Origin of the sequence: Halobacillus sp. Cin3 (assembly GCF_947311855.1) — a bacterium.
GTDB classification, from domain to species: Bacteria; Bacillota; Bacilli; order Bacillales; family Halobacillaceae; genus Halobacillus; species Halobacillus kuroshimensis.
Genome location: NZ_CAMZMV010000002.1, coordinates 284031 through 399373, shown reverse-complemented (window position 1 = coordinate 399373; position 115343 = coordinate 284031). Strand labels below are relative to the sequence as shown.

Sequence of the window (115343 nt, the reverse complement as noted above, 5' to 3'; positions counted from 1 at the left end):
CTTTATTTACGGACCGAAACGTTCAGAGGAGCTTGTCGGACAGGTGATGAGTGAATATAAACGTGATGATATCATTCTTGCGACGAAAGGTGCTCATGAGTTTAAAGGAGAAGATGTTGTGTTCAACAACTCTCCTGCCTTCTTAAAGCAGTCCGTGGAGGACAGTCTACAGCGTCTAGGGACGGATTATATCGACCTGTATTACATTCACTTCCCGGATGAGGATACGCCGAAAGATGAAGCGGTGGGTGCTCTGAAGGAATTGAAGGATGAAGGGAAAGTACGCTCAATAGGCGTTTCCAATTTCTCTGTTGACGAGTTGAAAGAAGCCAACAAGGACGGATATGTGGATGTGATTCAAAGTGAATATAATCTGTTCAAGCGTGGAGCGGAAGAGGATATGCTTCCTTACACAGCGGACAACCAAATCAGCTTTGTTCCATACTTCCCGTTTGCTTCCGGACTGTTAGCTGGTAAGTATGATAAAAATACGACGTTCAACGATCTGCGTGCAGAAAATCCGTTGTTCCAAGGAGAAGAGTTCAAAAAGAATCTGGATAAAGTTGAGAAGCTTCGTCCAATCGCTGAGGAAAAAGGCGTGGATATTCCGCATATTGTCCTGTCGTGGTATTTGAATCAGCCATCCATTGATGCGGTTATCCCTGGTGCAAAACGCACCCAGCAGGTCGTCGATAATCTGAAAACGCTGGATGTGAAGTTGAACGACAATGAAATCTCTAAAATCGATCAGATCTTTTCCTAAAAGCCTGCCTTTGTGCAGGCTTTTTTCTCTGTGGATAGAATAAGAAAGGTGGAAGGGGTCATCCTGGAAATAGAAAAGGGAAGAGGTGGAAGATGAAGATTCTTGGATACAGGTATGTTGATGTTTCTGAACATAGTGAGGCGATGGTGGACTTTTTTCAAAACAAACTGGGCGTCGGGAATGCGTGGGAGGATACGGAGGAATATCGCGGCGGTATCTTTAAGGCAGGAGACAGCTGGCTCGAGTTCTGGCACAAAAATGAGTGTATGATGCCTGTGAAAATGCTGCAGCTGGTCGTGGATGATGCGGATGCTTTTGCGGAGCACGCCAAACAGCAGGGGGTTGAGGTTCACGGCCCCATTGAAGAACATGGGGAAAAGATGTATTCGACAACCGCCCCTGACGGGATGCCTGTGACCATCTTATCCTCTTTATAGAAAATAAAAGCCCGGCATATCAGCCGGGCTTTTATTGTGGCCGGAAGTCTATTCTCTCCATTGTAAACGCATACATTTTATTTGTCTAATATTAATACTATTTACACAAATCAAACAATGAATGCTTTATAATGGGGGATGTTGGTGTATCGTGTCAATAATTATCGGGGAGGACCACAAATGAAAAAGAAAGGCCTCGTCAAAGGGGTTAGTTCAGTTGTTGTAAGCTCAATGGTGTTAGGCATGCTTGCCGGACCCGCTTATAATGTGAAAGCGGAAGCACCCACAGCGGATACGCTGTTGTTTTCGGAGTATGTGGAAGGCGGTTCCTTTAATAAAGCGCTGGAACTGTTCAATGGGACGGAAAATGATTTAGACCTTAGTCAGTTTACGCTTGATCATCATAATGGGGGTGCCGGGGAACCTACGTATTCCTTAGAGCTTAAAGGCACACTGGCCGCTGGGGAAACATATGTGATTGCTAATGAAAAAGCCTCGCAGGATATTCTGGATGTGGCTGATCAAGTGACCAATGATCAGACGATGGGCTTCAATGGAAATGATACGCTTGTCCTTAAAAAGGATGGAGTGATTATTGATTCCATCGGACAAGTCGGTTTGAGTGATGACTTTGCTAAGGATGTTACGCTCACGAGGAAAACGGATCAGCTTGTTGGAGATGCCGATCCATCAGATAGCTTTGATATAAACACTTCGTACAATACCCACGCCAAAGATACCATTTCTTATCTAGGAAAATACCCGGACGTAACAGAAAACGTTGATGTAAGCAAGATCAAGGATGCCCGAAGTGTTGATGATGGGACGACTGTCAAAGTACAGGGAATTGTGACGGCATCGTTTGCAGAGGGCGGACAAACCAACTTATACATACAGGATGATACGGCAGGCATTATCGTCCGCGCCGCTGGTCTGGATGCTTCTATTGGAGATGAAGTGACAGCACAGGGTCCTTTCGGAGCGTATAACGGCCTGCAGCAGATTGCGACTAGTGCAGATCAGGTAATCGTAACGACTGAAAACAAAGGAACGCCGGATGTCCAGCTCGTGACTAGCGCTGATTTTTCTTCTGAGCAGGGGGAAAGTGTCGAAAGTGAATACGTGAAAGTTCAGGATATTACGATCACGGATGTCAATCAGTATGGGGATTATACAGCTGAAGATGAGGATGGTACGTTCCTGATTTCCCCGAAAACGGATTTGGAGATGGAAGTCGGTAAAACATATGAACTTGTCGAAGGTGTGGTTACATACGCATATGGTGAATACCGCCTTGTTCCCAGAGAAGAAGCGGATGTCGTTGAGACCATTTTCTCAGTAGCTGCCAGCCCGTCATCAGGTAGTGTAGTGAAAGGATCAGAAATCAAACTTCGTACCGCCCAGCCGGATGCGTCGATCTACTACACAATGGATGGAAGTGACCCGACAAAAGAAAGTACTGCCTACACAAGTCCTATCACACTGAATGAAGATACAACGATTAAAGCTGTTGTTATCAAAGACAGTGGAGAAGTCAGTGAAACGGCGAGTTTCTCATATGAAGTCCTGACGCCGCTTGATAACGTAGATATCCATGATATTCAGGGTGCTGCTCATGAATCCCCTTATAAGGATATGAACGTGGAAAATGTAGACGGGGTGGTAACCGCTCTGGATGGAAGCAATGGATTCTATATGCAGGACCAGGATCCTGACAGCGATGCGGCCACTTCTGAAGGGATTTACGTCTATTCCAGGAATTCAGGAGTAAGTGTTGGAGATGCCGTCAACGTCAATGGTCAGGTGAACGAATGGAGAGAAGACGGCTATGATGATGCGGACGATCTCTTGACAACGCAGATTAGTGCTGCTGCTGTGGAAGTGACTTCTTCTGACGAGACGCTGCCGGATACGACGGTCATTGGTGAGGACCGCATCCAGCCGACCGAAAACGTCGAGGATGACGGATTGACCAGCTTTGATGCAGAGGAGGACGCCATTGACTTTTACGAAAGTCTGGAAGGCATGGTGGTGGAACTGAAAGATGCGACCGTTACAGGACCTCCAAAGTACGATGAAGTGGCCGTTTATGTAGACAAAAGCGAAGATCAGCGAATGACAGAAGCCGGCGGCCTGCTCATTTCCCCTGATGATTACAACCCGGAGCGGGTCCTTGTTGATATTGATGGATACGACGTCGATGTCACCGTAGGAGACAGGATGAATGGATCAATCACAGGTGTCGTCGGTTACGATTACAGCAATTTCAAAATCCGGACAACCGGAGATTTCCCAACGGTTGAAGATGGCGGGACGGAACGTGAAACCTCTGACCTCCAGGTGGAAGAAGATAAACTGAATGTGGCCACGTACAACATGGAAAACTTCTCTGCGGATACCTCTCAGGAAAAAGTGGATCGAATTGCCGAGTCCATGGTCAACAATCTCAACCAGCCTGACATTATCGGGCTTGTCGAAGTCCAGGACAATAACGGCCCGACCGATGACGGGACTGTCGAGGCTGATGAGTCCTACAAGAAGCTTATCCAAGCGATTGAGAATGCCGGCGGACCGTCGTATCAGTTCACAGATGTCGCTCCGTTGGATAAGACGGATGGCGGCCAGCCGGGAGGGAACATCCGTGTTGGATTTATTTACAACCCGGAGCGGGTTTCTCTTCCTGACAAAGAAAAAGGTGACGCTGTGACAGCGGTGGATGTAGATGAAAACGGCCTTACGCTGAATCCCGGCCGGATTGATCCTGAAAATGAAGCTTTTGATGATTCCCGTAAGCCTTTGGCTGCTGAATTCGAGTTTAACGGAGAGAAAATTATTGTGGTCACAAGTCATTTTAACTCCAAAGGCGGAGATGATGCCCTGTTTGGAGCCAGCCATCCGATTGAACTGGGCAGCGAAGTCCAGCGCATGAAACAGGCGGAAGTCGTCAACGGCTTCGTCCAGAAAGTCGTGGATCATGTAAGTGATGCAAACGTCGTCGTGATGGGCGACTTGAATGATTTTGAATTCTCCAACCCGATCAATGCCCTTGAAGGCGATGTGATGACAAATATGGTGGAGAAGCTTCCGGTAGAAGAGCGTTATTCCTATAACTATCAAGGGAACTCCCAGGTGCTGGATCACATTTTAGTGACCAACAATCTTTCCGCACGTACGTCGATCGACAGTGTCAATATTAATGCTGACTTCTCAGAAGAAGCCGGACGCGCCAGTGACCATGACCCAATGCTTGCGCAGATTGATTTTGCGGATACCGCCGAAAGGATCTCCGGCATAGACCGCTATCAAACAGCCATTGAAGTATCTAAAAAAGGCTGGGAGCAGTCGGGAACGGTGGTTATTGCACGCGGAGATTCATTCCCGGATGCCCTGGCAGGAGCACCGCTTGCGTATAAGCTGGATGCCCCGATTCTTTTGACGAAATCTAATAAACTATCATCCGAAGTCAAAGCAGAGTTGGATCGTCTTGGTGCTGAAAAAGCTGTCATCCTGGGCGGAGACGGGGCGGTATCCGATTATGTCCGCTACCAGCTTGAGGGTCAGGGTCTTTCTGTTGAACGTATTGACGGAAAAGACCGCTATGAGACGGCAGCCAATATTGCCGCTCGTCTCGACGGCAGCCCGGATAAAGCGATCGTAGCGGACGGAAGAAATTACCCGGATGCTTTGTCTGCAGCTTCCTTTGCCGCACAAAACGGATACCCGATTCTATTGACCAAAACGAACGAACTACCGGCTGAAACCAAACGCGCCTTAAAGAATATGGAGAGCACGATTGTTACGGGTGGGACGAAAGCTGTGAGTGATGATGTTTTGAATCAGCTTCCCGATGCCATGCGAGTCAGTGGAGCAGACCGCTACGCGACAGCAGCGAAGATTGCCGGCGAACTCTCCGGAAATTCTAAAGCCGCTTTCGTTTCTACAGGACGTGACTTTGCTGATGCTCTCACCGGGTCTGTCCTGGCTGCAAAATACGGTGCGCCTATGCTTTTAGTGAAGCCGGACGATATCCCGGACAGCATTGATGATGTCATTGAAAGTATGGATTACCGTAACTTTCATGTACTTGGTGGAACAAAAGCCGTAAGCGATGATGTGCTGAACGAATTGCAGGACTAAAACTTTTAATCTATTCCTCCAGCATCGGATCTGCCCTGCCTTGCAACAACTGAAGCGGGACAGAGCTGATGCCGGAGATTTATAAAAGGGGAGAATGTAGAAAATGAAAAATCTGAACTTGAAAGTATTGGCAACAGCCGCTGTGACAAGTGCCATTGCGTTGGGAACTCTAGCCATCCCTGGGGGAGAAGTGAAAGCCGCTGAAGGTGACTTTGACTTAACGATAATGCATACGAACGATACGCATGCACACTTGGAGAACGTGCCGCGCCGCGTGACTATCATTGAGCAGATCCGTGCTGACCGTGAGCATTCTATCCTTCTTGATGCGGGGGATGTGTTCTCGGGTACGCTTTTCTATAATCAGTACAAAGGGCTTGCAGATGTCCAGTTCATGAACATGCTTGATTATGATGCGATGGTTCCAGGAAACCATGAATTTGATGATGGTCCTTCTGTGTTTGCTGATTTTATTGATCAAGCAGAATTCCCGATTGTCAGTGCCAACATTGACTACAGCAAGGACGAGCGCTTGAACGGATTGTTCAACGATGAAATCGGCATGCCTGGGGACAATGGAAATATTTATCCTGCTTCAGTAATCGATGTGGATGGTGAAAAAGTCGGGGTATTCGGTTTGACGACTGAAGAAACGAAGTTTCTTGCCAATCCTGGGGACACCATTGATTTTGAAAACTATCTCCAAAAGGCTGAAGATACAGTGAAGATGCTAGAAGGAGAAGGGGTCGATAAAATTGTCGCTTTGACCCACCTTGGCGTTAATTATGACAAAACGCTTGCTCAGGAAGTGGAAGGGGTAGACGTTGTTGTCGGATCTCACAGTCATACCAAACTGGAGGAACCTCTTGTCTTTAACGAAGATGCTGAACCGACACTTGTCGTACAGGCAGAGGAATATGGAAATTACATCGGTGATTTGGAAGTTTCCTTTGATGATGAAGGTGTCCTTACGGAGTGGGACGGAAAACTCATTGATGTTGATGAAGAAGATGAAAACGAAGAATATGTGATTGAATCCGATAAAGAGGCGGCCGAACTGCTTGCTGAACTGGAGAAGCCACTTGATGAATTGAAGAAAGAAGTCGTTGGAGAAACGACGGTGGCCTTGAACGGAGAACGAAGTGATGTAAGAAGTGGGGAAACCAACCTCGGGAACTTAATCACAGATAGTATGCTTGCCAAAGCTAAAGAAAAAGTTCCCTCCACGACGATGGCTATTCAAAATGGCGGAGGCATTCGGGCTTCCATTGATCAAGGACCAATCACTATGGGAGAAGTCCTTACAACGATGCCATTTGGTAATACCCTTGTCACTCTGGACTTAACAGGGCAGCAGGTGTGGGATGCTCTTGAAAATGCAGTGAGTGACATCGAGAATACCGGCGGCCGTTTTGCCCATGTATCTGGAATGAAATATACGTTCGATCGCTCGAATAAAGCAGGAGACCGTATCGTTAATGTCAAAGTGAAAACTGACGATGGATATGAAGCGCTTGATCTGGACAAACAATACACGGTGGCTACGAACGCCTTTATCGCCGCAGGTGGCGATGGATATGAAACATTCAAGGAAGCCAAGGATGCCGGTAAGATGACAGAATTATTCTTTGTAGACTATGAAGTATTCAATGAATACCTGGAAGAACAAGGCACGGTTTCTCCTGATGAAGAATCCCGTATTGTTGAAAAAACGACAGAACGTGTGAGTGGAGAGGATCGTTACCAAACAGCCGTTGAGATTTCTAAAAAAGGCTGGGATTCTGCTGACACAGTCATCATTGCCCGGGGAGATGAGTTTGCGGACGCTCTTGCGGGTGCTCCTCTAGCCTACAAGGAAGACGCGCCGATCCTTTTGACAAAGTCCGGAAATCTGAACAGTGAAGTTGCTGCGGAAATTAAGCGCCTGGGAGCTGAAAAAGCTATCATTCTTGGTGGGACCGGTGCCGTTTCTGAATACGTGAAATACAAATTGACTGGAATGGGTGTCGATGTAGATCGCATCTCTGGGAAGACACGCTTTGACACAGCGGCCAATATTGCCGCCCGTCTTGACGGTAATCCTGAGAATGTCATTGTAGCGGATGGTTTCAACTATCCAGACGCTCTGGCTGTGGCTCCTTATGCTGCCAAGGAAGGTTATCCGATTCTTCTTTCCAAAACAGATGAGCTTCCATCGATTACCAAAACAGCGCTTAGTGACTTCGATCAGAGTATCGTTGTAGGTGGAACGAATGCGATTTCTAAAGAGGTCGAAGCGATGCTTCCTGACGCTTTCCGTTACAGTGGTCAAACGCGTTATGAAACAGCTTCTTCCATTGCCGAACAGCTGGGTGTGAAGGAAGGGAAGACATTCGTAGCGAATGGTCAGAACTTCGCTGACGCTTTATCGGGCTCTGTTCTGGCTGCGAAGGAAGAAGCCTCCATGCTCCTCGTTAAGCCGGATCAGCTTCCGAAATCTACGAAAGACACGATTGGAAAGCTTGAAATCAACAACTTCCAAGTACTCGGCGGTACAAATGCGGTCAGTGATGAAGTTGCAGAGGAATTGGAACAGAAATAAATACATGAGTGAAAAGCCTCTGGTTCCTAACCAGGGGCTTTCATCGTTTTGGCATCTTTTTGAACATTGAACAGCTGGCCGCTGACGTCACCATCAAACACTGCATGGAAATCTCCGTTGGGGCGAGTTACGAACAGAATGATTTTCTGTTTAACGAAGATCATTCACTCTAGAAGAGTACGACCCGGCAAAGAAAACGTGGAACGGGTCCGTCAGTCGTGTTGATTTTCACAAGTAGTTTTAAAGTTGTGCACGAGAATGGTACAAGGGTCATCGGTGAGTGCTTCCGAACGATTCCTCCCATATCAATGAGCTTCATGAAAAATGGGAATCATCGTAGGAAAACAAAATTTCTCAATCACCTTACACAGCCATTCAGGTGAATGGCCATTATTCTCCCTTATTTACATTAAGTTTACATAAACTTTACATTTGGGTAGAATAATAGAGAGGTGTTTATATGAAAGATTCGATAAAACGTTTACTAACCAGTTATTTCTTTTACTTTCTTATTATGATTTCCTTGAAGTTTATAATTTTACGTTATCTGCTTCTTCAGGATACGAGTATTTGGGCAGGAATTTGGTATGATGCTTCGTTCATCCTCATTTTCATGGCTCTCATTGAGCTTGTCTTTAAGCGGGGAAAAGCGGGTGCCTATCTTGTTCTCGATTTGTTTTTGTCTCTTTTGTTTATTGGGATGTTGATTTACGAGCGTTACTTCGGAACCGTCCCTACATACTATGACTTATCCCAGCTCAATCAGGTTGGCAGTGTAAATGAGAGTATGTGGCTGCTCGTCAATGGCACAGACTTTCTGTTTCTCGCAGATCTGCTTCTGCTCGTTGTCATTTGGGTTGTGGGCAGGACATGGACATATCCAACGAAACAGACTTCCAATTTCGCTATGTCTGTCTTCCTTATTGCGGGTCTCGTGATTGCCATTTTCAATTTTCAAATGAACAAAGGGGAGCCCATACTCGACAGCGCCCTTTTTGCTAAAGAAAACGGGTTATTCAATACGCAGTTTGTTCAGTATTACCAGGACCAGACGAACAGTGAAAAAGCCTTCGCTTTTTCCGGTGAGGATCAGAATGTCACGCAGCAGAAAATAGAAGAGCTGAAAGGCAATTCCTATACACCGATGAGCGAGCATGACTACTTCGGGGTGGCGGAAGATCGGAACTTGATCGTCGTCCAGATTGAATCCCTGCAGGACTTCGTAATTGGTGAATCGATCGATGGCCAGGAAATTACACCGAACATTAATGAATGGCTGAACGATAGTATGTATTTCACCGATGTCTATCAGCAGATCGGTTCAGGCAATACATCAGACGCTGAGTTCCTCATGAATACGTCACTTTATCCATTAGGAAAAAAAGCGACCACCGATCAAGTCGGCGGCATGGAACTTCCTTCTCTGCCTAGAATGCTTGATGAAAAGTCGTATCATAACGTGACCATGCATGCGGATGAGGTGGAGTACTGGAACAGGGACGAGCTTTATCCGGCTCTTGGTTTCGATGATTATTATGATGATAAGTTTTACGGGGAGAAAGACACGGTGGGCTTCGGACCATCGGATGGCTGGTTTTACCACCGCTCGATGGGGGCGATTGATGAAATCGACGAGGAGTATGATAAGTTCTATGCCCATGTGCTGTCGCTGACGAGCCATACACCGTTTGAAATGCCCGCAGATAAAGAAGGTCTGGATCTTCCTTCTGAGTATGAAGGAACTTTAACAGGGAACTATCTCCAGTCCGTTCACTATGCGGATCAGGCGCTTGGGGAGTTCTTCCAGGACTTGAAAGACCGCGGCCTCTGGGAGGAGTCAGTCATTGCCCTCTACGGCGACCACTCCGGCCTTCATGGCAAACTGCTTAAAGACGAGGATCAGGATCTTCTTGCTGACTTTTTAGGGGAGAGGTATTCCCTGTTGAACCGTTTTAATATCCCGTTTATTGTAGGTGTCCCCGGTGAAGAGGAGCTGACAGGGACGGTCGATCACACCGGAGGACAGATTGATATGATGCCGACGCTCCTGAATCTGCTGGGCGTGGAACCGGAGTCCCTGTACTTTGGACATAACCTGCTTCATTATGAGAACAACCTGCTCGGTATGCGTTACTATGTTCCAACCAGCTCGTTCTTGAACAATGGAACATTCTATATTGCACAGAACAGCCGCTTCGATGCACGTATATTGAATATGCAAACAAACGAGCGGATTGAAGATACGTATAAAGACCCGAATCATGCCTTTAAAGAGGAAAGAGAAGACATCCTCCAATTGCTCCAATGGTCGGATGCCTACTTTGAAAGCCTGCGTTAAAATAAGAAGTATAAGGAACCTTGTCCTATATTGGGTAAGGTTCTTTTTTTCTGTCAGGAATTGATAGAATAATGAATCTTTAATGGAATGGTGTCCTTCTGTTTACAAAATGGAAGGTTTTTGGTAGTTTATGAGTTGTGTCTTCTATGATTAGGTACATAGGACTATTGTGAACGAAAGTTGTAAATCTACTATTATATTTTCTGCTGTCCATTATAAAAGTATTGTCGAACGATGAGGCTTATTCTATAATTATCTAGTCTATTGAAGAAATATGTTTAAGAGGAAGTGAGCTCATATGCTACTGATCCCTATTGTGCTGATCATCGTTCTTGCTGCTGGTATTTATGAATGGCAGCGCCATAAAAAGAACATCGATGCTCTGCCGATACGCGTCAACATCAACGGGGTACGTGGGAAATCCACGGTTACACGTCTTGTTACGGGGATTGTAAAAGAAGCGGGTTACAAAACGATTGGAAAGACAACAGGAACCTCTGCCCGGATGATTTTCTGGGATACACCGGAAGAACAGCCGATCAAACGGCGTCCGGAAGGTCCGAACATCAGGGAGCAGAGAATGGTTGTGAAGGAAGCCGTAGATCGTGGTGCAGAGGCCCTCGTCAGTGAGTGCATGGCAGTCAATCCCGACTACCAGATCACGTTCCAGGAAAAGATGCTTCAGGCCAATATCGGAGTTATCGTAAACGTCCTGGAAGACCATATGGATGTTCTGGGGCCGACATTGGAAGAGGTGGCTGAATCCTTTACCGCAACGATTCCATACAACGGTCACTTAATTGTGTCAGAAAGTCCTTATGTTGAAAAGTTTAAAGAGATTGCAGCGAAACGGAACACCGAGGTGATTGTGGCTGATAACAGCCGAATTTCCGATTCGTTTTTACTGCAATTTGAATATATGGTATTTCCTGAAAACGCTTCGTTAGCTTTAGGCGTCGCTCAGGCCCTTGGTATCGATGAAGAAACAGCATACAGAGGAATGCTGAACGCTCAGCCGGACCCGGGAGCCATGAGGATCCTCCCGATGGGAGACCAAGAAAAACCGTCATACTTCGTGAACGGTTTTGCGGCGAATGACGCCGTTTCCACGATTAATATATGGAAACGTGTGGAGTTCCTCGGATATCCGACAGAGAATCCGATTGTCGTTATGAACTGCCGGGAAGACCGTGTGGATCGTACGGAACAGTTTGCCCGTGACGTTCTTCCTTACATTCCAACTGATACGCTTGTGTTAATCGGGGAAACGACCGAACCGATCGTCACAGCGGTTAACGAAGGAAAGATCAAAGTGGAAACGCTGCTGGATTTAGAAGGGAAGTCCACGGATCAGATTATGGATGTCCTTTCAGAGATGTTCACGGACCGCGTCATTTATGGAGTTGGAAACATTCACGGAGCTGCAGAACCGATGATTGAACGAATGCAGGATTATAAGATTCAAACAAGCGTCAGCTGACGAGGGGGAAACGAAGGAAATGTTTGGTTCGGATTTATATATATCCCTTGTATTAGGGATCATTTTAAGCTTGATTTTTGCTGAGAAAACGGGTGTCCTGCCCGCAGGTCTCGTTGTACCCGGATATCTGGCTTTGGTCTTTGACCAGCCGATTTTTATTGCAGTAGTCTTTTTTATCAGTTTGCTCACGTATGTGATTGTCACGTTTGGAGTTTCGAAGTTCACGATTTTGTACGGACGCAGAAAGTTTGCGGCGATGCTGAGTGTGGGAATTGTGCTCAAGCTGCTGTTTGATTTCCTGTATCCGGTTGTTCCATTTGAGATTATGGAATTCCGCGGCATCGGAGTTATTGTACCAGGGTTGATCGCTAATACGATGCAGAAGCAGGGCTTGGTTGTCACAACAGCAAGTACATTGCTGCTCAGCGGTCTGACTTTCTTGATCATGACCATTTATTACCTGATTTAAGGTGGATATCACATGTCTAAACAATTAGATTTCAAAGAGAAACTGCTGAAGAGAATTAAGCGTGATAAAAAAGCGACCTCAAAACATGTATTCATCGCTTTGGCTGTTACGTTCCTGTTTATTGCGGGATTTGAAATGTTTTATACCCAGCCTGTCCCGGAAGCTGAATCCAGAGAAGATTCTGAGTTCAGTGCCACATTCGTAGGCGATATGATGTTTGGGCGGCACGTGCTGGAGGTTACAGAGAATAAAGGGACCGACTTTCTTTTTGAAAATGTGGCCCCGTACTTCCAGAGTTCTGATTATGTGACGGGGAACTTTGAGAATGCTGTCACTCTTCAGGATGAAGAGAATTACCAGATGCTTGAAAAATCGATTCATTTAAGTTCAGATGCTTCACCTGTTCAATCGCTGGCGAGGATGAACTTCACGAACATCAATCTTGCCAACAACCACACCATGGACTTCGGAGAGCAGGGGATGATGGAAACCATAGCATCCCTTAACGAAGCAGGACTTCCTTATGTGGGTGCAGGGGAAAACATCGAAGAAGCTCAGGAGATTGATTATCAGGAGATCAACGGTTTGAACGTTGCGACCCTTGGGTTTTCGGATGTTCCTGTAGCCGGTTCCGAGGCTCTCCAGTTCCGTGCAGGTGTGGCAGATGCTGATCCGGAACAATTCCTGCCTTTAGTACAGGAAGCGAGTGAAAACTCGGATATGGTCTTTGTCCATATCCACTGGGGAGCCGAGTACGATAACGAACCGCACCCGAGACAGCGGAAACTGGCGGAGGCGATTGTGGATGCAGGAGCAGATGTCATCATCGGCCACCACCCTCACGTCTTATCACCGGTGGAAGTGTATAAGGATTCTGTAATCTTTTACAGTCTCGGAAACTTTATTTTTGACCAGGGATGGTCCAGAACGCGCGATAGTGCTCTGGTCAATTATCATTTGATGGATGATGGGACAGGCCGCTTCGAAATCCTGCCTATGAGGATCAGGGAAGCGAGACCTTCCTTGACGACCAACCCTTATAATCAGAAGAAAATCTTTCTGCAGTTGACTCGTGGAGAGCCACAGGAAAACTTCACAGAGGAGAACGGCAGATTAACGATAGAAGTCGATCATTCTTCCATTTTAGAGCAGAAAAATAACAGCCAGTAATTGTATACCGGCGTTCTACATTAAAAAAGGAGTGCGTATGAAGATGAAAGTAGTTAAATCGGTGTTTCCATTTGTTTTGTTGTTCGGAGCTATGTTTTTTATGACGCAGTATAAGCAGCTGGAAACATTGTCTGCTACAGAGGCGTACCAAATTGATGTATTCCAGCAGGAAGCGGAGGCAGCGGCTGAGGAGCAGACAGAACCGTTGACGGCATCAGCAGAAACGAGTGCCGGCATGGAGAGTGTCCAGTCCGAGCAGCCTCAGACGGAAGCCGCTGTAGAAAATGATTATGCTGTCACAAGTGATGGGAGTATTGTCCGTGTTTATAACAACTCCGGTGAACAGGTCTATCAAACGACATTGACCGACTGGGAGCAGAACCGCGAACAGTACTATGAAAAGTATAAGCTTGGATCATGATGTTGGAGCACATTCTTAGGAATGTGCTCTTTTTCTAAAGCATAGAGCATTTGTTGTTTGAAAGTTTTTATCATATAATAGAAATCGTTCTGAAAATACTAAAATTACATGGGGAATGTTATAGAGACATAAAGGACCAAAGATTTACGAAAGCTATAAATCTTAAATCAATCATTTAAAAAGATGAAAGGTGCGTCGGGATGGATGGAGAATAAAGGGTTGTTTATTACCCTCTTTATCATTGTGGTTGTAGGCGTTGGTATTGTGTACTACAGTCAAGGGAAGTTTCAGAGTGATGAAGTGGATTACGAAGTGGAGACGACGGATCCGATTGAAACGACGAATGGCTTCGGGGTCAGTTCGACACACCCGCTTGCCGTTCAAGTGGGTATGGAAGTTTTGGAAAATGGAGGAAATGCTGTTGATGCAGCTGTTGCGGTTACATATACCCTTGGTGTTGTAGAACCGTATGGCTCAGGAATCGGGGGCGGAGGCGAAATGCTGGTTCTTCCAAGTGACGCAGACACCCCTAAAAGTTATAACTATAAAGAGATCGCACCGCTTTCCGGTGGCGATCCACAGTACAATTTCGCTATTCCAGGCATTGTCAAAGGTATGGAAGCCATCCATGAAGACTATGGTACGACAAATATAGCCGAGTTGATCGACCCTGCTGTTACCTATGCAGAGGAAGGCTTTACAACGGACAAGCACTTGACAGATCGTCTGCAGGGAGCGGCTTACCGAATGAATATGAGTCAGCTTCAGAACTTTTATCCACAAGGGCAGCCGGTTGAGCCGAACCAGACACTGAAACAACCGGAACTGGCCGAAACGCTCCGTAAAATCCAGGAGCAGGGGTCTTCCGTTCTTTACTCTGGTGAAATTGCGGAGCAGATTGCCGCAGAAGTCAACGGAGTGGAAGTCAGCGACTTCGGCGCTTATGAAGTTGTCGAGAGCGAACCGGTCCAAGGGGAATTTGCCGGATTCGATGTGTATGCGTCTCCGCCGCCTCTTGCAGGGGCAACGACCATTCAATCCCTGCAGATGGCTGAAATGCTTGATATTAAAAGTTCACAGGGAACCTCTTCGGATTTCATCCACTTGATCGGTGAAATTTCTAAACGGACCTATGATGATCGCCTGAGTGAAATCGCTGACCCTGATTTCCATAAGATCGAAACGGATAAGATCATGACGAAGGAATACTCCGAGGAAATGGCTTCTACGATTTCCATGGATAAATTATCGGAGAACTACGAAGTCGATGATTCGATTGCTGATATCGAAGATGATGATAACACGACCCACTTCGTCATTGTTGATAAAGACGGCATGATGGTGACAGCGACGCACTCCTTGAGTAACTTCTTTGGATCTGGGAAAAACGTTGCTGGTATCTTCCTGAATGATACGATGAGAAACTTCAGTTTGACCGGGTTGAAACCGAATGATAAGGAGCCGGGTAAACGTCCGCGCAGTTTTACTTCACCGACGATTCTAACGAGTGACGAGAAAAAAATCGGCATTGGTACACCTGGAGGGAAACGGATTCCGCAGGTGCTGACACAGGTGCTGACCCGTAATCTCCTGTTCGATGTACCGATTGAAGAAGCGATTGCGGCTCCGCGTTTTTACATCGAGGATGACAATCTATTCGTAGAAGAAGATTTTGATCCTGCAGTAAGGCAGGAACTGGAAGAACGAGGATATACCGTATACCTGGAAGACTCTGCTTTCTATTACGGCGGAGTGCAGGCGCTCGTTGTTGATAAAGTCAACAACACGATGTACGGCGGGAAAGATGACCGCCGTGATGGAGCCTGGCAGGTGAAAGACAGCGAATAATGTAAACAAATGAAGACTGCCGTCCGATATTAGGACTGCAGTCTTATTTTTTTGAGCTTATTTATAAAGCAGAGGAGAAGTGATGGTGAAACGATTTTATTACGGATTGTTGACGTTGATGGTTTGTACGGTTTTATTGTTGGAGGAAAAGCCTGTGGATGCCGCTCTGACGTCCGTTGTGGAGGAAGCTGAGAAGCATGTAGGTGCTCCTTATCAATACGGTGGTGAATCTCCTGCCGAAGGATTCGACAGCTCAGGGTTCAGCCAGTATGTATACCAGGAAGGGGCCGGCATAGATCTGCCGAGGACCGTTCGCGATCAGGCGGCGTTCGGAGCTTCTGTACAGAACAATGAGCTTCAATCAGGGGATCTGCTCTTCTTTAGTAAAGATGAGTCGAGCGGTGTGACCCATGTCGGTATCTATGCGGGAAATCAAACGATGATCCACGCTTCAGCATCCAAAGGTATTGAAGTCATCAATTATGAGAACAGCAGCTATTGGTCTTCCCGTTATACGAAGGCCGTGCGGGTGAATGAAGAACCGGCCGGGTCTTCTGTTTCAGCTTCCCATCCGGTTGCCGTGGAGGCCTTAACACATGTAGGCGCGCCTTATGTCTACGGTGGAGAGCAGCCAGATGGTTTTGACAGTTCGGGGTTTGTGCAGTATGTGATCCAGAGTGTGCTGAATTTTGAAATGCCTCGGACGTTGTCCCAACAGATTGGGATGGGAGAGCAAGTGTCCCGGGAATCGATCCAGGAAGGTGATGTCCTTTTCTTCAGCAAGGATGGAAGTGCTCCATCCCATGCCGCGATTTATGTAGGCCGTGATCAAATCGTCCACCCTACCTTATCCAGTGGTGTAGAAGTGACCGCATTTGAAGGAAGCAGCTATTGGAGCGGCAATTTTATGGAAGCCCGCAGAATTACAGAAGGTCCTCAAATCGCTGAAGATCATGATCTCGTAGCAGAGGCCTTGAAATACTTAGGTGTCCCTTATGTCTTTGGTGGTGAATCACCGGAAACAGGCTTTGACTGTTCCGCCTTCACGCGGCATGTTTTTGAAAAGGCCAGGCAGATCTTCCTGCCTCGTTCCACGGATCAGCAGTGGCAGGTAGGCGAAGACGTGGACCTTGCTGATATCCAGCCGGGGGACGTCGTCTTTTTCAGTGACACGTACAGAGAAGGTATTTCTCACAACGGGATTTATGTCGGAGACGGGCAGTTTATTCACGCCTCCCGCTCAGAACAGGTGACCATTTCCTACTTGAGCGAATCGTACTGGCAGGAAAAGTTCACCGGTGTAAAACGGTTTGACGGTCTGCAGATTCCGAAAGAACATCCGGTCGTTTCCGAAGCGACCCAATTCATCGGAGAAGTTTCTTATCAGTCCGGAGGGACCACGCTGGACGGGTTTGATACGGCAGGATTCGTTCAATACGCGTTCCAGCAGGGAGCGGGGATTTCTCTGCCGCGTTATGCGGACGACCAATGGAATACTGGGACAGAAGTAGCGAAGGAAGATTTACAGCCAGGGGACATCGTCTTCTTTCAGGCCAGCTACTTGAACCCTGCAATATATATCGGGAACGGCCAGGTGGTCCATGTGACGTTATCGGATGGTGTGAGAGTCACGAACATGCATTCCAACAGCTACTGGGCCCCTAAATATTACGGCGCTAAAAGGATCAACTGAATGCTAGGAGGACCGCGCTTCCCTGCGCGGTCTTTTTTTATGGAACGTGGACTTCCGCAACTTCCAGTGGACCACGGCCATCATGAAAAGGACACCGGTCCAGTCTTTAGCGATGTCGATCACGGAAAACGACCGGCCGGGGGTGAACCATTGGTGACACTCGTCTACGACCCCGTACATCATGCTGAATATACCGGCAGCGACACTTGTCCCTTGGGTCAATTTCCCATGAACGCACAAAGCTGTGATGATCAACCCATATAACAGGGCGAACTCTATCAAATGCATGGCTTCAAGACATGCCCCTAAGGTTACAGCCATATCAGGATCCACTCTTTCACTACTGTAATCGGGTAGCTGGACTGCAGCCATATGACAGCCATATATAGAAGGGGAAGAAGAATCACCGTCATTTTTTTCACCATAAGATCAACTCCTATCGCTGTCAGTTTCGGTGGAAAGCGGAAGTTTTATACAAAAATCAATTGTCATAATTGGTAGATTTTTTATATAATGGTTGATAGATTGCTTGAAAAAATTGGAGGAACTAGAATGAGCCGCGTACAAGAAAAAAAGAAAAAGAGAGGCCGCTGGTGGAAGATCCCCCTGCTGTTTGTCAGTATCCTTATCGCAGCCGGAGGGATTTATCTATTTACGGTCTATAATGGTGCCAAAGCGACGGTCGATAAAAAAATGAATGAAGAGGTCGCATCGATTGATCATGAGTTGACGGAAAAGAAAGTCCGGGATAAAGAGCCGTTGAATATCCTTCTGCTCGGAGTAGATGAACGCTCTAATGATTCCGGTCGGTCCGACGCTTTAATGGTCCTTTCTCTTGATCCGGATCATAACCGAAGCCAGATTGTCAGTATTCCAAGAGATACACGGACAGAGATGGTCGGGGACTCCAGTCATAATGGAGAGCAGGATAAAATCAACCACGCCTACGCTTTTGGCGGGACAGATATGGCCATCCAGACGGTAGAGAATTTCCTTGATATCGATCTGGATTATTATGTTCGGATGAATATGGAAGGCCTTGCTGAAATGGTCGATGCTGTAGGCGGCATTACTGTCCAGAACTCCCTCGACTGGCAGGGGAGCAACGGTTACCATTATAAAAAGGGAGAGCTGAACCTGGACGGGGAGGAAACCCTCGGATATGTCCGCATGAGATATGAGGATCCTCAAGGGGATGCTGGACGTAACGAACGTCAGCGCGAAGTCATCCAAGGTGTGATTGAAAAAGGAGCAAGCTTCGGATCTGTGAATAAAATCGGGGACATGCTTGATGTGCTTGGTGGGAATGTCACGACCAATATGGACTTTACAGTTATGAAGGATCTGATGTTGAATTACGGCAGCGCCCGCAAAAACATGACAACCTATCAGATGACCGGAAGTGGTACAAGAATAGACGGCATCTATTATCTGCTGGTTTCAGATGATGAAGTGGATAAAGTCCGTTCACAGATTCAAGGATACCAATCATAAAAAAAGCGTCCCTATCAGGGGCGCTTTTTTATCGTGAAAATAGGATCTGTGCTGAAGTAAGTCTGTGCGATTTTTCAGGGTGGTCACATGCCGCATACACGCTGAAAAAGTTTATCCTTCGATGCGCAGCTGCTGGCGGGCAAAATCCTTGTAGAGTGTATGAGTGGCGAAGAGCTCATCATGACTGCCTATACCTGTAACCTCTCCTTTTTCCAGAAAAACAATCCGATCGGCATCGACAATGGTCGATAACCGGTGTGCAATCACAAGCGTTGTCCGGCCCTTCATCAAATTCTTCAACGCGTGCTGAACCACAACTTCTGACTGACTATCCAGGCTGGAGGTGGCTTCATCAAGCATCAGAATCTCCGGATCTCTCAGCAGGGCGCGTGCAATAGCGATCCGCTGCCGCTGTCCTCCTGATAGTTTAATTCCCCGCTCTCCGACTTCTGTTTCATATCCATTGGCGAGTTCGTTGATAAAAGGATGGGCATAAGCCATTTCAGCGGCCTGGATCACTTTCTCCCGTGTCACTTCGTCCTCTAATCCATAGGTGAGGTTCTCCATAATGGTCCCTGCATAAATCGGACTGTCCTGGGATACATAGCCGAGTTTTTTTCTCCACGATTTTAGTGCATAATGGCTGATCGGTTCGCTTCCGTACAGGATTTGCCCGGACGCTGGCTTGTAAAATTGCTCAATCAATGAAAACATGGTCGTTTTCCCACTTCCGCTGGGACCGACGACAGCGGTGACCTGTCCTTTTTCAGCAGTAAAGGAAACCTCTTTTAAAATCGGTTCATCCGGCTGGTAGTGAAACGATACATGCCGGACAGCCAGGTTCTGGTGGTCAGGTACGTTTCCTGTTCCTTTTTCCAGCTCTTCCTCATCCAGCTCAAGAATGGTCAGCACTTTCTCTGTCGCCCCGATCGTTTTCTGGAACTGGGTCACAAACACGACCATCTGGGTGATCGGCATAATAATCTGAAACAGGTAGATGAAAAAGGCAGCCAGTTCACCAGCTGTCATTGCTCCTGAACTCACTCTTATGCCGCCAAATCCGATAATCAAAACAAGCACGACAATAATTAAGGAGGACACAAGAGGGGACATCAGAGCCTGAATAACACCCTCACGAACGCCGAGACGGTAAAGCTTCCGTATATCTCTCCGGCCGTTGTCCCACTCCATCGTTTCTGCGTTGGATGCTTTCACGAGTCTGATTTCAGAAATCACCCGAGTGAGGTGAGCGGAAAATCCGGCGGTCTCTGCCTGCAGGTTCCGTGAAATCTCGGCCATTTTCCGTCCGACAGGGATCAGAAACAGCAGGGATAACGGAATAATGGAAAACATAACAAGGGTCAGAGGCCAGTCCAGGTAAAACAAAATAATGATAGCGCCAACGACGGAAATCACGCCTGTAATAAAGCCGGTGAAATGCTCAGTAATCAGATTTTTTATGACACCCGTATCGTTGGTCATCCGGCTGACCGCATCCCCGGTTTCATGTTCATCATAATAACTGACGGGAAGCACAAGCAGTTTTTTCCACAATCGCTCCCGAAGCGAAGCAATGATGTGCTGGCCCACTTTTGCCAGTACATAAACAGAGACGCCGCCGGCCAGAGCCTGGATGAAGAAAGCAGCAATGATGCCGATGATGACAGCTGTACTCAGCTGACTTACATCAAAGTTATCGATCAGCCGGCTGGCGAGCAGGGGAATGGCGAGGCTTGCCATAGTGGTCAGCAGACTGAGCCCTATTCCGATACTGAATAACAGCCTGGGGGGCTGGGTGGTGCGGATGAGGGTGATGAGTTGTTTCCATTTTGGTTTCATATAAGAGAGTCCTTTCAAAACTTAGTCAGGCTTGTTTCATTATAAACGAAAGACCCCTCCTTTATAAAAAGGTTGCGTTTATTTAGAAGGGATTTTATTCCTGAAACGAGAATTATCGAATAATGGATAACAGTTCTGCCTGGAGGAGGAGTCATTTGAATAAAAAAACGGTTTTCATGGTTGTCTGCCTTTCATTTATAACGACGATTGCCGTGTACTCAGCAATGATGTACCTATTCCCCGGTTCTGCGGATTATGAAAAGCAGGGTTTCGTCCATGCGAAAGATTTCGGAGCTGTCCCTGGGGATGAAAAAGATGATGGTGCGTCTATTCAAGAAGCTGTGGATTACAGTGCTGAGCATAACATCGGTACCGTAAAGGTCACAGGTGGAGAGCGTTACAGGATGGAAAGTGAGGTGGTTATTAAGCAGGGAGTCGAGATAGAGTTCGGACGAAAGACCGTAGTGGAAGTTGTTGGTGATTTTACAGTTTTCACTTTGGAGAAAAATGCTTCGATAATCAATGGGGTCATAGAAATCCCGGACGCTTCCTTCAAGTCCAGCGTCATTACGCTGGATGGAAAAGAGCAGTTTTGGTCATGGGAGACCACGCAGATCCATGGACTTACTCTTATTAATACGAGCGGTGAGAATTCAGGTACGGGGATCAATGTCACGGCAGATCAAACAAATGAATATGTCAGCTTTGTTGATTTTGCTTCGCTTACCATTGTGGGATTCAACAGAGGCATTCATTTAAAAGCGGTGCCTTCTGATGAAGACCCTAACTTTGTTAATGGGAACAGGTTTACAAATGTGACCCTGGAAGATTGTGTGGAATGTATCGTTATGGAAGGGGCCGTCACCGTCCCTAATGAAGTATCCGGCAACCAGTTCACCAATATGCAGATTCAGCCGACAGACAAAACGGAGTCGATCATGATCGTGTCGGGAACGAACAATTATTTTCAAGGCATGATCTGGGATATTCAATTGCTATCCAACAACCAGCCGATAGAGCTGAAGGATCAATCGAATGGAAATACAATCATGACGAATTTGAATGCCTCCTATATTCGTGACAACGGCGTGAATAACACTTATGAATAAGGTGGAAAAAGGAACAGAACCACTTGGTCATCTCTTGTTGAGAAGGCCAAGTGGTTTTTGTTCTTATTAAAGAACAAAACTGAAGATAATGGAAGATATAAACAGGAAAGAGGAGGTATATCCTTTATAGTGTGAATTTTTCAAAGAATTTGGCGATTTATAAATTATAAAGAATGGATTATAATCAGGTCAAGTATTCTTAATAAAGAACAAATTATTTGTTATTAAATGCTCGCAGAGAGGGAATGATTCTGCCTCTTCACCCAGCGGTGAAAGGGGGAATCGGAGGTTAAAGGTAGCAAATGTAACGACACATCTTTTTCTGGTGGAGGTCATTATGGAAGAAAACATGGATATCAAGAGTTTCCTCGCCGTCCTTAAGCGCCGGATGGTAACCATTATGCTGGTGAGCAGCTGCTTGTTTCTTTTAGCTTGTGCAGTCACGTTTTTTGTTATGAAGCCGACGTACGAATCTGTGGAAAACCTTGTTGTAGGTAAATTGAACAAAGAGGATTCCGAGTATGGAGAATCCAAGGATTTAAATATGCTTCTTGCTTCAACGATCGACATCGTTCAAAGTCCGAATGTCCTGAATGCGGTCAGTCGTGAATTCAATATTCCTTATGATGAGTTGAAGGAACAGATTGTGGTGAAGAATTCCCAGGACTCACAGGTGGTCAGTATTTTAGTAAGGGGAGAAGATCCGGATGAGGTTAGTCAAATCGCCAACTTTACAGCTTTGACCACTGTGCAGAAAATGAATGACTTGTTTGAAGTGAAAGACATCCTCGTCCTTAATGATTCTTCCGGGGAAAATGGCGGGGAACAGGTCGGCAGCCAGCTTGTCAATTTAGCCATCGGACTAGTCGTCGGTTTGTTAGCGGGGATTGGAGGGGCGGTTGTCAAAGACCACCTGGATGGTTCGGTTCAATCAGCTTCCCAGCTCGAGAAGGAAATAGGAGTAAGAAGTCTTGGCGAGGTGGATTTAAAGAAAAAGCTGTCAGGGAGAAAGCTTCAAAAGAAGCATAGAGAACAGAAGACGCTGAGAGTTGTGGACGAAGAGAAAAGAGGTGAAATGAGTGTTTAAAACAGAAAAAAAAACCGCTGGAAAACGATCCAGGGCTGTGTTGAATGAGCGGTTTGTCAGCACGGAGCAGATTCGGATGATCCAGCTCCGTGTCCAGCATTTGATGGGGAAAGATACAGTCAACATCATGATGACTTCTGCGGATGATTATGTGAAAAAATCACTGCTGGCCGTCAAGCTGTCCATGGCTATGGCAGAACAGGGGAAAAGGGTTCTCCTTGTCGATATGGATACAAGCAAGCCAAGTGTTCATCAATGGTTTGGACAAACCAACATGTCAGGGTGGGCTGAAACCGTCTTTGATAATAAAAAAGCGGCAGGATTGATTCAGGATACTATTCATCCCGGCCTTTACACACTGACCGCGGGGCAGAACAGGCGCGGTTCACAGGACGCCCTGCTGATGGAGCAGGTAAAAAAAACAGCAGCTGAATGCCGGGGGAATTTTGATTTAGTTCTTTATCTTGCTCCTTCGTACACATCTTCAGCGGATGCTCAGCTGGTCGTTCACGAATGTGATGGTGTCATCGTTACGGCAAAGACTGGTAAAACGAAAGTGGCAGACCTCCTGTCGACGAGGAAGGAGGTTGAAAAAGCCGGGAATAAGGTGCTTGGTGTTATTTTGCAAACAGGCAGATAAAACGGAGGGGGATGGGCAGTGAATACGAAGAGAAATTCCATTATGACCAACATTGCGCACCTCTTTTACAGTACGATACTGTCGAGTCTGTTGAATGCCGGAGCCCTTATTGTCCTTGCCTCCTATCTCCAATCTTATCATTATGGATTATTCAGTGTGACGCTGGCTTTCGCTATGATCATGGGGTATTTTACAGATGCGGGTTTAAGTGGTGTTGTTCTGCGAGAAGGAGCAAAGGAAAAAGTGGATCAGAATATTCTGGTGACCTCTTTTATCAAGCTGAGGATCCTCCTGTTATTTCTCACTTTTACCCTTGGTCTTACGTTGATCTACCTCATGAACAGGGACCATACGGAGCTGCTGGTTACCGCGGTTGTTCTGATCCTTCCTATGGTGAGCGGTTTAGCCATGCAGAGCATCGGAACGACTTTCTTTCAAATGAGGGAAAAAATGCACATGAGTGGTGTGATCCGGATGACCTCTGCTTTTTGTCTGGTGACCTCCATGACTCTGGGAATCCTTTTGGAACTACCGCCTCTTTGGATGACGGGACTGTATGGCGCATCTTATTTAACGGCTGGACTGTTAAGTGTGATTCTCGTCTTAAAGCATGTAACCATTCGTTTGACACTGCCCTTTCATAAAGGGTTGATGAAAAACTTAGGGGCCTTTACTTTGGGGGGGTTGTTGTTCGTCATGCTTCCTCATCTGGGGCCGATCCTTTTGGAGAAGACGATCCCACTCGCTGCGGTCGGTTTGTTTGCAGTCGCCTACCGGATCCCACAAGCGCTGCAGCAGGTACCATTCATTGTAGCGGGAGCCTACTATCCGGTGTTATTTAAAGCGTACCAAAGGAATAACGTCCAGGAACATCTGAACCTGCATGTCACTCAGATTAAGATTATGAGTCTTGCTGGAATGATGATGACGATTCCCTTTTTCTATTTATCTCCTTTTATTATAGAACTGCTTTTTGGTCCGGAATGGGACGGAGCTGCTCTTCCGTTGAAGATTATGTCGTTGATGCTCACAGTGCAGGCGGTGAATATAGCGGTCGCCGATGGATTAACGACGATGGAAAAACAGACATCACGGACTATAGTACAACTGATTGCCGTCATGATCGGGGCAGGTTTATATACCTCGTTAAGCTTATCCTTTGGTGTGACAGGAGCAGCATGGGCCGGCGTCAGTATCGAAGTGGCTGCGTTAACGGGATTTTGGATTTTTTCACCGGTACGCGTTGTTATATTGAAAAAGTCTATATTTCCGTATCTTTCTTACTTCAGTGTCACGCTTGTCGTTTTGGAGCTGATGGCACTACCGTCGGTCCTTAGCGCAGCGATTCATTTACTTATGGTCTTCGTTCTTCCTGTTATGGATAGAGATCTTCGCTCCAAGCTGATTCTGATGGGTGGAAAGGTATGGCGTGGATATATCAAAAGAAATGTGAAAGAGGAAGTGAACCATGGATCATAGTATGACGGAACATTCCAGGGGACATGTGAAAACCGTTTTCTTCCTCATTCTCTTTGTTACTTTTGCAAACTTTTACATTTATATAGGTTTTGCCTTAAAACCTTACATGCTTTTCTGCTTTTTATATTTGGTTTTTTCCTTGAAGTTCTTCCGCTTGTACCCCGTGCAGCTCTTTGAGAGTGCTCTCTTATGTTTTTACCTGTGCTATGCCTTTTCAGGAGTATTTGCTTTATATCCAATGTCCAGCGTAAGGATCTCTGTCGGCATATTTATCTATCTCGTATGCTATTTCATTATGAAATCTATTCTGGGCCGGGCAGAAACAGGGGCGGTTCATAAAGGGCTGGCTTGGACGGGCGTCATTTTCAACCTGTGCAGTCTTCTCTATTATGCGGCCGGCATGCAGAAAGCAGAGTTTAATTTTGACAGAGAAGGGGAGAGGATCACCGCCTACGGCTTAATGATTGATCGGGATTATCCGCGATTAATCGGATTGCTGCAGGATCCCAATTTTTTTGTCTTTTATAATACGCTCTTTTTTGCTTTTTATTTGTGTAACCCCAAAGGCCTGCTCAATAAAACGGGGTTGATGTTGTGCATTACTGCTAATCTCCTCACTTTTTCGCGTGGCGGCTTATTGGTTATGATTGTTCTGTTCCTGATTTACGGGATGATCCATCACCCGCTGAAGCAATTGAAAATGGTCCTTGGAGCGGGAGTGTCCATGGCATTCATCTCGTATGTGCTCGTGATTTACTTCAAATTTGATTTATACGGAATTTTAGAATCCCGAATGGAAGATTTCGGTGAAGACGGTGGGAGCGGACGTTTTGAGTTATGGGGAAAAGCGTGGGGATATTTTGAGGATCATATCGTGACAGGAGTCGGTGCCTTTAATTTCCCGGATTACAATGCGTATGAGCACGGGGAAGCCTTATCTGTCCATAATACATTTTTGGATATATTATCAGAGTCAGGGGTTGTGGGAATCTTCCTGTATCTCCTTTTTATCCTTTTACTACTTTATCAGCTCGTTCAAAAAAAGGTGTACAAAGAATGCCCTTATTTATTCCTGACATTTATAGGACTGCTGCTTCAAATGGCCTTTTTATCTGTGATTATTAATGACATGTTCTTCTTATATCTGGCTTTGGTTTCCACTTACCTACACAAAAGGGAGAATTCAGCTGTGCATAAGGGAGTCGAGATCCCTGTAGATAGAAGAGCTTCCTAACGGAGGGATGGAAATGAATGTATTATTGCTGACGGACAAGTTGATCGTCGGTGGAGCAGAAACATACTTTTGTAAGTTGGAAAACCATTTGGCTCACAGGAATCTTACCTTCTATTACGGTGCAGCGACGGGAGAGCTTCAAAGCCGGCTCTTACATCAAGACAAGTATGTGGAGCTGACAAGGCACTCTCATGGGCGGAATTTCATGACACTTTATCGTTTCATTAAGAAGCACTCGATCAAGGTCATCCATGCGAACAGCCTGCGCATGCTGGGATACGGAATTTTATTGAAGCACTTCTGTGAGTGGGATATTCAATTAATCTACACAAAGCACAATGTCACCATTCTTGAAAAAAAGATGCCCCTTCTCTTTTCTAAACTCTTAAACACTTACGTGAAACGGATCATTACAGTGAGTCAGTTTGAAAGGGATTCGCTGGTCCTGCTCGGGGTCAACCCACAACGGATTCAGACGATCCATAACGGAGTTGATCTTCAACAGTTCCCTTTTAAAAAAGTCGGACAAACATCTCCTATCCATGTAGGCATTCTTGCACGTCTATCAGAAGAAAAAAATCACGAACTGTTCATTGAAGTAGCAGAAAAAATGAAGAATGAAAGGCAGTTCCGTTTTTTCATCGGAGGCGACGGGCCCGAGAAGGACCATCTGCAGCAGCTGATTACCCGAAAACGTTTAGAGGATCAGGTGGTCATGTGTGGAGAAATCGAGCATCCTCAAACCTTTATTAAAGAAATGGATGTTATGCTCGTGACATCGAAGAGAGAAGTTTTTCCTATGGTCGTGATTGAATCGATGGCTGTCGGCACCCCGGTCGTATCGATTGACTGCGGTGGAATCAAGGAAGCGGTGACCGATGGTGTGACAGGTTACCTGATCCCTCAGCACTCCGCAGATTTGTTCAAGGATAAAATCACATCGTTATTTTCAAGCACCGCGCTTTATAGTCATATCGTGAAGAGTTCCAGGGAAAGAGTGGAGGAGCGTTTCTCCCTTGACCAAATGGTTGAAAAAACACTCCGGGAATATTTGTTTATTACGGAAGGAACAAAAAAATTTTCGTCTGTTGTTCTTAATAAAGAATGAAAATTCTCTAAGATGAAGGTGGGTAAAGCATGGATATCATGACTCAATATGGATGGTTAGTTACAGCGGTTTGTTTTAATGCTGCCCTTCTCGTTTTCGGACTGGTGTTGTATATCAAGTCAGCGGTTTTTCCGGTGTTTCATACCTTAAGGACCCTTCCCTTGAAGCCAATTGGATTGATCACAGGTGGTGTCGTTCTCTTTCTGTTGAATATAAACGTATTAACGGAAGCTCCTTATCTGTCGAACGTTCAACTCGTGCTGCTTACACTCGTGCTCCAGACAGGTGTGCTTCTTCTGCTTTTTCCTGTTTTTGGATCGGCCGGAAAACAGCGAAAGCACACCCGCGTCCTCTTTATTGGTGAGGACCCCTTTTCGGCTGGACAATTCTTTCATGAAAATACGAGAGATGAATTGTTCTCTTTTGTCAAAGATGCCGATGAACCTTTTTTTAACCGTCAGAAGGACGCCTTTGACCGAGTGGTGATTGATCATACGATTTCCTCTAATAAGAAAGTGGAGTTGACGAATCTTGCTTTGAAGTATGACAAAAATATTTTTATTATTCCTGAGCTTTATGACCTCGGCGTTCATCAGGCCAAGACAGGGTATGCCGGTGATTTAATGGTTTTTACGATTAAACCCTTTCATATGACAACGCTCCAGAAGATCTTAAAAAGGGGAATGGATCTTTTATTATCTGTCTCCTTACTTCTGATGACAAGCCCTGTCATTGCTGTGTTGACGTTTCTCATCCCGATCACTTCCAAAGGACCTGCTTTTTATAAGCAGGAAAGGCTCGGAATGAATGAAAGACCGTTTTCTATTTATAAGTTCAGAAGTATGGTGGTGGATGCTGAGAAACACAGCGGCCCGGTGCTTGCCCAGGATAAGGATCCACGGATTACACCACTAGGAGCATTCTTACGGGCGACCCGGCTGGATGAACTGCCTCAGCTTTTCAATGTACTCAAAGGAGATATGAGTCTCATTGGCCCAAGACCGGAGCGTGATTATTTTGTCAGACAGTTCAAGAAAGAAAATGAAGATTACCGTTACCGTTTTAAAGTCAAACCGGGAATAACCGGGCTGGCCCAAGTGTATGGGAAATACACCACTTCTCCTCTTAATAAGCTTCGCTTTGACCTGACCTACGTGAGGAAATACAGTATTTTGCTGGACATCAAGGTGTTACTCCTGACAATCAAAGTCGTTTTCCAGCGTGATCAAGCCCGTGGGGTGGAAGTCACAGACGCGAAAATGAAGCGCATCGAAAAAAAGCAAGCGATCCATTAATAGGAGGTTAAGATATGATGAGCAATGATAGGGTTAGTATCATTACGCCTGCCTACCATGCGGCAGGGCATATTATGGAAACCATTCGAACGGTTCAGCACCAAACCTGTACCAATTGGGAAATGATCATCGTCGATGACTGCTCCAAAGATGAGACTGTATCCATAGTGAAAAGAGAGCAGGAAAAAGACGATCGAATCCGGTTGATCTGCCTGCATGAAAACAAAGGCCCTGCCTACGCCAGGAATCGGGCGATTGAATCAGCCCGGGGAAGATACCTCGCCTTTTTAGACAGCGATGATTTATGGATGCCCGAGAAGCTGGAAAAACAGCTCTCTTTTATGAAAGCCAAGCATGCCGCTTTTACCTTTACCGCCTATAAAATGATGAAGGAAAACGGGGAAGAGACAAACCTTATTTTCAAGGCACCGATGGAAGTCACCTACAAAGATCTTTTGAAAAACACTTCCATTGGTACGCTGACGGTGATGCTGGACCGCCGCAGGTTCGGGTCAATCCGTATGCCTCTTTACAGAGATTGCTCAGAAGATTACGGCTTGTGGCTGATGCTTTTATCCTCAGGGTCAACGGCGTATGGATTAAATGAGCCCCTGGCATTCTACAGGAAGTGCAGCGATTCATTATCCAGTAACAAATGGAAGTCTGCAAAAAAGACGTGGAATACGTATAGGAAAGTAAAAGGGATCAATGGGGTGCGTTTATTTTGGTATTTTATGAATTATACGGTTCGCGGAGTGAAGAAGCATTTTCGTTCCGCATGACAGGAGAGAATCGTGGCGATGCAGAAAAGCAGAGCAGTAATTCATGCATCGTGTCATTGTAAGTTGTGATCGGTCACACAGCCATATGTTTGAGGGACAGGAGGTGTTGATTTTTTCTTAATAGTGACCCTGTATTATCATTAAGCAGACGGAATTCCATCAAGCTTGTAATTCATTAACGAAAAGCTCGTTCAGATAACTCCACCTTATTGGATCTTCACGGATGCTTCTCATCATCGACGCTCCTGTTTTAAGTCTACCCTGATGTTCAGGGTGATGTTCTATAAGCTTTCCCCTTCTTTCTTTAAAAGTCCGGAGTTTTAACGCTCTCCTTATCTTCCTTTCCTCTTGTGGGGCCATAACATTTTCCTTATTACCATACGTCCGTTTTCTGTCGATTATGGCATGAACAGAAGATGCTTCTGTTCTATTCTTATTTGCCTACCCCTTTTTCTGCGAATTTATCTTGCTGTGTTCATGGAGCCCCGTGTGCTCCAAATCGCTGGTATGTTTATAGGAAGGATCATAGCCATGACGTTTAGTGTCCTTTCCTGCCGTTTAGGGTTGGAGCGATTGTTTGCCATCATTGTACAGAGTGTAGATGAAAAAAGCTGCCGAGAAAGTTCTCGACAGTCGGCCACCTTCGGGCAGTATTATCTGTACAAATGAATTGCTGTTAGACCCTCGCAGAATTACAAAGCTGTCCGTTTTACATCCACCCGGTATGCTTGAGTTTTTCAACAGCCAGTAAAGGAACGAGATTATCAAAAATGTGTGTGTTCCCTTCATGAATGGAGTAACCGCCCCGGTAACTCACATGATTGGAGCGGAACGCTGTCATACGGTCATACGCCTGCATGGCTAACTCTTTGTCCTTCAATTCGATGGCGTACATGATTAAAAAACCATACACAGCCGGAGATTCATAGTCGACAACGGGCTCATAATCAGAGGGGGTGTATCTTCCATAGAGAACACCGTCCTGTTCCATTTCTTCCTTAATAAAAGAAATCAAGGCATTGGAAGGAAGCCCCAACTGCAGTCGGTTATTGGCGGTAATCATCTGGTCGATCATGTTGATTTCTTCATCATAGGCAAAAGTACCCTTTGATATGTCGAAGGTCTTAGGGTAGAAGGAGTTCTTCGTTTCTGCCTTTTCAAGCACATCGATGGTCGTATCATAGACGTCCTGATTGATATGCCCTTGCTGCTGGAGAAGTTCTATCCCTTCCACATCAATATAAGAGAGGGTGAGGGAGTGGGCTGTTCCTCCGCTGGACTGATCTGAATAATCGACAAGGGTGGACTGATACGTCAAGGACCGGCTGACATAGTGTCCCGCCTGTGCTGCGGCTTCTGTATATTTCGGTTTGTTCCACTGTTCTCCTGCAGCATAGAGGGCCTTTACGATTCTTAAATCATCCACTAAAGCATTCACAGGTACTTCAGGATGGCCGGAAGAATCAATCTTCCAATAGATCAATCCTTCCTCATCCATAAAATAATCCAGAAGTAATTGATACTGCTCTTCAAACAACATCTCATCCTCAGCTTCTACCGCATAGAGGAGAAGAAAACCCATTGACTCGGATAAGCTCTCCCTTCCCTGCACTTCGTCAGAATCAAGAGCTGTTTCTGGTTTCATATACGTGGCAGGTGTGTTGTTCTCGTTTGTTAAGGACGTCTTTAAAAAGACAAGGGTATCCTGGTTGTCTTCATTACCGTAAATGATTCTCCCTCCAATCATGACTAAGAGGATAACCACCAGCCATACCGCTGCCTGTCTTCCTCTTGCTTTAAGATGCTGAACGGTTCTCATTTGTCTGCTTACCTTGGAATCGCTGTGTTTTATACCATTTCACTTCCTGTTTAAATAGAATACGTTTCGCCTCAAGGAAGGAGGCGTAGACGACGAGAATGATCCAGAGCTGGGAGTAGGTGAAATACATAAACAGGACGACCGCAAAGTTTTTCCATGTGAGCTGCCCTCTTTCAAAGCTGAGGCTGAGTGTTACCTCTGTCACAAATAGCAGGAAGCCTAGGACGAGAAGAACATAAGAAACCATTCCCATAGACAAGTTCAAATCCCAGAAAAGATTCAAAATGAAAATCGAGTGGGAAATCATCACCCCTCCAAAGAATAATAGATAGGTAAACAGGAAATAGACGAGGTCAATCACAATCTTCTTTTTCTCCAGCTTATGAAGCGAGAACAAGTATTTGAAGATGACATACTCATTGCCACGCGCCCAGCGTGTCCGCTGCTTCCACCATACTTTCAATACTTCCGGCTCCTGTTCCCACGTAATGGCAGCCGGGAAGAAACGGATATGATAACCCAGGTTGTAGACCCGGAAACTTAACTCGGTATCTTCTGAGAGAGCCTTCTCATCCCATCCGCCAAGTTTCTCCAGAATGGACCGCCGAATCGCAAAGTTTGTTCCGGGGATGGTGGCCATCTTAAACCAGAACCACCTACCAGCCTGCGCCAGCCACTGAAAGGTAATCGTTTCGATATTGATCAGCCGTGTAAGCAGGTTTTTGCTGCCGTTCGTGACCCGGAACTTACCCACGACAGCCCCTGCTTTAGCATCGTTCTCAATGCCGAGAGCCAGATATCGGACCGCGTCCGGTTCCGGGGTATTATCAGCATCGTACACGACAATTACATCGCCGGCCGATTTCTTTAAACCCTGGTTTAACGCACCGGATTTACCTTTACCGGCGTGCGGGGGTTTCGTATGAACCGCCTTGATTCTCGGGTATTTCTTAACGTAGGCATCAACGATTTCCCCTGTGGCATCACTGGAATTATCATTGATAATAATGACTTCAATTTTGTCTTCTGGATAATTGAGGTTCAGCATCGCCTTCATCGTTTCTTCAATCACCATTTCTTCATTGTGAGCCGGAATCAGAACACTCACAGAAGGATAGTGGAAGGGTTTCTTTTCCCACCGCTCTTTTGTACGGCGGTATTCAATGGAATGCCTGTAGCCTCCCTGCATAAGGAACATATGGTAGAACAACATGGCCCATATGAGGAAAAGGGACGTGTAGAGAAGAATGTCAGCCAACTTGATCACTCCGTTCGTTTCGTATTAAGCGTCTGTAGGAAATGAAAGTGTAAAAACAAAACAGTAGTACACTGACAGAACTGACTCCGACCATAGCCCACGTCACTTTATCCGCAGTATTCTGCACAAAGTAGTTGAACAGCGTTTTTGAGTCTCTGAATAATTGGAACGTATTCTTATCTACATGCACTTGTCCGTCAACAGTTGTTATGACCACTTCATCTGACTGGACCGTTGTGTCTTCTTCTTTTAAGTCAATCCAATCAACAGGCATTTCCTTCAGTTCATCCACCACTTCTTCCAGGCGCTCAGCCCCGAGGTAAGGGTGATAGAAGAAGGAGACCATGCCGTCTCTTACTAACAACTGCTGCTTTGCTTTCTGGACAATCTCTTCTGCTGCATGGTTGTTATCAGGTTCCACATAGCCTAATGTTTCCGGCAGAACCGTCATTCCATGAGTGAATGACGGGGAGGTGCTGTATGGAACGCTGTCCATGACCTGCCAATTCTCGTCCGATAGCTGCATCTGCCCTACATACGTGGAAAAGAATTGAGATGCTATTTCATATCCGTGCTGCGACATCGTGTAGTGCGGGGCCTCAAACGCAAGGGGGTACAGACCGAATCCGGTGAGTTCCTGTATCCCTTTATTCAACTTAGTTTCTGTATACTCTTTTTCAAAAGCTTTCAGTTCTGCCATATAGTCTTGATAAGCTTCTCTTGTATGAAAATCATCCGGCCTTTTCATCGGGGTTGGGTCACTGCCTTCTTTATAGACGGGCGTATTGTTTTCTACATCCCAAAATTCAAACCCTTCTCCTGTTTCAGATGTCCGGTACTGGTGGGTATACCCATGAAGAACAACCGATCCACCATTCTCCTGCAGGTGTTTGATGACTTCCAGAGTCTCGGGATAATCTGAGAAGTGTGATCTTTTGCCTGTATCAGGGTCTGTATATACAGGGATGACCGCCATCATGAAAGGAATATCGTTCTTAATGAGGACCTCGCCTGTTTCTTTTAATTTTTCAGGATCCACCAGCGGATGAATATCTTCGAGGCGGATGTACCCTGGATGCTGCTCCTCGTGGGAGCTTTGATAGATTTCATGAAGGATATCCCCGAACAGTGTGGAAACAGGGGAGATAACGTCCGGAGATGCCACATAATAAGAGCCATTCTCTTCCACTATTAAGGGATGAGTCTTTTTTCCACCTTTTCCCCAGGCGAGCATCTGCATGTCTTCGGTCTCTGGAACGGTAAATAAAGATTGGAGAGGGATCTTTATTTTTTCTTTCTTATCTCCATCAAGGTACATATAGTTGAAGTTGGATAACTTCCGGGACGCTTCAAAGCTGAAATGATTGTTGAATTGCTTTTGATTATGACCAATGACAGTCAGCGTTCCGTCATAAGGGGCGATGGATTCCAGGAAGGAATCGGGAAGCTGTTCGCCCCGGCTGCCATAATAGAAAACGTGAGTGGTATCTTTCGTATCTTCCGGTTGGAAATCAGAGACATGAACGAAATTGATAGTTTCAGTGAAATGACTCAGAAGCATGTCCAGTTTGCGTTCGTCTTCGTCAATCTGACGGTTCAAGGATGAATAAACAACCAGTGTTTTTGTATCTTCTGCTTCAGCAGAAACCAGGCCTTTACTGGTGAACACCATCAGGAAAGCACATAAGACGATCAGGTATTTCTTCATGTTTGCACCTCTTTAAAGAATGTTTGTTTTTTATAAAGAACGTAAGGGTATATTAAAACTCATCTTCCCGCCGTTTTCTGATAGAAATTATATACGACATACCGATGACTAGACTTGAAAGACTGATTCCGGTAATAATGGGTAGCCATTCCATAGTAAATGTAACCTCCCGTTTTTTTAATGCAGGTGTTTCTGCGGGTTTCTCCACTTGTGGTTCTTTTTTGTATTCCCCCAGCCACTCCTCTTCTTTGTAAGGATCCACAGGAAGACCCTGCCACACGAGTCCAGGGATTGTGTTCAATTCCTTGATCATCTCCTTCAAGCCGTCGACTCCCATATAGGGGTGGTAAAAAGCACTCATCACACTGTCTCTAGTAAATTGAAGGCGGGACGCCCGTTCCATCATATCGTCTATAGAAGATGTGTTTCCATCTTCCTGAAATCGGAGTGTCTCTGGAATAAATGTCATGTTATTCAGCATATCAGGCTTGGTCAGTACCGGTGACTCTTCCATTACCATCCAATTGGAATCAGATAGCTGCACCTGTCCAATGTACATAGGGAAATAACGGGAAACCGTCCTATACCCCTCCTTCGTGAGGCTGTAGTGGGACGACTCAAACCCATAAGGGACAAGGTCGTGTGCAGCGAGTTGATGGATGCCTTTCTGCAGTTTATTGTTCAGCATCTGCTGGAGATTTTCCTCATTCATCTGCTCGTTTTCTTCTGGTGAAAATTCAAACCCGTCTCCTGAAACTCCTTCCCCGTGCTGATCAGTATACCCATGCAGGACGATGACAGCTCCTTTATTCTGTATGGTCTGCAGAGTTTCAATAAGCTGGGGAGCATCCTCAAGGTAATAGATCTCCCCTTCCCCTGGGTTTTTGTAAACGGGTGTGACCGATACCATAAAAGGGATATCCTGAGAGAATAAAAAGTCGGCACAATCCATAAGCAGGGTTGGATCGAGGGTCGGATTAACATCTTCCAATCGTAGAAAACCAGGGTGGATCTCTGAATGGGGCATGCCGAAGATTTCATGAAACACTTCACTCAGTGCAATGGAATCTGAATAGGAAATATCGGTATCCCCGTAATAATAATGGGAGGCTTCTTGAATGAGCAGGGGAAATGACGTCCCATTGTATTCCCCATACAGCCAGATTTTCCCGGCATCTGAAGCCTTGATATCCAATACCTGCTGAGCTTCTGTAAGAGGAAGTTTCTCTTCTGTGAAGGGACCGGATAATTCGGTTACCAACCGCTTTTCCCCGGTATATTGATAAAAATCAAACCCTTCCAGTTGATCGGCATTGTAGCCGAAAGCCGTCTTAATCCCATTGAATTGATCAATCGCTCTTCGAGTGGAGTTGGAAAGAGAATGCTGAACAGCGCCGAAATATAAAAGGTGCGTTGTCTTTTCAAGATCTTCCGGTTTTAATTCTCCGGCATCAATCCATTCCTGCTTGGTTGTAAAATGACTGATGAGAAAATCAAGCTTCTTGATGTTCTGATCGGATTCCCCCTGATCTGACGAATAGACGATGGTTACAAAAGGCGGTTCTTTTATTCCTTGTTCCTCCTGGGCAGAGACAGCGAATGGAAATGCCAGGACCATCCATAGGAACAGGAGGATCTTTTGAGGCAATTCGAACTCCTCCCTTAATCTTATTCTTTATAAAGAACGTATAACAAATTACAAAAGATTACAAGAAGTATATCTGAATATGGAAGAAACTCTGGAATAATGAACATTTAGACTCATTTCATATGTTTTCAGTCTGTCAAGTCACCAATTTGAAAGGGATTGGGAAAGATATAGAAGTGTGTTTAAAATCTTATTATGTCGTTTTTTCTGTGTAGATAAATCCACTCATGTTCTTAATTAAGAAATGAGGATATGAATGCAGAAGATAACATTTTATGGAAATGATATAACTTCTGCAATCAAACAAAAATGGAAGATATATTAAGTAATATAGAGATATAGACCCCTATGGTGGTGGATATTCATAATAGATGGAGAATGACGTTAAAAATAAAGGAAAATCACCCTTTATTCTAGGCGGGCGTCTGTATTATACTGGATATAGTTCTCAATAATGAACGTTCGTGGAAGCCTCCAGCTTCTTTTATTTTTTATCCACTTGTTTCCTTTAAAGAATGATTTTTCTATAAAACGCAGAGAGGTGAGAGGTATGATTGATTTGAACTGCAAAATCCTTCCTGGAACAGGAGAGGGGCCTGAGTCGATGCAGGGGAGCCTGGCGATGGCACAAAAAGCTGCTGAACAGGGTGTGGAAACCATTGTAGCCGCTCCGCGGTTTCAACCTGAGCGGAATCCAAGAGAAGTGAAAAACCAATGTGAAGAGTTAAACAGGGAACTGTTTGAACAAGGCATTGAGGTGAAAATCCTTCCAGGACATGAAGTGAAGATCTACGGTGAACTTGTCGATGATCTTAAAAATGGTTACATTATACCGATGAATGAGAAGACCCCATACATTTACGTGGTGTTCTCTAACAAGGACATCCCACATTATGCCAAGCAGGTCCTGTATGATATGCAGATGGAAGGGTTTATTCCTGTCATCGTGCACCCAGAACAGAATCAGGTGTTCCAGCAGCAGCCGGATCTGTTGTACCAATTTGTGAAAAATGGTGCCGTTACTCAGATTTCAGCGGCTAGCTTAGCGAATAAACAGGGAAAACCATCCCAAAAGCTCGCGCTGCAGATGATCCGTCATAACCTGGCGCATGTGGTTGCTTCCCATGCTGTGGATGATAAGAAAAAAGGCTCTTTCTTAAGGCAGGCCTATGATAAGATTCAAAAAACTTTTGGATCTGATGTGATGTACCAGTTTATGGAGAACGCGCATGTGCTCCTGGATGGAGAGATGGTTTATACAGACCCACCGGAACGGATGAAAACGAAAAAGACACTTGGGATCTTCCCATTTCAATCGTAAGCGCTGGATGCCTCAGGTCCAGCGTTTTCTTTATGCTTAATAAACGTCAGGGTCAATCAGGCCGGGTATAAAGTCAATATTTAAAAAACCTGCAGCCCCATGTAAACTAAAAAGAGGATCCGGGCATCGGACTAAAACCAGTCCCGTATCCTCTACTACATAAAAAGGAGTACATATATGAACGGGAACTTCGTACGATCGATAATTGCTGCTGCAGCCTTCTTTGTGATGTTCAGTTTAATGATTCCAGCGATCCATGCTGAGGAGGGAGAACAGGTTCACCTGATCGTAAAATACAAAGAAAACGTCACCTCACAGTCAGTGGAAAAGTCTTTCCCGGTGGATGTAGTACCAGTTGATAAAGAACAAGTTGCTCAGAAACAAAAGGAACTGTCGAAGGATCCTGAGGTGGAATACATCGAAACAGATGTAAAAGTGTATGCCCAGGGGGAAATCCCCGACGACCCTTATTATCTTAATCAGAAAGAGACTTTTGATGCTATGAATGGCGAAGAAGCCTGGTCGGCTTATGAAAAGGTTAGAGGAAAGGATCCCGTTGTTGCGGTCATTGATTCCGGAGTGAGTCTCAAGCATCCAGACCTGCAAGGGAGATTAGTCGAGGGGACAAATATTCTCGAACCATCAGAGAAACCGGAAGATACCTTTGGGCATGGAACTCATGTCGCCGGTTTGATTGGTGCGGTTACAAATAATAATCTCGGCGTTTCATCCTTATCCACGGGAGATGTGCAGATGATGCCCGTAAAAGTGATGGAGGCTAAGTCCGGGAATTTGTCCGACGTGATTGAAGGTATTGATTATGCGGTAGAACAGGGCGTAGATATTATCAACTTAAGCCTTGGAACGTATGTATACCGGACAGCACTGGCCGATGCTGTTGAATTTGCTGAACAGGAAGGCGTCCTCGTCGTTGCTGCCGCTGGGAATGATGATCGGGAAAAAGCCTTGTACCCGGCTGCTTTGGATCCGGTAATTTCTGTCGGAAGTTATGACCTGGGAGAAAAAGAAAAAGCTTCTTTTTCCAATTATGGCCCTGAAGTTGATGTCATCACTCCGGGAACAGGCCTTTTTAGTACCTACCTGGAAAATGGGTATATGAGCATGGGAGGAACAAGCATGTCCTCCGGTCATGTGAGTGGCCTTGCTGCATTAGTTGAAAACCACGCCCCTTTTTTAAAGGCGGGGCAGGTGCAGCGGTTGATTGTGAATGCAGCAGAACCTGTTTCCAGTACGTATGAACTGGGAGAGGGGATGATTGACGCCGAGAAAACGCTTGACCAGGTTCGGGATTACCAGCGGATATCCGGAGCCACATCCGTTGAAACGTCGACAGCCATTTCTGAAAAAGGATGGGACGCTCTACAGGAAGAGACGTTGACCATTGACGGAAAAAAAGAACAAGGGAAATTCGTGATTTTGGCTACAGGAAAGGATTTTCCTGATAGTCTGGCTGCATCACCGCTTGCTTCTTATCTAGACAGCCCTGTTCTGTTAGAACGCCGGAGTGAACTCTCCCAGTCGATTAAAGATGAATTGAAGCGGCTGGACGCGACCGACGTCATCATTATCGGAGGAGAAGTGGCGGTTCCTTCTGGAGTGGCGGACGATGTTAAAAGATCCGGCTATGATGTCCACAGGATTAAGGGAGCGGACAGGTATGAGACCGCTGTAGCTGTGAACGAATCCATTCCTTACGATACAAATAAAGGATTCGTTGTTTCAGGTCAGGAATTCCCTGATGCTTTATCGGCATCGGCGTACAGCGGAGTAAAGCAGTATCCGATTTTATATGTGAAGCAGGGTGAAATTCCAGAAGCTGTCCAAGCATATATGGAAGAAGAAGGCATTACCAAGAATTATATTGTCGGAGGAACCCAGCCAATTTCTGAAAAGGTCGCTACAGCGCTTCCCGATGCCAATCCACTAAGGGTTTCAGGGAAAAACCGATATGAGACGAATAAGGCGATGCATCAGACCTTTGGCTCTCCTTCTGCCGGTACGCTCTATTTTACAACTGGACAGAACTTCCCGGACGCGATGGCAGCTGCTCCTCTGGCCGTGAAAACGGAAAGCCCGGTTATTTTGACGAACGAAAGGTATGCACCTGTAACAGCTGAAAGCATCCGGCGGTTCGATGAGCGTTCCAGTTATTACTTGATTGGAGGAACCCAGCCTGTACCTCCAGAGCATGCGTGGGAAATAGATGATATTTTTTACCGGTAATTTATAATAGGAAGAAAGTCGGTTTTCTCTATGGAGAAATATACTTCTCCTGCAGAGTCTTTCATAGGACAAAGGTGCGAGAGGGGATTCAGAAATCCTAAGGAAAGGAGGTTTTGTATGGCAATTTCCTATGCTTCAACGACAGGGGACATCACCCGGGATGATCTACAGACGTTATTTCACTCTGTGGAGTGGGATTCAGGCAGCTATCCTGATGAACTGCTACAAGCTATTCAAGGATCACATTCCGTGATGACAGCTTGGGACGGCAGACGGTTGATTGGTTTAGTGAATGCGTTGTCTGATGGCGTATTGACCGTATATTTTCATTACATGCTGATCGACCCGGAGTACCAGGGCAGAGGTATTGGGAAAGTCATGATGGACCACATGCTGGATCGATACAAAACATACCAGACGAAGGTGCTGATCGCCTATCCGGACGTGGTGGAGTTTTATGGAAAACTTGGTTTTCAAAAAGAAGAGGGAACCACGCCTCTATTCATTTCGCACCTTATTTAACACTTCTCGTTCATGTGCATGATTTTTCATAGGAAGAATGGCTGAACCCGGTGAAATCACCGGGTTTTTTATTTGTCTCAAATATTCTAAATTGAGCGAATATTCATTGACGATATTCGGAGGATAACGTACAATCTAATTTGTAATATTTTGAAATATTTATGAAAAAAAAGGAGGCATAGAAATTCTCATTGTTGGACCAATATCATAGGGAGGTCATTTACTTTGGTGGCTGAGAAAAATAAAAAGAATGTGAAGAAGAAGGCATTATCGGTGTTAGCCAGTGCGGCTATTGTGGCGTCTTCGTTTGCAGGGATTGGTACATATGGAACAACAGGAGTTCAGGCAGAAACAAAAGCGGCGAAGTCTTTTAATACGTTAATGAATTATGATGAAGTCGTTTCCCTCGCTAACAGCTCAGAATCAAAACAAGAACTGGTCATTATCGGTGACGGGAAAACGGATGCGACAAAACAGTTGGAGAAGCTGGGTGTCAAGGTCATCCAGAACCATAAAAACTATGGCTATCTGGCTGAAGTTCCGACCAATAAAATTCTGGATATCGTAAAGCTTGATTCGGTTCGTACGGTTGGGGAGAACCAGGAGCTTGAACTTGCACCGGTCAATCCTGATGAATTGAATACGGACGGCCAGGACCAGGTGGATAAAGATGCAGTTGTTGACCCGGATCAGCTGGAGACCCATCCATCTACAGGCGTTGATGGTTTCCACGATAAATTCAGCGGTGAAGGTGTCCGTATTGGAATCATCGACTCTGGTCCAGACCCAGGACACGAATCTTTCACAAATCTTCCGGAAGTTGATGAAGATGCAGATGAAACTTCTGAGGAAGTATTTGAGGAAACGAGAAAATATGGGGATTCCCACATTACAGACGTCAGAGACTATACGATTTCCAATGAATTCATAGACCGTCCTTACGCCGCTGAGGAGCGTTATTCCAGCTACAAGGAATATACGGGTCAGAACGCCAATTATCTGGCGGAAGGGGATGTACCATTCTTTGATGAGTTTGAAGAAGGGGACACGATCTACGAAGGCATTTTCAAAACCGAGGGGATCGACTCTTCCGATGACAAGTTGTATTACGGAGAAACCTGGTTCGAAGCCAAGGCCGACCTTAACGGCGATGGTGAGTCTGGAGAGGCATTCGGTGACTGGTTCCCAGTCCTTCTTGCAGGTGACAAGGTTTACGTAGATACAGACTTTGATTTTGATTTTACAGATGAGACGGCCTACAAAGAAGGCGAAACGGGTACTTTTGATATCGACCCTACGGATGATGTAGCCGGTGCCAACTTCCGTGTGAACAATTTGGAAGAGCAAAAACTATTAAACAATGAAACTCAGGAATTCGATGCTGTGAAGAAGGTCAACTTGTTTACAGACTTCAACGGTCACGGTTCCCACGTTGCCGGAATTTCTGCAGCTAATGGGCCTCTGAAATCCAACGCTACAGGAGCGATAGCCGGTGAAGGTGTAGCTCCGGAAGCTGAGCTTGTCGGTCTTCGTGTGTTCAAAGAAGAAGGCGGAGCTTATACGTGGAGTATTCAACGCGCGATGATAGACGCTGCCCTGCCTGAATCTAAAGGTGGATACGGTGTCGATGTTGCCAACTTAAGCCTTGGCTCTCTGCCGGACTTGAATGATGGCGGCGGAAGTTACGGCGAGTTGATGACACTGCTCAGCGATCAATACGATATCGTTTTTGTTACATCTGCAGGGAACAGCGGACCAGGAATTGATACGGTCGGTTCACCTGGGGACGTAGCCAGCGTCATTTCTGTTGGTGCACATATTGATGAGCAGATGTGGGCGAAGGAATACGGTGCCTACCCTTACGGTAAAGATGAAGACGGTAATCCGCTTAAAGGGGATGGCCTCTGGTACTTCTCCTCTGTAGGACCGAATGAAGCCGGAGACCAGAAGCCGGATATCGTAGCGCCTGGTTCTGCGTATGCAGCTCAGCCTGTCCACCAGTTCCCGGAAGGCCATGCATATGATGTCCTCCAAGGAACGAGTATGTCCGCGCCGCATGTAGCCGGGGCTGTAGCATTGCTGAAATCAGCTGCAGAAAAAGACCGTCTGCCATTTGATTATGAACTGGCCCGCGAAGCACTCGTGCAGACAGCGGATAAACTGGACGGTTACAACCGTGCTCAGGAAGGTCAGGGGCTGATCAATGTTCCAGCTGCCTACGAGTACATGAGAGATAATTTTGTCAATGAAGTGGAAAATGTCGATGTAACCGTCTTCCACGGTGAGAAAATTTCCGGCGGACCTGGATTGTATGTGCGTAACAAGGACATTCCAGAAACCGTGGAAGTGTTGATTGAAAACACTTCTGATCAAGCCAAGACTCTTGGTATTTCCGCCTCCCATGACTGGTTTACACCATCGGTTGATGAAGTCAAACTCGGTGCAGGCGAATATGAGTATATCGATGTCGAGTATGATGCATCCAAGCTTGAAACAGGTGTGAACGCAGGGAACTTAATCATTGATGATGCTTCTACACCTTATGTCGAAGCCAGAAGTGCCCAGACGATCATCACCGGCTATGAGTTCACGAAAGAAAACAAACACCGCTTCAGAACGACAGACGATGTGCAGTCTTCCCAGACAAAAGGCTACACCTTCGACGTTGATTCCGGTGTTAGTGAACTACGCTTCTCCTTGAACGCTCTGAAGGAAAGCGGAGAGTTCCAAGGCCGTGTCCGTATGCTTGTGTTTAATCCAGATGGCACACAGGTGAATGATTTTGTCGGATATGCCGGCTACGACGGCATTGATGTCGAAGATGTTGTTGTTCCATCTCCGAAGGCCGGCATATGGGAAGTTCATGTTTATGGAACGATTGCTCCTCAAGAAGGTAAAGAAATGAACAAGTACACCTTAGATGCTGTCGCCCAGGATATTGTCAGTGAGCCGGGCAGCATCGATCTTGGTAAAGTCGGATCATCTGAAACCTTCGAAAAAGAAGTATCCTTTACCAACTACATGAAAGAAGCGGCAAACGTGAAGTTTGAAACGATAGGCTTCAGCGGCCCTATTAACAAAACCATCGAAGGAACAGTCACTCAGGAAGTCGACGAAATTCCGAACGATGGAGATTTGATTGATGTTGAAATCAAGAATAATGTCTCCTTGAGCGTAGATGTGGCTCCAGCTGAGCCGGTTGATCTGGATCTGTTCCTATTCAACGAAGATGGAGATGAAGTCGCATCCAGTGCCTCCAGCTCCAATGATGAAGCTTTCACTGTAACAGGTCTTCCTGATGGAAACTATCAGATTGCGGTGGATTACTTCGGTACGGGTTCAGCTTCCGTCGATTACACGCTGAACATGACTGAGGAGAAGCTTCTATCCTATGATTCTGATGAAAAAGGCGAAGGTTCTGTTACAACAGATGCCAAAGCTACTAAACTTGGCGTCGGTGAAACCGTAGACGTTCCTCTTTCCATCACGACTCCAGAACAGCCGATCAAAGGCTACGCTGGTCTGTACATGGTGGATGCCGATACAGATGAAGTGCTGGACTTAGTACCAGTTACAACGGATGCGGACGTCGTCAATGTCCTTTCCGGTAAAACGCGTGAAGGTACAGCGCTTGAAATTTCCCAGGACCTTTACCCGGATGGTGGTGCGGATACCGTTGTAGTAACGACGGCTTATAACTTCCCGGATGCCTTGTCTGCTGGACCAATGGCTTCTGCTGCAGAAGCGCCGGTCATCCCAGTAAACAGAGATGGGAAGCTGAGCAAGGAAGCACTGAAAGAAATTGAGCGCCTTGGTGCTGAAAACGTCTATCTTGTCGGTGGAGAGGGTGTCGTTTCTCCTGATGTCTTCGCTCAGTTGAATACGATCAGCATTGCCTCTGATCAAATTGAGCGTGTTTCCGGTGATACCCGTTACAGCACAAACCTTGAGATCGTAGAAAAACTGCAGAACGACTTTGGTTTTGAAGGAAATGGTGTATTCCTTGCGACAGGTAAAAACTATGCGGATGCGTTGAGTGCCGCTTCCATCGCAGGTGCCGAGGGCATGCCGATTGTATTGACAAACGGCAAGGATCTATCCGAAGAAGCTCTGGCTGTTCTTGAAAACGAAGACGTTTATGTGGTTGGTGGAACAGGCGTCATCTCTGATGAGGTCGCTGACCAGGCGAAAGAAGTTGCCGTTTCTGTGGAGCGCCTGTCCGGTGCGAACCGTTATGGCACGCTCGTCAGCATTTTGGAAGAGTTCGAGCCGAATGCAACGAACCTATTTGCTGCAAGCGGACGTAATTATCCAGATGCTCTTGCATCTGCACCGCTTGTAACAGGTAAAGATGGTATGCTCCTGCTCGTTCAGCCTGATGATCTTCCGAAAGAAGTGGATGCGTACTTAACGAAGTATGTGTATACCCATGATATCTCTTCTGTAACTGTTCTCGGCGGCGATGCTGCTGTTGGACCAGAAGCGAAGGAAGATCTACAGAACAAAGTCACCAAATAAGCTGCTTGGGAAGAACCCTCCATACTGGAGGGTTCTTTAAATAGTAAAAAACGACTTGTGGTCCCGTAGTTCTGCTTATGCTGCGCGTGAATGGTCACGTTGTGCTTATCAGTGGATCTTCAGCTCTTGTTGTTCCCGCAGGCGTCACCACCGAACGCTCCACGTGCCCAGCCAAAGAGAGAGAGCTCCTCTGTTTGAACATACGTAAAAAAAGGGAATTTTTTCAGATTCGGAACCGCATAACTCGTTTTCCTCTTTATTAAAACGAACGGCCAAGATACCTTCGTATGGTTTTCCTGAGGTGCCTGGACGTTCCTACGCGGAAAGGAAAGGGGCGGAAGGTACCGAAATCACGTAGTTTCTAACTATGCGGAAGCACCCTCTGTACCGGCATTACATTCATTATATTTCCATGGTAAAAATTGTAGTACAATGTTCCTGATTCCTCCGACCAAAATCCTATCAATCTATGTTGTTTTTTGTGAATATATGTTGACAGCGTTTTCAGAAAGCGCTATAGTATTAGTAACAAGTTAAGCATGTGGCGGAGATATGGAGACCCACACTATTTTGCATACAGCCTCATTCGTATGCACCTTAGTGCGGGTCTTTTTTTGGACACATGCCCCTTGAAAATTGAGAAAGAAGAGGTGAACAACATGTCCGAATTCTTAGCTGAACTGATTGGAACGATGATTCTGATCATCTTTGGTGGCGGTGTTGTTGGAGGGGTCGTTCTTAAAAATACAAAAGCAGAAGGGTCAGGCTGGGTCGTCATAACCATTGCCTGGGGTCTGGCTGTTACGATGGGCGTTTACGCCGTCGGCAGCTTTACAGGGGCTCACATCAACCCGGCTGTAACGATCAGCTTCGCAGTGATTGGTGAGTTTCCTTGGACGAAGGTTCCCCTTTATGTTTCTGCTCAAATGATCGGAGCTATGATCGGGGCGGCTGTCGTATTCCTGAACTACCTGCCGCACTGGAGAGAAACGAAAGATCAGGGAGCTAAACTGGCGGTGTTTGCTACTGATCCAGCCGTACGCAGTCCTTTTTCCAACCTTGTAAGTGAAATTATTGGAACATTTGTCCTTATTATGGGTCTTTTATTTATCGGCGCCAACGAATTTACAGAAGGATTGAATCCACTGATTGTAGGTGCGTTGATCATCGCGATCGGTATGTCGCTTGGTGGAGCGACAGGGTATGCGATCAACCCTGCCCGTGACCTTGGCCCCCGTATTGCCCATGCACTGCTTCCGATTCCTGGAAAAGGCGGATCAGACTGGGGTTACTCCTGGATACCGGTTGTCGGACCGATTTTAGGCGGTATCTATGGTGCACTATTCTACCGGGCCATGTTTATGTCTGATTTCTCTGCGGGCTTCTGGCTGATGTCTGTCGTGATGGCGGTCATCCTGATTGGAGCAGCTAATGCAGAGATTAAAAAGGGGAAGACATTAGGTAATCAAGTAGAAGAAAAAATCAGCTGAAACGAAAAGGAGAGGGTTTGAATGTCAGAACAGTATATCTTATCCATTGATCAGGGAACAACAAGCTCAAGAGCCATTCTTTTTAACAAAGCGGGAAATATCGTCGAAACGGGACAGAAGGAATTTGAACAATTCTTTCCGAAGCCGGGCTGGGTAGAGCATGATGCGAATGAAATCTGGACATCTGTCCTCGCCTGTATCGCGGATGTTTTGAGAAAAGCGGATGTTGAGCCGTCACAGATTGCCGGAATCGGCATTACCAACCAGCGTGAAACGGCAGTGGTGTGGGACCGGAATACCGGGAAGCCGATCTATCATGCGGTTGTCTGGCAGTCCCGTCAGACCGAAGGCATCTGTAAAGAGCTTCGTGCAGCCGGTCATAATGAGCTGTTCCGCAGTAAAACGGGTCTTCTGCTTGACCCGTACTTCTCTGGAACGAAAGTGAAGTGGATTCTTGATCATGTCGACGGAGCAAAAGAAAAAGCGGAAAACGGCGATCTTATGTTCGGGACGATCGACACATGGCTTGTTTATAAGCTTTCCGGTGGAAAAACGCATATTACCGATTATTCCAACGCTTCCCGTACATTGATGTACAACATTTATGACCTGCAGTGGGACGACGAACTGCTGGACATCCTTGGAGTACCAAAATCCATGCTGCCGGAAGTGAAGCCTTCTTCCGAAGTGTATGCGCAGACGGTTGATTATCACTTCTTCGGTCACGAGGTTCCAATTGCCGGTATAGCTGGAGATCAGCAGGCAGCATTATTCGGACAAGCCTGCTTTGAAAAAGGCATGGCCAAAAATACTTACGGTACGGGCTGCTTCATGTTGATGAATACAGGTGAAGAAGGCGTTGCTTCTGAGCACGGTCTTTTGACAACGCTTGCCTGGGGCCTTGATGGTAAGGTGGAATACGCGCTTGAAGGAAGTATTTTCGTTGCCGGATCTGCGATTCAGTGGCTTCGTGACGGCCTGAAAATGATTGAAAGCGCTCCGGAATCCGAAGGGTACGCAACGTCTGTAGAATCTTCCGACGGTGTTTATCTTGTACCCGCCTTCGTTGGTCTTGGAACACCTTACTGGGATAGTGATGCCCGTGGTGCCATGTTCGGATTGACACGTGGAACGACAAAAGCCCACTTCATCCGTGCCACACTTGAGTCTCTCGCTTATCAGACGAAAGATGTTCTGGATGCGATGATTGCTGACTCCGGCATTGATTTGAAATCTCTGCGTGTCGATGGTGGAGCTGTGAAGAATGACTTCCTGATGCAGTTCCAAAGTGACATCCTTGGTGTACCGGTTGAGCGTCCAATCGTCCAGGAAACGACCGCTCTTGGTGCTGCCTTCCTGGCAGGTCTGGCTGTTGGCTACTGGAAAGACAAAGAAGAGATCAAGCAGCATTCTGAAAACGACCGTACCTTTACAGGTCAGATGGATGCAGATGAACAGGAGGAGCTTTACAGCGGATGGAAGAAAGCTGTAGAAGCGACTCGTAAATTCAAGTAATCAAATGAAGGGTACCTCTGATTGTCAGAGGTGCCCATTCTTATAAAGCGAGGGGAAAATCGATGAAAAAATTAATCAACGATCCAAATCTTGTGATTACAGAAATGCTTGATGGATTTGTCGCTGCTCATTCTTCTTCTGTGAAAAGGGTGGAGAATACAACTGTTGTTGCGAGGAAAAATGCGCCCGTTTCCGGGAAAGTCGGTATTGTCAGTGGAGGCGGAAGCGGACATGAGCCGGCCCACGCCGGGTATGTCGGGGAAGGCATGCTGGATGCAGCTGTCTCCGGTGAAGTTTTTACATCGCCCACCCCTGACCAGGTCTTCGAAGCGATCAAAGCTGTAGACAGCGGAAAAGGCGTGCTCCTTGTTATTAAAAACTACACCGGTGATGTGATGAATTTTGAAATGGCTGCTGAACTCGCCGAAGCAGAAGGGATTCAAGTGGATCAAGTCGTTGTTAATGACGATGTTGCCGTAGAAGACAGTTCTTTTACTACAGGCCGGCGTGGAGTGGCAGGAACGGTTTTCGTTCATAAATTGGCAGGCGCAATGGCTGAGACGGGAGCATCACTTGAAAAAGTGAAACAGACGGCAGAAAAAGTGGTTCAACACGTACGCACGATGGGTGTCGCACTAAGTCCATGTATCATGCCGTCTTCAGGGGAAGAAAGCTTCGAACTCGGCGATAAGGAAATCGAAATGGGAATCGGAATCCACGGCGAACCGGGCATAGAGAAAAAGCCTCTCGTATCCGCAGACGAGATCACATCCGAGATGGTCGAGCGCATTCTTCCTGAACTCGAATTGAACGAAAACGACGAAGTCGCCGTCATGGTGAACGGCATGGGAGCGACACCGGCAATGGAACTTTACATCGTGAACCGTAAAGTGCATGAACTGCTGGCCGAGAAGAGTGTCACCGTTTCTCATACGTTCGTAGGAGAATATATGACGTCTCTTGAAATGGCCGGATGTTCGATTACGATTCTGAAAGTGGACGATCAATTGAAAGAACTGCTGGATGCCCCAAGTCAAGCACCGGCTTTCCGTATATAAAGGAGTGTTTCAGATGAATGTCAATCAAACGGCAGCATGGATCACACACTACAATCAGCATCTCCAGGATCAAAAAGACTACTTAACATCCCTGGACAGGAAGATTGGTGACGGTGATCACGGAATCAATATGGCAAGAGGATTCGCTGAAGCTGCCAAGGCAGTAAAGGCAGAAACGTTTGAGACATCAGCAGACGTGTTGAAAAAGGCCGCTATGACGGTGATGTCCAAGGTTGGCGGAGCTTCGGGCCCGTTATATGGGACAGCCTTATTGAAAATGTCCATGGCCGCTAAAGGAAAAGACATCAAAGGGGATGTTTTTGCGGAAATGTTTGAAGCCGCGATTGACGGAATCAAACAGCGGGGAAAAGCGGAAACCGGAGAAAAAACGATGCTCGATGTGTGGGTTCCTGTTCTTGAGGAAGTGAAGAGCAGCGGATTTGATGCAGCGATTGTAGAAGAAACCGCTCAGAAGGCCATGGAAGCGACGAAAGATCTAACCGCTACAAAAGGGAGAGCCTCCTACTTGAAAGAGCGTTCCAAAGGACATTTGGATCCTGGTGCCGTTTCTTCCTATTACTTATTTGTGAGCCTTGCTGAGGCGCTGAAGGAGGAAGGCTGATGGCTGTAGGAATTCTACTAGTTTCGCATAGTGAGAAGGTGGCGGAGGGTGTAAAAGATCTTATTCATCAGGTTGTCGGTGATCTTCCAATCGAAGCCGCAGGAGGCACGGATGAGGGAGAGCTTGGCACAAGCTTTGAAAAGATCCAGACCGCTTTGGAGAAGGTCACAGAAAAAGCTGAAAGCACCATCGTTTTTTATGACCTCGGCAGTGCACGGATGAATGCTGAGATGGCCATCGAAGTCACAGAGTCCGATCAAATCAAACTTGTCGCCCACCCGATACTGGAAGGGGCTTATCTTGCTGCTGTCGAAGCGAGTATAGATAAAAGTCTGGAAGAGATCCTGGATTCGCTTGAAAAAGAATTTGGAAAATCGTAATCAAAAAACCACGCCGATTTGGCGTGGTTTTATTCATATGGTTGAACTTGGTCTTCCTGTTTTCTTTGGAAAATCCAAACACCGGCGATGAGAAGCAGGTGGTACTGCTTCCATTTGACTTTTTATGGTATCTATAGACGTATAAGCAGCGATTTCGTTTTACTTATTTCAATTTAATTTGTACCGGTTTGCTCTTTTGTTTATCCTTTGAATCATTTGTTTTCCTGTCTTCCTTTTGCAGAGCCGTTCGTTTTATTGAACTTGTTACATCGTGTATCATATCGCCCATATCGTGAACGGAATCAATTAAGGGATCAACGGCTTCCATTTTTCCTTTTACATCAGCTGAAATTTTGTTGGCTTCGTGGATCAGTTCTTCAGCTTCATCTGTAATGCTGTTGACTGATTTTCGAGCGTCAGACAGCGTCTCTTTGGTTTCAGTCAGTGTGGCCATGAGTTTTCGTAATGTGAAGATTAAAAAGATGACGAGACAAATAAACCCGACCGCTGCAATGCTAACACTCCACTCAATTATTGAAATTACCTCCCTTCTTCTCTCTAAATCTATGGAAGGGGAGGTTCGGACATTCCTGTTATCTGGAAGGTCCATGCTCCTGCTGATTTTTATACAAACGTGACAGCGATAAGAGGCTACTGGTTTCAAGGGGGGGAAGTAAGGATATGGAAAAGGAGGGAGGGCATTTTTATATGAAAGTATTGGCGGTTGCCTGCGTCATGCTTGGCATCATAGTCGTCCAGGTTATCAGGTTTTTCTATCCAAGTTGGAAAGAGTTAAAGGAAGCATCCTTTTCCGATGGGAAAAATAGAGGGTTTGGTTGGTTGGGATTCGGCATACTGCTTCTTATGATTATCTTAAGCCAGCTTATTCTTCCAATATAGTTACCCGCTTTATAACAGTCACCCAGAACCTAAATTCCGGGGGCTGTATTTTCTCTCCTCGTTTGAAAATGAACGCCTATGGCTGGGTTCTCCCTCTCTCTTCACCTACATGCTCCCTGCTTGCCTTGAAAGAATCAGATTTCATTCTACTACGGTAAGTATGTTTTTCCTATGCGTCTGTTTTACCAAAACAACGAGTAAAAACCAATGTACATAATTGAAGAAAAAAACTTCAATGGTATTGTGAATTTCCTGGTAAGGAACGATTCCGACAGGTTGGAAAGGTGTCATTTTAGTGTCATGACACCTTTCTGCTGTATTTCTATCTTATATTTTAAAGTTGGGGGTGATGTTCTTTAAGAGCGGAGCCTCCTGCCGGTCTCTTGATCCGGCGTTTCCGTCTCAGCCCCTTTAGACTTCATAAAGGACAACGAATATTGGTTGAACGTGTGGGGAGCATCCAGGTTTACGACGTGTCCGGATCCCTTCACTTCAATAAAGTCAGCGTTAGGAAGCCCTTCGATATCCTCCCATACATGATCGATGAACATATGATCTCCTTCCCCCATCATGTAAAGTTTCGGAACATGGGCCGCTGGTTCAACCGCAGTTGTAAACGTACCTCTGACGGTCGGAGCGATGTCATACCAGCCGAGGAATTCGTTTCTTTTCATTTGGGCCGCCTCTTTAATAAACGAATTTCTGGATTCTTGATGATTTTTACGTGGCATAAGGATGTGAGCGAATATTGTATAGAGCCACATGTGCGGCACGAACTTTTTTACCATGCTGCCGATCAGCAGCAGCAGTTTAGGCAGTGGTGTGATTTTCGTAATCACTCCGCCAAGGACAGCCGTTTCGACACGATTGGGAGCAATGGCAAGGATTTGATGAGCAACGACGGCCCCCAGTGATATTCCCACCATATGGGCTTTGCGAATACCGATCTCATCGAGGACATCGACAACATCTCGTGCTGCCCGATTAAATGAAAAATCTTCAACGTCAAGAACGCTTGGAGATTTTTTGTGCCCTCTTAAATGCACGGCGACCACATTGAAATGGTTTCGATAACTTTTGATTTGAGGGAAGAAGATATTTGCACTTCCCCCGATACCGTGAATGAGAAATACATACTCTTTATTTGGATCATTACCGAAAATCTTATATTCTAACAACTATCTTTCTCCTGTCTATAAAAAAATCCTTCAGAATATTTATAACATACTGAGTACCATTATTGTTCAAATCCCTGAATTCTTCAGCACATTCTTCGCTCGCTTTCTTTCTAAGCTGCACTTCCCAGGGAAGAAGGAAAAACAGGTATGGATAATTTTTGCAGTAATTTTCGGAAAGGTGTTGTATTTTGAGAAAATTTAAAATAATATAAAAAGTAACATACCCACCGGTAGGTATGTGAACTCTCAGTGAGGAAAGAGGTTGATCACATGCATTTACGCTTGACCGATGAACAGGAAATGGTGAGAAAAACCATTCGTAAATTTGTGGAAAAGGAACTAATACCTCTGGAAAATGATGTGCTTCGGAATGAACGGGAAGGAAAGCCGAGCCTTCCGGAAGGAAAGATGGAAGAGCTACAACAGAAAGCGAAGGAAGCAGGCTTCTGGGGAATCAATACACCGGCTGACTATGGCGGCGCAGATTTAGGGCAGATGATGCTGGCCATCGTTCAAATGGAAGTCGCAAGAACGTTTGTGCCTTTCCAGTTTGGCGGTTCTGCCGACAATATCCTTTATTACGGAAATGAGAAGCAGAAGGAAACGTACTTAATCCCGACGATTCAGGGAGAGAAGAAATCCTGTTTTGCGATGACAGAACCAGGGGCGGGATCGGATACGAGGAACCTTCGGACAACAGCGGTGAAGGATGGCAGTGACTGGGTGATCAATGGAGAGAAAACATTCATCACCGGTGGAAATGAAGCAGACTTTGTAATGGTCATTGCGGTAACCAACAAAGAGCTTCATCAAGAATCGAATGGACGAAAAGGGGTTACGTGTTTCATTGCGGATCGTTCGATGGGCTGGGAATCAGAGTACATCCATACGATGGGCGAATGGGGTCCGGCAGCCCTCATTTTTGATAATGTCCGGGTTCCTGAAGAAAACATCCTCGGTGAGATTGATCATGGGTATGATCTCGGTCTTGAGTGGATCGGGTTTGCCCGCTGGATCGTCGGAGCACGGGCGGTTGGTGCAGCCGAGCGTCTGCTGAACATGGCGATCGATTATGCGAACGAACGCGAAACCTTCGGAAAACCGATTGGGGAGCGGCAGGCGATTCAATGGCAGATTGCGGATTCAGCTGTGGAGGTGGAAGCAGCGAAATGGCTCGTCCTAAACGCGGCATTTACGTTGGACCAAGGTGAGGATAACCGGCATTACGCATCCATGGCCAAACTGTATGGAGCGAACATGGGCAACAATGTGATCGACCGTGTTCTGCAGATTCACGGCGGCATGGGCTATACGCGGGAACTGCCGATTGAACGGTGGTACAGGGAAGCAAGACTGTGGCGGATTTATGACGGGACAGACGAGATTCAACGGTTGATCATATCCAGAAATCTATTAAAAGGCCATGTGAAGATTGGTTGATGGAGGAGGTATACGATGAGGGAGAGATTTAAAGACAGGACAGCTTTTATCACCGGCGGGAGCCGTGGTATCGGAAAAGGTATAGCCCGCCATTTCGCAGAAAACGGAGCGAAGGTGGCCATCATTGACGTCAATGAGGAAGCGCTTCAGGAACTGGAGGCAGAATTTCGTGACGAAGGCTTTCAAGTCTTCTGCCAAAAAGCGGATGTGACACAGTACAAAGAAGTCGAAAATGCTGTAAAGGAGACCCACGAGCGGTTTGGATCGGTCGATATTCTGATTAACAACGCTGGTGTCATCCGTGACAATATGCTCTACAAAATGACGGATGAGGACTGGGATACCGTAATGGATGTCCATTTAAAAGGATCCTTTCATGCAGCCAGAGCCGTTCAGTCGTATATGGTGGAACAGAAGTACGGCCGAATCGTGAACATTTCCTCGACCTCTGCGCTCGGAAACCGTGGTCAGGCGAACTATGCGACTGCTAAAGCCGGTTTGCAGGGCTTCACAAAGACACTGGCGATTGAGCTTGGCAAGTACGGCGTGACTGCCAATGCGGTTGCTCCGGGATTTATTGAAACCGATATGACAAAAGCAACGGCCGCCCGGATCGGGATTACTTTTGATGAGCTTGTCCAGGCCAGTGTGGCTCAGATTCCTGTCGGCCGAAGCGGTAAGCCGGAGGATATAGCGCATACCGCAGCTTTTTTTGCGGATGAAGCGTCATCTTTTGTCAACGGCCAGGTCATCTATGTCGCAGGTGGACCAAGAACGTAACGAAAAGGAGAGATGTCCGTGTTTAAAGAAGCGGTAGGAAAAAAATCGACGCCGGTAAAGAACGTCGTTGAACGTGGCGCTGTGAAGAAGTTCGCAGAAGCCATCGGGGACCCGCATCCGTTGTTTATCGATGAAGAAGCAGTACAGCGGAATATTGCTCCGCCTACCTTTCCGCGGGTGTTTGAATATGGTGGGATCGAGGGACTCCACCTCCCTGAAAAAGGCTTGATTCACGGGGAGCAGCACTACCACTACAACCGGCCGCTTTATGTGGGTGAAGATGTTTATTGTTACGCCCAGGTGGACGATTATTATGAGCGGAGCGGCCGGAGCGGCGATATGGGATTTCTTAAAGTGAAGCGTTACGGCGAAGATATTGACGGCCGGCTCATTTTTTCAGAAGAACAGGTTGTGATCATTACGGAAGCAGTCAGAAAGGGGATGAACGTATGAACCCAATGTACGGCGTCCAACCCGGAGATAAGCTGAAGACCATGACGCTTCCGGCTGTAACGAGACTTGATTTAATCAAATATGCCGGTGCGTCCGGCGATTATAATCCGATTCATACGATTGATGAAGAAGCGGAGAAAGCCGGGCTTCCCGGCGTGATTGCACATGGGATGTGGACGATGGGAAGTCTTGCCAAGCTGTTCACTCCTTTTTATGAAGATGGATTTATCCAGGATTATTCCATCCGTTTTCAGGGGATGGTGTTTGTCGGCGACGTCCTGACACTGCATGCGGATGTCATCAGTCACGAGGAATCGATGATTACATTTGATGTCTATGCGAGAAACCAGCAGGAAAAAGATGTGATTCGTGGAAATGTGGTATTTAGGAAGCATTTAGAAACTTCAGCTACATAAAGGGGGAAGAGCGATGTATTTTGAGCATTCTGAGAAAGTAAAAGAGCTGCAGGAGAAACTGACGACATTCATGGAGGATCACATCTATCCGAATGAAGCCTTGTATGAGGAGCAATTGAAAAAGGAAGACCGCTTTTCTGAAATTCCTAAGATTATGGAGGAACTGAAAGCGAAGGCAAAAGAAGAGGGATTGTGGAACTTATTTCTCCCTGAAAGTGAATACGGGGCCGGGCTCACCAATATGGAATATGCCCCGCTGTGCGAGATTATGGGGCGTTCGGCGATTGCACCAGAAGTGTTCAACTGTGCTGCACCGGATACAGGCAATATGGAGGTGCTCGTCCGCTACGGGACAGAGGAGCAGAAAAAGCAGTGGCTGGAGCCTTTGCTCCGCGGGGAAATCCGTTCCTGCTTTTCGATGACAGAGCCGGATGTCGCTTCTTCCGATGCTACAAACGTGCAGACGAGTATTACGAAAGTCGGAGATGAGTACGTCATTAACGGGACAAAATGGTGGTCGTCAGGTGCCGGGGACCCCCGCTGTAAAATCAGTATTGTTATGGGGAAAAACGATCCGGATGCCGCGCGTCATGAGCAGCAGTCGATGATCCTCGTACCGCTGGATTCCGAAGGGGTGACGATAAAGCGCTTACTTCCTGTGTTCGGCTATGATCATGCCCCACATGGGCATGCGGAGATTGAATTCAAGGATGTGCGTGTACCGGCCTCTAATCTGCTGTGGGATGAAGGGAAAGGATTTGCCATTGCCCAGGGCCGGCTTGGACCGGGGCGGATTCACCACTGTATGCGTACGATCGGTGCAGCTGAGCGGGCGCTTGAGCTGATGTGTGAACGTGTGCAAAGCAGGCAGGCTTTTGGAAAACCGCTGGCTGACCAAGGGGTGGTCCGGGAGTGGATTGCAGATTCCCGGATTGAGATTGAACAAGCCCGCCTGCTTACATTAAAAGCGGCCTACATGATGGATACGGTCGGCAACAAGGAAGCTAAATCTGAAATTGCCATGATTAAGGTGGTGGCCCCGAACATGGCGTTGAAAGTCATTGACCGCGCCATACAGGCCTTCGGTGCGGCCGGTGTAAGCGGAGATTTTGAACTGGCAGCGAACTGGGCCAACATCCGTACATTACGACTGGCGGACGGGCCTGATGAAGTCCACCGCCGGGCGATCGCCAAATATGAACTAGCCAAAGACTATGGAAGGAATGCGGTCCATGCACGCCAGTGAGCTGTTCGATCTTACAGGTAAAGTAGCTGTCGTAACAGGCGGTGGACGGGGCCTGGGCAGACAGATGGCCGAAGGTCTGGCAGAATCCGGGGCCCATGTGGTCGTTTGTTCAAGAAAGTATGAGCCCTGCCTGGAAGTGAGTGAGCGGCTAAAAGAGCACGGAGGCGATTCTCTTGCCTTCGCCTGTGATGTGACGGACCCGGATTCTGTTCAGAAAGTCGTGGACAAAACGATGGATCACTTCGGGAAGATTGACATTCTCGTCAACAACAGCGGGGCCACATGGGGGGCTCCTGTCGAGGACATGCCCCTGAGCGCGTGGCAGAAAGTATTCCAAGTGAATGTGACCGGCACCTTTCTCATGTCACAGGCGGTCGGTCGTGTCATGCTGGAGCAGGAGGAGGGGGCCATCATTAACATCTCCTCTGTCGCAGGCATGAAAGGATCGGACCCGGAGTATATGGATACGATCGGCTACAATTCCAGCAAGGGTGCTGTTTTAACCTTTACTAAGGATCTGGCTGTGAAATGGGGGCCGCGGGGCATCCGCGTCAATGCCATAGCGCCGGGGTTTTTCCCGACCAAAATGTCAGAAGTACTTATGGAGCGCAGCAGTGAAGCGTTCTTGAAGAACACCCCGCTCCGGAAGTTTGGAAGTGAAGATGATTTAAAAGGTGCGGTCATTTTTTTAAGTTCCAAAGCAGCGAAACACATCACCGGTGATGTCATCATCGTGGATGGTGGATCGCATGCCATGTAAAAAAGGAGGATGCTCATGAGTAACCATGAAGCCGTCATTGTTTCAGCCGTCAGAACAGCCATTGGCAGACAAGGGGGGACCCTGGCATCTATACCGGCTCATGTACTTGGAGCCGAGGTCATCAAAGAAGCCGTCAATCGTTCCGGTGCATCCCCCGGGCATATTGAAGACGTCATCTTTGGAAACGTGTTGAGCGGTGGCGGAAACATAGCGAGACTTTCAGCTTTGCAGTCCGGGTTATCAATGGAGCTTCCCGGCCTGACCGTGGACCGGCAGTGTGGGTCGGGCTTGAATGCCATCCACCTGGCTGCCCAGGCCATTGAAGCAGGGCATGGGGATATTTATGTCGCAGGGGGAACGGAGAGTATGAGTCGGGCGCCGTACTTAATGGACAAGCCTGCTCGGGCCTACAGCCCGGCCCCGCCGAAATTCAGAGGGTCGCAGCTTTCACCTGAGGAGATCGGGGATCCTCCAATGGGAATAACAGCCGAAAACCTGGCGGAAAACTACCATATCTCCAGAGAGGCCCAGGATCAGTTCGCACAGACGAGTCAGGAGCGAATGGCGGCGGCTGTAGAAGGCGGACGTTTTGCTGAACAGATCGTTCCCCTTCACATCCCTGTGAAAAAAGGGGACCCGGTGGTTTTTGATAAAGATGAGCACCCGCGCCCAAACTCTACGCTTGAGGGCATGGCGAAGCTTCCACCGGCTTTTCGGAGTGAAGGGTCCGTGACGGCAGCCAACAGCTCAGGATTAAATGATGCGGCTTCAGCTCTCACGATCATGTCTCAGGTAAAAGCGGAGGAAATTGGAGCTTCTCCTATGGCTAAAGTCCTCGGCTGTACGGTTGCAGGTGTTGACCCGAACATTATGGGCATCGGTCCGGTGCCGGCAGTAAAGAAAGTACTGGAGAAGACAGGCTTATCGCTGGAGGATATGGACGTCATCGAAATCAACGAGGCTTTCGCTGCTCAGGTGCTGGCCTGCCAGGCGGAGCTGAACATGGATATGGATAAAGTGAATGTGAACGGGGGTGCCATTGCCCACGGTCATCCGCTTGGCGCTACCGGGGCAATCCTTGCAGTAAAAGCCATTTATGAACTGCAGCGGCAGAAATCCTCTTATGCGCTGGTGACGGCTTGTATCGGCGGCGGGCAGGGAATAGCTATGATTCTGGAACGTGCAAAATAAGGTCTCTTTCATAAAAAACGGGGATGTTATAATAAAATCACTTCCCAACATGAAAGGACACGGTATCTATGAAACAGGAAATCATTCAAACAAGTATTCATTTATTTGATAAAAAAGGCTTCACCGAAACGTCTCTCCAGGAAATCGTCGAGGAGATCGGCGTGACAAAAGGAACATTTTATTACTACTTTAAAAATAAACAGGAGCTGCTGACAGATATCCATCTGGATTTCATTGAATTCCTGCTCGGAAACCAGCAGAAAATTTTAAACGACACCCAACAGGATTCCAAGGACAAACTGCACTCGATGATTTTCATGGTGCTGGACAGCATCAAGTACAGGAAGAAGAGTGCACGGATCTTTTTCCGTGAAATGCGCAACCTCGGCCCTGATTATTTAGAACAGATTGTAGAAAAAAGGGACCAGTTCCGCGTCAACCTCCAACAGCTGGTGGAAGAAGGAATCGAAAAGGGAGATTTCCAAAGCAGTCTGGATCCGAACATGGTGACAAGAGGCATCCTCGGAATGACGAACTGGAGTTATTACTGGTTTGACCCGGACCGGGAAGTGTCGGCTGAAGAACTGACGAACATATACTTGTCGATGATCTTAAATGGAATCAGCTCCAAGGAATGATCAAGCCTTTTTCGTAAGGCTTCGGCATTCACATACTGACTGGTAGGAATGGGTGGTGTGAGATGATTTATAAAAGCATGGTAGGGATCAGGTTTTCTGAAACGGATATGGCCGGTCATGTGAATAACACGAGTTATTTCATTTATTTGGAGGAAGCGCGGGGAAAGTTTTTTCGGGACTTGTTTCACTCCCAGGAGAATACGCTCGGCCGATTTATCCTCGCGTCAACGAAGTGTGATTTCATCAGTCAGGCCTATTTCGGACAGAACCTGCTCATCGAAACGACGATCTCAAAAATTGGAACCTCCAGTTTCACATTTTCCCACCGCGTTTATGTTGAAGGCACCGACCAGCTTGTAGCTGCATCGGAAGCGGTGGTTGTCCATTTCAATTATGAAAGGCAGAAGAGCGAAGCCCTGCCGTCGGAATGGCGGATGATGCTTGAGGATTACGTGAAAAAGGGGGTGAACCTTTGAGCCGTTTTACAAACAAAGTGGCCGTTGTAACAGGAGCGGGCAGTGGGATCGGGGAGCAGACAGCCAAAAAGCTTGCCCTTGAAGGAGCGTCTGTCGTCCTTGTCGGGCGGACAAAGGAAAAACTGGAGCGGGTGGCCGCTGACATTCTGGAAAACGAAGGGGCAGAGGTCTTTGTTTTCCAGGCGGATGTGAAAAGCGAGAACCAAGTAGGCGCACTTGCTTCCTTCGTCAAAGAAACGTTTGGGGATCTGCATATCCTTGTGAACAATGCGGGAACATCGGGCAATGCGACGATTATGGATCTTGGTGCTGATGAATGGGACAGGATTCAGGAAACGAATGTCAAAAGTGTGTTTCTGACCTCCAAGGCGCTTGGGAAAATTATGATGGAAGGTTCGGAGGGTGCACGGGCCATCGTCAATGTGGCATCCCTTTCCGGCCATAAGGCAGGAGCGAAAATCCCGCATTACAGTTCATCGAAAGCGGCGGTGATTCATTTTACACGCTCCCTTGCCCTTGAATTTGCTGAAAAAGGGATCCGCGTCAATTCCGTATCACCGGGATTCGCTGAAACCCCGATGACGGCGGATGGTCTGAAGAACAAACGCTTTGAAGAAGCTGTCAATCGCAATACAGCCCTTGGAAGAGTCGGACAGCCGGAGGAAATCGCCAGCGTCATCTGTTTTGCTGCCTCCGATGAAGCCTCTTACATGACAGGTTCAGATCTTCTTGTTGATGGAGGCTGGCTCATAAAGTAGTCTGTCCGCATTTTTTGGTAACGCTTACATTAAAGAGGAGTGATCTCATGCTGACCAAGCATTATGATTTCTGGCCGACGTTAACGAAGACACTCACGATTCCTGAAACAACACTCTACGATAACCTGCGTATGTCCGCCGAGCGCTATCCAACCCATGAAGCGATTCGCTATTATGGAACAGGCCTTTCCTACGGGGAATTGAAAGAGCAGGTAGACAGTCTGGCCGGATACCTTCAAGTTCATTTGAACGTGGACAAGGGTGATAAAGTCTTGTTGTTCATGCAGAATTCTCCGCAGTTCATTATCGGGTATTATGCCATTTTACGAGCGGGAGCGGTCGTTGTACCGATTAATCCGATGCTGAAGACGGATGAACTGGAGTTTTATGTGAAAGATGGTGCCATCAATCATGCCCTTGCTGGTCAGGAACTGATGGATGTAATCGAACCGCTCTTGGAATCGACATCCCTGTCATCCATTGTAGCCGCGGCCTACTCTGACTATGTGAAGGAATCCGGCAGCGTGGACCTGCCGCCGGAAGTGTCGGCTGCTAAACAAGTGTATACCAGAGAGGCCGTTCACGTATGGTCGGAGGCTCTTGCCCTGCATGTGCCTGCCAGAGACGTCGTGTCGAGTGCTGATGATCTCGCTGTCATGCCGTATACGTCAGGAACGACCGGACTTCCCAAAGGCTGTATGCATACCCACAGGACCGTCCAGGCGAATACACTTGGTGCTTATTACTGGTCGCGCGTGACGATGGACGCCCGCTCCCTCGGGACGCTTCCACTGTTCCACGTCACCGGTATGGTCCACAGCATGCACATGCCGATTTACAGCGGAAGCACAATGGTGCTTATGACGCGCTGGAACAGGGAAACTGCCCGGCAGCTCCTGCGCAGTGAGCAGTGTACACACTGGGTGACGATCAGTACGATGCTTGTGGATTTTCTGGCGAACCCTGAACTGCAGGCCGGGGACATGGCTTCCCTTCATGGCATATCCGGAGGGGGCGCTGCTTTTCCGAAGGCACTTGGCGAAAAATTGTACAAGCTGACAGGCCTTGAATTTGTGGAAGGCTACGGACTTTCAGAAACGATCGCCCAGACCCACTTCAATCCGCAGGAGCGGCCGAAAATGCAGTGCCTCGGCATCCCTTCCTTTGATGTCGATTCCAGAATCATCGACCCAGGGACTCTTGAAGAAGTGGGCGTCGGGGAAATTGGTGAAATTGTCGTCAATGGCCCCCAGGTGATGACCGGGTATTACAACCGGGAGGATGAAAACGAGCATGCGTTTATCGATATTGAAGGGAAGTCCTTTTTTAGAACTGGAGATATTGGACGCTATGACGAAGAGGGCTACTTTTTCATGGTCGATCGTCTGAAGAGGATGATCAACGCATCCGGGTACAACGTATGGCCGACAGAAGTTGAGTCTGCGCTCTACGATCATCCAGCAGTCCAGCAGGCGTGTGTCGTCGGGGTTCCTGATCCGAGAAAAGGAGAGGAAATCAAAGCATTTGTCATTTTGAATGACGGCGTTGAGGGAGAGGTCACGGAAGATGCGATCATTTCCTGGGCCAAAGAAAAGATGGCTGCCTATAAATATCCACGCAAGGTGGAATTTGTGGAGGCATTCCCGATGACCAACAGCGGGAAAATCCTCTGGCGCAAGCTTCAGGAACAGGAACGGCAGAAGGCAGAAACGGGGCCACTGGAATAAAAACACCCGGTCCCGGAAAATCCGGGACCGGGTGTTTTTAAATTGAAGGTAAAGGGGACGTTCCATGGATATCTTCATTCAGCAGGTGTTTAATGGTTTGACGATTGGCAGTGTTTACAGTCTGGTGGCGCTTGGTCTGACACTTGTGTACGGCATCCTTCACATTCCGAACTTTGCCCATGGCGCATTATACATGCTGGGTGCGTACATAACATTGACGATGATGCTTTTGTGGGGCATCCATTACTGGATTGCGATGGCTGTATCGGTTCTTGTTGTCGGTCTGCTTGGTGTGTTAATGGACAGACTGGTGTTTCACCCCCTTCGTAATGCACCGCCGATCCATGACAAAATTGCGGCTATCGGTATTCTATTGTTTCTTGAAGCCTTTGCCCAGCTGATCTGGGGAGCAGACTACCGTACGATGGAAACGCCATATGGTCAGGTCGTCAACCTTTTCGGAATGACCGCAACGACGCAGCGTGTCCTCATTAATATCGGAGCTGTCGTCGTCATGATTCTGCTTTATTTGTTTTTGAAAAAGACGTACACCGGCTCCACGATCATTGCTATGGCACAGAACCGCGAAGGCGCCAGTCTTGTCGGCATCAACACAAGCCGGGTCGCCATGCTGACGTTCATGCTGTCCGGGGGACTGGCTGCTGTTGCTGCTTCTTTATCCGCACCCATCAACCTTGTATTTCCCGGTATGGGGCATCTCGTCATTTTGAAAGCTTTTGTCATTATTATTCTTGGTGGCATGGGCAGCGTACCCGGAGCTATTTTAGGTGGGTACATTCTAGGGTTTACCGAAAGTCTTGGAGCCACGTATATCTCGAATGACTATAAGGATATCATCGCCTTTTTAATGCTTGTGATCATTCTGTCGATCAAGCCTAAAGGATTGTTTTCAAGGGAGGGCTTTTAATTGGTCTCACTTCTGAAAAACAGGGGATGGATCATAGGGTTTATCGCTGCCGGCGTTTTATTTCCCTTTGTTCTGCCCAACGCTTATTTTCTGCATATTTTAACGCTCGCCTTTATTTGGATGATTGCTGTTTACGGTTTGAATCTACTGGCCGGTTATACCGGTTATTTGTCCCTGGCTCATGCTGGATTTTTTGCCGTCGGTGCCTACGGGTTGGGATTGTTGACGGTCAAGACAGGAATGAACTACTGGCTCGCGCTCATTCTGGCCTGTTTAATCACAAGTGCTGTCGGATTGGTCGTCGGTCTCGTTGCCTTAAGGACGAGGGAGCACTTTTTTGCCATCTATACGCTTTGTGTCGGATATATCATCTACCTCATCATCGACAAATGGGACAGCTTAACCGGCGGTGTACGCGGGTTGATCGGCATCCCTGAACCTTCCAATATCGGACCCATATCCTTCCAGACGCCGATTTCTCAATACTACTTAATTTTTGCTTTTCTTCTGTTCACGATTCTGGTTATGTACCGGATCGTCCATTCCTTGACCGGCCGGACTTTTATAGCGATCCGCAACAGTGAAGACCTGGCCCGCACCCTTGGCATATCTACAATGAAAAATAAACTGATGGTTTTTGTCCTCTCGGCGTTTTTCGCCGGACTTGCCGGGGCTTTATATGCTTCCTTCATCCGCTTCATCGGTCCGGACATTGGTTATATTACAATTATTTTTGACCTGCTGACCTATCTGTTGGTCGGCGGTATCGGAACACTCGCAGGTCCCATTGTAGGAACCTTCCTCATTGTCGCCTTGTCCCAGTCGCTGCAGTTTCTTCAGGATTACCGGATGCTCATCTTCGGCCCACTCTTAACCTTATTGATTATTTTTTATCCGCGCGGAATCGCTGGAGCCTATCATGACTGGCGTTTGAAACGGAAGTCTGCTCAGCGGACGCGTCCGCAGAAGGAGCAGGAGTACTTTGAGACAGAAGAATCGGAGAAACAGGTGAAGGAGGGATGAGCATGTTGATGGAGACAAAAAAGCTGACGAAGCAGTTTGGTGGTCTTACGGCTGTCAACGACGTGGATTTTACAATCGAAAAAGGGAAGATCAATGCGATTATCGGACCGAACGGAGCCGGAAAGTCCACCTTTTTCAACCTGCTGAGCGGTACGTACACCCCTTCCGCCGGTCAGGTGTTTTATAAAGGACAGGATATTACGAAACGGCCGCCGGATAAAATCGCAAGGCTTGGCGTTGCCCGGACGTTTCAGACGACGCATTTGTTTGAAGAATCCACCGTGCTTGATAACGTGATTGTCGGTCACCGCCTCCGGACGTCATCGAACTTATGGGATGCCGTATTCCGTACAAGGCGTTTCAAATTTGAAGAAAAGAAGTGTCGGGATAAAGCGATGGAAGTATTGGAATTCGTCGAGCTCACACATGTCATGGACGAGCAGGCGGGAAGCATCACGCAGGAGGAGAAGAAGCGGGTGGCCTTCGCCCTTGCCCTTGCCACCGATCCCGAAGTCGTCTTTCTGGATGAACCGACAGCAGGTATCAATCCCGGGGAAACCGAAGGGCTGGCCTCTCTGATGGAAAAAATGGTGCAGCGGGGCATTACCGTCTGCTTGATTGAGCACAAAATGAAAATGATCATGAAGCTTGCGGACAAAATCATGGTTTTGAATTATGGAGAAAAAATCGCAGAAGGAACGTCTGAGGAAATCATGAACAACCAAGCGGTCATCGAAGCTTACTTAGGAGGCGGTGCGAGTGCTTGAGTTAACCGATGTTTCGATTCAGTATGGATCTTTTACCGCTGTGGAAAACATTAATATTCACGTAGGAAAGGGAGAGCTCGTCGTTCTGCTCGGTTCAAACGGTGCAGGAAAAAGTTCGACGTTTAACACGATCAGCGGACTGCAGAAACCGAGTGCCGGAACTATTGTTTTCGAGGACCGCCCGATTCAAGGGGCTGGCCCTGATAAAATTGTCCGATCAGGCATTGTCCAGTGCGCTGAAGACCGGAAGCTCTTTCCGCAGATGACAGTCAAGGAAAACCTGGTGATGGGAGGCTATGTGCATCGGAGGAAGCGGAAGCAGGTGAATCAGTCTTTGCAGGATGTCTTTGAACTGTTCCCGATTTTACAAGAGAAAAAGGATCAGCCTGCAGGCTCCTTAAGCGGCGGACAGCAGCAAATGCTTGCGATCGGGCGTGCGCTCATGGCTCTACCGAAGCTGTTGCTGCTGGATGAGCCTTCCATCGGACTCGCTCCGCTGATTGTCGAGCAGATGTTTGAGGTGATACAGAAAATCAATCAAGACGGAACGACGGTCCTGCTCGCCGAGCAGAATGCATTCGCCGCTTTGAAAATTGCCGACCGCGGCTATGTCTTTGAGAGTGGATCCGTCGTTGTGGAGGGGACAGCAGAAGAACTGCTGGCAAACGATACGGTACGTAAAGCTTATATCGGAGCCTGATGGCAGCGTTCTGCTTTTGTTTGGTCTGCAACAAACATTTCATATCTAGGGGGATCTCTTATGAAAATGATCAAAGGTTCAGCTGTTTTCCTATTGGCCGTCCTGCTTCTGCTTCTCGCTGGCTGTATTGATAATCCATCGAACCAGTCCACAAGCGGAGGAAGCAGTGAGACTGAATCCGAAGCACCGGAAGTTGAAGAAGGAGAAGAAGTTGTCAGTATCGGCTACAGTGGTCCATTGAGCGGTCCGGCTGCCTATTACGGCGAGCGTACATTAAATGGACTCAAGCTGGCTGTTGATGAAATCAACAACAATGGCGGCTTTGAGATTGAAGATCAGACGTACAAGTTCAACCTCGTATCGCTGGATGATAAGTACCTGCCGAATGAAACCGCAGCCAATGCAAAACGCCTGCTTCAGGAAAACGACACTCCGGTCATTTTCTCTCCACACAGCGGCGGAATCAAGGCAATGCAGGTATTTAACGAACAGGAGAACTTTTTGATTGGTGCCTATACGAGTGAGCCTGCCGTTACAGCTGAAGGAAACACGTTAACCGTACGTGTACCTCCAAGCTATGATGGCTATCTTGAACCATTCACATCCTATGCGATGGAAAACCACGGCATGAAGCTGGCCGCCCTGCCAACATCCTCTCAGTACGGGAAGGACTGGACAGAAGCGATCGTGCCTTACTGGGAGGAACAAGGCGGAGAAGTGGTGTACAATTCCTCGATTGATTTTTCCAAGGATACCGACTTTTTCACCCTTGTGACCAATGCCTTGAAGGAAAATCCTGACGTTCTGTTCATCGGAGGTCCCTCTGAACCGACCGCTAAAGTAGCGAAGCAGGCCAGGGAACTTGGATTCGAAGGCGGGTTTATGATTATGGACCAGGCCAAGCTGGATGAGATGGAGGCGGTTACCGGATCGTATGAATCATTGGAAGGGTCCGTCGGGGTTCTGCCACTGGCCAATTCCGAATACCCGGGGACGCCCGCTTTTATGGAAAAATATAAAGAGGAGCACAATGAAGTGCCGGGATCTGAAGCAGGGTACCATTATGTAGCGATGAACATTTTGATGGAAGCGATGAAGGCGGCAGGCAGCGTCGATGATCCGAAAGCCATCCGTGACCATATACAGGACGGCCTTGATGCCCTGCCGGAAGAAAAAGAAGTGTACACCATTGAAGAGATCGGGGAAGATGGCGGCTTTGCGACGGATTTAAGCATTGCTGCCGTGGAAAATGGTGAAATCGTAACGATTGAAGTCAACGACTGATGGTACCTGACAACCTGGCGGTGATTCCTATAGCATCGCCGGGTTTCTTTTTTCAAGGAGGAAGGAGAGGCGAAAGATGGATTTTCAACTGGACGAACAGACGACAGCGTTGAAAAAGAGTGTCAGAGCTTTTGTACAGTCAGAAGTGGAAGCGGCTGCCGCCGTCATTGAAAAGGAAGATCATATTCCTGAAGCGATTATGAAAATGTCCCGCGACCTCGGATTGTTCGGATTAAGCATCCCGGAGGAATACGGCGGATTAGGCATTTCAATGGTCGGAAAATGTGCCTTGTATGAGGAAATCGGAGCGACCCACAACGGATATACAACAGTAATCGGCGCTCACACAGGTATTGGCAGCGTGGGAATTGTCGAGCTTGGGACTGAAGAGCAGAAAGCTAAGTATCTGCCGCCAATGGCAGCGGGGATATCACTGGGGGCTTTTGCCCTGACTGAGCCTGGAGCAGGATCCAACGCCAGCGCTCTAAGGACAACGGCGGTGAAACAAGGAAGCCGCTACATTCTGAACGGGACGAAGCATTACATTACGAATGCAACGGTGGCAGATGTGTTTACGGTTATGGCCGTTACCGATCCGGAAAAAGGGGCGAAGGGGATCACCTCGTTCATTGTAGAAAAGGATTTTCCCGGTTTCAAGGTCGGAGCTGTGGAACCGAAAATGGGCCTGCACGGCTCTCAATCAGCCGAAATCATTCTCGAAGATTGTGAAGTCCCGGAAGAAAATGTGCTCGGAAAAGAAGGGGAAGGGTATGTGAATGCCTTGAAGATTCTTGCCAACGGCCGTGCCGGACTTGCCGCAAGGAACCTGGGCTCCTGTCAGAAACTGCTCGACATGTCGATGCAGTATGTAGAGGAGCGCCAGCAGTTCGAGGTCCCGATTATCGAGCACCAGGCGGTCGCCCATATGATATCGGAAATGGCTGTGGAAATCGAAGCGCTCCGTTCCTTTACGTACCGGGTGGCGTGGATGGTGGATCAAGGGAAAAAGGTCATTAAAGAAGCCGCCATGCTGAAGCTTTATGGATCGGAAGTGTATAACCGCGTGGCAGATAAGGCGGTTCAGGTGCACGGAGGGATCGGCTATATCTCAGATTATCCGGTGGAACGCTTTTACAGAGATGCGAGAATTACAAGAATTTATGAAGGGACTTCAGAGATTCAAAAGAATATCATAGCCGGGCAGCTGCGGAAGGAATATGCCCGCTGATGGATGGAGGAATCTAATGAACGAGGAAATCGTCATCGTCAGTGCTGTTCGGACTCCTGTCGGCCGGTATGGCGGTTCGCTGAGGAATGAATCTTCCGGCCATCTCGCATCTCACGCGATCAAAGGGGCGGTATCCACGGCCGGGCTGAAGGGGGACGATATCAGCGAAGTGATTCTTGGAGAAGTCCGTCAGACGACAGAATCATCGAACGTGGCCCGTGTGGCTTCTTTGAGAGCAGGAATTCCTGAATCATCCCCGGCATACACGATCAATCGGTTGTGCGCATCCGGTATGGAAGCGATCGCTTCTGGTGTCCAGCAGATTGTCTTTCAACAGGCAGATATTGTAGTGGCGGGCGGCACAGAGAGTATGAGCCGCGCACCTATATATTTAAGACAGGCAAGGTTTGGGGAAGGAGCCCCTGTCTTAGTGGACTCCCATAAGGAAGCCGGTCAGCAGCCAAAAGAAATGTACGGGCCTGACCTCGGGATGGGTATAACCGCTGAAAATGTCGCCGAACGCTATGGGATCTCAAGAGAAGATCAGGATGTATTTGCGCTTGAGAGCCAGCGGCGTGCTGCTGCTGCGGTGGAGGCAGTTTTTTTTTAGATGAAGTGATTCCTTATGAAGTGAAAGGTAGAAAAGGGATTCAAACGATTAAGATTGATGAGCACCCCCGACCGGAAACGACAAAGGAAAAGCTGGCTTCTCTACGTCCGGTGTTTAAGGATAACGGCACAGTAACCGCCGGCAATTCCTGTGGACGTAATGATGGGGCCTCAGCTGTTGTCATGATGACGAGGGAAAAGGCAGATGAAATGGGGTGTGTCCCCCTTGTCAAAATCACGGACTGGGCGGTGGCTGGTGTCTCCCCGGAAGTCATGGGAATCGGTCCTGTACCCGCTGTCCAAAAGCTGATGGACCGCACAGGCTTGAGTCTGAAGGATATCAGGTTGATAGAGTTGAATGAAGCTTTTGCTGCCCAGGCACTTGCCGTTATCCGGGAGCTGGAAGTGGATTCCGATATCGTGAACGTCAACGGCGGAGCGATTGCTCTAGGCCATCCCGTCGGGGCAAGTGGGACCCGGATTGTGACGACGCTGATTCATGAAATGAAGCGGAGAAAGGAAAGGTATGGACTCGCTGCGTTGTGTGCAGGTGGCGGTCAAGGGATGGCCATGCTGTTTGAACGTGTTTAAGGAAGGAATCTTAGAAAGGGAGCGGTGTTGTGGAATATCAAAACATAGCGTATGTGAAAGAAGATCGTCTCGCTTATATTGTTATTAATCGTCCTGAGGTCCGGAATGCCTTAAGTCAGGCCGTGCTCGATGAAATAGAGGACGCGCTGGGCCGGGCAGAGGGAGATGATGACGTAGGCGTCGTCATTTTCACCGGACAGGGAGAGAAAGCATTTGCCGCCGGCGCTGATATTCAGCAGCTGACCGAAGCGGAAGCGGTGGATGCATTGAAGAGCGGCGATATGCAGCAGTTGTACGATAAGATCGAAGCTTACCAAAAGCCGACGATAGCCATGGTCAATGGCTTTGCGCTTGGTGGCGGCTGTGAACTGGCGATGTGCTGTGACATCCGTATCGCCTCCATCCACGCTTCCTTCGGTCTTCCTGAATTGTCATTGTCCATCATCCCGGGCGCCGGAGGTACCCAGCGCCTGACCCGTTTAGTGGGGAAAGGAAAGGCATTGGAAATGATTTTGACAGGGAAAAGGATATCCGCAGAAGAAGCCCTGGCGATCGGTCTTGTCACGAAAGTGGTTACGCCGGAACGACTGCGCACAGAGGTCGAGGACACATGTGCCAGCATTCTGGCAAAAGGCCCACTCGCCGTCCAGCTCGCAAAGCTTTCGGTTCATATGGGAGCGGAAACCGATATGAAGACGGCATTAATGCTGGAACGTCTCTCTCAGGCGGTCCTGTTCAACTCAGAGGACAAAAATGAAGGGGCACGGGCATTTCTTGAAAAAAGAAAGCCTTCTTTTGAAGGCAGATAACAGGAAAGGGCGGATTTCCGCCCTTTTTGTGATTTCCGGGAGATTTCCCGGGAAATATGAACCAGGCATCAGGAGTGATTTAGTAATTGGTTGATATAGTTGAGATTTGACCGATATATTTCAAATTTGGCTGATATAATCAGAATTTAATTGATATATTCAAAAACTAATTGATATATGGACAAAAAAATGGATATCCAGCGCCTCTAACACTCAGTTCCTCATTCTTCCTACCGGTTTACAAAACTACCCACAACCTTTAAAATCGTCTGTATGCCAAATACTTACCTAAGTAAATAATTAAGGGGTGATAGGATGGAACGCTCCGATCACAATATTCTCCACCTGTTAAATCAGCAGGTGCGGCGGTTGAACCAAAGGATGAATGAAAAACTGAAGGAATACGATTTGTACATGTCGCAGTGGGTGATCATATATACGCTTCATACGATGGGGCCGATGACGCAGAAAGAAATCTGGCAGTATTTGAATGTGGAAGCTCCGACGGTTACAAGGACCATTACCCGTTTGGAGGAAAAGGGGTGGCTCGTCCGTAAGCAGGGAGCCGATAAGCGGCAGCGGATCATTCACATATCTCCAGAAGCAGAACAGCTCAGAAATGAGATATCTACGAGTATTCGAAAGTATGAAAACGAGCAGCTGCTTGGGCTTACGAAAGAGGAAGAACATCAGCTCCGGCACCTTTTAGAAAAAATGATGGTGGAGGAGGGGGATCATAATGCAGAAGACTAATCAGCCAATTTGGACGAAAAACTTTATCAGTGTATCGCTGACGCACTTTTTTGTGTTTGTCACGTTTTACGCTCTGCTTACCACCCTCCCTATTTACGTCATCGATGAACTTGGCGGCAATGAGGCCCAGAGTGGTCTCGTCGTCACCGCCATTATGGTGGCAGCCATTTTGATCCGGCCGTTTTCCGGTAAATTTTTGGAGAAGACGGGTAAGAAAAAAGGACTTATTGCGGCGGCCTCCCTTTATTTGCTTACCATGATCTTTTATCTGACGGTCTCTGAATTTGAAGGACTGATGGCCCTGAGGTTTATTCACGGTCTGTCCTTCGCCGTTGTAACGACAGCAACGGGAGCTATTGCAGCAGATGTTGTTCCCGTACAGAGACGCGGAGAAGGACTTGGATATTTTGCGATGTCCATGAATGTGGCGGTCGTTGTCGGTCCGTTTGTCGGTCTTTCCATTCTTCAGGCGGCACCTTTTGAGACCTTGTTTATCGTTTTAAGTGCGTTTATGCTGCTTGGTGTAATTAGTTCATTGATGATTCGTTCTTCAGGTGAAAAAGCCGTACCGAAGACTGAACAGAAAGCAGCAAAGGTATCTTTCCATGATTTATTTGAAACACGAGCCCTGCCGACGGCCTTGATTGCCAGCCTTGTTGCTTTTTCCTATTCCAGTATCGTGTCGTTTATATCCGTATACGCGAATTCACTAGGGCTCGGAGGCGTATCCAGTTACTTCTTTGTCGTCTTCGCTGTCGTGATGATTGTTTCACGCCCTTCTCTCGGCCGGGCGTTTGATAATAAAGGACCGAGCATTGTCATTCTGCCGAGTCTGCTTATTTTTGCAGGAGGCTTGATCCTGCTTGGGTACATCGATTCCTTATGGGGAATGCTGCTGGCCGGAGCCATCGTCGGACTTGGTTATGGATCACTGCTTCCGAGTTTCCAAACGATGGCTGTCCAGTCTGCTCCAGAGCATAGGAGCGGCCATGCTACAGCCACCTTTTTCATGATGTACGACACCGGAATAGCAGCAGGATCTTATGTTTTAGGGCTGCTGGTTTCCATGACAAGTTTCAGTGTGACCTATCAGATCAGCGGGATTCTCGTTCTTCTAGTACTCGGAATCTTTTATTATGCATATACACGTCAACAGAAAACGCGGTTGGTAAAAGAGAGAGCTGAAGAAGTCTGATGCGGGAGCTCTTTCTATAAAAAGCATCTCATTTGGCTACACTGAAAACAAAGAGGTGGTCAAATGATGAAAGAAGAAGGGAACTTCACGAAGGGACTGTTTTGGGCGGTTTTGTTATCGATTCCTTTGTGGGGATTGATTTTCACAGCGGTCTATATGTTCATAAATTAAATTGATTTTAAAGCAGGGCCCCTGACAGGGGTCCTGCTTTTTCGTAATTATGAACGCTGATAAAGTTCTTTTCCATTTCTTTGATTCATCTTTATTTACCAAATATTTTAAAAATTATACTTGCTTTTCTGTATGCGCTTCCATTAGAATGGATAACAACAAAAGGTACCTATGTATTTTTAAAGGTAGTTATCTTTTAATGGGGAGGAACAATATGCTAAAGACTATTCAGAAGTGTAATGAAGGTATGGAAATCCACCATATTGATGAGGCGTCCTTCCACTTGTTTGGAAGAGTGCATGAGAATTTTCCAAAAGATCGTTTACTAGACAAAATGAAAGACGTCTCTATTCCAGCGGAAGGGAATGTCTACGAACCCGCTAATCTAAGGTTGGAAACAGCAGGGGATAAAGAAAAAATTGAGAACTTCTACTATGGTGGGATGCCTGTCCAGATTGGTTTTTGTGTTGGTAAGAACTCACATTTAGGAGGGTTGGAATTCCACAAGGGAAGCGAATTCAACATAGCTGTCACTGATATGATTCTTTTAATAGGTCATTTTAATGATATAAAAGATCATACGTTTTCAACAGAGCATTTAAGGGCGTTTTACGTGCCTGAGGGTTATGTAGTCGAATTGTTTCAAACCACCTTACACTTAGCTCCTTGTAAAGTATCTGAAGAAGGGTTTAAAACGATTGTTATTCTTCCAGAAGGCACAAACACCCCTTTAAATGATTCAGCTGTCGAGCAGGATCTCCTTCTATTTAAGAAAAATAAGTGGCTGCTATCCCATAAGGATCATCAGCGTTTTGTATCTGAAGGAGCCCATGTTGGTATAAAAGGTCCTAACGTTTTTGTGAATTATTTAATGGAGCGAGAGGGAGGAAAGCAGCAATGAATCTCTTTTTTACACTGATTACATGTGTCTTGTTCATGGGTTTGGTTGGCTGGGTGTCTTATCGAAAAGCCAAGGGACAGGTGAATGATTCCGACGGATACTTTCTAGCGGGAAGAGGCTTGACAGGCGGATTTATTGCAGGAAGTCTCCTGCTCACAAATTTGTCTGCTGAACAATTAATAGGGTTGAATGGTCAGGCCTATCGTACAAATCTTTCAAATATGGCCTGGGAAGTGACCGCTCCCATTGCAGTCATCATTATGGCTTTGGTCTTACTTCCGAAATATCTGGGTGGTGCATTTTCAACGCTTCCTGAATTTTTAAGTACCCGCTTTGATGATGGGGTAAGAAGGTACATCGTTGTTCTGTTTATGCTGGGGTATGCGTTCGTGACGATTCCTTCTGTTCTTTATTCAGGTGCACTGGCTGTTTTAAAACTGTTTGATGTTCCTTCACTTTTAGGTATATCTTTTGAGTCATCGGTATGGCTGGTCATATGGGTCATCGGTATTATCGGTGCTGTTTATGCTATCTTTGGTGGTTTAAGAGCCGTAGCTGTGTCTGACACATTAAATGGAATCGGCCTTTTGCTGATCGGTTTGATGATTCCTGTTATCGGATTGTTTGCCCTTGGAGATGGAAACTTCTTTAGAGGATTTGAAACGATGGCCACAGAAAATGCTGATAAGTTGAATGCTATTGGTGGAAAGGAAGACTCTGTACCATTTTCAGCAATTTTTACAGGAATGATTTTCATGAATATGTTTTACTGGGGAACGAACCAGTATGTCATTCAGCGGGCTCTCGGAGCTAAAAACCTTGCTGAAGGTCAAAAAGGGGTTCTGTTTTCAGGTTTTTACAAGCTCCTCGTTCCAATTTTAATGATGATTCCAGGTGTTATCGCTTTTCATTTGTATGGTTCCGGATTTAAAACCGTCGATTTAGCTTACCCAACTATGGTTACGAATTTGATGCCGACCATTTTCTCCGGATTGTTTCTTGCAGTGCTGCTCGGCGCGGTCTTCTCCAGCTTTAACTCATTGTTGAATTCTGCTGCGACCATGTTTGCTCTGGATGTTTACAAGCCAGGCTTTAAACCGGATGCATCAGATGAGCAGTTGATTCGGGTTAGTAAATATTTTGGAACCATTCTGGCTTTGGTGTCCTTTTTTATTTCACCGATGCTGATGAGTGCACCGGATGGCCTTTGGGACATCATCCGTAAGTTTACTGGTTTCTTCAACATTCCAATCATTGCTATTGTCCTTGTAGGGATTGCGTCGAAATTTGTCCCCCCTCTGGGAGCAAAAATAGCTGTCATCTTTCATGTAGTGACCTACTATATGCTGGTATGGGGTTTAAATCAGTTGTTTGGTATTGAAATTACCATGAACTTTATCCATATCTCTGCTATTCTTTTCTTCATCGAAGTAGGAATTATGCTGGTTGTGGGATATATACGGCCGCTTTCAGAACCGTATTCTTTCAAACATGCACCAAAAGTGAGCATGGTACCATGGAAGTACGCGATCCCTACAGCTATTATTCTCTTAAGTTTAATTGTATTCGTTTACATTACCTTCTCTCCAATAGGATTGGCATACCCGGATGCTGTCGTTTCGTCATGGTTCTGGGCAGCGTCAGGCGGTTTAATTGGATTGACAACTGTAACCTTAGTATTTGCTCTGAAAAAGTGGGACAAGAAGTATGATCAAGTTTTAGAAAATCAAACCAAAAAAGCGGCAAATTTATAGGAGGTACCAATTATGCAGACGAAACTAAAGCAAGGATTGGACATTCACACTAATGGGGGAACCTTTGAGGTTACATTGGACAGTAAAACTATTTTTAAGCATTCCCCAGCTTCTCCATGTTTATATGTCGGAAGCGGGGAAGAGACTATTGAGATGTATCGAGGGAATTATCATATTGAAGATTATGTTGTGGAAAGGTTTGGGTTGAAGACTTACGAAATAAGCCGAAAAAGAGATGATGGTTTTCAAATAGACTTTAAAAGAACGCCTGCAGACACAGAAGTGTTAACAGTGGATTTCCTCTACAAAGACCATAATTTAAAACTAACTTTTTCTGGTGATCGTGAGACGTACAGCCGTTTTTGGATCCGGATTGCCGCTGATTCTGATGAGAAGATCTATGGATGTGGGGAGCAGATGTCTCATTTGAACCTGCGTGGCAAAAACTTCCCGTTATGGACTTCAGAACCTGGCGTAGGAAGAAATAAAAAGACGTATACGACATTTCTTGCGGATGTTCATGACAAAGCAGGCGGCGATTATTATCATACGAATTTTCCGCAGCCAACGTACCTTTCCTCTAAGAAATACTTCTGTCATGTCGATACGACAGCTTACGCAGATTTTGATTTCCGTAAAGATCAATATCATGAGCTGCAAATGTGGGAAGTTCCTGAACACATCATGTTTGAAACAGGAGCGGATTTTAAAGAGCTGGTTTCTCGTTTAACGAAGCATCTTGGAAGGCAGCCGGAGCTTCCAGAATGGACGTATGATGGAATATGGCTGGGGATGCAGGGAGGAACGGATGCTGTTCAGAAAAAAATAGATGAGGCCCGGGAAAAAGGATTGAAGGTGGGCGCTGTATGGGCTCAGGACTGGCAGGGGAAACGTTTCACTTCCTTTGGACGTCGGTTGAACTGGAACTGGCAGTGGGATGCGAATGAATATCCTGGTCTGGATCAAAAGCTTAAAGAATGGAAAGAGCAGGGCATTCGTTTTCTAGGCTACATCAACCCATATTTAATTCTTGATGGACCGCTGTATCAAGAAGCTGCTGCGAAAAACTACTTTGTGCTGAATCAAAAAGATGACATTTACCTAGTCGATTTTGGAGAGTTTGACTGTGGAATTGTAGACTTGACCAACCCAGACGCTTTCGAATGGTATAAACGTGTCATTCAAATCTATATGATTGATTTCGGATTAGATGGATGGATGGCGGACTTTGGAGAATACCTTCCGACAGATGCCAAACTCTTCAATGGTGAGCCTGCCATGCTGATGCATAATGCCTGGCCTGCGTTATGGGCCAGAGTTAATTTTGAAGCAGTCGATGAAGCTGATAAAACAGAAGAAATTGTGTACTTCATGCGTGCTGGCTATACAGGAAGTCAAAAATACTGCCGTCTACTGTGGGCAGGTGATCAAAGTGTTAACTGGGATCTTGATGATGGAATTGCTTCTGTGATTCCAGCAGCTCTCTCAGCGGGGTTAACGGGGAACGGTCTTCATCATAGTGACATAGGCGGGTACACAAGTTTACATGGGAATAAACGCTCGAAAGAGTTACTATTGCGATGGCTTGAACTTGCTGCTTTCACCCCTGTCATGAGAAGTCATGAAGGTAACCGTCCAACAGACAGCCACCAGTATGATCGTGATGAAGAAACGATGGATGCTTTCGTACGCATGACAGATATTCATACCGCATTAGCTCCTTACCTTAAAGAAATTGTGAAGGAGAATGCAGAAAAAGGAATTCCTGTCCAACGTCCTTTATTTATGGAGTTTGAATCTGATGAAAAAACTTATGATATCCAATACCAATACATGCTGGGGAGAGACATCCTTGTAGCTCCAGTTTATGAGGAATCTGTAAGTCACTGGCGTGTGTATCTCCCAGATGTAGTGTGGATTCATTTATGGACTGGAGAGGAATTTACAGGTGGGAATGTTGAAGTGGAGGCGCCGCTGGGACAGCCGCCTGTATTCTATAGAAAGGGATCTGAATATGCTGATCTCTATAAGAAAATAAGGGCAGAGTATACGATCGAAAAATAAAGGTAATAACCTTTGTTTAAAGGTAGGTACGTATGTTATGATGTTTTCAAACAGAGATAAAGGTGGGACAGATCAATGACTATGAAAGTGTTATATCTTCCAATTGGAAGAAAGACGTTTGATCTAGAAGCAGGAGAAATTCAAAGGGAAAAAAGTTCGGAAATGTTGAATGATCTTGGGGTTGAAGTAATTGAACCGGAGGGGATTCTTACTTCACCAGATGATTTGAATGATTTTTTGAAAGCGATTCCTGAAGAAGAGGTTGGAGTATCAATCTATCAAAGTGTCACATTCGCTGATGGAGAATTTGTAGAAACGTTGATCAAGCAGGTTCAGGCGCCGGTGATGGTATGGTCGATCCGCGAACCAAGCATCAATGGCCGGCTTCGATTGAATTCTTTAACAGGTGGTAACAGTACCAGTCACGTCTTGAAATGTGCGGGACATCCGTATTCCTTTCTTTTTGGTAATCCCGAAGAAGCACAAATCCGTACTCGCTTAACCAAATACTTAAAAGTTCAGCAGATGATTCAGGATTTAAGAGATTTCAAGATAGGTGTCATTGGAGAACATCCTCCGGGTTTCTTTTTCTCTGGAACAGACGAAGAAATGCTTCACAAACAATTAGGAGTGGAAGTGAAGCAGGTTGATTTAATGAAAGCCTTTGAAGAATCTAAGAAACTAACAGAAGTGGAATGGGAGCATGCTGTCGATCGGGCGCAGCAGCAAGTCATTGGCTTAAATAGAAATGACGAAACGGTCCAAAGGTTTGCTCAGTTCACAACTTATGTAGAATCCATCGTAGATAAGGAGCAGTTATCAGGATTAGCAATCCGCTGCTGGCCGGAATTCTTTAATGAATTGGGAGCTGCTGCATGTTCCACACTTTCACAGTTCACAGAAGATGGGATTGTCTCTTCCTGCGAATCAGATATACATGGGTCGGTTTCTATGTTCATCCTTCAGCAATTGAGCGGCGGAAAATCTCCGTACTTGGGCGACATGGTTCATGTGAATGAAGCTAGTAATTCGGTGGTTTTCTGGCATTGTGGGGCAGGAGCCTATTCGCTTGCCCACCCGGATCAAGGAGCCAGACCCGGGGTTCATCCGAATCGCAAACTTGGATTTACGATGGAGTTTGGTTTGAAACCAGGTCAAGTCACCATGTTCCGTGTCAGCTACACTCCGGAAGGTTATCGACTCCTTATTATGCGTGGTAATGCATTGGATACCCCTAAGCGGTTCAACGGTACATCGGTGGAAGTAGAATTAGAGACAGATATCAACAACACCCTTTACAGTTTAATGGAAGAAGGGTTTGAGCCTCATTATGCTCTTGTTTATGAAGATGTCGTAGAAGAGCTTGAGGAACTGGGGCGTCAACTGGGTCTTGAAACGATCGTATATACAAAAGAATAAGGAGGACACCAGATGAAACACGTCGCAGTAGGACAGGCAGGTGGCCCTACAGCTGTTATTAATGCCACTCTGGCTGGTTTTGTGGACAGTGTAAAAGAGCGATGTCGATTAACCTTCATTGAAGGAGGATACCAGGGACTGGTGGAAGAAAACTTCCTGGCTGGAGATGAAGAAATGGTGGAATGGATTAAAGAAAATCGCTATGTTCCAGGAGCCTGCTTGCAATCAGGTCGGTACCCATTTGAAAAGAAAGAAATTTGTGAAGCCGTTCGGTCTCTTAAGAAGAATCATATCGATACGCTCGTGTTTATTGGAGGAAATGGCACAATGGAAGCCCTTTTCAAAGTGAAACAAGAAGCGGAGCGGCAGGGCTGGCCGCTTCAAGTCATTGGGCTTCCCAAAACAGTGGACAATGACCTGGGTGGGACAGATCATGCACCGGGATTTGCCAGTGCAGCGAAGTACATTGCTAAAACGACCAAAGATTTAAGCAGGGATTTGTACTCTATGAAAAATTTCGAGCAGGTACGTGTGCTTGAAACGATGGGACGGAATGCGGGCTGGCTGGCTGCTGCGGCCGGGGCTTGGAAGGAATATGAAGAAGAGGGGCCTCATTTTACTGCTCTTCCAGAACAACCATTGAATCGCCATCAGCTGCTGAAGACCGTTCAACAGGCTCTGGACGGCTTTGGATATGCTCTTATCGTTGTCAGTGAAGGTGTTCAATGGGAAGAAGGCAGTCAGATTGAACTCAATCATGTAGATGGAAGGGCAGTTCTTGGTGGCATTTCTAAGCAGATCAGTGAGTTTATTGGTAAGGAATTGAATGTGAATACCAGAGCTGAATTGCTGGGCATGAATCAACGGGCCGATACTTCTGCGTTATCCACCATAGATTCAAATGAAGCTTATCGGATTGGGAAAGAAGGTGGGAATTGGGTACTTCAGGATTTTGATGAAGTGATGGCTGCTGTTGGGCGCAGATCAGATGTTTGTTATACAATAGAGATTATACCTGTGAAACTTGAAACAGTCATAGCTGAGGGTGAACGATTGCTGCCGGCAGCGTTCATTAAAGACAGGAATGCCTATTATGAATGGCTGGCCCCTCTGATGGGAGGTGACCGCCCTACTTACCCTCCGCTTTCAAAAAGGAGAGTCCATTATAGTGAATACTAAAATTAACCCGAACAAAGATCTGGCCCTATATTTACAATTGAAAGAATTATTTATTGACCGAATTCAGAATGGTCAGTGGGAAGCCGATAAACTCATCCCTACCGAACAAGAACTTATGAAAGAATTTGATGTCAGCCGCACAACCATTCGCCAGGCCGTATCCATCCTGGTCCAGGAAGGATTGGTGGAAAAGAAACAAGGACGCGGTACTATAGTGAAACCTCGGAAATTGAGCGGGAATCTCAGTCAGTTGAAAGGTTTTGCAGAAGAGGTGCTGGAACGGGGACAAACGCCTCGCAGTAAGCTGATCCGCGCAGAATTCAAATCTAATCTGCATCACGAAAAATCCATGTTGGAGATTAAAGATGATGAACCTATCCTGCTTATAGAACGAATACGGCTGGCCGATGAAATTCCTGTAGCACTGGAACGTACATGCTGGCCAAAGGAAATTGGTGAAATTCTTATCAAGCACAACCTTGATGAAGCACGGTACTATGAAATTCTTGAAAACTATAATATTTACTTAAATAGAGCTAGTGAAAAAATAGCAGCGATTAATGCAACCATCGATGAAGCGGATGCCCTCGGAATAAGGGGTGGAGAAGCTTTACTTGAAATGACGCGATTAAGTTTTGGTGTGAACGAACGGCCTATCGAGTATACGAAAACGAAATACCGCAATGATCAATATCATTACAGCCTTGAACTGAAAAGATAAAAGGAGTGGTCTTCTGTGCCATTTGTAGATGGAAAAACTTTATTGACCCATGCCTATGAGAACCAATACGGAATCGGTGCCTTCAGTGCTCATAACGCGGAAACAATTCTAGCTATTTTAGATGCAGCCGAAGAAAAACAATCCCCTGTGATGATTCAGATTGGACAGAAAGTGATTCAAACATTAGGACTACAGCCTATGAAAGAAATGGTAGATGCGTTTGCCAGGAATGTTTCTGTGCCTGTCTGCATCCACCTCGATCACAGCCGGCAGTATGAACAGACAATGGAAGCTGTTCAAGCAGGATTTCAGTCTGTCATGTTTGATGGGTCCGGATTAACATTCCAGGAGAATACGAGAATCACGAAACAGGTCGTTGAAGCAGCACGGGCGCTGGGTATAGGCAGTGAAGGTGAAATTGGGAAAATTGGCGGAACAGAGGATGATATTACGGTTGATGAGAAAGATGCATTGATTACAACAACAGAAGAAGCTGTGAATTTTGTAAATGAAACGGATGTTGATTATTTAGCAGTATCGATTGGGACAGCTCATGGAATTTATAAACAAACTCCGAATCTACGGTTTGAACGGTTGAAAGAAATATCCCAGGCCGTCAAACGTCCGATTGTTCTTCACGGAGGTTCAGATGTACCTGATGAACAAGTCCAGAAAGCTATTACGATGGGAATCGCTAAAATAAATGTGGACACTGAGCTGCGTCAAGCCTTTACAAGGGGCGTAAAAGGGTACTTGCAAGATCATCCAGAGGATATTGTACTGGCTGATTCGCTTGGTGCTGGTCGTGAGCATATGAAAGAAAAAGTGAAAGAAAAGATCGATGTATTCGGTAGTGTTGGTAAAGCCAATGAATTTTCCATAAAAGAAAAGATCGTAACGTTATAACATATAAGGAGGTTGTTATGATGAATAGCGTCACTACAAGTTATTCGTTTGGATTATTTATTGATGGAGAGTGGTGTGGGACAGAACAAACATTGAATGTATGGAACAAATACAACCAAGCAAAGGTAGGGGAAACGGCAGTCAGTACAGCAGCTGATGTGAACAAGGCTGTCGCTGCAGCGAAACAGGCTCAAGGTGTTCCTTTCTCCCTATACGACCGCTATGAAGTGTTGTTAAAAGTCGCTCAGTTACTGAGAGAGCATACAGAGGAATTTGCAGAAATCATAGCTAAAGAAGTAGGGAAGCCAATCAATGAAGCAAGAGGAGAAGTCGGCCGGTCAGCCCTGACTTTAGAAAATTCTGCGGAAGAAGCAAAGCGGATTCATGGCGAGGAAATTCCAGTTGAAGCTGCCCCGGGATCAGAAAATCGCAAAGCCTTTACAAGAAGGTATCCTGTCGGTGTTGTGGCAGCCATTACGCCCTTTAATGTTCCTTTAAACCTTGTCTGTCATAAAGTTGGTCCTGCTATTGCAGCAGGGAACAGTGTCGTTTTGAAACCCGCAGAAGAAACGCCATTATCTGCATTATTACTTACTAAACTCTTTGAGGAAGCCGGGCTGCCGAAAGGAAGACTAAATGTTCTCACTGGAGAAGGACGTGAAGTTGGTCCATTGCTTACCGCTAACCAGGAAGTAAACATGTTTACTTTTACAGGAAGTCCACAGGTGGGGGAGCAGATCCGCAGGGAAGCCGGACTTAGAGATACCGCTCTTGAGCTTGGCAATAACTCGGCCACTATTGTGCATAACGATGCCGATGTCAATCAAGCGGCTCAACTTGTGGCTCAGAAAAGTTTTAACAATGCCGGGCAGGTGTGTATCTCTGTTCAACGTGTCTATGTGCATAGGGATGTCTATGAGGTGTTTATGGAGAAAGTGAAAGAAGCAACTTCCCGGATCAAGTTAGGTGACCCTTTGGATTCCGCCACCCAAATGGGGCCGATGATTGCAGAAGAAGAAGCCATTCGGGTTGAAAAATGGGTGAACGAAGCGGTTGCAGAAGGAGCTGTTGTTGAAACCGGCGGAAAGCGTGAGGGCGTTTTTTACCACCCAACGGTCCTCTCTCATGTTCATGCCGATATGAAGGTTTGCAGACAAGAGGTATTTGGTCCGGTTGTAGCGGTTCAGCCTTATACAAACGAAGATGAAGTCATCTCTCTTGTTAATGATTCTGAATATGGTCTTCAAGCAGGCCTGTTCACAAATAATTTAGCTTTGGCAATGTACGCAGCTGATCGTATTCATGTAGGCGGACTGATCATCAATGACACGTCAGGGTACCGTGTTGATCATATGCCGTATGGTGGAGTCAAAAAAAGCGGGACTGGAAAAGAAGGTCCACGCTACGCTATTGAAGAAATGACAGAAGAAAAAATTGTCGTATTTAACTTGTAAAGGGAAAGGGAGTCATGGTGACTCCCTTTCTTAATTTAAATTATAGGAGAAAGATGATGGAATTTATTACAATTCTGCTGCCCATTTTCCTCGTTTTCGGCATTGGTTTTGCAGCTCAGAAGATTCTGCAGTTTGATACGTCAGCCTTCTCGAAATTAGCGCTTTATATCCTTGTCCCTTTTCTCGTGTTCCAGACTTTTTATGAAGAAACCATTACATTCTCCTATGTTTATATTTCCATTTATATGCTCGGGCTTTGTGTAACGATTATTGCTATTGTAACCATTTTATCAAAAGTCAGAGGATACTCGGAGAAAGAAAGATGTGGGTTGGTGCTATCCTGTGCATTTACGAACAATGGAAACTACGGAACGCCGTTGGTTTTATTTTTATTCGGAACTACAGGGATGGATACAGCTATTGTACTCATGGTTCTCCAACAGCTGCTTATGAGTACTTTAGGAGTTTATTATGCAGCTAAAGGGGGAGAGGGTGGAAGTGGTGTGAAAGCCGCACTCCGTTCCGTCCGCCGTATGCCAATGGTTTATGGGGCGTTGATCGGATATCTCTTTCAGACCTTTGACCTCAGCATCGGTGGACTGGAGGGTGGGGTGGATTTAATTGCAGGTGCGGCCATCCCTTTAATCATGCTGACTTTAGGAATGCAGCTGGCCAATATAAAAGTGACAGGCTTGGAATATCGAAAAGTATCAACAGCTCTAATTATCAAGCTTATCGCAGCTCCAGCTATTGCAGCTGTCATCGTATGGGGAATGCCTGTTGATCCTTTAATGAAACAGATCATGATCATTATGGCAGCTACTCCTACCGCTGCCAATACAACGATGTACGCCATTCAATTCCAGACAGAGCCACAAACGGTTACAAGTTCAACTCTTTTTACAACCCTTATCAGCATTCTTACGATTCCTGTAGTTATATATTTGGTCACTTAACATCCTCATATAATGATAAGTTTATATGTAGTCGTTCCTTTCTAATGGATATTTACATGTTGACAGAAAATTGTAAAAGATATAACCTTAGAAATAGAAAGCAGACCTTAAAAAAGGTATCCCCTTTTCCGTTCGGTCTGCCATGAACGTTGTAGCAATATCAAACTGTTAAAACTGCTCCATCTCCATGATCCGGAGACCATCCGCAGTTTAAAGCCAGTTTTCCTTTATGGGGAAGACTGGCTTTTTTTCATATCCAGGCCTGGATGGAAAACCTACTCTATAATAAAAAAGGGGAATGTTTATGTGTGCTGTAGACGTTAGAAAAGAACAAATGCCGGTTTTTTCAGGAAACGGATATACGATCCGCCCTCATGAAAAGCATGAACGTTTGTATACGATTGAATTGGAGACAGAGGCGGTTCGGAAGTTTTTAGAGGACGTGAAAGATATCAGTGATGAACAGCTGGAGTATATTCCTTACCAGCGGCTGTTGACGGCTCAAGCTTTAGTAAACGTGTTGGATGAAGATTTCCAAAAGTATGTGACGTCTATTCTGAATGACAGAAGATCCGGAGGTTTTACCACAGGTGTCCAGGGAACGACGATGGATACTCAGGATTATGTGAAATTTTCAACTGCGTTTTCACACCTGGCAGGTATTCCGAATTTTGATGCGATGTCGAAAAAATATTACGCTCGTTTTTCTGTCCAGCATACGGATGACAGTGATTCCTACCTGCGACAGGCTTACCGGAGGTTTACCCTTCATACGGACGGGACGTATGTCGATGAGCCGACGGACTGGCTGCTCATGATGAAGATAGAAGAGGAGAATGCCACCGGTGGAAATTCACGCCTTCTTCATTTGGATGAGTGGGAGGACCTGGATTACTACAGAAGTCATGCGCTGGCGGATTATCCGTTTACGTACAAGGCACCTGCAAGTAAAAATGTAAGTGAGGACGTGCAGAGGGAGACCTTTTATACGTGGAACAATGAGCCGTGCATCTGCTTTATTGACCAATTCGTCTATCCAGAAACGATCACACAGGCACAGTATTTAAAAGATCTATCCCATTCAATGGAGAACTCGGAAAACTTAGTGGAGCTTGAACTTCCAACAGGAGATCTGGTGATGCTGAACAACCGCTTCTGGCTGCACGGACGCGGAGCTTTTGAGAAGAATACCGATCTCCACAGAGAGCTTCTCCGACAGCGGGGACGATTTTCCAAGTAAAAGGCAGGGGGCTTCTATATGTATGATTATGTGATTATCGGGGCTGGTATTGTCGGGCTCTCGACAGCGTACGCATTACAAAACAAAGAACCGCAAGCTTCTATCGCGATTGTGGAAAAAGAAACGGAAATTGCGGCTCATCAAACTGGTCGGAACAGCGGAGTGATCCATTCAGGTGTGTATTATAAGCCCGGCAGTCTCAAAGCTAGAATGGCCGTTCAAGGCAGAAATTCCATGGTGAGGTTCTGCGAGGAGCATGAGATTCCCCACGACGTGTGTGGGAAAGTGCTTGTGGCCACAGAGCCCGAGGAACTGCCGCGGATGGAAGCTCTATATGAACGGGTGGGGCAGAATGGGCTGCATGTGACAAGACTTTCGCAGGAGGAGCTTCATGATGTAGAGCCTCATGTGAATGGGCTGTCTGGATTGAAGGTGCCGACGACAGGCATTGTCGACTATAAAGAGGTCAGCCGGAAGCTTATGGAACAATTGAAAAAAGGAGGAGCCGATGTTTTTCTCGGTTCTCCTGTCCAGGATATTGTAGAAAAAAAGGATGAGGTTATCATCGAGACACCCGGATGTACCATTCATTCCCGGTATATGGTCAACTGTGCGGGGCTGTTCAGTGATCGGATGACAGCGATGAGCGGCATTCATACGGATGTGAAGATTGTTCCGTTCCGCGGGGAATATTTTAAATTGGTGCCGGAAAAACGTCACCTCGTCAAAGGCTTAATCTATCCGATTCCCAACCCGGACTTCCCTTTCTTAGGGGTTCATTTAACGAAAATGATGGATGGGGGCGTTCATGCCGGGCCGAATGCGGTGCTGAGTCTTAAACGGGAAGGTTATCGCAAAGTGGACATGGACTGGAAGGACATGAAAGAGGTTTTAACGTTCCCTGGTTTTTGGAAGCTTGCAGGAGCCAATATGAGGGAGGGGATGAAAGAGATGGTCCGCTCCTTCCATAAGGAAAGCTTTGTGAAGAGCCTGCAGCGTCTCGTTCCCGAAATCAACGCGGAAGATATTGTACCGACGGATGCCGGTGTACGCGCACAGGCGATGTTGAAAAATGGAAAGCTCGTGGACGATTTTTATATTATTCCAGGGAAACGGACGGTTCACGTATGCAACGCCCCTTCCCCGGCAGCTACTGCTTCGTTGGAAATCGGGAAGGAAATTGCTGAAAATCTGCCCGGCCTGGGACGGGAACGTGTTTCGATAAGCTGAGTAAAGAAACCTCGTTAATAGTGTTTATCCGTTCTTTGGAATGATTTCCGGTGCAGTCGCCTCTAAGGAAAGCGGAGGTCGTGCACAATCCAATAAAAAAACCCCGTACAATGATTGAATCATTGTACGGGGTTTTACATACTAAACCATTATTGATGGAGAAGGTACTGCTTATGTGCGTCTTTAAGGGAGGCTTCGAGAGCGTTCCCTGCTTTACCCAGATATCCTGTTTTTAATTCAGCTGCAGGCTCTTCCACACCGTCCTGTAAACTGTAGCCTTTCAGTAACGCTTTGACGAAACTTCGTCCGTGTTCTGTAGCAAGTGTACAGGAAGCATCGACGATGACGCCATACTTTCTGTCCACTTCAAGCGTCAGTGTTAAAGATTCCGAGATATGATTGGCGGCCATCCCTGCTGGGAGTTTGGCGTGGCCGGCTACGAAAATCGTTTTCATTTGTACGCCTCCTTCACTGGTCGGTGATTTGATCAAGTTCCTGCATCAATTCTCTGCCCACGAATGCTTCTGTTTCTATGTAGACGGGTTCGAGCGCCTGCCGCCATATGTTCTGCTGCTCTTGATTTAAATAATGGATGCTGATCGAGTCGGTGCGCTTTAATTCCCTGAGGTGGGCATCGTTCGTTTCAATAGAATGGCGGCGGATCCATTCCGTTGCATCCTCCATGGATGTTTCAATGATTTCTCGTTGTTCGTCGGACAGGTTCTTCCAGAAGGTTTCATTTGTAAGGACGATGTAGCCGAGATAGCCATGGTTGCTGATGGTTAAGTGATCTTGTGTCTCGTAGAGCTTTTTCGTATAAATGTTGGACGTGGTATTTTCCTGGCCATTGATAAATTCAACATGCAGGTTTTCGTAGGTTTTATTAAAGGGCAGCAGACTTGTACTTGCGTCCAGGGCTTGAAACTGCCTTTCGATCACCGGACTCGGCATTCTGCGGAAATGCATCCGTTCAAAATCGCTCGGATGAAGGAGAGACTCACTGGTACTCGTCATTTGTTTGAAGCCGTTATACCAGAATCCCATTCCTCTCATTTCTGATTTGTTCAATTCAGCAAGCAGCGTCCGCCCGATTGTACCCTCATAAGCTTTTCTAACTTCTTCATAGGAAGAGAAAGCATAAGGGAGGTCCAGAATTTGAAAATCGGGATACTCTGAAGTGAGCTTAGACGTAGCAGGAGCAATTATCTGTACACGGTTTTCTTTGAGAGCCTGCTGTTCGTCCTGATCGTTATACAACGCCCCATTGGCATAGATTTCTACTGACACGGTGCCATTTGTACGTGCTTCCACGAGCTCCGCAAACTTACGCGCGGCCAAACCTTTTGGTGTGTGTTCAGACGTGACATGGCTGAATTTGATGACGACCTGATCTTCCAGGCCTTCCTGTTCATCATCATATTCCAGCGTTTGTACGGTATCTCTGAGGTCAAAACCGAAAACGAAAGCCGCCAGCACTCCGCTGCATATAAAGAGAGAAATGAGTGCGAACGTTCTCAATGACAGCACCCCTCTGAAATCGTTTACACAAGTGTACCATAATTTGTCTGGAAGATGATACACTGGAAGAACAAAAGGGGAAAGGAGCAGATTCATGTCATTGAAACGCATGCCGATTCGCTGGAAGATTACCATTCTATCGTTTGGTATGGTCCTTTTCTCATTATTGATCGGTGGAATTCTCATTGTCGGTCATACGGTCGAAACAAAAGAAGAAGAACTGGGAGAACGGGCGCTGTTGACCGGACAGACCATCGCAAGCCTTCCTGAAATTCAGAGCCATCTCAAAGAACCCAGGGGCTGGGAGAACATTCAACCTCTGGTCGAACAGATGCGTACCGTCTACCAGTCGAACTACATCGTAGTTTTGAACATGAACCGGATCCGCTACTCGCACCCTGTCGAGGAAAATCTGGGCACGTTGTCTTCCGGAAGAGATGAAGGACCGGCCTTTGCTGAACACAGTTATACCTCCAAAGCGAAAGGAGAATCGGGGACAGCCGTGCGCGGGTTTGTCCCTGTAATGGATGAGAACCATGAGCAGATCGGTGTCGTGATTGTCGGTGAAATCCTTCCCTCCATGAGAGCGGTCATATGGGAAATGAAAAACGAAATAAGCCTTGTTCTTCTCCTCACCTCTCTATTCGGGATGGCCGGATCCTGGCTGCTTGCGCGTCATTTAAAGGAGCAGATGTTTGCTTTGGAGCCTCACGAAATTGTTCAGCTTTATGAAGAACGGACGGCAGCCTTCGAAGCCATGAATGAAGGAATCGTGACTGTGGATACGGCTGGAAAAGTGACATTAATCAACCAAAGGGCAAGGTCCCTGCTGGATGTTACGGGCTCACCGACAGGGCATTCTATACATACTATCGTCCCTGGTCTGAAACTCGGCCATGTCCTTGCTGGTGGAGAGCCTGTGTTGAATCGTGAGATCCGTGCAGGGATGAAGCTTCTTCTTGCTACGTGTATTCCGATCAAAGTAGAGGATCGATATGAAGGAGCCGTTTTGATCTTTCAGGATCGGACCGAGGTGACACAGCTCGCTGAAGAACTGACAGGAGTGAAAGCTTTTGTTGATGCCCTGCGGGTACAAAACCACGAGCATCGCAATAAGCTTCATACTATCGCCGGTATGATTCAGCTGGAACAGAACGATGCAGCCCTGCAGTATGTATTTGACACATCAGAAAAACAGGAGAAGCTGTCACGTTCCCTTCTGGCCACCTTCCAGGATTACAGCATCGCCGGCCTCCTTCTGAGTAAAATTGCCAGAGGAAAGGAATTAGGGATTGATGTTTCTGTAGAGGAAGAAAGCGGATTGATGGTATTTCCCCCGCTCTGGGACCATCATGACCTGGTGCTTATATTGGGAAATCTGATTGAAAATGCCTTTCACTCCTTTGAAGGGATCCAACAGGATGAAAAAACGATCCGGGTTACAGTTATACAGGACGACGAAACGTGCTCCATCATCGTTGAAGATAACGGGATGGGGATGAGCCCTTCGGTCAGCCGGCAGATGTATAAAAAAGGCTTTTCCACGAAGGGAGATCATGGGTCCGGCATTGGGTTGTATCTTGTCAAAAACCTCGTGGATCAAGCCATAGGAAAAATAACCGTGAAATCTGCGGAGGGACAGGGAACAACCATCATCATTGATGTACCACTTATCATCGAGGAGGGACAGGATGAGCAGACAGTTAGAAACGCTTGAAGTTCTTTTGATCGAAGATGATCCAATGGTTCAGGAAGTCAACCGGCAGTTCATTGAAAAGGTGCCACCTTACAAGGTGCAGGCCATTGCTTCCAATGGAAAAGAGGGTGTTGCACTTGCCTCCCGACATAACCCTCAGCTGATTGTCATCGATGTGTACATGCCTGAATTGGATGGAGTAGAGACATTGAAAGAACTCCGTGCGAACGGTGTTCAAGCGGATGTGATTGCTATTACGGCTTCAAAAGAGAAAGAAACCATTCGGACGATGTATCAGTACGGAGTGATTGACTACATCATCAAGCCGTTCAAATTTGAACGGCTGCAGCACGCACTGGAAAAGTACAGGACCTACCGGACGGCTGTGATTGGAAATGGAGAGCTCAGTCAGACCCAGCTGGATGAGCTGTTTGGATCGACAGTCCCAGCAGAAAATAAGGTGCTTCCTAAGGGATTGAATGAGCAGACACTGAAACAGGTGGTCCATGTATTGAAATCCTCGACGCACCCACTGTCGGCGGAGGAAGCGGCTGAAGCGATCGGGGCAGCCCGTGTCACGGCAAGGAGGTATCTGGAATATCTTCAGAAAGAAGGATCGGTCGTCATTGATATTCAATATGGAACGGTAGGCCGTCCGGTGAACCGCTACCGGATAAAACCTTGACTCTCTCCTCGTATGCAGGGGAGTTTTTTTATGAACAAAAAGACCAAAATGTTCATTATGTCCGTAATATTCTCAATCTAATTTGTAAGCGTTATCATTATTTTTAGAATATTACGAATTGGAGGCAATCATATGATGAAACGTGTTTTTCTTATATCGGTACTAATTCTTACGGCATTTTTAGCGGCCTGTGGAGGCAGCGGAGACTCAGAAGAGGCATCCGGGTCTGGTGAATCAGGTTCAGAATCGATTGTATTAGGTACAGGTGGTACATCAGGGACGTATTATCCCATTGGTGGAGCGGTCAAACCCGTATTTGAGGAAAGTGAAAGTGTGGCCAATGTAACCGTGGAATCGACAGGAGCTTCTGTCGCCAACATCCAGAATATTAAAGATGGTTTGAATCAGATGGCCATCATTATGAGTGATGTCGGTTATGATGCAATAGAAGGGCAGGGGCAGTTTGATGGAAATGCGGTTGACGTTCAAGCGATGGCGGGAATGTACCAGAATGTTGTCCAGATTGTCGCTTTAAAAGACAGTGGGATTACGTCTGTAGCTGATTTGAAAGGCAAGAAAGTCGGAGTTGGAAAAGTCGGTTCCGGCGTAGAGCAGAGTGCGAAGAAAGTCCTGGAGGCAGAGGATATTACCTATGATGATCTTTCCAAAGTGACGCACACCGGCTATGCCGACAGTGTGCAGGAAATGAAGAATGGAAACCTGGATGCTGCCTTCTTCACATCAGGGGTACCGAACAGTAATATCACCGACTTGATGCAGCAGACAGACATCCAGTTTGTCGAAATCAGCGGGGAGACAGCCAAGACGCTGATGGACAAGTACCCTTTCTATAAGGCGAATACGATAGAGGCCGGCAATGAAGCGGCGTATGATCTTGATGAAGCAGTGGAAACGGTTGGTATTCAGAACATGATTATCGTGTCCAAAGATTTGAGTGAAGACGTCGTTTACGACATGACCAAACGGTATTACGAGTATTTAGGAACAGAAGAAGTTTCCGTTGGAGCGTTAAAACAGCTGGACAGAGATGAAATTGCGAAAGGCCTGATTGCTCCGCTGCATCCAGGTGCTGAGAAATTCTATGAGGAACAGGGAATTTTAGAGTAAAGGAGAGGGGCATCGTTGATCCGGTGCCCTTTATTACGATGAGAATTTTCTATGTGTTTCTAATCGGTCTATCAGCCGTGTCTCTGTTCTCAGCCTTTTATTCTTTAGAAGCGCTGACATTGATTAAAGAAGGAAAGATCACAGCTTTATACCTTACAGATTCGGAGCAGGAATTCCGCATCCGCTGGAATCATTCGGTTGAAAAAGAAGATTGGGAAGAAATATTCATCGTTCAGGATGGCGGGATCACCCTGACAGGGACACGCTTTAAAACTTTTGGAGCGGGTGTACCCCATGATACAGGCGATGATACGTATGTCGAGGACGGCTGGGTGTATATGACAGGCATTCACCAGCCGATTGGAAGTGAGCTGGTCGTCCGTACAGGGGAAGCAACCGAACACCGCCTTTTCTATGGAAAGGATATCACGTACCAGCTGGATGAGAAGAAGGCTTATCGGGTTGTTGTCCGTCGTATGACCGTCTGGAGGTATGTTGTTTTAAAAGCACAGGGGTGGAAGGGAGAGGAATGATGATGAACAAACAGAACAGTGAAACTGCAGAAAAGTATGACAGGGAAAGTACGACGAGAACGGACTTTGTAAAGCCGATGGCGATAGCGATTTCCGTCCTTGCGATTTCATTATCCTTATTTCATTTGTACACGTCCTATGCCGGTTCCCTTGTGGATGTAAAACAAAGGAGCATCCACTTGTATACGTTAATGACACTCGGATTTCTGCTGTATCCTTTTGTTAGGAAAAGAGGAAGCAGGAAAGTTCCGGGTTATGATTACATCACGGCCGGTCTTTCAGTATTTGCCGGCTTGTATATGTTTATGACGGCCGAACGGATTATCCAATCCGGAGGGCAGATCAACGATATGGATTTTTACGTAGGGATTCTCATTCTGCTTCTTTTATTTGATATTACGAGAAGGGTGACGGGGTGGGGGCTTACCCTGCTGGGACTTGGCTTTTTGGTTTACGGCTTTTATGTGAAATTGTCTGTCTATCCAGATCTGAACGGCGTCATTGTTACGAGTGTGGCGAAGCAGATCATTGCCCAGCTCATCTTCATCACCGAAGGGGTGCTCGGAACAGCCATCGGGGTGTCGGCGAGCTACATTATCCTGTTCATCTTATTCGGTGCTTTCCTAGCCCGGTCCGGTATGGGGCAGTTGTTTAATGATCTGGCCCTTGCCGTGGCCGGTCATACGAAAGGCGGCCCTGCCAAAGTGGCGGTCATCGCCAGTGGTTTTTTAGGATCCATTAATGGATCAGCGATTGCCAACGTCGTCACAACAGGAACGTTTACCATTCCACTAATGAAAAAAATCGGCTATAAAAAGAACTTTGCCGGTGCCGTGGAATCCGCGGCCAGTGTAGGTGGACAGATCCTTCCTCCGATCATGGGGGCTGCTGCTTTTATTATGGCGGAAAATTTAAACGTCCCTTACACGAAAATCATTCTCGCGGGTATTATTCCCGCTCTTTTGTTCTATGTAGGGATTTTACTTCAGGTTCATTTCCGGGCGGCAAAACGGGGGCTGCAGGGACTGCCTAAAAGTGAACTGCCGTCTGTGAAGGAAGTCATCGCTGAACGCGGACACTTAATCATTCCGATGCTCACCTTGCTTTACTTGTTGTTTTCCGGCAAAACTCCGTTTTATGCGGCGTTTTGGTCGATTATTGCCACCGTCGTCATTGCCGGGACGAGCAAAATGATTCCTATTATCCTCGGAATCTCTATGTTTCTCATCTTCCAGCCGCAGCTGTCTGCGGTTCTGTCCGGAAGCGCCGTACCGAATGTACGGAGTGATTGGTGGGAGCTGCTGCTTATCGTAGCCGTACCACTTGCGATTAACCTATGGAGAAAGCGTCTCCGAATTAAAGGGGATGAAGTAGGCGTGGTTGATTGCTTGAAGGCTTTAGAGGAAGGCGCGAAAACAACGGTGCCCGTTGCGATTGCCTGTGGAGCGGTAGGGATTGTTGTAGGGATTGCCTCTTTAACAGGGGTAGCCCTGGAAATTGCCAACAGTATCGTAAGTATCGGAAGTGCGGTGAACAGTCCGCTGATCCAGCTGATCATTACGCTCGTTCTGACGATGATCACGTCAATCATTTTAGGCATGGGACTTCCAAGTATTCCGACGTATATTATTACAAGCACGATGGCGGCACCTATCCTTCTCCAGCTTCCGTTGTATAGAGAACTGGCAGGATCGACGGAAACCGCGACGTTTGTGGCCCACATGTTTGTGTTTTACTTTGGTATCTTTGCCAACATTACTCCACCTGTAGCTTTGGCGGCCTTTGCCGGAGCCGGAGTCGCAGGCGGTGATCCGAACAAAACCGGTTTCCAAGCGATGAAGCTGGCGATTGCCGGATTTATTGTGCCCTTCATGTTTGTATTTTCGCACGAAATGCTGATGGTGGATGCGACGATGATGAACATTGTGACGATTACCGTTACGTCCCTCATAGGCGTTTTCCTCCTGTCCATCATGACAGAGGGATACTTGAAGACGAAGGTTTCCACCGGCTTCCGTTTTCTTGCCGGAGCAGGCGCACTGCTGCTGATTTATCCAGGGTTGTGGACTGACTTTATTGGATTGGCAGTCTTTGTGGTCATCCTTCTATTCAACTTTAGACAGACGAATGCAGTCAGCGAGCAGAGGTCTGCTCTTTAAAAAAATACAGCATTCCGACCCCTGGCGAGATTCAAAAATCACGTCAGGGGATTTTGTTTTAAAGGCCTCTTCCAGACAAATCAATTGACTGTCCGGTTATAGAGGAGTAGTTTAGACAGCACGCTCATCTGGTTAGGTGAGTCCAAGGAATTGGGCCGCAGACGGTCCCGGCGTTTCACCGTTTCCTGGATAGGGAAGAGCCGGGGCATAACAGCCTGTACAAGAAGGTCGTTTGACTGCTCAACATTCAAAAGGAGACGTTTATGATGGAAAACTATCAAGAACTGGTACAGAAGCAGAAATCCTTTTTCCGTAGTGGAAAGACGAAGGAGACAGCTTTTCGTAAACAAGCTTTAACAACAATCAAAGAATATATGACCTCTCACCAACAGGATATCATCGATGCAGTGAAGGCGGATTTGAATAAGCCGGAGGAAGAGACTAACCGTGCAGAAATCGGTCTTGTACTGGCAGAAATTGATTTTATGCTTGAGAATCTGGATACATGGTCGGCCACGCAGGAAGTTCCGACTCCTAAAACTCATGGCGAAGCCAAAAGTTTTATCCAGCCTGAGCCTTATGGTTCCACTCTGGTGATCTCTCCGTGGAACTACCCCGTACAGCTGGCTGTGGCCCCACTAGTCGGAGCCATCGCAGCAGGAAACACGGCTGTATTGAAGCCGTCTGAGTTAACGCCGAACACATCCAGCCTGCTGGCCGGCATGATTAATGAAAACTTCAAGGAAGAATACATCCATGTAGTCGAAGGGGAAGTAGAGACAAGTACGGCCCTGCTTAAAGAAAATTTCGACTACATCTTCTTCACGGGTAGTACAGGCGTCGGTCGTATCGTAGCAGAAGCTGCCGCGAAGACCTTAACACCAACGACCCTTGAGCTGGGAGGTAAGAGTCCAGCGATTGTTCACAAGGACGCTGACCTGGATCAGGCAGCTGCCCGTATTGCTGGAGGTAAATTCATGAACGCCGGGCAAACCTGTGTGGCTCCTGATTATGTTCTAGCCCACAGCGATGTGAAAGAGGCATTGATGCAGAAAATCAAAGAAGTGAAAACGAACACGTATGGCGATGTGGTTCCGGCTGATACGTATCCTCACGTAGTTAGCGGAAAGCACTTCGATCGTCTCAAAAACTTTTTGGATAACGGCGAACTTTACATGGGCGGACGTACGGATAAGGAGAACTTATTTATTGAGCCAACGCTTCTTGATCAAATTACCTGGGAGGACGATGTGATGCAGGACGAAATATTCGGTCCGATTCTTCCTGTGCTCACATTTGATGAAGTATCTGAAGCTGTTGAAGCGGTCATGGACCGTCCGAAACCACTGGCCCTCTATTTGTTTACAAAAGACGAGGAAGTCCAGAACGATGTCTTCACGAACATCTCCTTTGGTGGAGGTGCGATTAACGATACGATCAACCATATGACAACCCACTACCTCCCATTTGGTGGTGTAGGAAACAGTGGGATGGGAGCTTATCACGGCAAAGCAAGCTTTGATACTTTCACACACTTCAAGAGTGTTTTGAAACGATGAAAAAATATCCCTATACGAAAAGAGCTGCTCCGGTTTATTTCCGGAAGCAGCTCTTTTTTTATTCTATAGAGATGGAATAGGCTTCAAGCACTTGGTTTGGTACGAAGAAACGGGCAGTTTTCAGCGGGTCCACGACCTGACTGACCTGTACCTGCCCGGCAGCACTCATCAGCATCGTCAGTTCCGATACAGAAAGGTCTGTCTGCGGCTGGAGGAAATCAATCATCAGCTCAACCGCAGAGTCTACAGCTTCATCCAGCGTTTCTTTAGAGACAAGAATACTCAGTCCATCCTCATTTTTCAGGAAAGGGAAAGGAAGTGGCCGGCCTTTGATAACCTCTACATGGATCGAAACTTCCGCCGGGATTTCCACACCGGAGACACTGATTTCTCCGTCTCCCATGGCTGCGTGAAGATCCCCCAGAGAAAGAAGCGCCCCTTTTTGAAAAACAGGGAAGTAGAGAGAAGCTCCTGTCGTCACTTCTTTTGTATCCATATTTCCTCCGTGGGCGCCTGGTGTGCCACAGGACACCGCATCACCCTCAGGTGCCACTCCAATCACCCCGATCATCGGGTTAAGCGGAAGAGATACCTCCTTATTGAAAACAGCTTTTTCGTTTTCTACAGGAATGATTTTCGCCTGGAATTCTTCCATCCGGTGCCCCATCACTCCAAGGTCAGGACCAGTGACCATCACTCCGCTGTCTCCTAATTGGATATCCTGAATCGTAACTTTCAATGTATCTCCAGGCTCTGCTTCTTCAATGTAGACAGGTCCTGTAGCCGGGTTGATCCGGTTCCAGTCCACCGCATCGATTTCGGTATCCTCCGACTGGATCTGCCCCTCGAAGCAGTCGTTCGTATGCACCTGAATCGTTGTGCCTGATGAAACGTGTAAGGCAGGGGGATGATCCTTGTCCATCGCATAGACGAAATGTTCCTTGGATAAAGTGACTGTCATAGGCTTTTCCTCCTTTTGGTTCCGTATTTCAATAAATTTTGAATCCTTTGTATTGAAGGCTTGAGGTCGTCTCTTCTGATGAGAGCTGCCGCCCATTCTTATGAAAGAGGCTCCCTTAATGGGAGCCTCAGCTTGTAGAGAAACCTATATTTCTTTACAAGCTTTTTTCTTTCTTACCGCCAGGAGTGAAAGCCCCTTCCCTTTCCGCGGACGAGCGCCCGAGCTTCCTCGCAAAACCCACGCTCGGCGATCTCGGCTCACTCGTTCTTCCGCAGGAGTGGAAGGGGCGGCGCTCCTTGGGGGGCTTAAAATCGAAAAAAACAAGGCTGTCGAGACCTCTCGACAGCCAGAGGCTCCCTTAATGGGAGCCTCCGTTTGATCATCCTGTGATACCGACTTCGTTCAACCCGTAAGCAGCGGCTTCAGCTTCAGGGCTGTCTTCCCCGTATAAATCGACCGCTGATTGAATAATCACTTCACGTGCATGGTCAAAGTCAGAATCAGGCATCAGGTAAACGGTAAGGGCGCGGTAATAAATATCACCGAGCTTATCTTTACCGATCTTTTCACCTGTCAGGTAGGCGGCATGGTTGATGATGGAGGAGTTGATGTGGACGCCCCCGTTATCCAGTTCGATAGGCAGGTCATAATACTCGTCCATATGGGAAGGGTACATGCCGTTTCCATCTCCGTAAGAGACATAATCTGCCCCGACAGGAAACTTACTCGGGTTACTCAAACTGCGCAGGGCTGTCCGGCCTTCTGATTTCGCCCCGGCTCCCATGATATCTTCACCCATTTCCCAGTCATCTTCATCAACCAAGGCTCCAAAGATGTCGGAGAAGGCTTCATTCAAAGCACCAGATTGGAAGCGGTACTTCAACCCTGCTGAGAAAGTGGTCACCCCGTGGGTCATTTCGTGGGCAGCAACGTCAAGACCTGCGGATAGTGGGATGAAGAAATCCCCGTCGCCGTCTCCGTAGGTCATCTGCTGACCATTCCAGAAGGCATTGTTGTAATCCTCCCCAAAATGAACCGTCGATACGATCGGCATGCCTTCTCCATCGATAGAGTTTCGATCGTGTTCGTCCAGGAAGTATTTGTATACTTCTTCCGAATTGTAGTGGGCATCTGTCGCCGGTCGTTCATAGGAAGTACGGAAAGCCGCATCCGAGGAGGAGAACAGCTTGCCTGGAAGCACCCATTGATTTTCAGCATCCAGGGTATAAATGCCATCCAAGTTCTTATGGCTCTGATCAAGCAGGTAGTAATCCCGTCCCTGGGTACTCATGTCCTTGGAAATGTGCAGCGTCTTGTAATCCCCAAGCACACCGATGCCGAAGCCGCGGGACGTTTTATAGCTGGCATGCATAATCGTATTATACTGATCGATGACTTTCCCGGTTTTAGCGTCTACATACACCATCCAGTTTCCCGGAGTTTCTCCAAGGAAGTTGACGTTTACTTTATAAGCCAGGTGATTTTCGTCGTTGAATGGATAAATGACAAGGTCGGAAGTGGGGGATTCAACTAGTTCATCGAGTGCAGTAACCGCTTTCTTAGCGGTGGCGATGCTTTTTGATTTTGTTATGGATGGCTTTGTGGACATGCTGGACTTTTCAATAGAAGTGTTGAACTGCCCATTCACAGCTTCCACTTTCTCGTCTTCGCTGTAATGCACTTTAACGAGATGTCCTTCGACTGGGACCCCGTTTTTTGTCTGCTGCAAGGTCACGTGGGTCATTCCGAGATCATCGGTTTTCAAGTCGGTCTGTTTGAGGCTTTGGTCCGGATTGGAAATGTTATATGCCTTTTTGTTCTGCTTCAAATGCTCTTGAGCGGATTTTTCCGTGGCACTTGAGGACGTCTGTGTCTTTTCTTTGTTGAAAAAAGGCTTGTTCTGCTGATTATGTACAATCTTCTGTTGAACCTGCGTTTGATCGGATGTACTGACGGCATGTGTCTGGACAGGGGCCAATGTTCCCATGAATAACGCGGACGACAAGACGGCTACTGGAATGACGTACTTCTTTTTCATAATCAACCTCCTATCAGGAATACAACCAATTATAGGAAAAAATAGGTAAAAAAGACAGAGTCGTTCGAACTGTTTATCTTTTCTGAAAATTATGCAGGAATAACAAGAATTGTGACTATTTACGCAGGTAAGAAGGGGAGGGGCTGGTCATAGGAGACAATGGGTTCACGGACAAAAAGAGGGCAGGAAAAGTCAGCTGATGCTTATAGGGAAGAGCGGTGCATTTAGAGGAGACATTGTAAAACCCGTGCTGTGTTCACAGCACGGGTTTTTGGTTAGCATTTACTGTATTTTCTTATGCGTGGGCAATTTCTTTTAAAGCTTCCAACACAGGTGTGTAGGAGTAGCCAAGATCACGGGCAACCGCTTCGTACGTCAAGTGACCGTTAGCTGTGTTGACCCCTTCTTCAATCGCTTTGTTATCATTCACTGCAGCGGTAACCCCTTTGCTGGCGATCTGAAGGGCATAGGGAATGGTGACGTTTGTCAGTCCGATCGTCGCCGTGCGTGGTACAGCTCCCGGGATGTTGGCGACAGCATAGTGAAGGACACCGTGTTTTTCATAAATTGGATCATCGTGAGTGGTAATGTGATCCACTGTTTCGAAGTTCCCGCCCTGATCAATAGCAACGTCAACGATGACAGAACCTTCTTTCATGGATTTCACCATATCTTCAGAAACCAGCTTCGGTGCTTTAGCTCCAGGGATAAGAACCGCGCCGATGACAAGGTCTGCATCTTTCACAGATTCAGCAATGTTATACGGGTTGGACATCAATGTCTGGATGTCGGAACCGAACTGATCGTCAAGTTCACGGAGGCGTGTCGGATTAAGGTCAAGAATGGTCACCTGAGCACCGAGACCAATTGCGATTTTCGCAGCGTTCGTACCAACGATTCCGCCGCCGATGATGACCACTTTACCGCGGGAAACGCCTGGAACACCGCTCAATAGTATGCCCATGCCGCCGTAGGATTTCTCAAGGTACTGGGCACCGATCTGGGTAGCCATCCGCCCGGCTACTTCACTCATTGGTGTAAGCAGAGGAAGTTTTTGATCAGCAGAAACGGTTTCGTAAGCGATCGCCGTTACTTCATTTTCCATAAGTGCCTTCGTCAATTCAGGCTCTGCCGCCAGGTGAAGGTACGTGAAAAGAATTAATCCTTTACGGAAATAAGGATATTCTGAAGCCAGTGGTTCTTTAACTTTCATAACCATTTCAGAAGCAGCCCACAGTTCTGAAGCGCTTTCAATAAGCTCAGCACCAGAGGCTTGATATTCTTCGTTCGTGAAGTTACTGCCAAGACCGGCATCGACTTCGATGTATACTTTATGTCCTGCTTTTGTAAGGTTTACAACCCCTGATGGTGTAATAGCTACACGGTTTTCGTTGTTTTTAATCTCTTTCGGTACTCCGATAATCATAAGAAAATGACCACCTTTCAGAACAATTTGTAAGAAAAGTATAGCCCGGGAAATGAGTTTTTTGTTTAGCAGAAAATGAGAAAATAAAGAAGAGGATTTGTGAAAAATCACAAATCCTCTTTTTCTTTTTCATCGATTAGCAAATCTATGAACAGCATCATTTTTTGACTGGCATTTTTAAAGTCGATTCCGCCGATTTCCCGGATCCTTTTCAGCCGGTAATTCAATGTGTTGGTGTGAATATGCATGTCTTCGGCTGCTTTATGGACGTTGCTGTTATGAGCAAGGAAGACCTTCAACGTTTCAAGAAGGGCCGCCCGGTTATCTTCATCATACACCTTGATTTTGCGGAGGGCATCATTATGGTAATGTTCTTTCCTCTGCAGCTCGGCAATTTCATTAATGAACTGATAGATGCCGAGGTCCTGGTAATGATCCACTTCAGCAAGGGCTTTCGGGAATTGATCCTTCAACTCAAGCACTTTAAGGGCCTGCTTGTAGCTGGAGTGGATCAGCGACGGTGTGTGGTAGACGAGGCCGACGGCTCCCTTTAAATCATCGAAGTTCAGCCGTTCTTTCATTTTCTGGGTGAAATCGTTCAGAAAAGCACGGCTCAAGTGTTCCGCCTCTTCTTTAGGGTCTGTCCGTACAAGCAGGATCAGCTGATGATCGTCAAAAATCCGGCTGACAATCCTTGTCTGGTACAGCGTCTCTGATAAATAGTAGGCCTGACGTTCGACAGACTGACTGAGGTCTTCTGTAAATTCGAAGACAGCTACACAAAGCTGACCCTGGAGGTTCATTTGATATTTTTTTCCCAGTCGTTTGATATCGGAGGAGTTTTCCAAAGAGCCGGTTAACAGCTGCCAGAAAAACTCTTTTTGGTTTTCTTCGGATTTCTTTTTCTTCGCCTGCTGGCGGAGCAGGTGCTGACTTACGATGCGGGCGGCATCTTCAATGGTCTGAAGATGCTCTTCCGTGATCGTCAATTCCGCGGTCTGTGCCCAGATGAAGCCGAGGATGTCCTCTTTATGCCTTACCGATACGGCAAGCCTGCGGCCGAGGCCGATGTCATCAATCGGAGGGACGATGACAGGGCGTCCGCTTTCGAAAAGCCTGGCCATAATGCCGTGCTTCCATAAGCCGTTGACGACGCTCTCCGGTACTTTCCGGCGCATGATCGTAGCCGTTCTGGCATCATCCACACGTTCTTCATGTTTGCTGTAGGAAACAATCTGATGATTGGCATCTTCGATTGTTACGGGGCATCCAAGGCTTTCGGCGATTCGATCGGCTAATCCTTCGGGAGAATCAATCAGATCGTTCAATGTTTTAGGGGTACGTGGTGATGGACTCATAGACGTTCTCCTTCTTTCAATCATTACTTCTATTCTATCATGGTTTTCCGTATGCAGACATGACCATTTTCCCTTGCTTATTTTGTGTATTTATACGAAGATAGAAAGATCTGTTTGTGTAAAACGACAAAAGGTAGAAAGCGTTTCATAAAACAACAGGAATTTTTCACATAAGGAGGAGCAGCATGAGTAGAATTTTTAAGATTGCCAGTGCATTTATCGGAATTATTGTAGGAGCAGGTTTCGCTTCCGGCCAGGAAGTGTTGTTGTATTTCACCAGCTTCGGACATATGGGTACCGCGGGGGCCGTACTGGCCACAGCCTTTTTCGCCTACATGGGGATGATGCTGACAAGACTCGGCACCCGGATGAAAGCCGATTCTCATAAAGAAGCCGTCCACCGTGTGAGCGGCTGGCGCTGGCTGGGATGGGTCGTCGATGCGGTTATCATTTTCACGTTATTCGGCGTAGGTGTTGTCATGATTGCTGGAGCAGGTTCGATTCCAAGTCAGCAGTTCGGAATTCCAGCAATCACAGGTGTCATTTTCATGTGCGTCATCGTAACGGCTGCCCTATTGTTGAATGTCGACAAAGTGGTAAAGATTATCGGCAGTATTACCCCGTTTTTAATATTGACTGTCGTGGTTATTTCTATCTATAGTGTGATGTCGATGGATAAAAGCTTTGCTGTTTTGGAAGCGACCGCCCTGAAGCAGCCGAGTGACTTTTCCTATTGGTTCATTTCTGCCATGAACTATGTGTCGTTTAATATCGCTGTCGGTGCTTCGATGGCTCTATTGATGGGCGGGAACGAAACAGATGAAAAAACCTCTTCGCTTGGCGGACTTTTTGGCGGACTCGGTCTCGGTCTGATGATCGTGCTCAGCCATCTTGCCATTTTTTCAAGAGTCGATTCCATTGCGGAGTACGACATGCCGCTGCTGGCTTTAGTGGACGAGCTGTCGCCGGTGCTCGGGGCGTTTTATTCCATCGTTTTATTCGGAATGGTATTCAACACCGCGGTCAGTATGTTCTTCTCTTTCGCTGCACGTTTTACAACACTGGGGACAGCCCGGCATAAAAAATTCATTCTCATGACGATTGCGGCCGCTTTCGGATTGAGCTTCCTCGGATTTACCGACCTCGTTTCCTTGTTCTATCCTCTTATTGGAAATATGGGTCTCTTTTTAATTGCGGCACTCCTTGTTGCGCCGTTCCGGTTTAGGGCGGAAGAAAAAAAGAACAGCAAACAAGCAGCATAGCGGAGACAGCCCGGACTAATAACAGTCCGGGTTTTTCTTTTTTTGAAATATAATTACGAATTTTCTAACATTTTATTGACATGAAAATTCATACGCTCTATAATGAGTTCAACAAGGTTTGGGAGGAAGCCCATGACGTACATCATAGGTATTGACGGTGGAGGAACCAAAACGACCTGTCTGTTTTTGAAAGCGGACGAAAGGGCGTATCCAAAGCGGCCGCTGGCGGTGAAAGGGCCGGGGACAAACCCACACGTCGTTGGTTTTGAGGAAGCCGGGAGAAGACTTGAGAGCCTGATCCGGAACGGAATGAAGACGTTCTCCCTGGCGCCGCAGGAAATATCCGGAGCAGGAATGGGGCTGGCAGGAGTCGGCAGGCGGGATGAAATCGAACAGATGGCGGGTACAATGCGTACTATTTTTTTTAATCCATATTTTTCAGAAAATTTAAACTTGTACATCACATCCGATGTGCATGCGGCGTTGAAGGGATCACTGGCCCCAGGCATAAGGGAAGGGATGCTGTTGATTTCCGGTACGGGCTCCAATGCTGTTGGAATAACAGCGGCGGGAAAAATTGTGACATGCGGGGGATGGGGACATCTAATTGGAGATGAAGGCAGCGGTTATCACCTTTCTTTGAAAGCGTTATCAAAAGTGGCCAAGGCAGCGGATGGGCGCGGAGAGCCTACACAAATGACTTCTTATATTCTGCGTGCTTGCGGTTTAGAGAGACCGGAACAGTTGATTCGGTATCTGTATGATCGTCCTTTTGAGAAGAAGGAAGTCGCTGCTTTGGCTCCTTGCATCATCGAAGCTTCTGAACAGGGCGATAAGGCAGCGGTGGATCTGCTGAAGGAAGCGGCGGAAGAGCTGGTGCTTCATATTGAAAGTCTCGTTAAGCAGGGAGTGGATCCGAAAGCACCTGTTTCAGCAGCGGGTTCCATCCTTACATACTCCCAAGTTCTACGAAATCATGTTGGAAAGCTGTTGGAAGACAGGCAGTTCGGTCCCTTGACCGATCCTTACGCTCCACCGGAATATGGAGCGGCTTTACTTGGCAGATCAGCCGGAATGGAAAAAGAAAGGTGATGGACTCATGACAGATTCCCTTACATTTTTAACGACGGAACAGAGGAACGCACGGACGATACATATGGACGAGATGACAACAGTAGAAATGCTGACGGTGATGAACGACGAAGATCATAAAGCAGCGGAGGCTGTGAAAAACGTACTGCCGGCGATTACAAAAGCTGTCGACCACATCGCAGAAGCCTTGAAAAACGGGGGCCGCTTATTTTACGTCGGCGCAGGAACGAGTGGGAGACTCGGCGTGCTTGATGCATCGGAGTGTCCGCCGACATTTATGGTTGACCCTTCGCTTGTGCAGGCAGTGATGGCCGGAGGCGGCCGGGCGTTTACAGAAGCAAAGGAAAACTCCGAAGATAACGAAAATCAGGGCCGGGAAGATTTGAAGGCGCGCGGATTCAGCAAAAAGGATGTCGTCGTCGGGATTACTGCCAGCGGCCGGACCCCTTATCCTATCGGAGCGCTGACTTATGCCGGGCAGGTCGGCGCTTTTACAATCTCTCTCTCCTGTAATGATAAGTCCGAAATCAGTGGGAAGGCCGATTGTCCGATCGAAGTCATCGTCGGACCAGAAGTATTGACAGGGTCCACCCGTTTGAAGTCAGCGACGGCTCATAAGATGGTATTGAACATGCTGAGCACAGCTGTGATGGTCAAGCTTGGAAAGGTGTATGAAAACCTGATGGTGGATGTACATGCAAACAACTACAAACTGCGGGAGAGGGCTAAAAGCATTTTAATGGAAGCGGCCGGGACTTCCTATGAGGAAGCGGAAGAGGCTCTGCAGAAAGCGCAGCATCAGGTGAAACCTGCCATCGTTATGTTGAAAAGGAAGGTGTCCTTTGAAGAAGCTAAACGTCTCCTCGATACCTGTGACGGGCAGCTCCGGGATGCGGTGAATGCGAAAACTTAATTTGAAAACCACACGTTGGTTTCAAATACATGATTTCAATCAAAAAAGGGGGAGCTTATGTTGAGTTTATGGAGGAAAACATCAGCTTGGTTGATTGTTGCCGTTTTATTTGGTTTTCTTTTACTCGTCGGTTGTGCACCCGGAGCAGGGACAGAAGAGACAGATAGTGAGGGCACCGAAGAGGAGTCTTCTTCAGAGAACAGCGGTGAAGAATCGGGAGAGGTTTCGGGAGAACTTGAAATTCAGTATTTTGTCGGCGGTTATGGAGATTCCTGGTGGAAAGAAGTTATCGGTGATTTCCAGGAGGAGTATCCGGATGTCACGATTACGGAGCATGCCGGTCCGAACATTAACGAAGAAATGCGTTCCCGCTGGGTTTCGGACGATCCGCCTGATGTCGTCTACATCGATGGAGCAGGCTCCAGTGAAACACAGATGGTGGAAGACGGTCAGTTGATGGACTTGACCGACTGGATGGAAGGCGTCGAGCTTGAGGATGGTACGGCTTTGAGCGAGAGCTTTATCGTCGATCCGGCTGATTATGATGGCAGCGTATACAGCCTGCCGCTTGTTTTTGATACATGGGGCACGTGGTATGACAATGCCTGGTTTGAAGAAAAAGGCTGGGAGGTTCCAAAAGATTTTCCTGGATTTATGGACACGATGGGGCAGATCAAAGACGAAGAGGGCATCGCTCCTTTTGTCACCACTGGTCAGTACCCGTATTACTTCCTGCGCGGTGTGCTGTATCCCGCCTTCGGTGCGGCCGGCGGGGATGAGCTTTTGACGGATGTGATTAAAGGTAATGAAGGGGCCTGGACGAGCGATCCGGTTCTTGATGTTATGAAAAAAGTCGAGCAGATGCAGGCAGAAGGCATGATTGATGATGGGTTCGGTGCTTTGAACCATACGCAGTCCCAGATGAACTTCCTTCTTCATGACAATGCGTTCATTCCTGTCGGATTCTGGCTGCCTAACGAAATGGCCAACGATACACCGGATGACTTCGAGTATGGATTCGTTCCATCACCGATGCAGGATGAAGGAGAGCCTTATGCCATCGTTCCTGATCTTCGTCCGCTGGCCATTGCTGAAAAAGCAGAAAACAAGGAAGCAGCGAAAGCGTTCGTCGAGTTTGTTTTCACCAAAGAGTATGCGAAGAGCTTCTCTGAACATACAGGAGCAATCATGAACCTGCAGGGGGTTGATTTGTCTTCCAGTGAAGAAGTGCCTTCCTTCTTGATCGAAGCGAATGAAATGATCAACGATCCGGAACAGGTGCAGATTCATCAGAAGCCCCACCCAATGAGTTCAGAGCTGGAAACGCCGATCAGCAACTCGCTCGTTTCCCTCATGCTCGGAAACATAACCGCAGAGGAATTCGTGGAGGAAGCTGAAAAAGCCGCAGCTGAATACCGCAGCAGTTTAGAGTAGGCTCACATGGAAGGAGGAATGGGAAGGCTCTTGTCTTCACATTCCTTTTTTCATAACCATACAGAAAGAGAGGGAAGTGTGATGGTCCAATCGCGCAGGCAGAGGAATCTATTTCTCGCATTTTGTCTTGTTCCAACGTTCATCCTGTTTTCTGTTTTCACCCTTTATCCATTGTTCAACGGTCTTTATTATTCGTTCTTTGAGTGGTCCGGTGCGTCATCGCTGGCGGAATTTGTCGGGTTTGATAACTACCGCCGGCTGTTCAGTGATGAGATTATCCCCAGAACCATCCTTCACGATTATTTCCTTGTTGTGACCAAAGTGGTCGGGATCATGATTTTGTCGACATTTTTTGCCGTCGCTTTGACACAGCTGAAAATTAAAGAAGCCCCTTTCTACCGCATCGTCTTCTTCTTTCCCAACATTATGTCGGTGGTGGTCATCGGTATCTTATGGATGTTCATCTATAATCCGAGTTTAGGTCTCGTCAACTCCGGCCTTGAGCTGATTGGTCTGGAACGCTGGACGAAACCGTGGCTCGGCAGTGAGGACTGGGCGCTTCCAAGCCTTGTACTTCCTTCTGTCTGGGCAGGGATCGGATTGTTCATGCTCATGCTGATGGGCGGGATTTCCAACATTTCGAAAAGCTATTATGAAGCCGCTGAGATCGACGGGGCGACAGAGTGGCAGCAGTTTTGGAAAGTGACCCTGCCGCTCATCTGGCCGCAGATTAAGATCAGCATTTTATACATCATCATTACGACATTGAATGGTTCCTTCATCATTGTCCAGGTTATGACGAAGGGCGGGCCGAACAATTCGACCCATGTGATGGGATCGTATTTATATGAACAGGCGTTTGTTAAGTACAATTTCGGCTATGGCGCAACGATTGGTGTAATGATTTTAATTCTATCGTTGGTCACGGTTCTTATTATGCAGTTTTTTATGAGAAGGGAAAAAGTGGAATATTAACAGACAGGAGGGGAATGGAGTGCAGACAGGAAAATTCTTTTCACGTACCATCGTTCGAATTCCTTTGATCATCTGGACACTCGCTGTTCTGTATCCGATCGTCTGGATGGTTCTGGGCGCGTTTAAATCGAACGCAGAAATTTACGCCAACCCGTGGGGACTGCCGGAATCGTTCAGCTTTGCCAATTTTGTGGATGCCTGGAGCAACTACAATATCGACACGAGTGTTTTCAACAGCTTCATTGTGACAGGTCTCGGTGCCACGTTAACGCTGATGATGGCGATTCCTACATCCTACGCGTTGGAGCGTATGCGTTTCCGCGGGAACCGTCTGTTGTTTACGCTGTACATTTCTGCGATGATGATTCCGATGGTTCTCGGATGGATCCCGCTGTTCTTTTTATTGATGCAGCTGAACCTACTGGATAACATTTTCGGATTGAGCATCGTCTATGCGGTGAGCCAGCTGCCCTTCAGCATTTTCGTACTGACGAGCTTTATGGCTACGATACCGAAGTCACTGGAAGAAGCAGCAGCCATTGATGGGATGTCGCCGTATGGCATCTTGTGGAAGGTAATTACTCCGCTCTCGACAACGGGTATCATTACCGTAACGATCATGAACATGATCCAGTTCTGGAATGAGTATTTTATGGCTTTAATCTTCCTGCAGACGGAAGAAAACTATACGCTGGCCCTGGCGATCGATTACATAAGCAATGAGACCCAGTACACCAACGCGTGGGGAACCTTATTTGCAAGCTTAGTGATTGCCATCGTTCCTGTCATCGTCCTGTATGCGATTTTCCAGCGGCGCATTGTCAAAGGAATGACAGAAGGAGCTATTAAAGGATAAGAGTGGTGGAAGATATGAAAAATTCATTGAAAGGCGGCCTTGTCATTCTGAATGAAATGAAGGACAAGCTGCCACCGTCAGAAAGAAAAATTGCCGAATTTATACTGGATCAGCCTCATGAAGCGATCCATTGTACAGCTACACAGCTTGGTGAACTGAGTTCCACCAGCAGTGCTGCGGTCATCCGTTTGTGTAAGTCCCTCGGGTTGAAGGGCCTGCAGGAGCTGAAGCTGCGCATTTCCGGAGACCTGCAGAAGAAGCCGGAGGCCCGCTTCCGGGATATCCAGCCAGGGGAACCCTCTGATTCAATTGTTGAAAAAGTGACCAACAACAGCCTGCAGGCGATCAAGGAAACGACGGAAATGGTCGATTACCGGACCCTGGAAAAAGCAGTGGATGTTTTGAAAAAAGCGGATACCATCCACTTCTTCGGTGTTGGAGCCTCCGGGATCATCGCCCAGGATGCCCAGCAGAAATTCCTTCGGATGAACAAGGCGACGTCCGCATTTACGGATATGCACAATGCGGCCATGAACATTGCGAACGTAAAGGAAAATGATGTCGTCTTCGGCATTTCTTTTTCCGGTGAAACGTATGAAACGGCGAAAATCATGGAAATTGCCAAATACAAAGGGGCCAAAACGATCAGTCTTACCCGCTATGGGCATTCCCCCGTGACGGCCCATGCCGATGTGTCGCTGTATATTTCAGCCTCCAGGGAAATTCCTGCCCCATTCCGGAGCGGGGCAACCTCTTCAAGGCTGGCACAGCTGCATATGATCGACATTCTTTTTGTTAATCTTGTCACCGACCAGTGGAATGAAGCGTCCGATTACTTTAATGAAATTACCGATGCCATGGATGTGTTGAAAGGAAAACCGCTTCGTCAGAAAAAAGCCCAATCTTAAGAAGGAGCTGAGCATATGGACGAATGGATCGAGGAACTCCGCCGGATCATCCCTGAAAAAAGGGTGCTGACGGATCTTGCAGACCGGCACAGCTACAGCTTTGATGCCTCGTTCGGCGAGCATCTGCCGGATGTTGTGGTCCAGCCGAAAACCAAGCAGGAAACCGCTGATGTTTTGAAACTGGCCAACCGTTATAGAATTCCTGTTCACCCGAGAGGGTCAGGCACATGTCTGAGTGGCGGACCGCTCCCGGTGCACGGAGGAATTGTTCTGGATATGTCCCAGTACCCCGCTGAAATCCATCTGCGTCCGCGGGATCTCACCGTGGACGTCACTCCGAGTGTGCTCACGGCTAATATCAACAAGGCAGCTGAAGAACACGGCCTTATGTACGCGCCGGATCCAAGCAGTGCCCATGTTGCTACGATCGGCGGCAACCTTGCGGAGAATTCCGGAGGCCCCCGGGGCTTGAAATACGGGGTAACAAAAGATCATGTGCTTGGCCTTGAGGTTGTCACTCCTGAAGGGGAAATCATCCGCACCGGCGGACGCACGATCAAAAATGTCACCGGTATAGACTTAACGAAGCTGATTGTAGGGTCAGAGGGGATTTTAGGTGTCATCGTCGGGGCGACGTTGAAGCTGATGCCGAAGCCTCCAGCTGTTCAGACGCTGATGGTTACGTTTGATGAAGTGCGAAAAGCGGGGGAGGCCATTTCCCAGACCCTTACCTCCGGAATCCTTCCGTCTAAGATGGAGTTTATGGATCAGGCCTGTGTCACAGCTGTAGAAAAATTTCAGCCGGCTGGTCTTCCTGTCGATGCTGCTGCCGTCATTATTATTGAACTGGACGGTCATCCCGAGACGTTGAAGGTCGAGAAGCGCCTCATCGAAGAAATTATGGAGGATATGGGTGCGCTTGATGTGATCATTCCGAAAACGAACGAAGAAGCGGCTAAGCTTTGGCATGCAAGGAAACAGGTATCGCCTGCGATTGCGAAAATCAAGCCGACAAAGGTCTCCGAAGATGCGACGGTGCCCCGAAGTAAAATTCCCGATTTTATGGACCGGCTTCAGATTATTAAGGAGAAGTATGACGTGGAAGTGGTCGCCTTCGGACATGCCGGGGATGGAAACCTCCATCCGAATGTCCTGTGTGATAAGCGCGATGTGGAGGAAATGAAGCGCGTGGAAAAGGCCGTGGAAGAAATGTTTGAAGCGGCTCTGGAACTCGGCGGCACCCTCTCCGGTGAACATGGAATCGGAACGATGAAAGCCCCCTTCATGGAACTGGAGCTCGGCGAAGTCGGACTGGACATGATGAAGCGGATCAAGGAGAGCTGGGATCCGAACGGCATTCTGAACCCAGGCAAGGTGTTCCCGGAAAAAGGGCAGAAGCTGGTGCTGCACCATGAATAGTCTGCTGCAGGAACAACTCAGCTATGACAAAACGTTCGACTGCGTCCAGTGTGGCTACTGCCTTCCCGCCTGCCCCACGTATGAGACGATGGAAAGAGAAACCCACTCGCCGCGCGGCCGGATCAACCTCGTGAAAATGGTCGCTGAAGGGAAGGCATCCGCCGAAGATTTGAAAGAGCCGATCGAAAAATGCCTCGGCTGCATGGCGTGTACAACCGTCTGTCCGACGAATGTCCAGTACGGAGAAATTCTGGAGAGCGCCAAGCACGTTATTGATGAACACGAGGAAAAAAGCAGACCACGGAAACTGGTCGAAAACTTCATGTTCCAACGCTTCTTTCCTTCCACAGCTTGGATGGATTCGCTTGGACATGCCACTTGGCTCTATCAATCCAGTGGTCTGAAAAAAGTGTCCCAGCGGTTCGGTCTGACGAAGCGGGCCCCGCTGCACATTCACGAATTTGAAGCGGTCCTTCCCGAGATGCCTTCCCCAAAGCGGCGGAAATCCAGGGCGGGCCGATACGTCCGTAAACGTCCGGCCACAGCTAAAGTTGCTTTTTTCAAGGGCTGCATTATGGATAGTGTGTTTTATGAAACGAACCAAAACACGATGGAGCTGCTGTTGCGAAGCGGCGCAGAAGTTGTTTTTCCAGACCAGCAGACGTGCTGCGGTGCTCTTCACGCGCATTCCGGCAAAATCGATGCATCTGTTGAGCTGGCCAAACGGAATATTGAAGCCTTTGAAGAGGAAAGTTTTGATTACATTGTCAATAACGCAGGCGGATGCGGCGCCCGTCTAATTGAATATCCGCACCTGTTTGAAAAAGGAACGGACTGGCACAGTCGGGCTTCTGCCTTTGCAGCTAATGTGAAGGACATCTCAGAAGTGCTGGTGGATCTGGACGGCCTCCGGTTTGAGCAGTCCGTTCCGCGAACTGTCACTTATCAGCCTTCCTGCCACCTGCGAAACGTCCAGAAGGTAACCGCTGCGCCTGTCGCGCTGTTGGAAAAAGTGCCCGGACTGACGCTGAAACAGATGGACCGTCCGGAATTCTGCTGTGGCTCCGCAGGGATTTACAACATCGTCAACTATGAAGAGGCGATGGACATCCTCGATGTGAAAATGCAGGACGTCTGCGGTGTGGACCCGGATGGCATCGTCACCTCCAACCCGGGCTGCCTGCTGCAGATGAAGCTCGGCGTTGTCCGCGAAGGTGCCGGTGACCGTATGGAAGCCGTTCATTTGGTGGATGTGTTGATGGAAGCGGATCCTCAGCCGAAAACGTAAAGCGTCCCCCTTTGTGGGGCGCTTTTTTTTGGACTTTATGGGGGAGGGGCGGCTGATATCGGTCTTTTTTGTGATATATCGGTCGTTTTGACACATATATCAGTCTTTCCTTGGGTTTATCAGTCAAATTGGCAATATATCAGTCAAATCAGCAATATATCAACATTTGAAGTTATCAAGCATATAAGCTCTGCCCTTGTTTTGTCCAACGGTCGAAAGATTCATAGACTGAAGTAACTTTTTTACGGAAGTGGGAGATGAAATAAGGAGAAAATCTCTAGCGCTTTGATTGGTAATCCGGTTTTCAATTAAGAGCGAGTAGTCTTCCAGGGCAGCCACATGAGCGGACTTGCTGATATGAGCGCAGTTCACGCACTTCCATCTGCCGTGCATACGTTTCATTGGGAGTGAGGAACATTCCGGGCAGAAAACCCCCTTCTTGAAATCTTCTTTTTCTAGTTTGAAAATTTTACATAGTCATAAAAGTAGCTTTCGTGATTGGTGAGCAAGTGGGTGGTGAAGCGGTTCATTGGCGAGGCATTTAAAATGGGGATCCGGCCTTCCATCAGAGTGGAAATTTTCTCAGGCAGCGTTTCAATTCGAATGACGTTCTCAAGGTCATCATCGTCTGTATCAATCCTTGCCGTAGGGTGGCTGTTGACGACCAGTCCATAAATTGGAACATTAGGAATCTGCCAGAGCTTCAGCAGCTTCCGAAGCTGCCGGGTATGACGGCCTACCTGAATGACTGGATCGGCAAACGTAGAATGATCTTCCTCCCATTTTCGTTCAAGGTAATGGAAGCGCTGGTTGAAAAACAGCTCACCTCCAATATTTTTCACTTCAAGAATGATTAGGAGAGAAACGGTTACGACAAGGCAGTCGATTTGAAAATGGTGGGTGCCGTCATACAGACGCAGGTCATGGAAAATATAATGGTCCGAGGGGAGAAAAGTTAGAGGATAATTCAAGGAGAGTTCGCCTTTGTAGCCGGTTAATCGGAGCTTCAACTGGTCATTTACAGCTTCGGATTGAGGGTGATGGGCCACCAGTCTCCGCTTCAAAGCCTGCAGCACTTCGATATCTCTGGGGAAAGTGCGTTCTTTCATAATCATGGCATCCATCCTTTCGCTCTTTCCTTATTCGACATGGAGATCGGTATTCCTTTGGCGGATATCGATTTTATTTTCGATATATCAATTACATTCGAGATATATCAACTAACCCCCAGGTATATCAATTAAATCTCAAGCAGCGAAGGAACTTACTCTTCCAGAACTGGTCGGGCATTGCTCATTGAGGAAGGATACTCCATGGAAGAGGATATTTTTGAATTTTTCACAATCTGCAGGCTAAAGAATTATTAAGCAAAGTCTTTTTAAAGTCATTTCCGTAAATTTTGTCATAATGTTTGAAATATTGAATGTTAAATCTACATTGTGTCTAGTGAGCTAGTTCTATATTTTTTGTAAAATTGGATATATATTACAAAAAGTAAGGGGGTAATGAAAACTTGTTTAATCTTCCCTCAGAAACATTCTGGTTATTTGCACCCTGGCCGATATTTTGGTTGTCATTGGCAGTTATTCTGTATCTCAAGCTTAGAAAAGAAGATGCAGAAGAAGATGCGTATTTTCATAAAAGAGGGGGAGTAGATTGAAACTAGACACTATCATTTTTCTCGTCTATTTAGTTGGATTACTGGTCGTAGGGATCTACTTCACTCGTAAAGCTTCTAAGTCAGTCGACCATTATTTATTAGGAGGACGAAGCCTTGGCCCGGCAGTTACCGCGTTGACTATGCAGAGCTCCTCAATGAGTGGATATATGTTTATGGGAGGTCCTGCACTTGCTTTTCAGCAAGGCTGGTATGCACTATGGTATGCCTTTGGAGACGCAGGTGGAGCTATTGTCAACTTGTCCGTTTTAGGAAAAAGAATGAGAAGGATGTCAGAGATTCTAGGAGCTTTATCGCCCATTGAATACTTAGAAAAGCGTTTTGATAGTCCGGCTGTTCGAATTGTAGGTTCAGTGATTTCCATAATCTTTTTATTTGGGTATGTGTTTGCCCAGTTCATTGCTTCAGGTAAGGCTTTGGAACAATTGACAGGTCTTTCTTACTCCACGGCCTTATTAATAGGGGTGGGAGTAATCATATCCTATACCGTGACAGGAGGCTACCTGGCTGTTGTCTGGACAGACTTTATTCAAGGAATCATTATGGTCATTGGTGTCGTAGGGATTGCAATCATGGGGTTTATTCACCTTGGAGGTCTTTCGGGGCTGAATGAACAGATTGCCGCCATAGATCCTTCTTATTTAAGTCCATGGGGGAAAGATTTAGCTTATATCGGGCAGTGGGGTGTAGTTCTTGGTGCGGTGCTCATCTATTCGATTGGGTACATGGGTCTTCCTCATGTGGTAGTTAGACACATGTCTATGAAAAGTACAAAAACGGTAAAGGGAGCCATTCTTTATGCAGCTACTTGGAATCAACTTTTTGTTTTCACCCCTTACCTATTAGGGTTTATGGCTATTGTTCTGCTGCCAGAATTGAATGATCCGGAGATGGTCATTCCAACACTCGCTTATGAATTCTTTCCTGGAATAATGGCTGCTATCCTATTGTCAGCTGTTATGGCGGCAATCATGTCAACTTCCGATTCCATTTTAATGCAGGCTGGAACAATCTTATCACGTGATATTTATTTGAGGTTTATCGATAAGAATGCAAGTCAGAACAAAATGGTTAATATAAGTCGGTTATGTATCTTTGCAGCTGGTATTATAGGAGTGGTTGTCGCGGTGTACCAACCACCGTCGGTATTTTCTCTTGTCATCTTTTCGTTTGGCGTACTGGGCAACAGCTTCATTGTTCCTTATGTGGTTTCTGTGTACTCCAAGAATGCTAATAGTATCGGTGTATTGTGTGCGATGATTTTTGGCGGAGTGACGAATATACTCTGGACTTTATTAGAACTTCAAGAATCTACCTATCTTCACCCTTTTTTAGCTGGTTTAATCATGTCAGTGCTTGGTATGCTGGCAGGAAATCCTTTTGGTAAAAAGCCCCCCTGGATCGACGATGTTTTCCCTGAGGTGAAAAAAGGTTATTCTATTCCTGCCTCTTTAGATAAGAAGGTATCTCGACAGTTGAATCTTGAAGCAGGGAACTTAGGGAAATATCTGCGAGATAATGCGGTAGGAAAGGATACCTTGACATGAAAGATACGATTTGGACAAGTGAACATTTACTTACAGATCAAGAAGTCAGTTATATTCTTCAACAGATAGAGCGGGATTCTACCTTTATTCCTGAACGTTTAGTCTATTACCCTTATTACTTTTTAGAATATGAAATGAAAAGGGGAAATTGGTTTGAAAAAGGGGATAGGAAGATAGGATATACTATTGATTCTATTAGTGGGGTTGGATCACTCGTCGATGTCTCCCCTGAACTCTGTGAATTAGAATTAAAAAACAAGGAAGTACTGGGTGCTCAGGTATCGTTAAGCACCGCAAAGAAGCATGGAGAAAAATTTGTTGCCAGGAGTATCTCTTATAAGCTGAAAGTACTCAAAATGCCTGTTATTACTTTAAAAAAAGCATCGCTGTTCTATCGCCCCTATTGGATAGTAGAAGGACTGAAAAAGAAAAAGTCTTATCACTTAATTGTAGATGCTCTGACAGGGGAGTTTCATCCAGTAGGGTATCAATAAGAAAAAGCAGGAGAGCCGGCGCTCTCCTGCTTTTTTAAAACAACTGATACGATGCTGCAAAATAAATGACGATCATAATCAGGGACGGTACCGCATAACGGAAGCTGTTTTCCTTTGGCTTGCGATTCACCATGAACACGGTCAAGAAAAGCATCGCTGTACTTAAAAGCGCCACAGGCAGATGAGTGGAGCTGAGCGACTGCAGAATCGCGCCTTTCTGGTAAAACACATCGGTCACCGCAAGCAGCTGCAGGTTGAACAGGTTACTTCCCAGGATAGACCCGAGCGCCATGCCGTAGTTGGACATCTTCATGGCCACAAGGACAGTTACGAGTTCCGGCAGTGAGGTGGAAGCGGCAATGAGGAAGCTTCCGACAAAGCTTGAACTCATCCCTGTCTGCTGGGCGAGCTGATCACCGGAAATCGATAAGGCGCTCCCTGCGGCGAACACGATCAGTGCTGCAACAATGAAACCGATGACCGCTGTTTTTAACGTATAATCTTTGCCTGCGGCGGCTGCTTCATCCATCTCCTCTTCTTCCCCTTGATTCATAAACCGGGTGGCCGCGATATACAACCCGACGAGGATGAACATCTCTATCCCAATGTTAAACAAGGAAAAATCAAACGGCAGGATAAGGGCGGCGACTACAATCAGGGTGAATAGGATACCGGCCACTGCTGTTGGCATGTGCTGTTTCTCATCGATTGCGTTAAACATTTTTCGTTTTCGGTAGATCATATCTACAACAGCAATGATAAGCAGGTTGAACACATTACTCCCGAGCATGTTACCGACGGCGATGTCAGGGTTGTCGATGTAGACGGCCGTTAAACTGGTCGTCAACTCCGGCAGTGAAGTCGCCCCGGCGATGAGAAAAGTGCCGACGACAGCACCGCTCAGTGTGGATTTCCGGCTGATCACATCTCCGAACCGGTTCAGCTGGACTGCCGCAAATACAACGATGACGGCGGATAATAGAAAAATAAAATAAACCATCATTCCCATCTCCTTTCTATATACAGGGCTCTGCTCAAAAAAAAAGAGACTCCGGCCCTGTTAC

96 protein-coding genes (1 of these 96 only partly in view) are annotated in these 115343 nt (G+C 46.9%); 80 read left to right on the top strand and 16 right to left on the bottom strand.

What is annotated here, in order from left to right; genetic code table 11:
• The 11 genes from QMA39_RS10065 to QMA39_RS10015 form a co-directional block, all read left to right on the top strand.
• Window positions 1–763 carry the 3' portion of an aldo/keto reductase gene (locus QMA39_RS10065; protein WP_281658612.1) on the top strand. 167 nt of this gene lie to the left of the window's left edge, so the window shows 763 of its 930 coding nt (coding positions 168–930); its start codon lies off the left edge, out of view; the stop codon is at window positions 761–763.
• Window positions 764–855: 92 nt separating this feature from the next.
• On the top strand, window positions 856–1200 hold the full coding sequence (locus QMA39_RS10060) for a VOC family protein (protein WP_027954929.1): 345 nt from the start codon (window positions 856–858) through the stop codon (window positions 1198–1200).
• A gap of 180 nt (window positions 1201–1380) precedes the next feature.
• The gene (locus QMA39_RS10055; protein WP_281658611.1) at window positions 1381–5337 is read left to right on the top strand and encodes a cell wall-binding repeat-containing protein; all 3957 of its coding nucleotides are present in this window, start codon (window positions 1381–1383) and stop codon (window positions 5335–5337) included.
• A gap of 103 nt (window positions 5338–5440) precedes the next feature.
• Entirely contained in the window at window positions 5441–7918 is a 2478-nt protein-coding gene (locus QMA39_RS10050) for a cell wall-binding repeat-containing protein (protein WP_281658610.1), read from the top strand.
• 460 nt (window positions 7919–8378) lie between these two features.
• On the top strand, window positions 8379–10256 hold the full coding sequence (locus QMA39_RS10045) for an LTA synthase family protein (RefSeq protein ID WP_281658609.1): 1878 nt from the start codon (window positions 8379–8381) through the stop codon (window positions 10254–10256).
• A 298-nt stretch (window positions 10257–10554) separates the two neighbouring features.
• Entirely contained in the window at window positions 10555–11736 is a 1182-nt protein-coding gene (gene pgsB, locus QMA39_RS10040) for a poly-gamma-glutamate synthase PgsB (RefSeq protein WP_206933313.1), read from the top strand.
• A 19-nt stretch (window positions 11737–11755) separates the two neighbouring features.
• The gene (gene pgsC / locus QMA39_RS10035; protein WP_027954936.1) at window positions 11756–12205 is read left to right on the top strand and encodes a poly-gamma-glutamate biosynthesis protein PgsC; all 450 of its coding nucleotides are present in this window, start codon (window positions 11756–11758) and stop codon (window positions 12203–12205) included.
• Between the two features lie 12 nt (window positions 12206–12217).
• On the top strand, window positions 12218–13375 hold the full coding sequence (locus tag QMA39_RS10030; protein WP_027954937.1) for a CapA family protein: 1158 nt from the start codon (window positions 12218–12220) through the stop codon (window positions 13373–13375).
• Window positions 13376–13418: 43 nt separating this feature from the next.
• Window positions 13419–13796, top strand: coding sequence for a hypothetical protein (locus QMA39_RS10025; protein ID WP_156896473.1), 378 nt, complete (start codon window positions 13419–13421; stop codon window positions 13794–13796).
• A 204-nt stretch (window positions 13797–14000) separates the two neighbouring features.
• Window positions 14001–15644, top strand: a complete 1644-nt coding sequence (locus tag QMA39_RS10020) for a gamma-glutamyltransferase family protein (protein WP_281658608.1) — start codon at window positions 14001–14003, stop codon at window positions 15642–15644.
• Between the two features lie 85 nt (window positions 15645–15729).
• Window positions 15730–17337 carry an NlpC/P60 family protein gene (locus QMA39_RS10015; protein WP_281658607.1) on the top strand — a complete coding sequence of 536 codons (1608 nt, stop codon included), beginning with the start codon at window positions 15730–15732 and terminating at the stop codon, window positions 17335–17337.
• Between the two features lie 3 nt (window positions 17338–17340).
• Here the strand turns inward: QMA39_RS10015 and QMA39_RS10010 are convergent, their stop codons facing one another.
• Window positions 17341–17658, bottom strand: a complete 318-nt coding sequence (locus QMA39_RS10010; protein WP_051254654.1) for a VanZ family protein — start codon at window positions 17656–17658, stop codon at window positions 17341–17343.
• Window positions 17659–17889: 231 nt separating this feature from the next.
• On the opposite strand from QMA39_RS10010, the gene QMA39_RS10005 reads away from it, so the two are divergent.
• Window positions 17890–18831 carry an LCP family protein gene (locus tag QMA39_RS10005; RefSeq protein ID WP_281658606.1) on the top strand — a complete coding sequence of 314 codons (942 nt, stop codon included), beginning with the start codon at window positions 17890–17892 and terminating at the stop codon, window positions 18829–18831.
• A 111-nt stretch (window positions 18832–18942) separates the two neighbouring features.
• Here the strand turns inward: QMA39_RS10005 and QMA39_RS10000 are convergent, their stop codons facing one another.
• On the bottom strand, window positions 18943–20670 hold the full coding sequence (locus tag QMA39_RS10000; RefSeq protein ID WP_281658605.1) for an ABC transporter ATP-binding protein: 1728 nt from the start codon (window positions 20668–20670) through the stop codon (window positions 18943–18945).
• A 155-nt stretch (window positions 20671–20825) separates the two neighbouring features.
• On the opposite strand from QMA39_RS10000, the gene QMA39_RS09995 reads away from it, so the two are divergent.
• The 8 genes from QMA39_RS09995 (at window position 20826) to QMA39_RS09960 (ending at window position 29404) form a co-directional block, all read left to right on the top strand.
• On the top strand, window positions 20826–21779 hold the full coding sequence (locus tag QMA39_RS09995) for a hypothetical protein (RefSeq protein ID WP_281658604.1): 954 nt from the start codon (window positions 20826–20828) through the stop codon (window positions 21777–21779).
• Window positions 21780–22116: 337 nt separating this feature from the next.
• On the top strand, window positions 22117–22866 hold the full coding sequence (locus QMA39_RS09990; protein ID WP_281658603.1) for a Wzz/FepE/Etk N-terminal domain-containing protein: 750 nt from the start codon (window positions 22117–22119) through the stop codon (window positions 22864–22866).
• A complete protein-coding gene (locus QMA39_RS09985) occupies window positions 22859–23506 on the top strand; it encodes a CpsD/CapB family tyrosine-protein kinase (protein WP_281658602.1) in 648 nt (215 codons plus the stop codon). Before QMA39_RS09990 ends, QMA39_RS09985 begins: the two co-directional genes overlap by 8 nt.
• A gap of 18 nt (window positions 23507–23524) precedes the next feature.
• On the top strand, window positions 23525–24985 hold the full coding sequence (locus QMA39_RS09980) for an oligosaccharide flippase family protein (protein ID WP_281658601.1): 1461 nt from the start codon (window positions 23525–23527) through the stop codon (window positions 24983–24985).
• A gap of 295 nt (window positions 24986–25280) precedes the next feature.
• Complete coding sequence (locus tag QMA39_RS09975) at window positions 25281–26219, top strand: O-antigen ligase family protein (protein ID WP_281658600.1); 939 nt, start codon at window positions 25281–25283, stop codon at window positions 26217–26219.
• A gap of 13 nt (window positions 26220–26232) precedes the next feature.
• Window positions 26233–27327 (top strand): glycosyltransferase family 4 protein, encoded by a 1095-nt coding sequence (locus tag QMA39_RS09970; protein ID WP_281658599.1) that lies wholly within the window; start codon window positions 26233–26235, stop codon window positions 27325–27327.
• A 29-nt stretch (window positions 27328–27356) separates the two neighbouring features.
• Window positions 27357–28622: a sugar transferase gene (locus QMA39_RS09965; RefSeq protein ID WP_281658598.1), complete on the top strand. Its 1266-nt coding sequence runs from the start codon at window positions 27357–27359 to the stop codon at window positions 28620–28622.
• A gap of 14 nt (window positions 28623–28636) precedes the next feature.
• Window positions 28637–29404, top strand: a complete 768-nt coding sequence (locus tag QMA39_RS09960; RefSeq protein WP_348646604.1) for a glycosyltransferase family A protein — start codon at window positions 28637–28639, stop codon at window positions 29402–29404.
• Between the two features lie 709 nt (window positions 29405–30113).
• Here QMA39_RS09960 and QMA39_RS09955 read toward each other — a convergent pair.
• Genes QMA39_RS09955 through QMA39_RS09940 form a run of 4 tightly spaced genes read right to left on the bottom strand, consistent with a single transcriptional unit; the run spans window position 30114 to window position 35837 of the window.
• Entirely contained in the window at window positions 30114–31223 is a 1110-nt protein-coding gene (locus QMA39_RS09955; protein ID WP_281658597.1) for a glycosyl hydrolase family 8, read from the bottom strand.
• Window positions 31201–32481: a glycosyltransferase gene (locus QMA39_RS09950; RefSeq protein WP_281658596.1), complete on the bottom strand. Its 1281-nt coding sequence runs from the start codon at window positions 32479–32481 to the stop codon at window positions 31201–31203. Before QMA39_RS09950 ends, QMA39_RS09955 begins: the two co-directional genes overlap by 23 nt.
• Window positions 32474–34189 (bottom strand): polysaccharide deacetylase family protein, encoded by a 1716-nt coding sequence (locus tag QMA39_RS09945; RefSeq protein ID WP_281658595.1) that lies wholly within the window; start codon window positions 34187–34189, stop codon window positions 32474–32476. The genes QMA39_RS09950 and QMA39_RS09945 overlap by 8 nt, the downstream gene beginning before the upstream one ends.
• Before the next feature lie 52 nt (window positions 34190–34241).
• A complete protein-coding gene (locus QMA39_RS09940) occupies window positions 34242–35837 on the bottom strand; it encodes a DUF2334 domain-containing protein (protein ID WP_281658594.1) in 1596 nt (531 codons plus the stop codon).
• A 550-nt stretch (window positions 35838–36387) separates the two neighbouring features.
• Here QMA39_RS09940 and QMA39_RS09935 point away from each other — a divergent pair.
• The 9 genes from QMA39_RS09935 to dhaM all read left to right on the top strand — a co-directional run bounded on the left by QMA39_RS09935 (window position 36388) and on the right by dhaM (window position 49507).
• Window positions 36388–37158: a CpsB/CapC family capsule biosynthesis tyrosine phosphatase gene (locus tag QMA39_RS09935; protein ID WP_281658593.1), complete on the top strand. Its 771-nt coding sequence runs from the start codon at window positions 36388–36390 to the stop codon at window positions 37156–37158.
• 177 nt (window positions 37159–37335) lie between these two features.
• The gene (locus QMA39_RS09930; RefSeq protein WP_281658592.1) at window positions 37336–39402 is read left to right on the top strand and encodes a S8 family serine peptidase; all 2067 of its coding nucleotides are present in this window, start codon (window positions 37336–37338) and stop codon (window positions 39400–39402) included.
• A 117-nt stretch (window positions 39403–39519) separates the two neighbouring features.
• On the top strand, window positions 39520–39924 hold the full coding sequence (locus tag QMA39_RS09925; RefSeq protein WP_281658591.1) for a GNAT family N-acetyltransferase: 405 nt from the start codon (window positions 39520–39522) through the stop codon (window positions 39922–39924).
• 228 nt (window positions 39925–40152) lie between these two features.
• Window positions 40153–44442, top strand: coding sequence for a cell wall-binding repeat-containing protein (locus tag QMA39_RS09920; RefSeq protein ID WP_281658590.1), 4290 nt, complete (start codon window positions 40153–40155; stop codon window positions 44440–44442).
• Window positions 44443–44981: 539 nt separating this feature from the next.
• A complete protein-coding gene (locus QMA39_RS09915) occupies window positions 44982–45932 on the top strand; it encodes an MIP/aquaporin family protein (RefSeq protein WP_348646602.1) in 951 nt (316 codons plus the stop codon).
• Between the two features lie 21 nt (window positions 45933–45953).
• Window positions 45954–47447 (top strand): glycerol kinase GlpK, encoded by a 1494-nt coding sequence (gene glpK / locus QMA39_RS09910; RefSeq protein ID WP_027954947.1) that lies wholly within the window; start codon window positions 45954–45956, stop codon window positions 47445–47447.
• Between the two features lie 62 nt (window positions 47448–47509).
• Window positions 47510–48505, top strand: coding sequence for a dihydroxyacetone kinase subunit DhaK (gene dhaK / locus QMA39_RS09905; protein ID WP_281658589.1), 996 nt, complete (start codon window positions 47510–47512; stop codon window positions 48503–48505).
• A gap of 13 nt (window positions 48506–48518) precedes the next feature.
• On the top strand, window positions 48519–49127 hold the full coding sequence (gene dhaL / locus QMA39_RS09900) for a dihydroxyacetone kinase subunit DhaL (RefSeq protein ID WP_281658588.1): 609 nt from the start codon (window positions 48519–48521) through the stop codon (window positions 49125–49127).
• Window positions 49127–49507, top strand: coding sequence for a dihydroxyacetone kinase phosphoryl donor subunit DhaM (gene dhaM / locus QMA39_RS09895; protein ID WP_348646601.1), 381 nt, complete (start codon window positions 49127–49129; stop codon window positions 49505–49507). The genes dhaL and dhaM overlap by 1 nt, the downstream gene beginning before the upstream one ends.
• Before the next feature lie 163 nt (window positions 49508–49670).
• On the opposite strand, the gene QMA39_RS09890 is transcribed toward dhaM, so the two are convergent.
• Complete coding sequence (locus tag QMA39_RS09890; RefSeq protein ID WP_281658587.1) at window positions 49671–50117, bottom strand: DUF948 domain-containing protein; 447 nt, start codon at window positions 50115–50117, stop codon at window positions 49671–49673.
• 98 nt (window positions 50118–50215) lie between these two features.
• Between QMA39_RS09890 and QMA39_RS09885 the strand changes: the two genes are divergently transcribed.
• Window positions 50216–50407 (top strand): hypothetical protein, encoded by a 192-nt coding sequence (locus QMA39_RS09885; protein WP_281658586.1) that lies wholly within the window; start codon window positions 50216–50218, stop codon window positions 50405–50407.
• A gap of 356 nt (window positions 50408–50763) precedes the next feature.
• Here the strand turns inward: QMA39_RS09885 and QMA39_RS09880 are convergent, their stop codons facing one another.
• Window positions 50764–51585 carry an alpha/beta hydrolase gene (locus QMA39_RS09880; RefSeq protein ID WP_281658585.1) on the bottom strand — a complete coding sequence of 274 codons (822 nt, stop codon included), beginning with the start codon at window positions 51583–51585 and terminating at the stop codon, window positions 50764–50766.
• Window positions 51586–51855: 270 nt separating this feature from the next.
• On the opposite strand from QMA39_RS09880, the gene QMA39_RS09875 reads away from it, so the two are divergent.
• The 33 genes from QMA39_RS09875 to lhgO all read left to right on the top strand — a co-directional run bounded on the left by QMA39_RS09875 (window position 51856) and on the right by lhgO (window position 85352).
• Window positions 51856–53025, top strand: coding sequence for an acyl-CoA dehydrogenase family protein (locus QMA39_RS09875; RefSeq protein WP_027954953.1), 1170 nt, complete (start codon window positions 51856–51858; stop codon window positions 53023–53025).
• Between the two features lie 15 nt (window positions 53026–53040).
• A complete protein-coding gene (gene fabG / locus QMA39_RS09870) occupies window positions 53041–53805 on the top strand; it encodes a 3-oxoacyl-ACP reductase FabG (RefSeq protein ID WP_281658584.1) in 765 nt (254 codons plus the stop codon).
• 18 nt (window positions 53806–53823) lie between these two features.
• Complete coding sequence (locus QMA39_RS09865) at window positions 53824–54258, top strand: MaoC family dehydratase N-terminal domain-containing protein (RefSeq protein ID WP_281658583.1); 435 nt, start codon at window positions 53824–53826, stop codon at window positions 54256–54258.
• Window positions 54255–54674 carry a MaoC/PaaZ C-terminal domain-containing protein gene (locus QMA39_RS09860; RefSeq protein ID WP_206933359.1) on the top strand — a complete coding sequence of 140 codons (420 nt, stop codon included), beginning with the start codon at window positions 54255–54257 and terminating at the stop codon, window positions 54672–54674. The genes QMA39_RS09865 and QMA39_RS09860 overlap by 4 nt, the downstream gene beginning before the upstream one ends.
• A gap of 13 nt (window positions 54675–54687) precedes the next feature.
• Entirely contained in the window at window positions 54688–55920 is a 1233-nt protein-coding gene (locus QMA39_RS09855; RefSeq protein WP_281658582.1) for an acyl-CoA dehydrogenase, read from the top strand.
• A complete protein-coding gene (locus QMA39_RS09850) occupies window positions 55907–56680 on the top strand; it encodes an SDR family oxidoreductase (protein WP_027954958.1) in 774 nt (257 codons plus the stop codon). The genes QMA39_RS09855 and QMA39_RS09850 overlap by 14 nt, the downstream gene beginning before the upstream one ends.
• A gap of 15 nt (window positions 56681–56695) precedes the next feature.
• Window positions 56696–57871, top strand: a complete 1176-nt coding sequence (locus QMA39_RS09845; protein WP_281658581.1) for a thiolase family protein — start codon at window positions 56696–56698, stop codon at window positions 57869–57871.
• 68 nt (window positions 57872–57939) lie between these two features.
• Window positions 57940–58509, top strand: a complete 570-nt coding sequence (locus QMA39_RS09840) for a TetR/AcrR family transcriptional regulator (RefSeq protein WP_027954960.1) — start codon at window positions 57940–57942, stop codon at window positions 58507–58509.
• A gap of 62 nt (window positions 58510–58571) precedes the next feature.
• Window positions 58572–58985 carry a thioesterase family protein gene (locus tag QMA39_RS09835; RefSeq protein WP_281658580.1) on the top strand — a complete coding sequence of 138 codons (414 nt, stop codon included), beginning with the start codon at window positions 58572–58574 and terminating at the stop codon, window positions 58983–58985.
• Window positions 58982–59743 carry an SDR family oxidoreductase gene (locus QMA39_RS09830; RefSeq protein WP_206933363.1) on the top strand — a complete coding sequence of 254 codons (762 nt, stop codon included), beginning with the start codon at window positions 58982–58984 and terminating at the stop codon, window positions 59741–59743. The genes QMA39_RS09835 and QMA39_RS09830 overlap by 4 nt, the downstream gene beginning before the upstream one ends.
• Window positions 59744–59790: 47 nt before the next feature.
• Window positions 59791–61470 carry a long-chain fatty acid--CoA ligase gene (locus QMA39_RS09825; RefSeq protein ID WP_281658579.1) on the top strand — a complete coding sequence of 560 codons (1680 nt, stop codon included), beginning with the start codon at window positions 59791–59793 and terminating at the stop codon, window positions 61468–61470.
• A 64-nt stretch (window positions 61471–61534) separates the two neighbouring features.
• Window positions 61535–62398 (top strand): branched-chain amino acid ABC transporter permease, encoded by an 864-nt coding sequence (locus QMA39_RS09820; protein ID WP_206933365.1) that lies wholly within the window; start codon window positions 61535–61537, stop codon window positions 62396–62398.
• Complete coding sequence (locus tag QMA39_RS09815) at window positions 62399–63421, top strand: branched-chain amino acid ABC transporter permease (protein WP_027954965.1); 1023 nt, start codon at window positions 62399–62401, stop codon at window positions 63419–63421. It begins immediately after the preceding gene.
• A 2-nt stretch (window positions 63422–63423) separates the two neighbouring features.
• Window positions 63424–64188, top strand: a complete 765-nt coding sequence (locus tag QMA39_RS09810) for an ABC transporter ATP-binding protein (RefSeq protein WP_027954966.1) — start codon at window positions 63424–63426, stop codon at window positions 64186–64188.
• The gene (locus tag QMA39_RS09805; RefSeq protein ID WP_281658578.1) at window positions 64181–64888 is read left to right on the top strand and encodes an ABC transporter ATP-binding protein; all 708 of its coding nucleotides are present in this window, start codon (window positions 64181–64183) and stop codon (window positions 64886–64888) included. The genes QMA39_RS09810 and QMA39_RS09805 overlap by 8 nt, the downstream gene beginning before the upstream one ends.
• Before the next feature lie 60 nt (window positions 64889–64948).
• Window positions 64949–66172 carry an ABC transporter substrate-binding protein gene (locus QMA39_RS09800; RefSeq protein ID WP_281658577.1) on the top strand — a complete coding sequence of 408 codons (1224 nt, stop codon included), beginning with the start codon at window positions 64949–64951 and terminating at the stop codon, window positions 66170–66172.
• A gap of 76 nt (window positions 66173–66248) precedes the next feature.
• Entirely contained in the window at window positions 66249–67400 is a 1152-nt protein-coding gene (locus QMA39_RS09795; RefSeq protein ID WP_281658576.1) for an acyl-CoA dehydrogenase family protein, read from the top strand.
• A gap of 16 nt (window positions 67401–67416) precedes the next feature.
• Window positions 67417–68010: a thiolase family protein gene (locus QMA39_RS19700; protein ID WP_348646599.1), complete on the top strand. Its 594-nt coding sequence runs from the start codon at window positions 67417–67419 to the stop codon at window positions 68008–68010.
• A gap of 20 nt (window positions 68011–68030) precedes the next feature.
• Window positions 68031–68600, top strand: coding sequence for a thiolase family protein (locus QMA39_RS19695; protein WP_348646598.1), 570 nt, complete (start codon window positions 68031–68033; stop codon window positions 68598–68600).
• 29 nt (window positions 68601–68629) lie between these two features.
• Window positions 68630–69409 carry an enoyl-CoA hydratase-related protein gene (locus QMA39_RS09785; protein ID WP_281658575.1) on the top strand — a complete coding sequence of 260 codons (780 nt, stop codon included), beginning with the start codon at window positions 68630–68632 and terminating at the stop codon, window positions 69407–69409.
• Between the two features lie 315 nt (window positions 69410–69724).
• The gene (locus tag QMA39_RS09780) at window positions 69725–70162 is read left to right on the top strand and encodes a MarR family transcriptional regulator (RefSeq protein ID WP_281658574.1); all 438 of its coding nucleotides are present in this window, start codon (window positions 69725–69727) and stop codon (window positions 70160–70162) included.
• Window positions 70149–71357 (top strand): MFS transporter, encoded by a 1209-nt coding sequence (locus QMA39_RS09775; RefSeq protein WP_281658573.1) that lies wholly within the window; start codon window positions 70149–70151, stop codon window positions 71355–71357. Before QMA39_RS09780 ends, QMA39_RS09775 begins: the two co-directional genes overlap by 14 nt.
• Before the next feature lie 385 nt (window positions 71358–71742).
• Window positions 71743–72429 carry a DUF4867 family protein gene (locus tag QMA39_RS09770; RefSeq protein ID WP_027954974.1) on the top strand — a complete coding sequence of 229 codons (687 nt, stop codon included), beginning with the start codon at window positions 71743–71745 and terminating at the stop codon, window positions 72427–72429.
• The gene (locus tag QMA39_RS09765; RefSeq protein ID WP_027954975.1) at window positions 72426–74183 is read left to right on the top strand and encodes a solute:sodium symporter family transporter; all 1758 of its coding nucleotides are present in this window, start codon (window positions 72426–72428) and stop codon (window positions 74181–74183) included. The genes QMA39_RS09770 and QMA39_RS09765 overlap by 4 nt, the downstream gene beginning before the upstream one ends.
• Window positions 74184–74195: 12 nt before the next feature.
• Entirely contained in the window at window positions 74196–76247 is a 2052-nt protein-coding gene (locus QMA39_RS09760) for an alpha-glucosidase (protein ID WP_281658572.1), read from the top strand.
• Between the two features lie 75 nt (window positions 76248–76322).
• Window positions 76323–77666 (top strand): hypothetical protein, encoded by a 1344-nt coding sequence (locus QMA39_RS09755; RefSeq protein WP_281658571.1) that lies wholly within the window; start codon window positions 76323–76325, stop codon window positions 77664–77666.
• A 12-nt stretch (window positions 77667–77678) separates the two neighbouring features.
• On the top strand, window positions 77679–78845 hold the full coding sequence (locus QMA39_RS09750) for a diphosphate--fructose-6-phosphate 1-phosphotransferase (RefSeq protein WP_281658570.1): 1167 nt from the start codon (window positions 77679–77681) through the stop codon (window positions 78843–78845).
• Window positions 78835–79566 carry a GntR family transcriptional regulator gene (locus QMA39_RS09745; RefSeq protein ID WP_281658569.1) on the top strand — a complete coding sequence of 244 codons (732 nt, stop codon included), beginning with the start codon at window positions 78835–78837 and terminating at the stop codon, window positions 79564–79566. Before QMA39_RS09750 ends, QMA39_RS09745 begins: the two co-directional genes overlap by 11 nt.
• A 15-nt stretch (window positions 79567–79581) precedes the next feature.
• On the top strand, window positions 79582–80472 hold the full coding sequence (locus QMA39_RS09740) for a class II fructose-bisphosphate aldolase (protein ID WP_281658568.1): 891 nt from the start codon (window positions 79582–79584) through the stop codon (window positions 80470–80472).
• Between the two features lie 20 nt (window positions 80473–80492).
• A complete protein-coding gene (locus QMA39_RS09735) occupies window positions 80493–81926 on the top strand; it encodes an aldehyde dehydrogenase family protein (protein ID WP_281658567.1) in 1434 nt (477 codons plus the stop codon).
• Window positions 81927–81982: 56 nt separating this feature from the next.
• Complete coding sequence (locus QMA39_RS09730) at window positions 81983–82882, top strand: AEC family transporter (protein ID WP_281658566.1); 900 nt, start codon at window positions 81983–81985, stop codon at window positions 82880–82882.
• A gap of 304 nt (window positions 82883–83186) precedes the next feature.
• Window positions 83187–84122: a glutarate dioxygenase GlaH gene (gene glaH, locus QMA39_RS09725; RefSeq protein WP_281658565.1), complete on the top strand. Its 936-nt coding sequence runs from the start codon at window positions 83187–83189 to the stop codon at window positions 84120–84122.
• A gap of 18 nt (window positions 84123–84140) precedes the next feature.
• Window positions 84141–85352: an L-2-hydroxyglutarate oxidase gene (lhgO, locus tag QMA39_RS09720; RefSeq protein ID WP_281658564.1), complete on the top strand. Its 1212-nt coding sequence runs from the start codon at window positions 84141–84143 to the stop codon at window positions 85350–85352.
• Between the two features lie 149 nt (window positions 85353–85501).
• On the opposite strand, the gene QMA39_RS09715 is transcribed toward lhgO, so the two are convergent.
• Window positions 85502–85807 (bottom strand): DUF3870 domain-containing protein, encoded by a 306-nt coding sequence (locus tag QMA39_RS09715; RefSeq protein ID WP_027954985.1) that lies wholly within the window; start codon window positions 85805–85807, stop codon window positions 85502–85504.
• A gap of 13 nt (window positions 85808–85820) precedes the next feature.
• The gene (locus tag QMA39_RS09710) at window positions 85821–86870 is read right to left on the bottom strand and encodes a DctP family TRAP transporter solute-binding subunit (protein ID WP_281658563.1); all 1050 of its coding nucleotides are present in this window, start codon (window positions 86868–86870) and stop codon (window positions 85821–85823) included.
• A gap of 94 nt (window positions 86871–86964) precedes the next feature.
• Here QMA39_RS09710 and QMA39_RS09705 point away from each other — a divergent pair, with 94 nt between their 5' ends.
• From QMA39_RS09705 to QMA39_RS09680, 6 genes are all read left to right on the top strand, one after another.
• The gene (locus QMA39_RS09705) at window positions 86965–88587 is read left to right on the top strand and encodes a sensor histidine kinase (protein WP_281658562.1); all 1623 of its coding nucleotides are present in this window, start codon (window positions 86965–86967) and stop codon (window positions 88585–88587) included.
• The gene (locus QMA39_RS09700) at window positions 88562–89251 is read left to right on the top strand and encodes a response regulator (RefSeq protein WP_027954988.1); all 690 of its coding nucleotides are present in this window, start codon (window positions 88562–88564) and stop codon (window positions 89249–89251) included. The genes QMA39_RS09705 and QMA39_RS09700 overlap by 26 nt, the downstream gene beginning before the upstream one ends.
• Window positions 89252–89383: 132 nt before the next feature.
• Entirely contained in the window at window positions 89384–90379 is a 996-nt protein-coding gene (locus QMA39_RS09695) for a TAXI family TRAP transporter solute-binding subunit (RefSeq protein WP_206933378.1), read from the top strand.
• A 38-nt stretch (window positions 90380–90417) separates the two neighbouring features.
• Entirely contained in the window at window positions 90418–90912 is a 495-nt protein-coding gene (locus QMA39_RS09690) for a DUF1850 domain-containing protein (RefSeq protein ID WP_051254660.1), read from the top strand.
• Window positions 90912–93071: a TRAP transporter permease gene (locus tag QMA39_RS09685; protein ID WP_281658561.1), complete on the top strand. Its 2160-nt coding sequence runs from the start codon at window positions 90912–90914 to the stop codon at window positions 93069–93071. Before QMA39_RS09690 ends, QMA39_RS09685 begins: the two co-directional genes overlap by 1 nt.
• A gap of 266 nt (window positions 93072–93337) precedes the next feature.
• Window positions 93338–94630, top strand: coding sequence for an aldehyde dehydrogenase (locus QMA39_RS09680; protein ID WP_206933382.1), 1293 nt, complete (start codon window positions 93338–93340; stop codon window positions 94628–94630).
• A 58-nt stretch (window positions 94631–94688) separates the two neighbouring features.
• Here QMA39_RS09680 and QMA39_RS09675 read toward each other — a convergent pair whose 3' ends face one another.
• From QMA39_RS09675 to QMA39_RS09660, 4 genes are all read right to left on the bottom strand, one after another.
• A complete protein-coding gene (locus QMA39_RS09675; RefSeq protein WP_281658560.1) occupies window positions 94689–95591 on the bottom strand; it encodes an acetamidase/formamidase family protein in 903 nt (300 codons plus the stop codon).
• Between the two features lie 379 nt (window positions 95592–95970).
• On the bottom strand, window positions 95971–97629 hold the full coding sequence (locus QMA39_RS09670; protein WP_281658559.1) for a M4 family metallopeptidase: 1659 nt from the start codon (window positions 97627–97629) through the stop codon (window positions 95971–95973).
• A gap of 295 nt (window positions 97630–97924) precedes the next feature.
• A complete protein-coding gene (gene ald, locus QMA39_RS09665; protein WP_281658558.1) occupies window positions 97925–99055 on the bottom strand; it encodes an alanine dehydrogenase in 1131 nt (376 codons plus the stop codon).
• A gap of 107 nt (window positions 99056–99162) precedes the next feature.
• The gene (locus tag QMA39_RS09660) at window positions 99163–100413 is read right to left on the bottom strand and encodes a helix-turn-helix domain-containing protein (protein WP_281658557.1); all 1251 of its coding nucleotides are present in this window, start codon (window positions 100411–100413) and stop codon (window positions 99163–99165) included.
• Between the two features lie 185 nt (window positions 100414–100598).
• Here QMA39_RS09660 and QMA39_RS09655 point away from each other — a divergent pair, with 185 nt between their 5' ends.
• The 9 genes from QMA39_RS09655 (at window position 100599) to QMA39_RS09615 (ending at window position 110560) form a co-directional block, all read left to right on the top strand.
• Window positions 100599–101675 carry a hypothetical protein gene (locus QMA39_RS09655; protein ID WP_281658556.1) on the top strand — a complete coding sequence of 359 codons (1077 nt, stop codon included), beginning with the start codon at window positions 100599–100601 and terminating at the stop codon, window positions 101673–101675.
• 132 nt (window positions 101676–101807) lie between these two features.
• Complete coding sequence (locus QMA39_RS09650; protein ID WP_281658555.1) at window positions 101808–102767, top strand: BadF/BadG/BcrA/BcrD ATPase family protein; 960 nt, start codon at window positions 101808–101810, stop codon at window positions 102765–102767.
• Window positions 102768–102774: 7 nt separating this feature from the next.
• Window positions 102775–103680, top strand: a complete 906-nt coding sequence (murQ, locus tag QMA39_RS09645; RefSeq protein ID WP_281658554.1) for an N-acetylmuramic acid 6-phosphate etherase — start codon at window positions 102775–102777, stop codon at window positions 103678–103680.
• 57 nt (window positions 103681–103737) lie between these two features.
• On the top strand, window positions 103738–105114 hold the full coding sequence (locus tag QMA39_RS09640; RefSeq protein ID WP_281658553.1) for an extracellular solute-binding protein: 1377 nt from the start codon (window positions 103738–103740) through the stop codon (window positions 105112–105114).
• An 81-nt stretch (window positions 105115–105195) separates the two neighbouring features.
• A complete protein-coding gene (locus QMA39_RS09635; RefSeq protein ID WP_281658715.1) occupies window positions 105196–106089 on the top strand; it encodes a sugar ABC transporter permease in 894 nt (297 codons plus the stop codon).
• Window positions 106090–106108: 19 nt separating this feature from the next.
• Window positions 106109–106945 (top strand): carbohydrate ABC transporter permease, encoded by an 837-nt coding sequence (locus QMA39_RS09630; RefSeq protein ID WP_027955002.1) that lies wholly within the window; start codon window positions 106109–106111, stop codon window positions 106943–106945.
• Window positions 106946–106959: 14 nt separating this feature from the next.
• Complete coding sequence (locus tag QMA39_RS09625) at window positions 106960–107853, top strand: MurR/RpiR family transcriptional regulator (protein ID WP_027955003.1); 894 nt, start codon at window positions 106960–106962, stop codon at window positions 107851–107853.
• A 15-nt stretch (window positions 107854–107868) separates the two neighbouring features.
• On the top strand, window positions 107869–109272 hold the full coding sequence (locus QMA39_RS09620; RefSeq protein ID WP_281658552.1) for an FAD-linked oxidase C-terminal domain-containing protein: 1404 nt from the start codon (window positions 107869–107871) through the stop codon (window positions 109270–109272).
• Complete coding sequence (locus QMA39_RS09615) at window positions 109265–110560, top strand: (Fe-S)-binding protein (protein WP_281658551.1); 1296 nt, start codon at window positions 109265–109267, stop codon at window positions 110558–110560. The genes QMA39_RS09620 and QMA39_RS09615 overlap by 8 nt, the downstream gene beginning before the upstream one ends.
• Before the next feature lie 455 nt (window positions 110561–111015).
• On the opposite strand, the gene QMA39_RS09610 is transcribed toward QMA39_RS09615, so the two are convergent.
• Window positions 111016–111675: a nuclease-related domain-containing protein gene (locus QMA39_RS09610; protein WP_281658550.1), complete on the bottom strand. Its 660-nt coding sequence runs from the start codon at window positions 111673–111675 to the stop codon at window positions 111016–111018.
• Window positions 111676–112216: 541 nt separating this feature from the next.
• On the opposite strand from QMA39_RS09610, the gene QMA39_RS09605 reads away from it, so the two are divergent.
• Both QMA39_RS09605 and QMA39_RS09600 read left to right on the top strand, forming a co-directional pair.
• Window positions 112217–113785: a sodium/proline symporter gene (locus QMA39_RS09605; protein ID WP_281658549.1), complete on the top strand. Its 1569-nt coding sequence runs from the start codon at window positions 112217–112219 to the stop codon at window positions 113783–113785.
• On the top strand, window positions 113782–114279 hold the full coding sequence (locus QMA39_RS09600; RefSeq protein WP_281658548.1) for a hypothetical protein: 498 nt from the start codon (window positions 113782–113784) through the stop codon (window positions 114277–114279). The genes QMA39_RS09605 and QMA39_RS09600 overlap by 4 nt, the downstream gene beginning before the upstream one ends.
• Window positions 114280–114313: 34 nt before the next feature.
• Here QMA39_RS09600 and QMA39_RS09595 read toward each other — a convergent pair whose 3' ends face one another.
• Window positions 114314–115279 carry a sodium:calcium antiporter gene (locus QMA39_RS09595; RefSeq protein WP_281658547.1) on the bottom strand — a complete coding sequence of 322 codons (966 nt, stop codon included), beginning with the start codon at window positions 115277–115279 and terminating at the stop codon, window positions 114314–114316.
• Window positions 115280–115343: the final 64 nt, after the last annotated feature.

Excerpts from the sequence above, each read along its gene's own strand:
- QMA39_RS10060 (WP_027954929.1), top strand. The coding sequence starts at position 856 with ATGAAGATTCTTGGATACAGGTATGTTGATGTTTCTGAACATAGTGAG.
- QMA39_RS10055 (WP_281658611.1), top strand. The coding sequence starts at position 1,381 with ATGAAAAAGAAAGGCCTCGTCAAAGGGGTTAGTTCAGTTGTTGTAAGC.
- QMA39_RS10050 (WP_281658610.1), top strand. The coding sequence starts at position 5,441 with ATGAAAAATCTGAACTTGAAAGTATTGGCAACAGCCGCTGTGACAAGT.
- QMA39_RS10045 (WP_281658609.1), top strand. The coding sequence starts at position 8,379 with ATGAAAGATTCGATAAAACGTTTACTAACCAGTTATTTCTTTTACTTT.
- pgsB (WP_206933313.1), top strand. The coding sequence starts at position 10,555 with ATGCTACTGATCCCTATTGTGCTGATCATCGTTCTTGCTGCTGGTATT.
- pgsC (WP_027954936.1), top strand. The coding sequence starts at position 11,756 with ATGTTTGGTTCGGATTTATATATATCCCTTGTATTAGGGATCATTTTA.
- QMA39_RS10030 (WP_027954937.1), top strand. The coding sequence starts at position 12,218 with ATGTCTAAACAATTAGATTTCAAAGAGAAACTGCTGAAGAGAATTAAG.
- QMA39_RS10025 (WP_156896473.1), top strand. The coding sequence starts at position 13,419 with ATGAAAGTAGTTAAATCGGTGTTTCCATTTGTTTTGTTGTTCGGAGCT.
- QMA39_RS10020 (WP_281658608.1), top strand. The coding sequence starts at position 14,001 with ATGGAGAATAAAGGGTTGTTTATTACCCTCTTTATCATTGTGGTTGTA.
- QMA39_RS10010 (WP_051254654.1), bottom strand. The coding sequence starts at position 17,658 with ATGGCTGTAACCTTAGGGGCATGTCTTGAAGCCATGCATTTGATAGAG.
- QMA39_RS10005 (WP_281658606.1), top strand. The coding sequence starts at position 17,890 with ATGAGCCGCGTACAAGAAAAAAAGAAAAAGAGAGGCCGCTGGTGGAAG.
- QMA39_RS10000 (WP_281658605.1), bottom strand. The coding sequence starts at position 20,670 with ATGAAACCAAAATGGAAACAACTCATCACCCTCATCCGCACCACCCAG.
- QMA39_RS09990 (WP_281658603.1), top strand. The coding sequence starts at position 22,117 with ATGGAAGAAAACATGGATATCAAGAGTTTCCTCGCCGTCCTTAAGCGC.
- QMA39_RS09975 (WP_281658600.1), top strand. The coding sequence starts at position 25,281 with ATGAAATCTATTCTGGGCCGGGCAGAAACAGGGGCGGTTCATAAAGGG.
- QMA39_RS09970 (WP_281658599.1), top strand. The coding sequence starts at position 26,233 with ATGAATGTATTATTGCTGACGGACAAGTTGATCGTCGGTGGAGCAGAA.
- QMA39_RS09965 (WP_281658598.1), top strand. The coding sequence starts at position 27,357 with ATGGATATCATGACTCAATATGGATGGTTAGTTACAGCGGTTTGTTTT.
- QMA39_RS09960 (WP_348646604.1), top strand. The coding sequence starts at position 28,637 with ATGATGAGCAATGATAGGGTTAGTATCATTACGCCTGCCTACCATGCG.
- QMA39_RS09955 (WP_281658597.1), bottom strand. The coding sequence starts at position 31,223 with ATGAGAACCGTTCAGCATCTTAAAGCAAGAGGAAGACAGGCAGCGGTA.
- QMA39_RS09945 (WP_281658595.1), bottom strand. The coding sequence starts at position 34,189 with ATGAAGAAATACCTGATCGTCTTATGTGCTTTCCTGATGGTGTTCACC.
- QMA39_RS09935 (WP_281658593.1), top strand. The coding sequence starts at position 36,388 with ATGATTGATTTGAACTGCAAAATCCTTCCTGGAACAGGAGAGGGGCCT.
- QMA39_RS09930 (WP_281658592.1), top strand. The coding sequence starts at position 37,336 with ATGAACGGGAACTTCGTACGATCGATAATTGCTGCTGCAGCCTTCTTT.
- QMA39_RS09925 (WP_281658591.1), top strand. The coding sequence starts at position 39,520 with ATGGCAATTTCCTATGCTTCAACGACAGGGGACATCACCCGGGATGAT.
- QMA39_RS09915 (WP_348646602.1), top strand. The coding sequence starts at position 44,982 with ATGTGGCGGAGATATGGAGACCCACACTATTTTGCATACAGCCTCATT.
- glpK (WP_027954947.1), top strand. The coding sequence starts at position 45,954 with ATGTCAGAACAGTATATCTTATCCATTGATCAGGGAACAACAAGCTCA.
- dhaK (WP_281658589.1), top strand. The coding sequence starts at position 47,510 with ATGAAAAAATTAATCAACGATCCAAATCTTGTGATTACAGAAATGCTT.
- dhaL (WP_281658588.1), top strand. The coding sequence starts at position 48,519 with ATGAATGTCAATCAAACGGCAGCATGGATCACACACTACAATCAGCAT.
- dhaM (WP_348646601.1), top strand. The coding sequence starts at position 49,127 with ATGGCTGTAGGAATTCTACTAGTTTCGCATAGTGAGAAGGTGGCGGAG.
- QMA39_RS09890 (WP_281658587.1), bottom strand. The coding sequence starts at position 50,117 with ATGGACCTTCCAGATAACAGGAATGTCCGAACCTCCCCTTCCATAGAT.
- QMA39_RS09885 (WP_281658586.1), top strand. The coding sequence starts at position 50,216 with ATGAAAGTATTGGCGGTTGCCTGCGTCATGCTTGGCATCATAGTCGTC.
- QMA39_RS09875 (WP_027954953.1), top strand. The coding sequence starts at position 51,856 with ATGCATTTACGCTTGACCGATGAACAGGAAATGGTGAGAAAAACCATT.
- fabG (WP_281658584.1), top strand. The coding sequence starts at position 53,041 with ATGAGGGAGAGATTTAAAGACAGGACAGCTTTTATCACCGGCGGGAGC.
- QMA39_RS09860 (WP_206933359.1), top strand. The coding sequence starts at position 54,255 with ATGAACCCAATGTACGGCGTCCAACCCGGAGATAAGCTGAAGACCATG.
- QMA39_RS09855 (WP_281658582.1), top strand. The coding sequence starts at position 54,688 with ATGTATTTTGAGCATTCTGAGAAAGTAAAAGAGCTGCAGGAGAAACTG.
- QMA39_RS09850 (WP_027954958.1), top strand. The coding sequence starts at position 55,907 with ATGCACGCCAGTGAGCTGTTCGATCTTACAGGTAAAGTAGCTGTCGTA.
- QMA39_RS09845 (WP_281658581.1), top strand. The coding sequence starts at position 56,696 with ATGAGTAACCATGAAGCCGTCATTGTTTCAGCCGTCAGAACAGCCATT.
- QMA39_RS09840 (WP_027954960.1), top strand. The coding sequence starts at position 57,940 with ATGAAACAGGAAATCATTCAAACAAGTATTCATTTATTTGATAAAAAA.
- QMA39_RS09835 (WP_281658580.1), top strand. The coding sequence starts at position 58,572 with ATGATTTATAAAAGCATGGTAGGGATCAGGTTTTCTGAAACGGATATG.
- QMA39_RS09825 (WP_281658579.1), top strand. The coding sequence starts at position 59,791 with ATGCTGACCAAGCATTATGATTTCTGGCCGACGTTAACGAAGACACTC.
- QMA39_RS09820 (WP_206933365.1), top strand. The coding sequence starts at position 61,535 with ATGGATATCTTCATTCAGCAGGTGTTTAATGGTTTGACGATTGGCAGT.
- QMA39_RS09810 (WP_027954966.1), top strand. The coding sequence starts at position 63,424 with ATGTTGATGGAGACAAAAAAGCTGACGAAGCAGTTTGGTGGTCTTACG.
- QMA39_RS09800 (WP_281658577.1), top strand. The coding sequence starts at position 64,949 with ATGAAAATGATCAAAGGTTCAGCTGTTTTCCTATTGGCCGTCCTGCTT.
- QMA39_RS09795 (WP_281658576.1), top strand. The coding sequence starts at position 66,249 with ATGGATTTTCAACTGGACGAACAGACGACAGCGTTGAAAAAGAGTGTC.
- QMA39_RS19700 (WP_348646599.1), top strand. The coding sequence starts at position 67,417 with ATGAACGAGGAAATCGTCATCGTCAGTGCTGTTCGGACTCCTGTCGGC.
- QMA39_RS09780 (WP_281658574.1), top strand. The coding sequence starts at position 69,725 with ATGGAACGCTCCGATCACAATATTCTCCACCTGTTAAATCAGCAGGTG.
- QMA39_RS09775 (WP_281658573.1), top strand. The coding sequence starts at position 70,149 with ATGCAGAAGACTAATCAGCCAATTTGGACGAAAAACTTTATCAGTGTA.
- QMA39_RS09770 (WP_027954974.1), top strand. The coding sequence starts at position 71,743 with ATGCTAAAGACTATTCAGAAGTGTAATGAAGGTATGGAAATCCACCAT.
- QMA39_RS09765 (WP_027954975.1), top strand. The coding sequence starts at position 72,426 with ATGAATCTCTTTTTTACACTGATTACATGTGTCTTGTTCATGGGTTTG.
- QMA39_RS09760 (WP_281658572.1), top strand. The coding sequence starts at position 74,196 with ATGCAGACGAAACTAAAGCAAGGATTGGACATTCACACTAATGGGGGA.
- QMA39_RS09755 (WP_281658571.1), top strand. The coding sequence starts at position 76,323 with ATGACTATGAAAGTGTTATATCTTCCAATTGGAAGAAAGACGTTTGAT.
- QMA39_RS09750 (WP_281658570.1), top strand. The coding sequence starts at position 77,679 with ATGAAACACGTCGCAGTAGGACAGGCAGGTGGCCCTACAGCTGTTATT.
- QMA39_RS09735 (WP_281658567.1), top strand. The coding sequence starts at position 80,493 with ATGAATAGCGTCACTACAAGTTATTCGTTTGGATTATTTATTGATGGA.
- QMA39_RS09730 (WP_281658566.1), top strand. The coding sequence starts at position 81,983 with ATGGAATTTATTACAATTCTGCTGCCCATTTTCCTCGTTTTCGGCATT.
- glaH (WP_281658565.1), top strand. The coding sequence starts at position 83,187 with ATGTGTGCTGTAGACGTTAGAAAAGAACAAATGCCGGTTTTTTCAGGA.
- lhgO (WP_281658564.1), top strand. The coding sequence starts at position 84,141 with ATGTATGATTATGTGATTATCGGGGCTGGTATTGTCGGGCTCTCGACA.
- QMA39_RS09715 (WP_027954985.1), bottom strand. The coding sequence starts at position 85,807 with ATGAAAACGATTTTCGTAGCCGGCCACGCCAAACTCCCAGCAGGGATG.
- QMA39_RS09705 (WP_281658562.1), top strand. The coding sequence starts at position 86,965 with ATGTCATTGAAACGCATGCCGATTCGCTGGAAGATTACCATTCTATCG.
- QMA39_RS09700 (WP_027954988.1), top strand. The coding sequence starts at position 88,562 with ATGAGCAGACAGTTAGAAACGCTTGAAGTTCTTTTGATCGAAGATGAT.
- QMA39_RS09695 (WP_206933378.1), top strand. The coding sequence starts at position 89,384 with ATGATGAAACGTGTTTTTCTTATATCGGTACTAATTCTTACGGCATTT.
- QMA39_RS09690 (WP_051254660.1), top strand. The coding sequence starts at position 90,418 with ATGAGAATTTTCTATGTGTTTCTAATCGGTCTATCAGCCGTGTCTCTG.
- QMA39_RS09685 (WP_281658561.1), top strand. The coding sequence starts at position 90,912 with ATGATGAACAAACAGAACAGTGAAACTGCAGAAAAGTATGACAGGGAA.
- QMA39_RS09680 (WP_206933382.1), top strand. The coding sequence starts at position 93,338 with ATGGAAAACTATCAAGAACTGGTACAGAAGCAGAAATCCTTTTTCCGT.
- QMA39_RS09675 (WP_281658560.1), bottom strand. The coding sequence starts at position 95,591 with ATGACAGTCACTTTATCCAAGGAACATTTCGTCTATGCGATGGACAAG.
- QMA39_RS09670 (WP_281658559.1), bottom strand. The coding sequence starts at position 97,629 with ATGAAAAAGAAGTACGTCATTCCAGTAGCCGTCTTGTCGTCCGCGTTA.
- ald (WP_281658558.1), bottom strand. The coding sequence starts at position 99,055 with ATGATTATCGGAGTACCGAAAGAGATTAAAAACAACGAAAACCGTGTA.
- QMA39_RS09660 (WP_281658557.1), bottom strand. The coding sequence starts at position 100,413 with ATGAGTCCATCACCACGTACCCCTAAAACATTGAACGATCTGATTGAT.
- QMA39_RS09655 (WP_281658556.1), top strand. The coding sequence starts at position 100,599 with ATGAGTAGAATTTTTAAGATTGCCAGTGCATTTATCGGAATTATTGTA.
- QMA39_RS09650 (WP_281658555.1), top strand. The coding sequence starts at position 101,808 with ATGACGTACATCATAGGTATTGACGGTGGAGGAACCAAAACGACCTGT.
- murQ (WP_281658554.1), top strand. The coding sequence starts at position 102,775 with ATGACAGATTCCCTTACATTTTTAACGACGGAACAGAGGAACGCACGG.
- QMA39_RS09640 (WP_281658553.1), top strand. The coding sequence starts at position 103,738 with ATGTTGAGTTTATGGAGGAAAACATCAGCTTGGTTGATTGTTGCCGTT.
- QMA39_RS09635 (WP_281658715.1), top strand. The coding sequence starts at position 105,196 with ATGGTCCAATCGCGCAGGCAGAGGAATCTATTTCTCGCATTTTGTCTT.
- QMA39_RS09625 (WP_027955003.1), top strand. The coding sequence starts at position 106,960 with ATGAAAAATTCATTGAAAGGCGGCCTTGTCATTCTGAATGAAATGAAG.
- QMA39_RS09620 (WP_281658552.1), top strand. The coding sequence starts at position 107,869 with ATGGACGAATGGATCGAGGAACTCCGCCGGATCATCCCTGAAAAAAGG.
- QMA39_RS09615 (WP_281658551.1), top strand. The coding sequence starts at position 109,265 with ATGAATAGTCTGCTGCAGGAACAACTCAGCTATGACAAAACGTTCGAC.
- QMA39_RS09610 (WP_281658550.1), bottom strand. The coding sequence starts at position 111,675 with ATGATTATGAAAGAACGCACTTTCCCCAGAGATATCGAAGTGCTGCAG.
- QMA39_RS09600 (WP_281658548.1), top strand. The coding sequence starts at position 113,782 with ATGAAAGATACGATTTGGACAAGTGAACATTTACTTACAGATCAAGAA.
- QMA39_RS09595 (WP_281658547.1), bottom strand. The coding sequence starts at position 115,279 with ATGGTTTATTTTATTTTTCTATTATCCGCCGTCATCGTTGTATTTGCG.